This window comes from Candidatus Thioglobus sp. NP1 (assembly GCF_003326015.1).
Taxonomy (GTDB): domain Bacteria; phylum Pseudomonadota; class Gammaproteobacteria; order PS1; family Pseudothioglobaceae; genus Pseudothioglobus; species Pseudothioglobus singularis_A.
The window spans coordinates 575,874-691,216 of record NZ_CP023860.1 but is presented as its reverse complement, the minus strand read 5'-3'; the positions used below and the strand labels follow the sequence as shown (position 1 = coordinate 691,216).

Genomic DNA, 115,343 nt, shown 5'->3' with positions numbered 1-115,343 from the left:
AGACATCATTCATTACTTTATGAAATGAATCAGACATATGATTAAGAGATCTATCAGTGTAGACCACTGAATATTCTAAGAGTCCATCAGGATCAATATTATTTAAAAGGCCTGGCATTAAAAAACTCCATTAAAAAAATAAAAAATACAATTTGATTTTAATACAGGAAGGCCTTAATGAAAATTAATTTATTCACCCTCAAATTCACATAAAGTAAATACTTTTTGACCAATACCTTCAAGTCTAGCCCTCCCCCCTATATCGGGTAAATCAATAATAAAACAACATTCGACTATTTGACCCTCCATTTTTTCTACAATTTTTACAGCTGCCTCCGCTGTTCCTCCTGTAGCAATAAGATCATCAACAATTAAAACCTTTTCACCTGCCCTAATAGCGTCAGAATGAATTTCAATTTGATCAGAACCGTACTCTAAATCATAATCTTGGCTAATAGTTTTAGCAGGTAACTTGCCTGGCTTTCTTATTAAAATAAGGCCAACATTTAAAATATATGCTAAAGGTGCACCTAGAATAAAACCTCTGGCTTCAATTGCAGCAATTTTATCAATTTTTAAATCTTTATACCTCTCAGACAGCTTATTAATTGAATCACGAAGACCTTCTGGATCCTCAAACAATGTCGTAATATCTCTAAACATTACACCATCAATTGGGTAATTTTTAATTGTTCGGATTTTAGATTTAATTGACATTGTGATAGCTTTTACTTAAAAAAGAATTGACTTTATTTTTTAGATATATTGAACTTCAAGAATTTCATAGAGTATATCTCCAATAGGTGCTTTTACAGTAACCTCATCACCCTCTTCATTGCCTAATAATGCTTTAGCAATTGGAGAGTGGCAGGAAATCTTTCCTAATGAAATATCTGACTCATCTTCTCCAACAATTTGATAAATAGTTTCACTATCATCTGACAAATTTAAAAGAGTGATTGTTGTCCCAAAAACACAACGTCCGTCCTGATTGAGTTGCTTAACATCAATTAATTGCATTCTGGATAATTTTGACTCAATCTCTTGAATACGTCCTTCAATAAAACCTTGCTCCTCTTTTGCAGCATGATATTCTGCATTCTCTTTTAAATCACCATGCTCTCTTGCAGTTGCTATATCAGCCACAATTCTAGGGCGCTCTTCATCCTTGAGTCTTAATAACTCAGCTTCAAGTGCTTTTGACCCATTAACAGTCATTGGTATTGTATCCATAAAGCTTTTTTAGTAAAGTGATTGTAAAGACCTAACTGCTAGCTTATCATGAGTCTTTAATCCATCAAGCATTGCAAAGGCAGCGGCAACGGTTGTTGTACAAGGAATCTTATGAATTAACGCCTGACAGCGAATAACAGCAGCATCTTCCAATCCTTGACTATCCTCCGTAGAGTTAATAATCAAGTTAATTTCATCATTTTTTATCGAATCAACAATATGCGGAGAACCCTCCGATACTTTATTAACCATTGTACATTCTAAGCCTGCTTTTTGTAAAATTTCTTGATTTGTTCTGGTTGCTACAAGCTCAAAACCTTGAATAATGAGGCCCTGACCAAGCTCAACTAACCTTTCTCTATCAAGTTTCCTAAGACTTACAAATACCTTACCACTAGTTGGAATAATGTCCCCAGCAGCAAGGAAAGCCTTGTCACAAGCAGATGGAAAATCATATCCAATTCCCATAACCTCACCAGTTGATCGCATTTCTGGCCCTAAAAATGGATCCACTCCTAAAAATTTATTAAATGGAAAGACTGACTCTTTAACTGAAAAATGTTTAGGAACAATCTCAGTAGTAAAGTTCTGCTCTTTCAGTGACTTCCCAATCATTACTCGGGCCGCAATATTTGCAAGAGGTGCCCCAGTAGCTTTTGAAACAAAAGGTACTGTTCTTGAAGCTCTTGGATTAACCTCAATAACATAAATTTCATTATCTTGGTAAGCTAACTGGGTATTCATTAAACCAATAACATTAAGCTCTCTAGCCATTAATTTAACTTGTCTTCGCATCTCATCAAGAACTTCACTTGGAAGTGAATATGGGGGTAAAGAGCATGCTGAATCTCCAGAATGAATTCCTGCTTGCTCAATATGCTCCATAATCCCACCAATAACAATATCCACTCCATCACATATGACATCAATATCAACTTCAATTGCATGATCTAGAAATGAATCGAGTAATACAGGTGAATCATTTGAAACTTTTACGGCATTTGTCATATAACGTTCAAGACTATCTTTATCATAAACAATCTCCATAGCCCGACCACCTAAAACATAGGAGGGCCTTACAACTAAAGGAAATCCAATATTATCTGCAATTATAATGGCCTCTTCTTGGGAGCGAGCTGTACCATTTACAGGTTGTTTCAAGCCTAACTTTTGAATCATTTTTTGAAAGCGCTCTCTATCTTCAGCGAGATCAATAGAGTCTGGACTTGTACCTATAATATTTGCCCCATTTTTTTCAAGAGCAGCTGCCAGCTTTAGTGGAGTTTGTCCACCATAATGAACAATAATACCTTCAGGTTTTTCTATATCTATTACAGCTAAAACATCTTCAAGAGTTAAAGGCTCAAAATATAATCTGTTAGAAACATCATAATCCGTAGAAACAGTTTCAGGATTACAGTTAACCATGATTGTTTCATAACCATCTTCTTGCAATGCAAGCGAAGCATGAACGCAGCAGTAATCAAATTCAATACCTTGGCCAATTCTATTTGGACCGCCACCTAATATCATAATTTTTTTATTACTAGTTGGATTGGCCTCACACTCAGATTGATATGTTGAATAAAGGTAAGCTGTCTGAGTGTCAAACTCAGCTGCACAACTATCAACCCTCTTAAAAACTGGTGTTACATTTAGTGACTTTCTTGTAATTCTCAAATCTTCTTCAGAACATTCAAGAAGCTCTGACAAGCGTTTATCAGAAAAACCTTTTTGCTTAAGTTTAAGCATAATTTCAACATTAATTTCATCTAGTAATAAGCCTTTTATATTCTCCTCAGAAATCACAAGATCCTCTATTTGAGCTAAGAACCAAGGATCAATTTTAGAAAGGTCAAAAGCCTCTTTTAAGCTCATCCCCATTCGAAACCCATCAGCTAAGTAAAATATTCTATCTGCTCCAGCAGAGAGGAGCTCACCTCTAATTTTTCCTTTCGAATCATCTGCCGTTATGTCAACTATAGGGTTAAGCCCTGATTTATCTGTCTCAAGACCCCTAAGAGCTTTTTGAAAAGACTCTTGAAATGAAGAGCCCATTGCCATTACTTCACCAACAGATTTCATCTGAGTAGTGAGACGATCATCAGCTTTTGGAAACTTTTCAAATGCGAACCTTGGAATTTTTGTTACAACATAATCAATTGATGGTTCAAATGATGCCGGTGTTTTGCCTCCAGTAATATCATTGTCAAGCTCATCCAATGTATAACCAATAGCTAGTTTGGCAGCAACTTTTGCAATTGGAAAGCCAGTAGCTTTGGAGGCTAATGCAGAGGAGCGAGACACCCTTGGATTCATCTCAATAATAGTTAACCTACCATTTTCTGGATTAACTGCGAATTGAACATTTGAACCCCCAGTATCAACACCAATCTCTCTAAGAACCTTCAAAGAAGCATTACGCATAACTTGATATTCTTTGTCAGTAAGAGTTTGAGCTGGAGCGACAGTAATAGAATCTCCAGTATGAATGCCCATAGGGTCAAAATTTTCAATCGCACAAACAATTATGCAGTTATCTTTATTATCACGAACAACTTCCATTTCAAATTCTTTCCAACCTAGAATTGACTCTTCAATTAAAAGTTCATTAGTAGGAGATAAATCAAGCCCTCGCTGACAAATTTCAACAAATTGCTCCTTGTTATATGCAATACCTCCACCAGACCCACCCATTGTAAATGACGGCCTAATAATAGTTGGATAACCAACTTGCTCTTGAACTTTAAGAGCCTCATCAATAGTATGAGCAATTGCAGCCTGTGGCATATCAAGCCCAATTTTTAACATGGCTTTACGAAATAATTCTCTGTCTTCAGCCTTATCGATTGCCTCTTTATTCGCACCAATCATTTCAACTTTATGCTTATCTAAAACGCCATGACGATCTAGATCTAATGCACAATTAAGTGCTGTCTGGCCTCCCATAGTAGGTAATATAGCGCTGGGTTTTTCTTTTTCAATAATTTTTTCTAATGTTTTCCACTCGATTGGTTCAATATAAGTGGCATCAGCCATTTTAGGGTCAGTCATTATAGTGGCAGGGTTCGAGTTCACTAAGATTACTCGATATCCCTCCTCTCGAAGGGCTTTGCAGGCCTGTGCTCCAGAATAATCAAATTCACAAGCCTGACCAATCACAATTGGGCCAGCACCAATAATTAAAATACTTTTTATATCTTGTCTTTTAGGCATTATTTACTAGTATATTTTTCATTTTGACATCTGCTTGATAAATTCGTCAAATAACATGCTTACATCATGAGGTCCGGGAGATGCTTCTGGATGACCTTGAAAACTGTATGCAGATTTATTTTTAATTTTAATTCCTTGGATTGTTTTATCAAATAAAGATCTATGGGTTACCTCTATAACCTTTGGAAGAGAATCTTCTGATACTGAAAATCCATGATTTTGGGAGGTAATCAATACAGAGTGTGATTTTAATTCTTGGACCGGATGATTTGCACCATGATGACCAAATTTCATTTTTTCAGTTTTGGCACCACACGCAAGAGCCAAGAGTTGGTGTCCTAAGCAAATACCAAAGATTGGCACATCATGTTGAAGAAGTTTTTGAATATTTTTAATAGCATAATCACAAGGCTCTGGATCACCGGGACCATTTGATAAGAACACACCATCAGGTTTCATAGCGAGTAATTTATCAGCAGAAGTTTTAGCATTAAAGACAGTCAATTCGCAACCTCTATCAGCAAGCATTCTTAGGATATTTTTCTTAATGCCATAGTCATATACAGCTACTTTAAATTTAGATGTATTATTATTAAAATTTGATTTCTCTAGATCAAATGATCCTTGATTAAAACTATATGTTTTAGAGGTTGATACGACCTTTGCCAAATCCATATTCTTTAGTCCTAAAAACCCTTTAGCTTTTTGAATCGCATCTTCTGGAACAATTTCATCTGCAGCTAATATACAGCCTTTTAGAGCCCCATTAATTCTTAGATGTCTTGTTAATGCTCGAGTATCAATATTAGAAATTGCAACGATATTATTGCTTGATAAATAATTTTCAAGACTCAACTCTGATCGCCAATTACTATGAGCAAGTGGCAAGTCTCTAATAATTAAGCCAGAGACATAGATACCTGAAGACTCTTGGTCAACTATATTAATACCAGTATTACCAATATGGGGGTATGTTAATGCTACGATTTGGTGAGAGTAAGATGGGTCTGTCAATATTTCTTGATACCCAGTCATTGCAGTATTAAAAACCACCTCACCAACTGTTTCTCCAAAAGAGCCAATTGATTCGCCCAAAAAATACTTACCATCTTCTAATGCTAGTATGGCTGTTTTGGGCAAAAAAAAATCTCCTTTGGGGATGAAACTTGTCAAAATTTTACCATGTGTTTAACGTTAATTTATCTTGAATTTTTTAATCCAATGCTATAATTAAGTTGTAAATTCAAAACTTATTCAAATTAATGAAAATTATAGTTAATGGTAAAAAAATAGAACTACCTCAGCAATCAAATATTGAGGATTTGATGGTTTTCTTGGGCTATCAAAATCAGAGAGTTGCTATAGAAATTAATGAATTGATTATTCCTAAATCCAACCATTCCTCTTATTTATTAAAAGATAAGGATAAGGTTGAGATAATTAATGCAGTGGGTGGTGGTTAAAAAATTAAACTTACAGTTTTCTCTTCCCAGTAATCCTATTCCATTCATCAATATTTGCTACTTCTATATCAAAAAAATACTCTTTATAGCAATCTAAAACCTTATCAACCTGCTGTTTCAATATTCCAGATAATAGGAGTACTCCATTTGGATTGACTGAAGAAGCAAATAATGGGGCTAATTCTATTAGTGGGTTAGTTAAGATATTAGCTATTAATAAATCACATTTTTCTTTGATAACTAAGTTATTTGAATGAATAGTTTTAATTAATCCTTCACAATGATTATTGATAACATTTTCTTTGCAAGCAATAACTGCTTGAGGATCATTATCAATTGCTAGCAGACTTGAAGCACCTAACTTTGCAGCAGCAATTGCCAAAATTCCAGTTCCACAACCAAAATCAATAACTCTTTTATCCTTTGGTGGATTGGCATCAAGGTAATTAAGACACAAACTTGTTGTTTGGTGAGTTCCTGTTCCAAAAGCAAGGCCAGGGTCCATATTAACTATGATAGAATCATTAGGTAATTTAATTTGAGACTCCCAAGAAGGAAAAACCCAAAGTCTTTTTCCAAATTTCATTGGCTGAAAATCTTTTTTAAATTCCTCCTCCCAAGCTCGGTCTTTAAGATGTGATGAAGTAAGCACTTTAATATTACATATTTCAAAAATAGAATCTTTGATACTTTCTTGATTTATATCTGATGAAAACAATGCATTAATTTCTACATCGTCCCATAAAGGTGTCTGGCCCACTGGTGGCTCATAAATAGCTTCATCATATGCATCTTTATAAGTAATAGAGATACTTCCTAAACCAATAAGAACCTCTGATACAAGATCAGCTTGTTGTTTTTTAACTTGAAAAGATAATTGCTTCCAATTCATTAGATAAATTATAACCTTGGCTAAATTTAGGCTACTTATCTATTACTAAATTAAATCTTTAACCGAACTCAAAGCTTTTGGTAACCCTTTAGGCTTAGTACCTCCTCCTTGAGCCATATCTGCGCGTCCGCCACCCTTACCACCTATCTGAATTGCAACATGATTTAAGATCGAACCAGCTTGATACTTATCAGTTAGATTTTTCGTAACAGAGGATACTAGTGAGACCTTATTGTCAGAAATGCTTGCCAAAACAACCACCGCTGAACCTAACTTATCTTTAAGCTTATCCGCTAAATCCCTTAAATCCTTAGCCGCAACGTCTGTAACCTCAGTCGCTAAGACTTTAACGCCATTTATATCAATCGCTTTTTGAATTAAATCATCACTTTGATCACCAGCTAGTTGTTTTTGATAAGTAGCTAGTTGTTTTTCAAGTGTTTTTTGATTACTAATCAGTTGCTTAACTTTTTCTGTAACTTTTAAATTACTTGATTTTGTTAAGTTAACAATTTGATTTATATCATTTTCATTTTTTTTATCAAGCTCATAAGCTTCTATCCCTGTAATTGCCTCAATTCTTCTTATTCCTGAAGAAATTCCACTTTCAGAAATGATCTTAAACCTTCCAATATCTCCTAATCTCTCAACATGGGTTCCGCCACAAAGTTCAACAGAAAAATTTTCATCTCCCATTGTGAGTAATCTCACTAAATCACCATACTTTTCTCCAAAAAGTGCCATAGCACCTTTATTCTTAGCACTATCGATATCAGTCTCTTCAGTAGTGACTTTTGAATTACCTAAAATTTGCTCGTTAACTAATAGTTCAATCTTATCAATTGCAGATCTTGATAAAACCTCATCATGAGAAAAATCAAACCTTAATTTATCAGATTCTACCAATGATCCCTTTTGATGCACCTGATCTCCCAATATCTGCCTTAAAGCTTCATGCAAAAGATGAGTTGCAGAGTGATTATTCATAATTTTTTTACGCCTTTTCAAATCAATTTTTGCCTCTACTTTGTCACCAACCTTAAGAGAGCCAATTGACTGAATACCATAATGTTCAAAAGCGTTTGAAGTTTGTTTTTGTGTATCAGAAACTTGAAATTGTGAACCTTTTATTGAGATACTTCCATGATCTCCACTCTGACCACCTGACTCACCATAAAAACTGCTTTTATCTAAAACTATAATTGCTTCTTCACCTTCATTAACTTTATTTACAGACTTATTGTTTCTAATAACTGCTTTTACAGTAGCCTTATTCTCATATAATTCATAGCCTAAAAACTCAGTTGCAGCACTTATAGAAACTGATGACTTTTTAGAATCAAAGTCGCCTGCTTTTCGAGCACGCTGCTTCTGAAGCATCATTTCTGTTTCAAAACTTTTCATATCAATAGTTAAGTAACGCTCTCTTGCCACGTCTGCTGTTAAGTCAACTGGAAAACCGTATGTATCATATAGCTTAAATGCCAACTCTCCACTAATCTCTTCTCCACTAAGTTCATTAATCGCATTATTAAGAATATCCATACCAATATCTAAGGTTTGGGCAAATCGCTCCTCTTCCTTTTTTAAAATTTTCTCTACACTAGACTGAACTGAAATTAACTCTGGATATGCGCTTTTATTTTGTTTGGCTAATGTTGATACTAATTTATAAAAAAAAGTTTTATTAATGCCAAGTTTATGACCATGTCGAATAGCCCTTCTAATTATTCTGCGTAGAACATATCCTCGACCCTCATTAGAAGGAATAATACCATCAACCACCATAAACGCTGTAGAACGAATATGATCAGCTATAACTCTTACTGAGGCATTACTATCTTGAACTTTTTCAGTCTTAGGTGTAAGCTTAACTATGTCTTTTGTTAACTCTTTAAAACTATCAATATCATAATTATTGTTTTCATGTTGCATTACAGCCGCAAGTCTCTCTAGTCCCATTCCAGTGTCAACACCTTTTGACTTTAGAGGCTCTAATTCTCCATCTGATTGTCTTTCAAACTGCATAAAAACAAGGTTCCAAATCTCAATAAATCTATCGCCATCTTCTTCTGGAGTTCCTGGAGGACCTCCAGCAATATGCTCACCATGATCATAAAAAATTTCACTACAAGGCCCACATGGACCAGTATCTCCCATTTGCCAGAAGTTATCTTTCTCTCCACAACGTGAAATTCTATCTGCAGGAAAACCTATTTCATTAACCCAAATATCAAAAGCCTCATCATCGTCTTTGTAAATACTTACCCATAACCTTTCCTTTGGTAATTTAATCTCCTCAGTAAGAAAACTCCAAGCAAACCTAATGGCCTCACTTTTAAAGTAATCTCCAAAACTAAAGTTACCCAACATTTCAAAAAAAGTATGATGTCGTGCGGTATATCCCACATTATCTAAATCATTATGCTTCCCTCCAGCTCTAACGCACCTTTGACAAGATACAGCTCGATTAAAAGAAGATTTAGTTGCACCTGTAAAAATATCTTTAAAAGGCACCATTCCAGAGTTGACAAATAACAGTGTATTATCATTATGAGGAACTAAGGATGCACTCTGCTGAATTGCATGCCCATGACTTTCAAAATAAGTTAAAAATTTCTGTCTTATTTCAGCAGTTTTCATTTTTTTTTGTAACTATTAAATTAATCATAATTATACTCTCAGCCTTCTTACAGGGCAAAGAACTCTTGCAGACAGTCACATAACCTTGCCTGAACTTCTGACTCTAGTTCTCCCATTTTCTTAATAAAAGATAATTTATCAATTGATCTAATTTGATCTACCATGACATAGCCTTTTGCATTATCAAATTCACATTCAATTCTACTTTGAAGATTTTCAGTTGAAGTTGTCATTGGTGCAACTACAAGATTAGGTAAATCATTTAATTCATTAGGTGAAATGATTGTGCATAAGCCAAGATTATCTACTACTCTTCCATTATTAGGATTTTTCATGACCAACCAAACATCAAAACGCTCCATTAGTCTTTCCACCATTCCCAAATTGCCATAGGTTTTACTTCATTATGATGTCTCTCCCAACCAGATCGAGCTTTTTTTTGTGAGGTAATTAATAACCCACTATCTAAAACCACAAAATCTAACTCTTTATTATCTAAATTAGCTAAAGAAATTATTGGTTTAGGAATTCTTATTCCTTGGGAGTTGCCTATTTTAATGATTTGAGCCATAAATGTAATTATATTGTAATTACATTATAAATGCAAACATTTCTAAGTCACAAACTCAAGACTTCCATTACCATTTCTTAAAACTAAAACTTCATCATTAGATAAATCAATAATCGTTGTAGGCTCTGGAGGGCAATGACCTGAATCTATTATAAGGGCATTTGATCCATGTAATACTTCTTTGACATCATTAGAATTATAAAATTCATAACCTTCTATCTTTAAAGAAACACTCATCATTGGTTCCATTAAATTTTCAAGAATTGATTGGACAACAGGATTACTAGAAACCCTGATTCCTATTGTTTTTCTCTTTCCATTTAGTAATCTATTTGGGATATCTTTAGTTCCCTCTAAAATAAAAGTATAAGCACCAGGTAATATTTTTTTTAACAACCTAAATCCAGAGTTATTTAATTTAGCATATTCACCAATATGCGATAGATCTTTCATCATTAATGTAAAGTGATGATGTTTCCTTAACTTCCTAATATTAATAATCTGGTCCATTGCATTTTTATTTCCTAATGCGCATCCTAATGCGTAGCCTGAGTCAGTTGGATAGGCAATAATTCCTCCATTCTCTAGTAAATCAACAACTTCTTTAATTAAGCGATACTGAGGATTTTCAGGATGAATACTTAAGACTTTAGACATTAAAGGTACCTCCAAACTGCTCTTTCAATATTTGGAAGATTCTTTAAATTACCTATTCGAATTCTTTGATTTGGCCATCCATGAAAATCAGAACCGCACGATGCTAGCAAATTATAGTCATTTGTCCATTGATTACTCAATTTGACCTCTTCTTCTGTACTTGTGCCAGTGACAACTTCTAGCCCATCACCCTGTACCTCTTTGAAATCAATTAGCAACTTTTTAATCTTAGTATTTGTCATTCTATATCTTAAGGGATGAGCAATAAGGGCTTTACCACCAGCAGCATGAATCCAATGAACAACCTCTTCAAAACCTCTCCACTCAACCCCGACTCCCCCAGGTTTTTTACCTGTTAAATAGCGCCTAAATACTGCCTTCATGTCTTTACAATAACCCTCACTAATTAACATTTGCGCAAAATGCGTTCGAGTTAACATGTCCGTTTTACTAAAGCTTTGCGTTTTCTCAAGTGCATCTTTAATTCCAGAACGCCAGAGTCCAAGAGCTATTTTTTCTGCTCTTTCTTTTCGTAATTTTTGATTATGCTCTAAGCCAGTTTGTAAGATATCATTATTAATGTCTATCCCGAGCCCTAAAATATGAATGGCCATATTTCGCCAAAATGCAGATATTTCAACGCCATTAATAAGATTTAAGTTTAATTTATCTGCCTCTAATTTAGCCTCTGCAGAACCTTCAGTAGTATCATGATCGGTTAATGAGAACAATTCACAACCAGCTTGACTTGCGAGTTTAACAACTTCGCTTGGAGAAAGTATGCCATCTGAATAGAATGAATGACTGTGAAGATCAATTTTCATAATAATTAAGATTATAATCAATAAATTAATTTAGCGTACATCGGGATTAACAAAGTTGAAAATATAACTTAGCGTTCAATTGTTGAACAAAAATCAATATATGGCTTATAATGAGATGCATGAAAAATTGGTATCTAATCAAAACAAAGACAAGACAAGAAAGTACTGCAGTAATAAATCTTGAAAATCAAGAATATATTACTTATTGTCCTATAGTTAAAATTAACAAAAAGAATGTGGTTTTATTTCCAGGCTATATATTTATTTATCTTGATAAAAATAATGAAAATTGGTCGCCAATTCGCTCAACTAAAGGTGTAATAAATTTTGTTAGATTTGGTTCAAACTATGCCCAAGTTCCTGAACATATTATTGAATATATTCGAGTCAATCAAGCCAATTCAGAAGAAAAACTAAAAAAACTAAGTAAATTTAAAAAAGGCGATAAAGTGCAAATAACAGATGGAGTATTTAAAAACTGTATTGCTATTTTTAAATCCTACAAATCTGAAGAGCGAATTATTTTATTGATGAAGGTATTAGGCCAACAACAAGCCATAAATATTAAGCAAGAACTATTAGTTGCTCTATAATTATCATTCCTTAGTTAGAACTTACTTTTTTTATTTTCCAATCTATTAAATAATTTATGTGCGGCATTGTTGGAGGCATTACTACTAAAAATATCACTCCACTACTAATGGATGGGTTGAAGCGACTAGAATACCGAGGTTATGACTCATCTGGACTAGTAATACTATCACAAGACAATAAGCTGTTGCGGGAACGAGCTGCTGGAAAAGTTAAGAATCTTGAAAATAAATTAAAGCTAGTAAAATCTAAACTTGAAGGTAACGTCGGTTTAGCGCATACTCGATGGGCGACTCATGGCAAGCCATCAGTCAAAAATGCACATCCACATATTTCAAAAAAATCAATTAGTTTGGTGCACAATGGGATTATTGAAAATTACATTGAACTGAAAGATTTACAAATGAAGCAAGGCTATGAGTTTACTTCTGAAACTGATACTGAGGTTATTGTGCATGCAATTGACCATGCTCTTAAGTCATCCGATTCTTTACTTAAAGCAACTCAAAAAGTAATAAAAACACTTGATGGCTCATATGGGATTGGGGTTCTTTCATCCAAATACCCAGACCAAATTATTGCTACAAGAAAGGGCTCCCCATTGGTAATAGGAATTGGTGACAATGGTAATTATGTTGCATCAGACCAAATGGCACTTTTGTCTTTAACTGATAAATTTATTTTTCTAGAAGAGGGAGATATTGCTGAAATTAAATTAGATAAAATTACTATTTATGATTTAAATGATAATTTAGTTGAGCGCCCTATCAAAACCTCCAAGTTAAAAATAGCTCAGATTGATTTAGAGGGTAATGACCATTTTATGCAAAAAGAAATCTTTGAGCAGCCACAAGCAATAAGAGATACTCTTGAATCACGCATTACAAAAAATTCTGTTGTTATTCCAGCTTTTGGGTATGATGCTGAAAAAATATTTCAGAAAATCAGGCAAGTACAAATTGTTGCTTGCGGCACAAGTTATCATGCTGGTCTAGTGGCTAAATATTGGCTCGAAGATATAGCCAAAGTACCATGCAATGTTGAAGTTGCAAGTGAATATCGCTACCGTAACCCTATCTTTTTAAATGGCACTCTCTTTGTTACTCTCTCACAAAGTGGGGAAACAGCTGACACAGTTGAGGCTCTAAAAACAGCTAAGAAAATAAACAGCAGTATTATCTCTCTTTGCATAAGTAATTCTGCAGAATCTAGCCTTACTAGACTTTCTGATTTAAATTTTTTAACTCATGCCGGCCCTGAAATTGGCGTTGCAAGCACAAAAGCTTTTACTACCCAACTAGTTGCTCTATCATTACTAGTTTGCTCTATAGGTAAATTAAAAAATACAATTAACATAAAGCAAGAGAAAAAAATTGTTGACGGTTTAAGGAGATTGCCAGGACTAATTAACAATGCGTTACTGCAAGAACCGCAAATTAAAAAATTAGCAGCGCGCTTTAAAGATAAAAATAGTGCTCTTTTTTTAGGAAGAGGAACTATGTATGCTATTGCGATGGAAGGCGCACTAAAACTAAAAGAAATTAGTTATATTCATGCTGAGGCATATCCCGCTGGAGAATTAAAACATGGGCCAATTGCACTGATTGACAAAAATATGCCAGTAATTGCAATCGCTCCAAACGATGAACTATTAGGCAAACTTAAATCAAATCTACAGGAAGTAAAATCAAGAGGTTCACAGATGATTGTTTTTGAAGATGAAGATTCAAAAGTGCAAGAAATGGAGGCAATGGAAGTAATCCAAATTACCTCAAACCTTGGACGGATTTCTGCGCCTATTATCTTTACAATACCCCTTCAGCTGTTAAGCTATCATGTTGCCCTAATAAAAGGTACTGATGTCGACAAGCCAAGAAATTTAGCTAAATCCGTCACCGTTGAATAAGATATTATATTTGGCACTTTTAGTATTTTTATTGCTGTGTTATTTGATTAATATGAGTGTCCATAAAAACAGAGCGGTGCATCTGGTATAACATAATTATAAAAATGAACAAAAAAGGTAGTAATAAATGATAAAAAAATGTCTTTTCCCTGCGGCTGGTTATGGAACCCGTTTTTTACCAGCTACCAAAGCAGTCCCCAAAGAAATGCTTCCAATACTAACCAAACCTTTATTGCAATATGGAGTTGAAGAGGCACTGTCTGCAGGCATAACTAATATGGCAATTGTTACAGGTAGGGGCAAGAGAGCCATTGAGGATCACTTTGATAATTCATTTGAACTTGATATGCAATTAAGTGGCACTTCAAAAGAATTCCACCTAAAGGAAATTAAAGAGATAATTAAGAACTCGACCTTTACCTATGTTCGCCAAAAACAAATGCTTGGACTAGGTCACGCCATACTTACAGGTGAGCCCCTTATTGAGAATGAGCCTTTTGCTGTAATTCTTGCAGATGACCTGTGTGATTGCGATGAAAGTGGGATTATTTCGCAATTAATTAAAATATACAACAAATATAAATGCTCAGTCGTGGCCATTGAAGAAGTCCCAATGTACCAAACCAGCAAATATGGAATTATCGCTGGCAAACTAGTCGATGAGACAAGGGATACTTATCGTGTAACCAATATGATTGAGAAACCTGAGCCAAAAGATGCACCAACCAACATGGCAATTATTGGACGCTATATCCTAACGCCAGATATTTTTGATATTCTTCGAAACACTAAGCCGAGCAAAGGTGGTGAAATTCAAATCACCGATGCACTTCTCACTCAAGCCAAACAAGGCAAGGTAATTGCCTATAAATTTAAAGGAAAGCGCTTTGATTGCGGCAGTATTAAGGGCTATATAGAAGCTACAAATTACTTTGCCAAACATCAGGGTATTGTCTAAGCCTTAAGAAAAAAAAATTAACCCCAATGGCATGTGCGGTCTAAAAACGAAAGAAAATACTCAGCCTAAGCCTCAGAAATTTCTGATCACCCAGCGCTTAAGCTTCATACAAAATATCAGTAATTAAAGATTGCGGTTTAAAACCCGGCACGGCTTTTATTAGTAACTGTCGCAACTTAACCTGATCGCCACTATCAACAGCCTGTTCTAACTCATCAAGAATTAACTTTAAATCACCCCATGCCAGCATCTCTTCCTCTGCGCGCAGGATCATTGGATTGTTAGTTTTGGAAACATTACCACCAATCAGCAGCTCCTCATAAAGCTTTTCGCCTGGTCTCAGACCGGTAAACTTAATCTCAATATCGCCGTTTGGGTTTAGCTTATCCTTAACCTGAAGGCCGCTCAAACGAATCATCTTTTGAGCCAGGTCTAGAATTCGAACAGGCTCTCCCATGTCAAGCACAAATACATCCCCACCCTCAGCCATAGCGCCCGCCTGAATAACCAGCTCAACAGCCTCGGGTATGGTCATAAAATAACGCTGAATCTCAGGATCGGTCACCGTAATCGGCCCGCCCTCTTTAATCTGCTCTTTGAACAGCGGTATTACTGACCCGCTGGAGTTTAACACATTGCCGAATCGTACCATACTAAAGCGTGTGTTGCACCCTACTGCCAAGGTCTGCAATACCAATTCAGCCACGCGCTTTGTTGCTCCCATGGTGTTGGTTGGGCGAACCGCCTTGTCCGTTGAAATCAACACAAAAGTATCTACCCCATGATCGATCGCAGCCTGTGCACAAGTAAGGGTGCCAAAAATATTATTACTCACTCCTTCAGCGTTGTTCGACTCAACCATCGGCACATGCTTGTAGGCCGCTGCGTGATAGATCGTATTTACATCGAAGCGCTGCAGGATATGACTTAAGCGTTTATAGTTGGTAACAGAGCCCAGCAATTGTAGTATCTGAACATTGGTCATACCGACATTTATGAGTTCTTTATGAATCCCGTAGAGAGCGAACTCACTTTGATCAAACAGCACTAATACTTGGGGTTTTAAAGCTAATATCTGCCGACACAACTCACTGCCAATCGAACCTCCAGCACCGGTCACCATGACCACTTTATTGGCAATGTTAAGGCCCAATAAATCACTGTTGGGAGCAACAGAATCACGCCCTAGCAGATCCTTGATGGTTACATCGCGCAAATCAGCAATTCTTAACTTACCCTGAGCCAACTCTGACACACTTGGCAGTGAGCGCACAAGAACTGAATAAGGCTCCAAAAAATGGATAATTTCATTACGCTCAGCGCGAGTCAGTGACGGAATCGCCAGTAGAACTTCAGTGACGTTTTTTTTCTCAATCAAGCGCCCTAAATCATGCCTTGAAACAACATTAATGCCATGAATAGATTGTCCAAGCAGTGCAGCGTTGTTGTCAATAAAAGCCGCCATCTTGTAATCATTCGACTGCGTTAATGCATTCGACAACTGCCTACCTGCCGAACCAGCGCCATAAATTACCACATTAGTTCTTTTTCTAGAACCAGTCTCTGAGAGAAGCCAGCGCCCAATCATCCGAGAACCACCTATGGCTATGATGGCCAGGAGCCAATTAATTAATATAACTGAACTTACTACGTTATCAACGTCAGTCATATACCAATCCGCAACCCTATACCCAATCACACCTAACACTAAGGCATATAACGATACCGCCTGGACAATAGCCCATAACTCCTTAAAGCCAATGTAACGAATAACTGCTCGATAAAGTCCAAAGCGTACAAAGATTGGAATGGCGACAATAGGCGCACTAAATACTACCCAATAAAACAAAACACCTTCTGGCAAGTAAAAGTGCCCAACCCGGATCGAAAACGACAGCATTATAACTGCCAACAGAAGCACAGAATCAACAAACAGCATGACAAGCTTCTTGTTACGCCGTGACAAATTAATGATTGTATCTAGCACACTACCTAAGTCCGTTTAAATAGGTTATTTTACAGTTGATAAGGGTATTTATTCTATGCTTTTGATTTTGCTCTTTAATTCAAAATTTAAAATTAATAATTAAACATCGCCTTTAAGCTCCGCTAGTGACTCACATCATCGCGATTCAAAACCCTTAAGAAGGTCATCCATAAAATTTTCATATCAAACCAAAACGATTGACGGTTTAGATACTCTGCATCTAATGCTACTTTATTAGGAATTGATAATTCATCCCTACCATTAACTTGCGCCCAGCCTGTGATACCAGGTAATAACTTATCCACTCCTTTCTCGGTACGAATGGCAATTAAATCATCTTGATTAAAAAGTGCAGGTCGCGGCCCTACAAAACTCATATCACCTTTTAAAACTGAAAATAATTGCGGAAGTTCATCTAAACTTGAGCGGCGTAAAAAGTCACCAATAGGTGATAAATAAGCATCTGGATTATCTAATAAATGTGTTGCTACAGCCGGAGTGCCAATCAACATTGATCTAAACTTTGGCATCTTGAAAATTTTATTATTGCTCCCAACTCTATCGGACCAATATAAAGCTGGGCCTTTAGATGTTAAACGAATAGCAATAGCAATTAATAGTATAAGAACTAATAATAGCATCAGAATAGCAACACCTAGTAATAAATCAAAAAGACGTTTCATTCATTTCCCTTAACGTCTTTTGTGCCTTAAACCCTAGTTTTTCTAATTTTTCTGAAGAATAACATTCATCACCTAGTAATTTGTTAATTTTATATTTGATGCGAGGGCTTGCAAGACTAGCAATATCAAACAAGAATTTTGGTATGCTCCATTTTGGGGCTGATTTTCCTACTACTTTACACATAGCATTATAAATCTCACGAGAAGAATGCGGCTCACCATCTGTTGCTATAAATATCTCTCCATTAGCACGGACATCGTCAGCAACTAGTAAAATCGCTCGAACCAGGTCGTCTACATGGATCATAGATCGGCGATTACCCGTTTCAGGCAGAGGAGGAAACCAGCCCTTCTTAATTCCAGACAACATCAGTTTTAAATTACCTTTTGCATTAGGACCAAAAACTAATGATGGTCGAATAATAGCTATATGCATTCCAGACTCTTTGCCTATTTTTAATAATTCTAACTCCACCTCTCTCTTGGTCTCACCATATAGCCCTTCTGGTCTCCCTTGATCGATTTCAGTTGCACAACTATCAGAGGCACCACCTCCTCCAGCTTTAACACTACTAACGAATACAAACTTCTTTACGCCACTTTTTACTGCTAATTTAGCTAGCTCTATTGTAGCATTTACATTTACATTTCTATAAAGATTCTCAATTTTTCTTGCATCACGTAAATCATGCGTCAAACCTGCCAAGTGAAACACTGTATCAATATCATTTACAGCGTTATTAGGAATGCGTCCTTTTTCAAAATCACAAATTATAGTTTCAAAATCTGGCTGTTTTTTACGTGATAATATTTTAATATTTACATCTATAGCCTTTACAAGTCTCTGACCAACAAATCCAGTAGCTCCAGTTATTAGAATATTTTTCATAAAACTGAAAAAATATGCCCTGCCATTCTGTCCATAATCTTTTCACGAGAGTATTTTTTCACAAACACATCAGTAGTTTCACTCTTTATATCTAATTTTTCTATTTTTCTAATAGCGTCTACACAACCCTCAACATCTCCTGGGGCGAATACGATAGAATTTGGTACATTGTCCACCATAAACTGAGCTGAATATCCACCTAATCCGGCTACTATTGGCTTTCCTAAGGCGGTATATTCAAATATCTTAGATGGCAATACTCGCTTAAAAGCGGGCAGATCATTTAAATGTAAAAATAAAATATCTGCATCTTGATAGTATGCAATTAGCTCGTCACGCTTAACTGGAGGTAATATTTCAATATTATTAATATTTTCTTTTTTAATGACATTAATTAATTTAGATCTAGCTCCACCATCACCAATAACTAAAAAGTGATATTTGCCGCTCATGTTTTTTGCTGTAGCAGGAAGAACCGTTTCAAGACCTTGTCCACTGCCTATATTTCCAGCATACAATATAGTTTTAATATTTTTTGAGTTTTTATTCTCCATACATGGTAAGTTGACAAACTCTTTATCTACTCCGTTAGGGAAAAATGACCAATTATATGTATCTACACCCTTAGTTTGAAAATACTCAGGAAAACCTTTAGATACAACATTAACTCCAATAGCTCTATTAAATAACCATCGCTCCAATAAGGAGAAAGTTGTTTTAGATGCAAAGCCTAATAGTTTACTTTTTTGAGAAAGAATATCAGAAAGTGTCTCTGAAAATATATCTCTCAGATCAATAAAGTACTTGCATCCTAGTTTACGAGCAGATATACCTGTCAATACCCCTGTCATTAAGCGTGAAGTGGTTCCAATAAGAAAATCTGGATTAAGATTATTACTTAATTTATAAGAAGCTAGCGCATAAGTGATAAATGTACGAGCCTGTGAAAGCATTCCACTTTTATGACTAGGTACAGTGATACGGTGCACTGTGATATTTCCATGTATTTCAACATTATCAGCTTTTACTCTGTGATTTTCATAGCGATTTGGATGCGTTGTAATAATATGTAGCTCATCATCATCTTTCATTCTTTCTGACAATGCTTGCGCTAAGGCAATTGCACGAAAAGATCCTGCGCAAAGATCTGGAGGATAATAAAATGTAAAAAAAACTATTTTCAAGACCAAATACCACGGGTGTCTATCACTTGTTTTCCAGATAGTAAGCTTAAATCCATAGATTTAAATGAAGCATGGTCAACCAGTAAAACGATTATGTCAGCGCTCTTTACCGCCCTTTCTAAACCAATCAACTCTATGTTATCACTATCAAAACCATTTGGTATATGATCAATATTAGGTTCAACCAGAAAAATAGAACTAAAACTAATAGATCCAATTTTCTGGGCAATACCTAAAGCTGGACTTTCACGCAGATCATCAATATCTGGCTTAAAAGCTAGACCCAAGCAAGCAATACTTAACTCAGATTTGTCTTTTCCTATAGCTTGAACAGCTTGATTAACCTTATTCAGAACAAAGATTGGTTTACTATCATTAACCAATCTAGCCATTCGAATTAATTTTGCTTCATCTGGAGTAGAATTAACAATGAACCATGGGTCAACAGCAATGCAATGTCCACCAACACCAGGACCGGGTTGCAAAATATTGACACGAGGATGTCTATTGGCCAATTTAATCAATTCCCAAACATTAATATCTAACTTATCACAAATTAAAGACAATTCATTTGCAAAAGCAATATTAACATCACGAAAAGAGTTTTCAACAAGCTTGCTTAACTCAGCTGTACGGCAATCTGTTATCAGACAATCAGCTTCAACAAAAATCTTATATAGCTCACGAGCTCTTTCTGCACACTGAGTAGAAACACCACCAATAATTCTAACATTTTCTACAAGTTCACGCACTACTTGACCTGGTAATACTCGTTCTGGACAGTATGTAACTGCTATATCAGCTCTAAATTTATCATCTCCAAATCTAGGAAAGGAGAGGTCTGGTCGCTCCTCTCTCATCCATTCCATCATTTTTTCAGTAGTACCCACAGGAGAAGTAGACTCCAAAATAACAAGATTACCTACCTCCAATACTGTGGCAATTGCCTTAGTTGCTGATTTTATATAAGATAGATCAGGTTCATAATTATCTTTAAAAGGTGTTGGCACTGCCATCATAAATACATCTGCTTTTTCCGGCTTTGTAACTGCTTTTAAATAATTATTTTGAATGGCCTTATGAACCAAAATATCTAACTCTGGCTCAACAATATGAATTTTTCCCTGATTAATTATATCTACAGCATGTTGATTCACATCAACTCCTACCACTTTCACCCTTTTAGATGCCAATATTGCCGCAGTTGGAAGTCCTATATACCCTAACCCTACTATAGATACAATCATACTGCTCCTCTATTTTCTAAGATATCACAAATAATTCTACCAGCCTTTCCATCACCATATGGATTGTGTGCTATTGACATTTGCATATAAAAATTACTGTCAGTTAATAATTTGTTAACCATTTTTACAATCTCATTTTTATTTGTACCAACTAATTTAACCGTTCCAGATTCTACCGCCTCTGGTCGCTCAGTTGTATCTCTCATCACTAAAACTGGCTTACCTAAACTAGGAGCCTCCTCTTGAATGCCTCCACTATCTGTCAAAATAAAATACGATAAATCCATCAACTTAATAAAAGATAAATATTCCATTGGCTCAATAAGATGAACATTATTTAAATTGGATAAAATCCTATTCACCGGCTTTCTCACATTAGGATTTAGATGAACAGGGTAAATAATGTGAACATCTGGATTTTCATTTGAAATAATACTCAATGCATGGCAAATTTCTTTAAATCCTAATCCAAAATTTTCACGCCTATGTCCTGTTACTAAAATAATACGAGGAATGTCACTTTTTTCTTGGCTCAAAAATGGCATTCTTTTCAAAAGAGTATCTGAAAAATCAATAATTCTTGCTTTTTCCACCATAGAGAATAGAGCGTCAATAACCGTATTACCCGTTACATAAATCTGACTATCTGGTACCTTTTCATCCAACAAGTTTTGACGAGAAATCTTGGTTGGTGCAAAGTTCAAAGTAGCAATTCTTGAGGTTATTTGACGATTAAACTCCTCTGGAAAAGGAGAGTTGATATCATAAGTACGCAAACCTGCTTCTACATGACCTACCGGTATTTTAAGATAAAAAGCAGCCATAGCTGTTGCCATAGAGGTAGTTGTATCTCCATGCACCAGAACGATATCTGGCACTTCAATTTGTAAAACTTTTTTAACTCCTGACAATACATTACTGGTAATATCAAATAAATCTTGCCCAGGCTTCATAATATCAAGATCATAATCTGGTGTAATCTCGAACAACTCTAAAACTTGATCAAGCATCTGACGATGTTGTGCAGTTACACAGATTTTTACATCAAAATTATTTTCTAATGCACGTATTACAGGCGCCATTTTAATTGCCTCTGGACGAGTACCAAATACAGCTAATATTTTTACCACGATATCCTTACTGTTATTTTAGAAGGTCTATGTGCCATTATAATCATATATGAGATGTTTGTTATCAACAGAACAACCAAACTTTGGATAATATTGTGACTCTATTAATTTTAATTCCCCCTTACCTTCAAAATTAATTTTCACTATTTTTCCACTAATATTAAGATTAATGGAGCCCCCTTGAACATCACCAGCCAAAAAACTTGGATGAAATGGAAGCACTGATCTGATTTTATGCACCCCTTTGCCTATAATATTATCTACAATTTTGATTGAATTGTTAGACACACTCCAGTGACGAGAATGTAAAACCCCTTCTTTAAGTTTTTTATACTCATCATAGCAAGCTGAAAAATTTAATACCATTACTATCTTCAAACTTTTTTATATCAAATACCTTGGCACGATTTGCCACACAAAACCCACTCCAAACCTCGTCTGTTAATTCAATAGGTCTCTTTCGTATTTTCTCTTTAAGATCGAGATAAAACCATTTCTTACCTCTATGGGTCTTTATTACACTCTGACCATTATGATATCTTTCGATAACTCTACCCTTCTATATCGTGAAGATGTTTAATCAGAACATAAATGATCTGTTGTCGTTTGGTGTATTCTTTTTGGTAAATGAGTTTGTTAGATTGGAATCTTTAATATCACCTTAAACCTTTGAGCTAACGCCAAAAAAATTACTTTTATGAACCCCATATTTTTCAATGTATTGTTTTGATAATTTATAGCTAGCGCCAATAATCAAAGTATTAGTTTTTTTTATTATTTTCCAAAATAGGTTTTTTATTTAAAAAGTTAAAAGATTAATATTTAAAAAATAAATATATTTAATTTATTTAGGATTGAAAAAATGTTTAATTTCCTCATAGTCTGATAAATAACTATGCATATTTATTGCCTTTAACTCGTGAATTATGTTTTCAAAAATCGATCTACTTTCAAAGGCCTCTAATACAAATGCAAATGATATTTCTCGCTTTCCAAAACTAGAGTGCAACATATCTAATTTTTTCTCACTTGGCATCATACTTAATGAATACATAATAATTGATTGACCACTTAGAACTATACTAGCCAAGTTGAACAATTGATGATAGCAGTTATCAATATAGTAGAGTTATTCAACATAATTTTTTAAACTTTTTATTAATATTTTTGCACTATTTAAATCTGGGGAATTAGGAACTTTTATTAGGAACTTCTTATAAGATTCATAATATTTAACAACTCCCTTAGAGATTTCAATATAGTCTTTATCTTTATAAGGCTTATTAATATTAATGCGTTTCGTGTTAAAGATTTCTTCAAGAGATTTCATAATATTGTAATCGACTCTATCAATTTTTGTTGTTGTAATAATTAGAAGAGGAATCTTCCAAAGCACGGCAAAATTGATTGATGTGCTATTATGAGCTATAACCATTTTAGAATTTCTTACAAGCATTGAAGTATCTTTAGAAATTAATTTCCTACCACCAAAACTAGCAATGTAATCTTTAGAGGGAACTATTCTAGGATGCATCGCAATGACGATCTTAACTTTCATTCTCTCTTCAAAATCATCAAAAAAAGCTCTTAATGCTGGATAGTAGGATTCATTATTTTCTGCAGGCAAATTGCCCAATCTTCCTGAATCAGGATGACTTACAATTCCTGAATCGAGAAAAACGGCATATTCTTCTTGAATTATTTTATCGGTCTTATTTTTCTGTTCAAGAAAAATATCATAGTCAAATGCATGAGATCTAACTTCAGATTCTCCAAGATTGCATTTTGAGGCAAGCCCAGAACAAACTTTAATATCAGCATAAATATGATTAGCATTTATTGAAAAAAAACTCCTAAATCGATTTGCAACATATATTGTGGTTTGATTAAATAATTTTTTGTAACCATAAATCAAGAATGTGTTCTTTGCCATTACAAGCAAATCATAAATTGATGGCTTCCATATTGATGTTGGAATGAGTCCCTGGTCTAACTCTATAAGTTTTGCTCCTGAGTCTTTAATCCAGCTTGTTGAAAAATTGATATAAGATTTTGACCTGTTATCAATAACAAAACCATCTAGTAAATCTAGATAAAAACTTTTTGGATCAGAATAATCTAAAATTTTTATATTTTTAACCCGATTATCTGAGAAATTTTTTTCGAAACTCTCTTCCAGATATTCTTCATCTTTTTTAAAAAATCTAAAATCAAAAACATATATGCTAATTTGTTGATTTAGCATTTCATATATTCCAAATCTCTCAAATTCTCTTATAGAAAAATTAGAATCAACTAAAAAAATTATTTTCAATAGAATCTTTCCTTTAAATTAACATAGAAGAACATAAGAAAATATACACTTAGATATTGAATAGTAAAATTGATATGAGTCTAATTTTAAAAATTTTATGGATAAATTGGTCCAACAGGCTTTCCCGTGACTGGCATTTTAAGATAAGTATCAAAATTCTTTAACTCATTTAGGAACTTCTCATCCAAAATGCTATCATTTTTATATACATTACCCTCCCATTTTCCAGCAAAATGCAGAAAGAAGTTTTGTTTTAAAGAGGCCTGGATACATTTAATAAATAAATCTTCATTATTCATTTCAGCATATAAAAATGGATATTTTTCAGCCATTTCATACATCCATAATGCTTGAAATTTATAGTCTAGCCAATTTATTTTTCCATAATTTTGAAATTCAAAATTGATTACAGGCTCATCTCCACCATTAGTAACTGTATCTACATCACTTGGATACTTATAAAACCAATCTTTCAGAATATTACTATACTTGTCGACATTAAAAATAAAAAAACCAGAACAAAAAATATCCTCCTGGGGCTCAAAATTATGATACCGATAATAATCCTCATTGTTCATAAACAAAGCAGAGTCAAGAGGGTAATCTGAGGATAAAAATCTGTTTCTTAGAAAAGCGATTTTTCTCAAAACAGTTGCATGATCATATGGAGTTTTTGTTTGCGACACAACACTTAACTTCTCCTGATCATGTAGCTCAAAAATGTTCGGAGCAGATGGATTTATCATAATATCTGTATCTAAATAACAGACATTATTTGCGTTAATCTCTTGAAGTTTATCCCCCATGAGCAACCTTTGCCAATTGGCTTTTTTCCATTTTGAATCAGACCTTTGTATTAAATCTTTTTCAAACACTACCAAGCCTATATCAAATTTATCACAATAAAGAAGCCAGCTAGGCAATATAAATTTTTGCCACTCATTAAAATGATTTTCTCCAATTGCAACAGTAGCTATAAAGTTATTATTTTTGTTTGCTTTTTTTAATATTTTCATTAGATTTAATATTGATTTTTAGATTTTGAAATATGTATTTTATATCTCTCATACCACATTTGGAATACTAAAACCATCCAGAGTCTTGAGACATTAACTTCTTTATTCTTTAATAATTTTGAGTGCTGATTTTTAATATAATTAGTATTCAATAAACCATGACTAGAAAGTTTTGAATTTATAAAATAAGGAGCAAATATTTCTCTAAGGTCTGTACCAAACCATTCTAGCATTGGAATTCCAAAACCCCTTTTTGGTTTTTCTATCATAGATTTGGGTATATACCTTCCCAAAACCTTTTTTAGTAAATATTTTTTATCACCATTTTTATATTTAAATTCAATTGGGACCTGTGCCATAAATTCGGCAATTCTATGATCTAATAAAGGCTCCCTACCTTCGATTGAAACGCTCATTGTCGCCCTATCTGTTGAAACCAAAATATTATCAGTCATTGGAATCATATAATCATTGACCATCATTTGTTCAACTGGATGAAGATTTTCTGGAAGTTCGAAAAATTTATCTAATTCAAAATTTTTTTTCAGTAGTTTTTTAACTCTTTTTGAATCATATAAAAACTGAGATCTATAATTCAAATCTTGCCAGTCTTTTGCATTAAATGAGGATTTGATTAGCTTATCAAGCTGTTTATATCTATTAGTTAAACCATCATGCTTTATTATTTTTTTTAAGAGACCTATATTGATAAAAGATAGCAATTTTCTAAGAAAATTAGGAATAACGAAAATTTGCCTACCAACTTCAAAGTTATTCTGGTAGCTATTGTAACCACAAAAAATTTCATCTCCTCCATCACCTACCAAAACTACTTTGACTTTTTTTTCTTTTGCTAATTTACTTACAAAAATTGCAGGAATAGAACCATAATTGGCAAAAGGCTCATCATAAAACTTTGTATAATTTTGGAAAATTTCACTAGTTTTTTTACTATCTAAAATTTCACTTGAGTGATTACTTCCAATATATTCGGCTATCATTTTTGCCTCTTCAATCTCATTGAAGGACTCTTCATTAAATCCAACTGTGAAAGTTTGAATATTTCCATAATGTTTTTGAAGTATTGAGGCAACTAGAGAGCTGTCAATTCCTCCACTTAAAAAAACTCCAATAGGCACATCTGAAACTGTTCTATATAAGCATGAACTAATAAGAAGATTTTCTAATTCGTCAATTAATTCCAGCTCAGTTTTTTGAAATTTAGGCTTTTCAAAAAAAGGTAAGATTGACCAGTACTGCTCTATCTTGATTGTATTATTTTTTAAATTATAAATCCCATAGTTTCCAGCAGGTATTTTGAAGCAATTTTTAAATATTGTGTGGCTATGAGGTGAATATCCAAGTTGAAAAAACTCATTCAGAGACTTCAAATCAATACTCAAATTATTCAAGTACAACATAATAGGTTTAAGTTCGCTAGCAAAAATGAATTGATTATTTTCAATGAAATAATATAAAGGCTTCACACCCACTCTGTCTCTAATTAAAATTATTTCTTGATCTGATTTATTGTAAATTGCAAAAGCGAACATTCCAATGAATTTATCAACTGAACTTAACCCCCATTTATGAAAAGCTTTTAATACAACCTCTGTATCAGTTTCTGAAACAAAATCATAACCTTCCTCTATCAATTCTTTTCTTATATCTTTAAAATTATAGACCTCGCCATTGTATACAATAATAAGTTCCTCATACTGCATAGGCTGATGACCATCATTTGATAAATCTAATATTGATAGTCGATTATGTCCTAAAGAAATGAATTTATCTTCATAAATTCCTCGATCATCGGGACCGCGATGATTCATAGTGTCTAATAAATCATTAAGAATATTATATTTATTCTCGCTATTAAATCCTAATATTGCACACATATTTCAAATACAATCTTTAAGACTAGCAGCAAGTTCAATATCCCATCCACCTTGAAGAGTTAATTGGTGAGCTGCAGCACAACCTGCAATCCCACCACCCATAATTAATGCTTTTTTCATAACTAACTTTTTTCAATTAACAATCAACGATTTAACTCTTTTTGCAATACTACTAGCATCCATGCCGTGTTGCTTAAGTAAATAATCCCTTTTTCCTATTTGAGTAGTAATGGTATCAGGCACTCCTATCATTAATTGCTTAACATTGAAACTACTTTGAGCAATTATTTCAGCAATAGCAATACCAAAGCCAGCAATAACACTATGTTCTTCTAGAGTAAGAACGAATTTATATACTCAAATTATACTTAATATTGAATCTATAAAAAATTCTAATCTTGCAAATAAAATATATACCTATTTAGATGTAAATAACCTAGTCAGAATTAAATAGATCTCTTGTATAGACTTTGCTTGCAACGTCCTTAATTTCATCTGTCATTCGATTTGCAATAATAATATCAGAGAGATTCTTAAATTCTTTCAAATCATTAACAACTTTACTCTCATAAGATATTTTTTCTAATAAGGGTTCGTAGACTATAACTTTTATTCCATTAGCTTTTAGTCTTTTAATAACTCCATGAACAGATGAAGATCTAAAATTATCAGAGCCAGTTTTCATGGTTAATCGGTGAATACCGACAGTTTTTGGTCTTTTCTTCATTATTGATTCTGTAATGAAGTCCTTTCTAACTGAATTAGAATCAACAATCGATTGTATCAATCTATTCGGTACCCCTTTAAAGTTAGATAGCAATTGTTTTGTATCTTTAGGTAGACAATAACCTCCATACCCAAATGAAGGATTATTATAATGTGAGCCTATTCTTGGATCCAAACCTAAACCATCAATAATCTCTCTTGAATCTAAGCTATAGGTTTCTGCATAAGAATCTAATTCATTAAAAAAAGCCACTCGCATTGCTAAGTATGAATTAGAGAATAATTTTATAGCTTCTGCTTCAGTTGGCTTGGTATAAAGAATATCAATATTCTTTTTTTTAGCGCATTCAGTCATTAGATTAGCAAAAATTATCGCTTCCTTCGAATCATCTCCAACTATTATTCGAGATGGGTGGAGGTTATCATAAAGAGCCCTTCCTTCTCTCAAAAATTCAGGAGAAAAAATAATTTTTTTGAAATTGAATTTTTTTCTAACTTTTTTAGTGAAGCCAACTGGTATTGTAGATTTAATTATAATTACTGCCTTTGAATTTACACTTATAACTTCTTTGATTACTGACTCAACGGTATCAGTATTAAAGAAGTCTCTTTCATTGTCATAATCAGTAGGTGTTGCAATAATTACATAATCTGAATTTTTATAAGCTAAAGTTTTATCCAGAGTTGCAACAAGATTAAGATTTGCATTATCTAAGAAATCTTGAATGGAATCATCTAAGATAGGTGAAATTTTTTTATTTAAGAGATCTACAACTCTTGGATTAACGTCAAGCGCAATAACTTCATGATTTTGAGATAATATAATAGCATTTGATATGCCAACATAGCCTGAACCTACAACGGTAATTTTCATAAAATTAATTAGTATTTGTCAGGATCTTGAATATTATACTTCTTTCTCCAATAGGGATCTGAATAATATATCTTATATACTAATTTCATAGTCTGAAATGCATCTTCTGCAGAGCCATTTTCAACTGTTACTAATATTTTCATAAATTCACCAAAAAAAAGAAAAAGAAACCGACAAAAGAGAATAATTATTTTTTCATAATAGAGTCTTTTTTAAACTACCAATATCAAGTCCACTTGAATCCAGGGTAACCAAAGAATTATATTCCTTTGTACTTTACTGGTATAAAGCCACCACGATGATGCGGTTGATAACCCTTATTAGATTCAAGGGGGAGCACACCGCTAAGGATCTGCTTTCTCTCTGGAGTAAGATCTTTGTAATTCGAAGAGCCTGCTAATAGACTAGAAATACCCTCTGGAGATGTCATGATGTTGGGACCAGATGTAAATTCAAATTTTAGCCAGCATCGTGAGTGAAGAGGCTCTGCATTAAGATGATGATATACATTACCACAATGGAATTGTATAGATCCTTTTCTACCTATGCAGGGCAATACTCGTGAAGCCCAACCACTTTTCTCCACATATTCATGTGAGAGAGTTAGAGAACTACATGGCATCCTATTCGTGCCTGAAAGAACCTCCATATGGCTTCCATCAAGAACAACATCATCGAAGAACACTGCTGCTTGAATCAAGCAAGAGTGATCAACATGCCATTCTTCTGCAAGAAGGGGGTTTCCATTACAGTTTGGGCGCGAGAAATCACGGCTTGTCGTTTTACGGTGAGGTCGTATTTCACAAACTTCAGCATATCGTCGGGCATAAGGAAGTCGGCCTATATATCTTTGGATCACTTTCACAATAAATTCGTTCATCCATAAATCCTGAATATCTAGAGACATTGTTCCCCCTTCAAAGATTTCTGGTACATCACTAGATCCGTCGGATGAAGAAGGGAAAAAACTAGAATGTTTTTTCCTAAATTCGTCTAAATATTCCTCGGAAAAGAATCCATCAACAACTGCTGCACCGTGACGACTTATCGTACTAGCAGTGAGCTCCACGAGATCATCAAATGATACATCACTAGGTTTAATGACAAGAGAATTATCCAGAATAGGAACTGTTGGCTTGGGAACTGGAAAACGCTTATATCGAATTCTATTAAGAATCCTTCCTGGGGCAAATATATTATATAAAGCCAGTCGAAAGAAGTCTAGAAAACCATAATATGGTTTATAGAATATATCCTTATCTCGAAAAAACAATAATCTAGAAAGAGTTTTAATTTTAGACTTCACAAATTTTAGACTTCACAAAAGTAGTTTACTTTAAAAAAAACATTATAATATGGATTGAAACTCCTGTTTATCTTATTGTGTGTAATCTGTTAAAACGAGTTCGAAGTTGGCCTCTCCATTCGTTTTATTAATATAAATTGGTATAAAATTATGGTCTTTAGAAATGTTAAAAACCAGCCTTAATTTTGGACTTATAACTCTAATAGTTTCGACTTCATTATTGTCAATAATGATAGTTTCAAAACCATCGATAATGAACTCTCTTTCAGTTACACCTTTTTTGTCAACTATTTGGTAAAAAAACGATTTTTTATTTGGATCTTTTTGAATGTCTTCAGAAATATGAAGATAAACACTAAGCGTATCAACTATATTATAAGATTTACTCTCCCATAGAGACTCAAGGAGCACACCTATTAATTCTTTTCTATTAGCTAGTACTTTTGCATAACTTGGTATATCAGGGTTACCCCCCTGACTGCCGCCAAATTCTATTTTAGTGAAATTTCCAGAACCTATAGCCTTTAGTATTAATTCTTTATCAGAAAGTTTTTCAAGGGTACTTTTGGTAAAAATATTACCAATTATTGCATTGTTTACTTTGGCATAACGTTCATTAGGATATATATTAATTTCATAATTTTCACTAATTGAGTCGCCTTGATTTTCAATAGTTTTGTAATAATCACCAATTAATTTATTATCTTCTATTAAACCAATACTAGTTTCAATTATTGAGTAATCATATATTGCACTCCATAGTTTATCTGTCTTTGCATTACTAGTAAAAACATATGCATTATTGGCTACGATTAATTCATATTCAGCACTACCAAATTTAATATTTCCTAAGTCAGTTTGTCCATATAAGTCATAGCTGGCTTTATAAGAAGAAATTGAATGAACAGGAAGCGCATAAGACAAGATAAAAATAAAAATAAAAATAAAATATCTTTTCATATTAGTTATTGATTGAATAATTATAACAAGGGGTTTAAATTTAGCCTCATTATAACATTATAAGAATTAATTATTAATTCCTAAAGAACTAGTAATCTCGAGCTTTATAAATTTATCCCTCTTAATAGGAATAATAGTTATCTTTATCTCTTGCTCATTTTAATTTATAAAGATTATAGAATTTATATAATTCTAAAGAACAGAAAAATTGAGTCTGAAAAAAAATATGATTTTGACTATAAGTAATATTATCACCTCTTCATAAGACAGGCTGGAAAATTTCTTTTAAGACCTGATCACGTCCATGTACGCCATCAAAAAAGTCTTCATTAGCTAAGTTATACTTATGTGGATTGTAAGAACCCTTTAAATCGACATTATTAAGCTTGGCAAAATCTATTAAGTATTTTTCTGCTATCAATATGTGCTTGTATTTGTTATTTTCTATTAGCAAATCATACGCAATTGGATTATAGGGTGGCAAGAATAAAATAACATCTACTTTATTTAATTTCAAATAACTAACAAAATCTTCAAACAATTCTATATTGTTCAAACTGTTGAATTTTCCTAAAGAGTAGGGATTGGTGGCTTTTGCAAAAGCTATAGCATGCTGTTTAACTTGGTCATTATTTATATACCTTTTTTCATACGGATAATATATTGAACCATCATCTACTCTAATAAAATCATCAATGTCAATAGTATCTACAACATAAAACTTAGAGTTATTGGTAAGAATTTTTTCTTGTTTAGGTTCTAGAAGAGCCTCACTCAATCCTTCAAGCGCCTCTATCAATTCTTCTCTGTTTGCAAGTTCTTTTTCATAGCTTGGTACATTGGGATCAAGTGCCTGAGGGCCGCCAAATTCTATTTTATCGGCATTTCCAGAACCTATAGCCTTTAGTATTAATTCACGATCATCAAGTTTTTCAAGGTCGCACTTAGAAAAAGGTTTACAATTTGAAAGTTCTACAAGTATGTCAATCAATTCCTCTCTGTTTGCAAGTTCTTTTTCATAGCTTGGTACATTGGGATCAAGCGCCTGAGGGCCACCAAATTCTATTTTATTGGCATTTCCAGAACCTATAGCCTTTAGTATTAATTCACCATCAGTTAGTTTTTCAAGGTCGCTCTTGATAAGAGTTTCAACAATTTCAGTATTTTCAATCTCCTTTAAAGGTAATGGGGGATTATTGCTTTCATTTTTTAATAAAGCTCTAATAATAAACTTTATATTCGACACTGTATAGTCAAAATTAATTAATTGCTTCCATTTAATAGCATTAATAGTAACATTACTATTACTTCTACTATTAAGCCCTTCACCATATATTTTATCTAATTCATAATCATGATACTGCTTTAAACCTGTCCATCTACCTTGGCCATTATTTTTATTAAAAACCCAAGGATCAACCCCCAATATAACAGTTGAAGGCAAGTAGTCATGCATTACTTCATAAGCCCCAACAATGGCAATATAATCTTCTAAACTTGCACCATTTAATGAATGGTTGAAAAAATTGATTCTGTCTTTTGAAATAACTCCTTTTCTCAAATGCATAGTTGTTGACGATCCAATAGCAATAACATCATTGCGAACTCGTAAGTTTCTTATTATTAATTCTTGAAATAACCTATCATCAATGTTCTGAAGTCCCGCTACCATTTTCCCACTTGTTAAAGCTTTTGCCGCTTTTGATAAATAGTTAGAATGTCCAAAAATACCCGAACTATCAACTTTGTAATTAAAGAAGGAAATTAATGAGATTATTAATAAAATCAATCCAATTGAATACTGCAACCACCTTATATTTTTATTCATAATCAAAACCTAAAATATAAGAACTCAGAATAGCCACTAAGTTTATAAATTGAAATTGTAAATGCCATTACAAAAATAAAACTATTAATAAAATTTAGTTTAAAGTTATCTAGTTTTTTACTGGAGTTTTCAAAAAACAAAACTAAAATAAACCCAATAATCAAGAAAATAAGCGTAAAGGATTTTCCTTGTATATTTTGAGTAGCCCAACCAAACTCAACACCATACTTATTTAAAAATGGCAGTACGCTTTCTAATATATTTGGCAACATAATATTATCCAAACTAAACATACTGCTCAAAACTTTAATAGCATCATCCCATTCTTCAGCTCTAAAAAATACCATAGTGATATTTACAAAATTAAAGGTAATAAACCAAGCTAAAATTTTATTAATTTTTATTTTGGTTTTTTTCCAGTAGTTATTTACCACTAATGCTAGGCCATGCAACCCACCAAATATCACAAACATCCAAGAAGCACCATGCCAAAGGCCTGCTATTAAGAATGTAACAAAAGTAGCAATCATCGCCTTATGAAATGTGAGCTGATTAAACGATCTTACTAATGGAGTATAGATGTACACAGTTATAAAGTTTGATAATGTTATATGCCATCTTTTCCAAAAATCAATTATTCCAGTAGCTCTATATGGACTATTAAAGTTGACTGGTAATTTAATATTAAATAATAAAGCGGCCCCGATGGCCATATCTGTATAACCTGAAAAATCAAAATAAAGTTGGAATGTATAAGATAAACTTGTAAACCAAGCTTCAAGTAAATTTAATGAAGTTGCAGTATCAAATCCTGAGGTCGCCCATATTGCGAAGGTATCAGCAATAACAACTTTTTTGAAGAGCCCCATACTGAATATAAAAAGACCCATCGCTATATTATTATAGTTTTTGAGTTTATTTCTTATGTTTCTGAATTGTGGCATCATTTCCTTATGATGCACAATTGGGCCTGCAATTAACTGAGGAAAGAATGTTACAAATATTGTATAGTCTAAGAAGTTTTTTTCTTTTGCTAATCCTTCATAGCTATCTACTAAAAATGCAATCTGTTGTAGAGTGAAAAAGCTTATAGCAAGAGGCAAAGTTAAGTACAGCAGAGCTATATTTGAATTAATTAAGCTATTAGTATTAGATATAAAGAAGTCAGCATATTTGAAATATGCAAGTAATCCAACATTAAATACCAACCCAATTTGAAGGAGTATTTTTTTTGAAAAATATTTATTCTTTAAATTACCATGCTCTACTATTTTTGCAGCTATTGCATAATTAAAAACAACTGAAGCTAAAATCAATGGTAGATATACAATATTCCACCAACTATAAAAAAATAAACTTGAAAATACAAGCGAGCATTTTGCTGGGATTATTAATTTTTTATGGTTTAAGTAAAAGTAAATAAAAAAGGATACTGGTAGGAAAACCAAGATAAATATGTAGCTATTAAATAACACTTTATTCTGACTCTAACAGTTCCAATATACCAACACTTGTATATAAAAAAGCAACTTTTCTATTATTAAATAATAATGACTCTTTTGGCTCAGAAATTAATACTGCATCGTTATCACAAAAATTTTTAATTGCAGTTTCAATATTATTAACCTCCCAGCAACTATGGTAAAGGAATTGTTTTTTCTTAACAAAACTCTCAATATTTTTTCCAGACACCAACTCTATATTTGTACCATCATCGTTTGTAAGAAGGCAAGCATCTACCCCATGATTTTCATGATAAATAATTTTTGATTTACTTACAATATTAAAGGTACTTTCTAAAAAAACTATAACCTCAGAAATGTTTTCACATGCAATCCCAATATGGTTAAACTTTAACTTCATTTTTTGCTCAATATCATAAAGATATTGCTACTATGCGATAACCCGTTCATTATATACTGATGTTCTATCATTTTTTCATATTCAATATACAGGCCTAATTCATCTATTTTTTTTCTAAACAACTCTTTATCATCAAAATTAATAATATGATCAAATTGAGGGATATTGACCGCGAGCGTGATAATTATTCTTCCTTCAGACGTAATTGAATCTCCCACATCCTTTAGAAGAGCATAAGGCTTATTTACATGCTCCAATAGCTCAATAATATAAACATCATTATATTTTTTAACCGCACTACCTTTAAACTCCATTTCATAAAAATTAACTTTGCCATGACTACTGAAGCAAAATTTGTCCAACTCAATATCATATGCATCAATGGATTTATAGCGATCTTTTATTATTTCAATCTCAAGACCAATGCCTGAACCAATAACTAAGGCACTTTTTGACTCTTTAAGTGATTGATTTATTTCGCACATAATGTCATATCTATGTTGCGTTAAAATTGATGATAGCAATAAAAATATATCATATTCTTCTCTTGTTATAGGGTAATTATTGCCAGAACTAAGTGCAGGATATTCGTTGTTTTTTAAGTAGAACTTTGCATCTTTAGCATACTGCTTTAAAAAAGATTCATAATTTAATTTAAGGTCATAAGATGAAATTTCCTTGTACTTTATATACTTATTTATATAATTAAGAAGAGTTTGTCTTATGCCATCATTGTAAAAATCTAATCCCTCAAACAGAATTTCAAATAATCGAACTTCGCTTATATATTTAAGTATCACAGCTATTTAATTTTCTCAATCATCATATCAATCATTGAGCCCACATCTTTAATTTCTACCAGCTCTCCAAGAGCAAACTTAATCTTAAACTCTTTCTCGATTAAACTAACTAAGAGAATATGATTTAAACTGTCCCAATCTTCAATTTCATCAGCATTAGTTTGATTATTAATAATCAAATCTTCAATATCAAATATGTCTCTAAATATATTCTGAACGATTTTAAAAACCTCATCTCTAGCCATGATTAATTCCTATAAGTTTATTTTTACTCTCATAATCTGAAGTATTCAGACTCCAATTTGTATTTGATCCATTTGTATCTTTTAATGTAAATCCAAATTTTTGATATAAATCGCTTACCATATTATTTTTTTCACTTTGGTAATAGTAACCCATGATTTCTTTTAAACCTTTTTCTTTGCATTGCCTCACCAATTCATCAAGCATAGCAAATTCCATATCCCGCTTCAAAACTCTACAACTCATAAGCCACAAATCAATATGGCATTTATCTGCTTTTATACTTCCAATAATTACAGATATTAAGCCATTATCGCCATATTTATCTGTAAGTTTTCCATAAATCTTAATGAAATCATCACTTATAGCAATATTTTCAATCTCGCTGGCCATATATCTTTTAGTTGTTAGATTAAATTGATTAGTTTTGTTAGTCAGTTGAGTTATTCTATCTAAATAGATTGATGAAAAAGTCTCAATTTGAGCCGTCATTTTAAGAGATATTAAAAAGTCATCATAAGATTTAAAAACAGATTGTTCTTTAGTTCTTTTTTTATTATCTTCATAATATTTATTTCTTTTGATATCATCCACAAGGAGTGATATTGGTTCAAAGTAGCCATTTCTATCTATATGGTCTATGAAATCTATTACATCATCTCCAACATTTGGGACAATTACACCAGCAATTTGAGAAGATACCAAGTCTCGTTCTACTGGATTATCATCAATAAACACCAAACTATCAACTCCAATATTTATCTCTGTTGCAATATCTATTATATTTAAATGCTTAGGATCCCAATTTGACTTAAATGCTGCAAAATCTTCAAACCTTAAAACACTATCAGGATGCATAAAGCCTTCCTTTGCATTTTTTAAATCATTTTTTGAGCATACTGCAAGAATTACACCTCTTTGTTTTAGCTCTTTTAAATACTTTTGAAATGAAGTATAAGATTCAGAAATTGCATTATCTAAACCAATAGAAATTGCCTTCAATCCATCATCACCAATAACTCCACCCCAACAAGTATTATCAAGATCCACAACTAAACATTTTTTTGAAACACCAAGAATTGAATTTATAATTTTACTGATATTAAAAGTCAACTCTGGAATACTGCTCATGCTAAGAGCATATTTTGCTTGATACCAAAGAGATTTATCAAACCAATTTTTTAGCCCAAGATATGAAGACAAATAGTTAATATCACTAATATAAAGCTGCTTAGTAAATTTAGCTTCTTGTGAAAATTTTTCATTCAATTGATTTATAAAATAAGTTTTGCCGTGGATATCATAGGAGTCTAAATTTCCTAAACTTCTATTAACTGGATATTCAAAGTTATTCTGAATAATGGGGCAATTATATTTTGATAGAGAACTCCAAATTGATTTATACCTATCAATTTCAATATCTAATAAGGAGGATATTTTATCTTCACCATCATTCAATTCTGGAAATTCAATAATATTTTTAATTGATGTATGTATATAAATTATTTCTGGATTAAATTTATCCAATACTTCATTTTCAAACAAAGCATCTTCATAAAACTTATTGTACTCAGATTCATAAAAATTCGGTTTTATACCACTATCCAATAAAAATAATTCTAAAATATTTGTTACTTCAGCGGTTGTTGATCCACCTAGAATTGCTATATTCTTTTCTTTTAGGCCATGTTTATTTAATAATTCTCTTTTTATTAATTTCTTTTTTCTTAAAATATTATCTATATCTAATGGATACTTTAAATTAATATTCATTTTATTATTCCAATGTGTATATTCAATTTAGAAGAAAAACACCTTCAAGTACTTCATTTTAAAGAAAGAATGTAATATTAATTTAAAAATAAATGACTAAAAAAAATGAGGTAAACAAATATTAGTTACTTACAAGTCAATGACTTACCCCATCTCTCTTAATGATCTATAAAAAAAGTAATACATAATATCTTCAAATCAAATAAAAAAAATTACGATTCATATATTCTATATCTAATGCAACTTTATCAGCAATAGGCAACTCATCATGACCATTAATCTGAGCCCACCCGGTAATACCTAGCATTATGGGCTATACTCTGTCAAATCAGTTACTACCCATGTTATTGACAAACAATTAAAGGTAATTATAATAATTCGCAATGTATCAATTCACCATACCAGTATCTATTTCATCAATTCCTGTCGAAAAATTATCAGGTGCTTTGGAGTCAAAAATAAGCCCAATAATTATAATTAAAGAAAACAAATGAAATATTTAAGAAATAAAAAAAAAATTCAAAAAATAGAAATACTAAAAGTATATAGATTTTTTAAAATATATGGAGTTCGTAAAACATTATTTAAAATTGCAGGAAGAGCAAGAGGGAAATCTAAACTTTTAACAATCTTATTAAGAAGTAAAAAGAAGAACCCTGATATAGGCGTTATTGGTTGTGGGCAGTTTACATATTCTACTGTAGGTCAAGTGATATCTAGTAATTATGGAAATAGATTTTTGGATTGTTATGACATAGATACACAAGCCGCAGATACTTTTGCTGATTTTTATCAAATCAACCATCATTCATTAGATAGTAAATCTATTTTTGATAATGAACAAGTAAAATACGTATATATTGCATCTAATCATGCATCCCATACAGACTATGCAATTGAAGCGTTATCTAAAAATAAAATTGTATACCTTGAGAAGCCAATTGCAGTAAATAGACAGCAATTATCTAGACTTATAAGGTGTGTTAAGAATGCTAGTAAACCAATATATGTCGGCTACAATAGGCCATTTTCTAAGGCCATTCTAGATTTAAAGACTCAAGTATTAAGTAATTTTGATATGCCTATTACGCTAAATTGTTTTGTCACTGCACATAAACTTCCTTCGAGCCATTGGTACAGAGATAAAAATGAAGGTACTAGAATTTGTGGTAATGTTGGTCATTGGATAGATCTTGGAGTACACATATTGTCATGGACAAAATTGCCAGATAAATGGGATATTCAGGTTGTAACTAGTAATCCTCTTGAAGCTGATGATGATATATCTATTTCTTTAACGAGTTCAAGAGGGGATTTGATAGTATTTGTGATAACCTCAAGAAGCGAGCCTTTTGAGGGGATCAATGAAACAATAAATTTTCAACAGGGTGAAGTGATATGTAAGATTGATGATTTTAGATTAAGCACAACATGGAAAAATGAAACACTAATTAATAAGAAATACCATCCTAAAGATGTTGGTCATAATAATTCAATTTGCCAACCATTCGAAGAAAAATATTCAAGGGAATGGAATGAAGTTGTAAAGTCATCACTTCTAATGCTACATATCGCGGATATGGTAAAAAATTCTAATAAACATTCATCATTTTCTTTTAAAGATAGTATTTCAACTATCAACAACTAATCTTCCCACAACCTAATCCTTGTTCTCTTAAGAGCATGATTTGAGAGTAAATCACTTGTTGTTATTTGTTGGAGGCTTTATCGAAGATTAGTTAATTGTGACAAAATTAAATACTAAATTCAAGGAATTAGAAAGTAGGGATAATTAATTTTTTAAGATTATTATTAATATAGGTGATCGCCACCAACCAAACCCTTACCGAAATTTGTAACATAATAACCCAGTGTGTGTGGACTAGAAGAACGCATAGAAACCCAGCCAAGATCGTCATTTAAAAAATTAGATACTTTATCCCGATAGCCATTTAAAATGTCAGTAACTCCATCCGCAGGCAAGCTCATTTTAAAATTCAAACTTTGGTTATCTGATTCACGCCAATAACTAATATCGATTTCTGCATTTTGGTGCTGTTGGCGTAATAAAGAACAATCATTTACAAATATTGATTGATGATTAGCATCAAATACTGCACACCATTTAAAAGTTCCTTTCTTTTTATGTATTTTTTCATTTGGAACATTGGCGTTGAAACAAATATTAGTTGGTAAATTTGCTCCCGAATTCATGCCAATATTTAGACCAAATTTCATTCTGGTCGGAACTTCTCCCTTGCCATCAAATATAACTTTACACAAATAAAGTTTTTTTTCAGATGTTATATCTTCGAGAAGTTTTCGGCAGTTGATATAATTAACTGCCTTTATGTCAGTTTTAACAGAAGCAATATATGAAGAAGTTCCAATTTTTTCTCCATCTTCATTATAAAACTCAAAACTCATATTAAAGTCTTTAGGGTAAAAATTAGGGTAAATAACTAACTCAGTAAAGTCAAAATTACATGAAACGGGGAATGAAATGACCGAATCAAAAAATTCCTTTGTGTCAGGGTTTTTCCACATCGCTGATTCGGAAAAATCATTGCTTGTATCATAATAAGAATGGGAAAGAGAAATAGCCTCATAATTATTGTATACATTACCAACGACGAATCTTGGATAAAAACCTTTTAAATCATGGTTGATTTTAACTATACCTCTCTCATCATTAAAAAAAGATCTAACCGACTCATCATCTAAAATATTAATCCAAATGGTAGCATATGGATTTTCATTTTCAATAGTTCTTTTGACAAAAAGTGATTCACCTTCCGTATTGATGAATTCTAGACCAATCTTTTCTTTATCGATAGCAAACGGCCCATTAACGAAAGAAAAATAAGGACTATATTCTTTCTTAGAGATTATGTCAAAGCCTGTCTCTGGGACAATTTGCTCATTGTTTTCTTCCATATCACTTATATCATTGTAAATGCGTCCACAAGTATGAACAAAGGTGTTTCCAAGTTCACTCAGGTAAGATAAAGTGATTGCAGGATAAGGAAAAACCATATCTCGTGCTGAAAAGATCTCAATTTCGACTGAACCAAAGAAATTACCATCGAAATTCTCATGACTTTTACTAAGCATTTCTTTCATTGACCATTTAAAAGACTTAACACAATCGATAAGATTACTTTCAACAATAACAGTTTTACCATTAGAAGCTCTCACTGTAATAATAGCAGTAACTTCCTTAATTTCTCTCTTCAAAAGCCAGTAACCCATAAAAGTTACAACTGTATCGATTTTTTTATCCTCAACTCTTATTGGAAATACTCCACTAGAGCGCATAGTTGGATAATAGTTTATTGGAAGTGCTTCACCAAAAGATTTAGTTGAAGTAAGATGTTTAGAAAAAGATTTCAATATTTTTTCTCAAATAATATTTAAATATATTTTAAATTAATTACTTAATGCATATAGGACAATATGATTTTTATTATCTTTGTTGTAATCCAAACTATTTAGACTTTTGATAGTTGTTAAAAACTTCCTCTAAAAAAGAAAATGTTTCAAAAGCACAGACATCCCAATTGTACTCTTGAGCCATATTAAAACTTGCTTGAGATCTTTCTGATCTTAAATGAATATTATCAATGAGTTTTTTAATAGAATTATATATCTCAGCTGGCCTCTCCGGATTAAAATATTCACCAGCGTTCCCTAAAACTTCGGGCATTGGGCCTTTATTAGAGCAAGCAATTGGTAAACCAGAGGCCATTGTTTCTAGTAATATAATCGGTAAATTTTCACAACTAGAGGCAAATACTCCAAGATTAGCATCTTTATAAGCATTATGCATCTCAAGATAAGGAACCACTTCATTGTATCTAGCCCACTCATTATTTACATCAAACTTATTTAAAGATTTTTCTAGACGATTTTTAGCAAATAAGGCCGCACCTACTAAATTAAGTGTAACTGGATAACCTTCTTTTCTCAACTTTGCCACTGCTTCTACTACATTCCATTGATGCTTATATAAATCTACAGTTGAAACATAAAGTATTTGGAACGGTTTTGTTAAACTGTATTCAGTTATATCATACTGTTTTTTTGGATACATACAAAAACGAGAGTTGAGCCCATGCGGAATAATAACTGATGAGGCTGTTATCTTACCCACCACTTTTATCACTTGTTTCTTTGCATAATTAGTTAGAAAAATAACTCCATCTGCAGATCTAAAACTTTTAGACTGAAGCCACCATAATAATAGTAACCTGAGAGCTTCCCGTGAAACTCCATATCTTCTCGCCTCATTCCACTCAAAGGGTAATATATTTTGGCTCATTGTTACAATAGGCCTAAAATTACAAAGAACACTCCCCCCTGGAGAAAAAATTAAATCACAATTATTATCTTTAGCACTATATGAAAGTCGAAACTTTTGCCACATTAATCGAGAAAATAAACCTTGATTTAACTCCTTTGGAACTATTTTTTTTAACCAGGGAAAATTATTAATTTGACTAAGAGATTTTTCACCCCCCCAAATGACAACTTTAGATATATTATGTTTACTAATATTTACAGTTGATAAAACTTCAATAAGGTGCGTCAAACCACCTCCTCGTCGCAAATTTGATGCATCTATACCAATTATCATATAATTATTTTAGAATTTTCTTGAGTATTGATTATAAACAACCAGTGACTTATTAATTCATGATTGATAAGATCAATGCTCTTTCAAAAAAAACTGCACTGTATTCACAAGTCCTTTATCAAGTTTTGTAATTTTATCAAGTTCAATCTTAAAAAGTTTTGTCATCTTCTTGGATGACCCATTTGATTTTGCAGGGTCACCTAAAGGAAGACTTTGATAGTTTATCTCAGCATTGAAATCTATAATTTTCATCATTATCTCAGCAAGTTCGTCAATAGTTATTGATTTTCCTGTCAATACATTGCTAATTTCACAAATAGAATTTTTCGAGGCAAGGATAATTGCACTATAGATAATATTAACCACGTCTTTTACATAAATAAAATCACGTGTTTGTTGACCTCCATTAATAGTTATATTTTGCCCTTTTAGTAGCTTGTCGGCAAAAATAGAAATTACTCCAGAGTATGGACTACTTGGGTCTTGTCTTGGGCCATAAACATTAAAAAATCTTAACCCAACGCTAGATAATTGATAAATTTTATGTGCCGTTGTTGAATACAATTCCATCGCATATTTATCAGTTGCGTAAGGAGTCAATAAATCAACATTCTCGATTTCATCATTTCCAAATTCAAAATTACCGTAAACAGCGGAAGAAGATGCATAAATTAATGGAATATTATGCAATCTACAATGATCAATCACCTTGATAGTGCCCAATAGATTTGAAGATGAACTGTCAGAAAAATTAGTAATAGATAATGGTACAGAGGGTTGAGCAGCCAAATGAACTATTGCATCAATATCAATAAAGTTATTAAAGTTAAATAATTCAATTTTATCTTCATAAAAATCAATTTTTTGAATTACAGAAGACAAATTAGATTTATTACCAGTACTCAAGTTATCAACACAAACAACTTCATGATTGTTTTCTATTAATAGCTCAACCAGATGGGATCCGATAAACCCAGCACCTCCTGTAATTAAATACTTCATGTATTTTTTTCTATTTTATAAGCATCAACACTATTCATCTACCAACTCCTTCATAATATTTAATGTATGCAAAGCAATCTCTTTATAATCAGATAGCTCTTGAAACCTTATTATGGACCTTTCACTCATCTCTTGTCTCAATAAATCATTTTTTATAATTAAACCTATCTACAAGGATAGCAACAAAAAACTATTAATAATTTTGCCATATAATTTTTGTTATTCCTATAAAAGGCAAAGAACCAGTATAAGTATATATGAGCTGTTTATTATCAATAGATAAGCCAAATTCAGGGTGATATTGGGATGATACAACCTGCAGCTTTCCAGATCCTTCAAACACTATTTTTACTAATTTTCCATTGACTTCAAACTCAACAGAGTTTTCTTGAGGATTTATTATTGACACTTCTGGATGTAATGGCAATATAGAGTTAACACTATGCACTCCTTTTCCAGAAATACTGTCTTTAATTATTATTCTATTGTCAAAAAAATTCCAGTCACGCTTATGAATTGGTCTACCTTTAAGCCTTGTATATCCATCGTGATAAGCTGATACTTCGATATTATTCTTATTCTGCTTGGTTTTTATATTTAGCACATTTGCACGCCTTGCTACACGAAACCCACTCCAAACTTCACTGGAGTTTTGCTCATCAATAACAACTGTTGAATGTGATAATGTGCTTCTTTGTTTATGGCGCTCAGAACTTATTCCATAAATAGAAGTACCAGAGTTAACAATAACTCTTTTCCCAAAAAGTGATAACTCAAAACTTAATACATCAGCATGCCCATGACCAGGAATATAGTCAGGGCCAATATTTGCCACATCAAGCATCGCCACTAAATTTTCTCTTTCTACCCTAATATATCCAGAGTCTTTTAAATACTCTAATGTTTTAACTTTCTCACTAATATTTTTTATACCTAACTTTTTTGCATAATCTAGCAACTCATCCAAAGATGGAGCTACACCAAAAGCTCCATCATTAAAAAAAGATATCCCTCCATCAGGGTGACACATAGATTTTAACCAATAAAGCATAAGTGGTATCTTGTCTTTAACTCCACTTATTTGTTTCTTGTTGTATGCATGATGAATATTCACTAAATCTAACAAATCTAACAAGAATATCGAGTGATACATAGGAGATAATTCGAAATTTCCTCCATCAGTAAGTACTTGCTCTAATAATTCTTTTTCTATTATATTTAAACCAGTTTGATACCAGCTATCAGACTCTTTTCCTTTAAAAAATAGCCCAGCAAAGACCAAGGCCTTTGCATTTGCAAACAAATGGTTGCCCAACAAGTCTGTTTCTAAATTATTAGATAAATGTCGTACTTGAATAGCTAGAGAATCGAACCACTGCTGTTTAAAAGAATTTCCTATTAATGACCACTTTATCCAATTAACAATCCGCAATGAGGAAGGATAAGCTTCCCAACCATTGCCATATCCTGGAGGATTTTCATAAATCCATCGCTCAATTAAATTAGCATGCCAAGAAGCTCTTTGAATTGCTTCAATAGCATTTAGATCATCAAAGTAGTGAAGATTGTATAGCCAAAGTTTATCTTGATTGGTTAGATTCCAATCATCTGCTTTCTCTACATCTGCAGTTACATTAAGAAATTGAAAACGATTTTCACCTAACATTCTTGATTGGCCAGGTACAAAAGACTGTGGTTTTCTTGAAATTATAGAAACACTTGGTGAAGGCGATATATTAATAGCTCGCTTTATATATCTACGTTTTAATCGGTTAAATATTTGCCTAAATTTTAAATATTTAACTGTATGAAATACTAATTTTAACTTTTGTATCATTCACCACGCAATGCATTCGCTACTTCAATTGAAACTCTAGAACTTTCTATAGTTTCTTCATAAGGTATTGGAACTTCCTTGCCATCAATAATTGAACTAACAAATGATTGAACACAGGCTTTCTGCCCTTTGTCTTGCTTAAATAGCTTCATCTTCTTAAACCCTGGCCATCCATAACCATTAAGCACTCGATAGTTATCCATTTGTAATACTGCATTATCACAAAAAACCTCGATACGCTCTTTAGGGAATGCGGAGCCTCCATTGGCTAAATATAATATCGTACCGAAAGAACCATCTGCAAATGTTAAAGTGATTGAAGCCTTATCTTCTCTAACCTCAACACCAGATGCATTTCCCATCATAGTAGCTGTAAAGTCAACAATACTATGCCCAACAAGGTGACGCATTAAATCAATAAAATGACAACCTTCTCCAACAATTCTACCACCACCAACGTGAATATCTTGCACCCAATGTTCAGCTGGAATCGGTCCCGCATTTACAGTCATAAGAATTGACTTAGGAGACTGATGATTACTCATCAACTCTTTTATTTTTATAATGTGGGGAGCAAAACGTCTATTAAAGCCAACCATTAATTTAACGTTTTTAGATTTATTGTTCTCTTTATATGCTTTGTCAATCTGCTCAATTTCATCTAATGTTAAAGCTAGTGGCTTTTCAACAAAGACATGCTTTCCAGCATTTAGCGAGTCAACCACTTGGGTTGCATGTGCGTCATGTCGTGTAACAATTGCAACTGTATTGATACTTTCATTATTTAAAACATCATCTATACTAGTAGAGGCGGTTAAAAAACTGTTTTTGTTACCATGATGAACACCACTAATACCTCCACTTGTTACTAGTGTATCAAGGACAGATTCAGTCTCTTTAAAAGCAGGAATTAGAATTCTGGACGCATAATTACCAGCCCCAATAAACCCTATGCAAGGTGCAACTTTAACTGGCATAGTAGAGGATTTAGATAACAATCTAACTTTAGACTTTTGAAGGTTGACTTTATCTTGGGGAGGATAATTTAACACAATACCTAGTGCTGATGGATCATCCAGCAAAGTATATGCTTTGATTGCATTTTTAATATTATAACGATGAGTAATCAAGGGCTGCACATCCAAAGCTCCAGAATCCATCATATCTAATACTGCTTCAAAATTTCTTTGCTCAGTCCATCTCACAAAACCTACCGGATAATCATTTCCATCCTCTTCATAAAACGAGTCATATCGGCCAGGGCCATAAGAAGCTGAGACCTGGAAAGTCAGCTCTTTTTTGAAAAAATCATCTCGACGCAACTTCAATCCCACTATACCAACTAATACAATCCTGCCTCGTTTACGGCACATTTCAGCCGCTTGATGCATAACCTCATCAGACTGAGTTGCTGCAGTAACAAGAACACCATCCACACCTCTGCCTCTAGAAAAGCTTCGAGCAAAAATAACTGGATCTTCATCTTTAGATAAATCAACAGTATCTGCACCAAACTGTCGTGCCAGTTCACATTTCTTAGAGTCAAAATCAACACCTAGCACTCTACAACCATTAGCTCGCAACATTTGCACGCACATCAAACCAACTAACCCAAGGCCGGTAACCACAAAACATTCGCCAATAGTAGGCTGAATTAGACGAATTCCTTGCAGTCCAACAGCACCTAAGACTGTAAATGCTGCAGACTCATCGTCAACACCATCAGGAATTTTTACACATAAATTTTTTGGAACACGAACAACTTCAGCATGATTTCCATTTGAAACCACTCTATCACCAACTTCAAAATTACTAACATCGCTTTCTAAAACAACGCCAGCGTTACAATAACCCAATGGTAATGGCTGGTCTAATTTAGATTTCACTGCATCAATAGTTGCAACCAACCCATCAGAAACAACCTTATTGAGTACCTCTTTTACTTTGTCAGGCTGTTGCTTGGCTTTATTAAGTAAGTTAGACTTACCAAAATTCACCAACATGCGTTCAGTTCCAGCTGAAACCAAGCTATTTTTAGTAGCTATTAATACATTTGATTTAATATTTCTAGGAGATGGAACATCAACAAGAGAGGTTTTTCCATTTGATAAGTTTTGTAGTATTTGTTTCAAAATTTATTTACTAAACCAGAGATGCCGATAATTCCAAACATCGCTATTCGTTGCTATGCAGAATATTAATATACTCTTTAAGATACCTTAAAGCACTAATAGAAATATCAAACTTGCTTTCTGTTATTTTCCAGATAGGGTTAGCAAAAAAATATGGTAATTCTATGAAATTATTTAACACTTTCTCTATACTTATAACTTAATAAAATTAAATTATAGAAAAACGCCACTAATAATGAAAAACCAAAAAATATTATAGGATTTGGATAATATATTGATATATCATTTTTTGATACTGGAAATAAATAAGACACCGTTGTAAAGTCATCTTTTTTCATTGCTTCCCACTTAGCAATGATTTTTTTCTGATTAAGTATTTCTGTTTCTAACGCAACCCGGCGAGAAGTATCATTGGTCTTATATGTCATTAAACTAACAAGGTTGAGTTTGTATTTTTGATTAAAATCTTCCATATCTTGAATAGCCAAATCGTACTTTTTCTGTTGATTTGCCCATTCCTCAATATTTTCATCTGTGAACATATACTCGCCATCTGAAGTTTCAAGTATTTCTAAAATTTCACGATCAACATCCAATATTTCATTGATCATATCAAATTGTCTCTGGATTGATATATTATCAAACTCCTGCAGCCTTTGCATAACAGCTTTTGCTGTGCTAACAATACTATCTGGATTGGTGTTTTGGAAAGTTATAATCATATTTCCAATATCATTTTCTGTAATTTTGAAACTAGATACTTCACTTCCTTTAATAGTTTTATTCAAATAGCTACTAAAACTAGAACTTATTAAAATTCCATTAATATCTGGAAACTCAAGTAAAGGCGTATTAAATTCTATAGGATGCCTACCAGATTTAATTATTTTTTCAACTTTATACTTATTTTCAACAATATTAAGACTGGGTAACACCCAGTAAGCGGCAAAAAATATCGCAATAGTTATTAGTAAGTGTCTCTTAATAATATTTAATGTATTTAACAAGGTAAATTCATTCATAATCACTTATTCTATTAAACATAAAATTTTCTATTATTTTATAGTAAGGCACTAGATTTAAAAACTAAAACTTATTTTTTTTTATATTCGAACCAGCATAAATAATATATGCTAAATGTAATACAAATATCTCCATCACTCCAAGGGAAAACATTACAGGGTAATGAGCATTACCCAAAATAAAGACCCCTATGATAAATACATTTGGAACTATTGCCTGTATATTTTTATTACTAAATGCTCTAATAATGTAATAAAAAATTGAGAGATAAAACACACCTACACCAACAAACCCATACTTTATAAGTTGGGTTATATATGAAATTTCTCCCAATTTAAATAATTCAAGCTCCCTTTCATAAGAAACACCTAGTAAAATTTCTTTAAAATTAAAATAAGTAAATCCTTTAACACTTCCGAGAATATATTTTTCATAAATAAAATCTAAACTAGTATGTTTAATAGTTAATATTTTGACCAAAAGGTAGATTACGAAACAAGCAACAAAAATGCTAACATATAAATTTATAAAGCTTTTTATTGGTTTATTTAGAATTCTTTTTAAATAAATTAAATAAATAATTACTATTGATATAAATAGCAAGAAAAAAGAAGCTATTGTAGGAGACAAAAAGAGCATCAAAACTGCTAAAAGAGCTAAAGATAAATTGACCCCATCCTTATTATTTTTATACTTATATAAATACCAAATAAAAATAATTACAGCCAACTGAGATGCAGTTTGGCCCCCTTGCTGAGCCATCATAAGGGAATTCAACCCTTGAATATGATACGGCAAAATTTCTCTAGTGATATTATATAACTCAATATATCCTCTAACACCTGTTATTTCCCCATTACACATAAATAAATCAACCAGAAACTTATTCCCAAAAATAGCTATGTATAAATATTCTATTACCAGACCAACTAGCAGAATAAGATAAATAAGATTGATTTTTTTTAAATATTCATTTGAGGAGAGAAAAGGTAGAATTACTTTACTTAGCAACATGGAAAGAAGTATGACATAGGTCATTTTAAAAAAGATAAGACCCTTTAGTTCGATAAACGTATAGTAAATGTTTAAAAATACAAATAGAAAAGCTATGATAATGTCAGATTTTTCTAAAATAATTTTTTTGGAGTTGAAGACAGCAATTCCAAATGCTACAAAAATCAAAGCAAGCTCTAATATTTTAAGATCTTGACAAAAAATAGATTGAACTATCGATATCAAAAAAATATGGGCAACCAAATAGCCCAAAAAGTATGTTGCTATTGGCTTCAAACCCTCACCCCACTTATTTTTTTAATAAAAAATTTTATAATTATTTTTAAAATATTTTTAAAAGACTGTCTTTTGAGTACACTTACAAGTAAAGTAAAAGAAAAAGAGTTATTATTGATACAAGCAACAGACTCAATGTATAAAATGGATGAATAAAATATATTAATTGCTTTCTTATTGGTTTTTTTGTAAGAATTACCATTTTTTTTGTACCAGATTTTTAGTTCTTGTATTTTTAAATCTACTTTTAGAATTGATTCATTATTACCATCTTTTCTGCAAATAGCTAACGGCTCCTGAAATGAGCCCATTTTCCCGTTTATTGCTAATCTCATGACAAGGTCAAAGTCACCAATAATATGGTAATCTGAAGAAAAACCCCCTATACTTAAATAAGCCGACCTTCGAACTGCGAGTGTCAACATGCCCACTGAATAATTTATAAGTAGGTTATTCAACGCATAGCCAGAGGGAATTTCTCCTTTTTTTCTGAATACTCTACTTTTTTTAGTATGTTCTGTAATTATATAAAAATTTCCACATGAGAAAACTACATCATTGTCTTTATAAAGTGCAACTTGAGTTTCTAGAATAGAATTCTTCCAATAATCATCGACATCCAAAAAAGTAATCAGCTCACCTTGAGATTTTTCTATTGCAAGTGCCCTTGCTTCACTGAGATTAGTATGTTTATCAGCTAAAAAATAGTTTAGTCTTCTGTCATTATATTTATTAAATATTTCTGCACTAAGGTCTGTAGATATGTTGTCCCAAAAAATTAACTCCCAATTAGTATAGTTTTGGGAAATGACACTTTCAATTGTTTCAGATAAGTATTTTTCACCATTAAAGCAATTAACTATAACGCTTACAAGGAGTTTATTTTGCATTGTCAATATTTCTTATCGCATCAATAGTTTTTCTCAGTCCTTCTTCCAAACTAATTTTTGGTTGCCAATTCAATAATTTCTTTGCTTTTGTTATATCTGCATATAGCTCCATATTCTCTCCAGCCCTATATCCAGTCTCACCAAACTGGGGGCTTCCTGTGGTAATAATATTTTGAATTTTATTAACAACGTCTTTTATGAAGATTGGCTCTCCAGATGCAATATTAATTACTTCCCCAAAAGCTTTAGTATTATCAATTGAGGAAAAAACTGATCCAACAAAATCACCAATAAAACAAAAATCTCTTAACTGTCTTCCTTCTGAAGTTGGAAACTTTCTTCCTTCAATACATCCTTTAATAACCTGGGGGATAAATCTTTCCATTCCCTGTCCAGGGCCATACACCAAAAAAGGTCTAAGAATTACAACTGGATAGTATTCAGTCCTATAAAGCATTTGCAAAAAATGAGTTGTTGTAGTCTTTGCAAAAGAATAAGGTGAAATAGGAGACTCTCTCTGATTTTCATTTTGAGGTGCTACATTTATACCATATTCATCACTACTTCCAATTTGGATAAAACTTTTCAAGCTGTCTTTATTAATGTTGTTGATTAAGTTTTTAGTTCCATTAAAGTGCACATTAAATACCATGTCACCCCCAGAAGAATAATTGGAGTGATCAACATATCCACCTAAATTTATTACATATTGGAATGTCTTATTTTTTAATTGATTGCATAGATTATCTTGCTGACTTATATCTACTGATAAATACTCAACATCTTTAATTCTATCTGAAAAAGGTTTATGACTTTTAGAAATTATTGTCACTTTTAAACCTCGAACTAGAGCTTCTTTAACTATATGTGTTCCAATAAATCCTGTACCACCCACAACAAGAATATGGTCTTTTTTGATAGAAGTTTTACTCACTAAATCTTCCAAGGTGCTTTATTAGACTTCCATAATTCCTCCAAATTGTCTCTATCACGTTTGGTATCCATGCATTGCCAATATCCATCATGGTGATATGCCATAAGCTCACCCATTGCAGCTACTTTCTCAAGAGGATCATGTTCAAGTATAGTTTGATCTCCAATAATGAAATCAAAAAATTCTGGTTCGCAGATAAAGTATCCCCCATTAATCCAACCTTTGGTTAATTGTGGTTTTTCTTTAAATGATATAACTTGTTGTTTTTGTATCTCTAACTCACCGAAACGCGCGCCAGGATGAACTGCAGAGACTGTAACCATCTTACTATGGCTTCTGTGAAACTTTAGAAGAGCGTCAATATCAATATCTGCCACTCCATCACCATACGTCAGCATAAATGTCTCATTACCAATAAAAGATTGCATTCTCTTTACACGACCTCCAGTCATCGATTCAGTCCCTGTATCAACTAGTGTTACTCTCCAATCAATATCCTCAACTTCGAGTGGCTCAACTTCTCCCGATGAAAGGTTCACTGTAAAATCTGCATTTAAAGAACGATAGTTCAGAAAATACTCTTTTATCACCTCTGCCTTATAACCAAGGGCCAAATGAAAATCTTTATGTCCAAAATGTGCATAGGTCTTCATTATATGCCAAAGTATAGGACGCCCACCTACTGTAACCATTGGCTTAGGTATAACTGCCGTGTGTTCTGATAGCCTGGTTCCAAAGCCACCTGCAAGAATAATTACTTTCATCTAATACTTACTCCAATTAAATTTAATTTCAGCTAGTTCTTTTCTTTCAACTTCTTCTGGTGAGTGCTCAATATTTGCTATATTAAGAACTAAACTTTTTTGAAGACCTAAGCCTTGAAAACCTACCCAAATCATGGGTGGAATGGTTAAGCGAGAATAGCCATCTTCTATCGAAAGAGTTACTTCTTGAAACTGATTTACATTATCTTGATTGTCTCGATCATCAAAAAGAATAAAACGAACTGTTCCAACAGGGACAACCAGATTCAATACCATCTGCTTATGTCGCTTCCACCCCTTGATTGCATCAGGTTCAATAGTGGAAAAATAGGCCTCACCAAAGCCTGAATAACCATGATCGCTGATCTTCATAGCATGTAACACATCGCCCCCTTTTGTGTCAATGATTGAAAGTGGGGTAATATTAACTCCATTTATAGCCACTAACAACTCCAATTAATATCTTGTGATTTTGCTATCTTAGTAAATTCATCAATTTGTGAGATAGTGAAATCATACATTGACTGATTGCTATTTTGATAATAGTATTTATACCATTCAACTGTCATTTTTACTGTATCTGAAAATTGCATTGATGGACGCCAATCGAGATCATAAAGTGCTTTATCACAATTTAGCTTTAGCAATCCTGCCTCATGAACATGGCTCTGTGCAACTGAAACATCATTCCAACGAACATGGTCCCAATATTTTGCCATCTCGTCAATCAATTCAGAGACTGGATAATTTTGATTAGATGAAGGTCCAAAATTATACGCCTCACCATGGAACTTATTTTCCACTGCAAGCTCAGCTGCCAAAACAAGATAACCACTAAGTGGCTCCAGAACATGCTGCCAAGGACGAGTTGACTGAGGGCTTCGAATATCAACAATTTGATTTAAAGACCACGCATACATGCAGTCGGGCACTATTCGATCAACAGCCCAGTCTCCCCCACCAATCACATTACCAGCTCTAGTGATGCCCACACGTACATTAGAATCTGAAGAATTGAAGAATGATTCTACATAGGTGCGAATCACCAATTCTGCCATCCCTTTAGAAGCACTATAAGGATCCTTACCCCCTAAACGATCAGTTTCACGATATCCCCAAACCCACTCTACATTATCATAAGCCTTGTCACTAGTGATCATAATTGCCACAACAGGCTTGTCTAGACTTCGCAATGCATCTAAAAGATTGGCAGTACCGATTGCATTTGTTGTAATTGTTCCTAGTGGATCTTCATAAGAAGGCCTAACCAGGGCCTGGGCAGCCAAATGAAAGACAAAATCAGGTTGAATTTTCTGAACTAATTTTGCTATTGAATCTGCATCACGAATGTCAAGCCTATGATCTTCAATCTGAGTAGATAGACTAGTTACACTATAGTGAGATGGAGTTGATGGAATGTCAAATGAAACCCCATATACTATTGCACCTAGTTGTTTAAGCCAGATTGAGAGCCATGAGCCTTTAAAGCCAGTATTACCAGTAACTAAAACTTTTTTACCATTAAAATTCTTAGAGATTTGCATTGTCTTTAAAATTTATTTATTGTGTTTATCAAATTAATCATTTAACCATTTTTGCCATCTTGGTAAATCTAGATCAAGATAAAAATAATTTCTTTTTTGATTTAAATTAGTTACCTCTATAGTGTTAATTGCATTAGATAAGCCCTCTGAATTTTTTATGAAGTATACGCTTTTAACGCCAATCAATGGGCTCATATTGAGGGTTTTACCGTCCAACAGGGTAATCACTGGAAGACCTGCACAGTAGCCATCAATCGCAGCTGAAGTTATCAAACTTGAATACACAATATCACTAACTCCAAGTAGCTCCTGAATTGGTTTTATGGATATCTCACCACGTAAACTTGGAAAATCCGCCATATTAATTGGACATGCAGGATGAGGTTTAATAATAAAACGGACTGATTTATCAACATCTACAAGCGCCGATAATAGAACATTTAACTGTTTATAAGTATTTTTTATCAAGTAATCCCCAACTACTAGTACTGTTTTTTCTCTTGAAATATCAAATTTTCTCTTAGTTTGATAATTAGGAAAATTGGATAAATAAAGATAACGTAATGACTCTACTTCAATCAGATCCTGTTTAGGATAACCGCCATCCAAATATGTGTTTTTTGATACTTCGCCATTCACCCCTACAAAATTAGGAAGGGGTAAACTGTATGATTTTTTTTGGTTATAGTTTCGCGTATCAAAAAAATTTCTCAAGTCCCACTCAATAACTGCTGATGGTGGAAAACCCATTAATTTTTTTTTGTGCCCTGCTGATTGCCAGGCAGAAATAAAGCCAAACTCCCAACCTTGGTTTTCTTGTAAATAACAACCGCGATTCTGTATTGGCAATTCATTCATAGCTTTCTCGAATAAATTAAAATAGAGAAGATTAGTCATTGCTGGAATACCAGACATTGAATCATGACAATCTTTTTTAAATAATGGCCAAAGATACCCACTATTCTCTTTTAATCGTTTTTGGACCAATTTATTTAATTTAAGAACTTTGTACCAGTCTTTAAGAGTACTAAAAATTAATGGTAGTGTTAAAAAAGATGCAAGCGTTACATGCACCTGATTACCTTTATTGAAATGATTAAAACGTTTAATAAGTTTAGATGCCTTTTTAGCTGAAGGCAATAAACTATCTTTAACGTAAATATGAAGCCAATTGCTAGAATGCTGATTTTTATGCAATAAGTCAGTAAGTGTTGTCCAGTAATGACTCTCGTATTGACCTTTATTTGATGATTCTGGAACTAAATTAAAAAGATAAGAGACAAAGGTTGTAGTTGCATCTGTCTTTCTCCATTCTTTCACTCCAACACCTATTAGTGCCCAGTTTGAAATTAAATAATGCACCAACCAGATCAATGACTTAATTATGTTAGGCAAAGAATGGAAAACTTTCTTTGCCATACTAATTTGAGACTTACTGATTTGATCTTTTTTCCACTCAAAATCTATTAGTAATCTTTTTGCTAATAGAGAGACTGACATAGAAAGTTCGTTGTTAGCTGAAACAAGGGTAAGTTTCTGATATTTATTTTCTTTTAGCCACTTTTCTAGTGCCATTAACTTTACGATATTATTAATTTGAGGTGATTTAGCATAATTACATTTCTCAACTAATAGCGTCATCCACCAATAACTAAACTCTTGACGAATTTTTAAATAGTCAACTATTCTTTTACTATTAATTTTTGCTTCACCAAAATCATAAATTAGACTTAAATATTTAGCCTTTAGATTATTTGCATTCTCTTCAACTAAATGAGGAATTGAGAAAATTCCATCCACCTCTGAATTTTTATAACTATTCCAGTGAATAACTTGAGGCGTGTCATCAGGTGGGATGCTATCTAGGTCCCATACCAATAATTTAGATTTAGTGCGCATCAACCTTTTCATATGAGAAAACTATTTTTTTTATTTTTATTTATGTAAGAAGGTCATAGGGTCTTTTGCACTATCCAGGCCATCTATTGCCGCAATCCCCATTGCTAAAATAGCTTCTTCTGAACTTCCTCCAATATGAGGAGTAACAATTACATTGTCCATTAATGCAAATTCTGTATCAGATGGCGGCTCAATTGCAAATACATCAAGCGCTGCTCCAGCAATTTGATTTTCCCTCAGTAATTTCTTGAGAGCATCCTCATCCAACAATCCTCCTCGAGCAAGATTAATAAATATAGCGTCTTTCTTAAGCATTTGTAAACGATCTCTGCTTATAATATTCTCTGTTGAGCTATTCAATGGCAAATGCAAAGTTACAATATCAGATTTTTGCATTAACTCTTCTATTCTGACGGGTGTGATATTATTTTCTTGATAAAAATCTTTAAAATTTAAAATATCATTTACAAGGATATTGCAGTTAAATGGCTTCAATAATTTAACAAGGTCCTTTCCTATATGCCCACAACCAATAATGCCCACCGTGCAGTCTGATAATTGGCGACCTTTGACCTGATACCATTCTCCATTTCTCACTTCTGCATTGGCAAATACAACACGATGCAAAAGGTATATTGCAAATGAAACAACTAGTTCAGAAACAGAACGTTTATTTACACCACCTTTCCAACCAAGTTTCACCCCATATTTTTTCATAGCACTCAGATCTAACATATCCAATCCAACACCATATTTTCCAATGACTTTTAATTCAGGCAACTCTGATAAAAGCTCCTCATCTATTTTTTCTAGAGCCGTGATTGCTTTTTCATAACCTTGAAGAAACTTAACTAGAGATTTACCCTTAAGTGCCAACCCTTGATCATTAAACTTCGCATTTGGATAACGCTTTAAAACCTCATTACGTAAAATTGGATGCTTAGAAAATGATCGAGAGGTAATAGCTAAAGATTTCATTAAAATGCCCATATTGACTTATCAATGAGATTGTTAGAAGCAATTACTTCTATTGGATTATTATAATCTTGTTTCTTAATTCTAAATTCGCCACCAGCACCTTCAACTATTGCAATACCAGCAGCTACATCCCAAATCATAATGTTATTCTCAAAATACGCCTCGACAGATCCTTGTGCAACCTTAAGTAAAGATTGAGATGCAGAGCCAAGCATTCGAACCTTATTAAAGCTTTGTATTAAATGCATCTGATCTGAAAGGATTTCTGGAGTAAACTCAAATCTTGATGGAAATCCAGTACATAAAACTCCTTTCTTTATATCTTTTATGGATGAGACCTTGATTGGCACCTCACCAATAAATGCTCCAATACCTTTTCCGCCCCAGGCAATTATGTCACTTGGATAAGATGCTAACACTCCAAATATTGGTTCGTTGCCATCAAACAAAGCTATTGAAATTGAACAGTCATTAATGCCTCGGATAAAATTTACAGTACCATCTATAGGATCAATGATAAATCTTAATCTAGAGTTATTGCTTGATTCTATCAATCCACTCTCTTCACTTAAAATACTTAATCCTGATACAGACAATTCGTCTATTAAAAGTTTTTCAATTATTAAATCTGCCTCTGCCTTAATTTCTCGGGGCACTTTAGTTGAAAATTTAAATTCTTTAGTATTTTTTTTGTCCAAGATGGATAATTTTCTCAGTCCAAGCTTTGCAGTCTTTTTTGATAATTCCAACAAATCCATACTAGAATTTAGCTATTTTTGATTATAGTAAGAATAAATAATATGATCAATGATCATATGAGCATCTTCAACAAGACCATACTCATTTTTTGGTGCGTCAACATGAAAATTAATATCTGATAAAACTTTTAGTCCACCTCCATCAAAACCTGTAATTCCAATAACTTTGCAACCTGAACTTTGAGCATAGTCTACAGCCTTTAAAATATTTGGAGAGTCTCCACTACAAGAAATTGCAATAACAATATCTTTTTGCTTGATTAAACCTTTCATTTGCATATAAAATATGTTTTCATACCCTATATCATTAGCTATTGCAGTAACAACTGGACTATTATCAGCTAAACTTACAACATCAAAATTAATTATATCTCTCCTCCTTAAGCCAGAGCCTAAATCATTAACCATATGTGATGCAGTTGCAGAACTACCGCCATTTCCAATAATATATATTCTTGATTTATCCTCAATAGTTTGTTCGAGGGCATCAATAATATCGCTTATGATATTAGGATCTACTTGATCTAATATTACTTTCAATCTTGTTAAATAATCAGTAACAAATGGCTTAATTTTCATAGTTTTTCCAAATTAATTAATTACATTTAGGGTCAGGAATATCATATTTTTCTCTCCAAGAAGAGTCTGCATAATATATTTCATATACCAACTTCATGGTTTGAAGAGCATCATCTGATGTTCCATTAATAACTACCTTGTCTTCAATGATACATTTAATAAATTCATCAATCTCAGTAGACCATGATGGATCTTTGTTATATCTAGTAATTTGCTCCATAGGATCACCTAAGTCATTTTCTGGATCAGCCTTTACAACTGTCAAAGTTTCAGCACCATAACTCTTAGTGCCTGATAAAATTCCACCCAAAATTACACTGCCTTTTTCTAAATTAATATCTAAATTAAATCTATGCCTCCATTGAGTTGCTGAGGAATGCATCATTGCAACTATGCCATCACTGGTTTTCATCAATGCATAAGCATTATCTTCAACGTTATGGCCCCAGTGGCTATTTGATACAAAACTATGAATACTCTCAAACTCTCCCCCAAATAATCTAATAAGGTCAATCATATGTATCCCTTGATCCAGAAGAACACCACCTCCAGAAACCTCTCTCTTAGTTCTCCAGTCGGGCTGATTAAAAGTAATCAATTTAGCCTTTCCGTAAACACCACGAATATTAATTATATTTCCTAATTCACCAGAATGGACTAGCTTGAGTGCATCTTGAACTGAATGATGATAACGATGATTAAAGCCATACATTAACTTCAAATTTGGATTTTTTTTCTCAACATCTATAACTTGAATAATATCTGATACATTTCTGCCAGGAGGCTTTTCACAAAATACATGAATACCCAAATTAAGGGCGGCAATGGTGACCTCAGGAGCAATATCATTTGTCAAGCACACAATTAAAATATCAAGATCTTCTTCCAGAAGCTTCTTATAGTTTTTGTATCGACGAACCCCATCAACTATTGATACCTCGTCTTGAAATATTTGATCACATACGGCTATTATTTCTAAAAATTTATTTTGATCAACACATTCTCTTCTACGCTTTCCAACTACACCATAACCAGCAATACCTACCTTTAGTTTTTTAGTCATCACTTATACCAAAATCCACGTAACAAATCTCCAATCATAAAAGAGTCCAAAGTACTTTGAACATCAGAAATAATATCAAGATTAAGTTCTTTTTTGTTGATTCCAATTATTGTTGATAAGTCAAGTCCATTTGTTTGAACTTTGTGCAACTTTAAACCAGCCTTTTTATGAAGGTCAATATATGCTTCATTCGAATACAAAATAATATGTTGCTCTCCCTGCAATATTCTTAAAGGATCTTTTCCAGTTTTTCTACAATAGTCTACTAATAAAGATTGGGCATGAGGCACTTCTGAAACAAAAACGCCAGAAGTATTTAATAATGAATAAACTTTTTCTAAAAATAATGATGGATTTGTTACGTGTTCAATTACGCCCCAAGCCATAATGATATCAAATTTTTCATTCGATTTATAATTATAAAAGCTATCTTCAAAAACATTAATACCTATACTTTTTAAGTGCTTAATTGCAGAGGGATTAACCTCAATAGCCTCACAGATATTTTCATTATCATTAAAAACAGATAATACTTCTCCAATACCTGCGCCTATATCTAATATTCGTAAGGTTTTTTTCTGTTTTTGACATACTGCTTTTAAGGAATTAATAACCTGCGAATATTTTGACTGTCCAATAAGTTTTTTTCTTTTATCAAAAAAAGGAATCATTGCCTCATTAAACATTTCTGAATAGTATTCATCAGAATATAATTCTTCTAAAGCCAAATCATTTAATCTTGGACTTACATAAACGCTGTTACAATCAACGCATGTATGATGCCAAAAACTGTTTAATTGAAAAGAATCTGTATAATTTTTCGATTTGCAATGAGGGCAATCAACATTAGTTAGATATTTTTCATTCAAACTACCATCAGAATCATAATATCTAGAAAGTAACATTTCCCAACGATTTTTTACCTTATTAAAATTAGGTTTTACCTGCTCTGGAGAAGAAATTAAATTTTTCATTTATCTACCTTTTTGAGCTAAATAGACAGATGCAAAAATCTTATTAGTTGGAGTAACTGCTGTTTTTGCTGGGTCTTGTGAGTAACCATAAAATGAAATTTTTTCTGCTCCAGTACAAATTGAATTAACAATTTCTAGAGCTTCGCCTGAATTAATAAGATTATATGGCAACACTTCAGAATAATCATCATTACTTCCATTAATATCCATTTTAAAATATGATTTTTTTTTATCTTCAACTGTCTCTTCAAATACTTCCCTTAGATCTAAAATTAAGCTTGATTTAGTATGATTCCAAGCAATTTGAATAGTATTTCTCCAAGTTTCATGTAAATGAAGTATCCCTAAAACAAGTGAAACATCATACTTGCCTGTAACTTTTGAATAATCATTTTCTTTTACGATATGAAAATTATGTTGAGGATATTTTTCTTTAGCCTTCGATATCATCTCTTCACTTATATCAACACCAGTATAAGTAAAATCATTAAGATGCTCAGCAATCATTCCTGCAAAACCACCCTGCGCACAACCAATATCCAATATACTCATACCTTCTTTTAACTGTTCTTTTAGGAAAAACCATTCTGATGGATAGATGTCTGATGTCGTTGCACGATTAGTATCAAAAAAACTAACAACATTAGGCTGATTCCATGATTCAGCATTATTGCTCATTATATTTTCTCCAGTATGGATCTGCTTTAATATGCAACTCTACTTTTTCTGCATCTTCTGGTGTATCAACAGAAAACGAGTCTATATATGGATATTCTGCAACTCTTTGAGTTAGGCCATTATCATAAAGACGATTACTATCACAAGACTCAACTAATTCTAAAGGCGACTCTGCCATTTCTGTAAATTTCTTTAAAAAACCCCAGCGAAAGCCAAAAATACCATAAATTCTTTTCGCTTGAATATCTGGCGACCACTCTTTACAGTATGGAATTGGGGCACGCGAAGTGTATAGAATATCGCCCTTAATATTATGGATAATTTTAAGTATATTTGGATCATGAAATTGTACTTCATCAATAATAGGCATTGATAAAACTACACCATTTATATCTTCATTATTAACCATAGGTTGCACCGTTGCTGAAATCATATCTGGTCGCATCATAGGCTCATCTCCCTGAACATTTAAAACTATATCATCTTCATTAATTTGAAAATCACTATTTTCAATCGCCTCTGCAACCCTATCCAATGCTCGCTCATGTTTATCTGAAGTCATAACACAAGGGACATGTTTAGAATCGGCAAACTCTTTGATTTCAACATCACAAGTAGCAAGTATAAGCTCATCCCATTTTTTAAACATTTTTGCACGATGCCACACATGCTCTAACATGGGCATACCTGCAATTTTAAATAGTGGCTTTCCTGGAAACCTACTAGAATTCATCCGGACAGGTACAACCCCAATTATTTTTGTCATTTTATTGTCCTATATAAAGTAGAAATTTCATTATTTTCCTCTCCAAGACGTATTGACTCTCCATCTTCGTTAACTTCTTGCCACCCATTTTTTTCATCCGAGCGATAAAATGCATGTAATAAGCGAATCGACTTAAGACAGTCTTGTTGACTCACAGAATATTCGGTGCCACTTGACATAGAGGCATATATATCATTATATATTAACTGATGTCCTTCTCCATATACACAGTCAGAAAAATCCTCACTATATTTTTCACATGCATCAAGATCCGGAGTAAATATTTGCAATTCATTAACCGCTATACCACCAATTTGCGCTAAACCTTTTGAGCCAACAATAGAAATAGATGCCTCAAAATCATCAGGCCTAGCTGCAGTAGTTACCTCTAAACTTCCTACTGCTTCATTTTCGTAAGTAAAACTTGAAACTACTGTATCCTCCACCTCAATATTTGCGCCTAATGTCCGCATGGTCGCGTTCACTTGACTAACTTCACCACCCAAGTATCTTAATAAGTCCACATGATGGATGCCTTGATTTGTTAGGGCTCCACCATCATGGGACAATGTTCCTCGCCATGAAGCCATGTCATAATAACGCTGAGGTCGACACCACCTAACACGAACACCAATAACTCTAATATCTCCTAGTTCATCATTAGTAATAGCTTTTTTTACACGCTGAACTGCTTTATTATGTCTATTTTGAAATATTGGAAAAATTTTCAAGCCTAAGTTTTTTGCAATGCTATATGCCTCATTCAACTGAGATGGCTTCATAAATGTTGGTTTTTCAACAATAATATGTTTATTATATTTTTTCAACACATCCAAACTGTGTTCAAAATGCATACCTGAAGGTGTAATAATTGCAACTATGTCAATATCAGTAATCTCTGTAAGCATCGTGTGGTAGTTTGAAAATGCAGGCACATCAAATTCATCACGATAAAGATTAGCTTTTTCAATCTCTAAATCGCAAACCGCTGACAACTCTAGCCCTTCAGTACCAACTAAAGCACGACAGTTATGCCCTGCAATACGACCACACCCAATTACTGCAACCTTATAAGCTTTCATTATTAGAAGACTCCTTTTTTTTATACTCAATTACCACATCAGTTATACATTTTATTATTGGCTTAAACCTCTCTTTAGTAGTTGTCGAAAATCTACTATATCCCTCTAAACAGGGATTAGTAAAATCTTTACGGTAATAAACTTTACCTTCTAAGATTTTATGAATTTCGTCTGAATACTTTCCAAACCTTACGTGAACAAAATTTCCATGGCTATCATATGAATGCATTCCTAAATCCTTTATGGCATTCTGGAAATATTTTTTACCAGCAATAACTCTCTTAACGGATTGCAACATGTCTTTTTCATAATCTAATAGAATCTCAATTGCTTTTGCAGAAACATTACCTATTTCATACATCGGTCTTTGTTTATGGAGCAAAGCTGTTAATTCCTTATTTGCTAATGAATATCCGACTCTTAGCCCCGCAGCACCCCAAGCCTTGCTAAAGCTTCTGGCAACTACCAAATTTTTACACTCATGAATCCACGGCACAGAAGTTTCTTTATATAACGGGTGATAAGCCTCATCTATAAGCATTAATGAGTCAATATCAGCAGCTGCATCAACAATTTTTCTAAGGTCTAAATAAGAAAAAACTGTACCAGAAGGGCTATCTGGATTTGGCAAACAAACCATTTTAGGTCTAATTTTCTTAATAGTGTTCACAACTCGATCAACTTCGAGTACGGGCCCATTTTCAGACTTCTCGTAATCTAACCAAGTGACTTCAGCACCATAAACTTTTGAATAAACTTCATACATAGCAAAAGAAGGTCGCGATAATATAATTCTATCACCTGACTGAATGCAAGACTCAAAGCAAGCCCGTATAGCTCCATCTGATCCAGCAGTCAGTAAAACATTTTCTGGCAACACATTAGAAAATTTAGCTACTTTTCCATAAAGAACATCCAGGTCTGGATAGCTAAAAACAGCTTCCACTGGAATTTTTGACAAAGATTGCATAACAACCTGATTCATCTCAGGATCACCACACTCATTCTTATCTAGCCAAACCCTATCTAGAAATCTATGTTCTTGCTTTACCCAGTTTGGGCGTGTTAAATTTCTATTTAAAATTTCTCTGCGGAACATAGTTATTGATCTAGTCATGAATAACCCTTATATTCTATATTTATTATTCATAAACAAGTTTCAGCATAAATAGTATCTAAAGCTTTCATCACTCTATGCTTTGCCTTGCCATCTGCTGGGGCATTATTGATTAATATTTGCAACTCTAATACCTCTGCGTCTGTTAATAATTCAAAGCCATTTAAAATACTTTGAACCATTTGCTCCAACTGAATATAAGAGTATGCATATACATTATAGTTATTATATTTAAAATACTCACTTGCAAAATAGTGAGTTGAGTTTGGAAAATAATCATAATAAATAACTCTTTTTCCTAGAGCCATTACTTCGTCCCCGATTGATGTATATTTTGCTATTACTAAATCAGATCTACTCGCAAGCTTATACTGCCTATTTAGCTTAGAATAGTCCTCATCAATCCATACATTTGAAGTAGCATTAATCATATTTAAAACATCTTTAAAAAAAGGGATTGAAATCCAATTTACATTTTTACCTCTAATTATAATGTCAACCTGAGGAAATTCCTCTGCTAGACTGCAGAGGTCCTTATAAAAAATGATATTTTGACTCCAGTTACCACAAACCCTCAGCCTGTTAGCATCAAAATCAGAATTCGATTCATAATCAAATGCAACAATAGTAAATCTTTCATTTTTATTGGTAATATTTTTTTTATAGTTTATTAAAGTATCTGATCTGATTTGACCACAGGGAATAAGATTATTTACAAACTTATCATTTGAAGTTTTTATTGTATCAAAAACTAATTGACTATTGCATAAGTAAGTATCTATTGAGAAAGAAAAATGAGAGAAAAATGTTGGCATTAATCTTTCTTGTGTTGAAATTGTTCTAATTTTTAAGGACTCAAATGCCAAAGAAAGTATTTTTGGAAAAAGTATATCATAGCCAACTAATACTATTTTAGCGTTGAAATTTTTCTTAATTAAATCTTTTGTAGATAAGAACTTTATTGCGTTAAGTAGAAAAACACAAAATAGAATAAAATCTTTTCTTAAAAAAAGCAGCATTTTCTTTAATCCAATTTCACTCAATATATAAATCAAATATTTATATAATTTTCTCGCTTCTAGCTTAGGAAGAATCATGGTTGAAATATCTTTATCTTTATAGTATTTGAGCTGATCCTTAGTAATATTTATATTTTCTAATTCAATGTGTAGAATATTTGATGGGTGAAATGATGAATCTATCTCTTCACTATAGAAATTATCCTTTACAAATAAATCTCCATAAAAAATACTTTGATGTGGAAAATATAAAACCTTATAAATTAAAGTATCGACATTATTGCTTATAAAGGATAGTTGGCTAGTATCGTGTTTTTTAGATTTAGAAGGGATAGCTCCATAAATAATGGTTAATATCTTCTGGTATAGTGAACTAAATAACCTTTGTGAGAGCTTGAAAACTATAATTAAATTAGTTGACAAAACAGGAGAAACTTTTATAGAATTAGATCGAATTTTTAAAAATTGAGCTCCAACTTTACATATATCACCTAGGATATAAATATTAAGGCTATTTTCTTTATGATTTATAAAATAACCCTCGATCCAGATATAAATATCATTTAAATTTGTACACCTGCCTAAAACATATTCCTTCACAAGCAATTTATGTTTTTTTTGAAAATCTTTTATATTAGTAAAAAATGGTAGAAAACTATTTGATATGTCACTATTTATAAAATTCCTAGTAACCTCATCTATGGCATCACCATTTTTTCCCCCATAATAATTAAAGTTTATATCAAAACAATCTTCGAAGTTACAAACTTGAAATGATAAAAATTTTGATAAGCGCCCATTAGCTAGTTTTTTTGAAGATTTAAAGATATAAACTTCAAATTTAAAAATTTTATAAAATATAACTATAAAAAGATTAAAAATAGTTAATCGTTCAACTACTAGAATATTGGTCATTATTTAGTTGGTTTGTAAGATTATTGTATTATTCTTAATAACATAAAACCTTCAGCAAACTCACAGCCAATCATGCTGCCTCTGTATTGTGCTAAATTTTTTATACTTTTTACAGATCGAGGGTGTGGCCACGCACGCATTTCTGATTTGTAGCAATCTAATGCTTCAATTTTAAGGTGCATAGTCTTTACTACATCTTCAAACCAATTAGGTTGAAATACAAAATTTGACCCAGGTGGCTGCCATTCTGTGCTTGACATTATTTCAAAAGCCAATATAAGTCGAACAGAATGCCCTGGTTGAGGCCGACAAGCTGTCACAACCGCCTCTTGAGTTATCCTATGATCAATATTTACATCTCCACAATGATGGGTGACCACTGTATGAGGCTTTAACCGCTCTATTTCTTTTTCAACCGCCTTAATTATGTCAAGTCGATCTAATGAATCCATACGATTATCAGGAAAATCTAATAGTTTTACAGAGGACACGCCAAGAATTTTTCCCGAACTATTTGCAGACTTTTGTAATATTGACAACTCCTCACCCTTAACTTTTCTATCTCTAATTGAGCTTCGTGAAGTTGCACCTTCAGCCAAAATAAGTACATGAACTAAATGGCCTGCTGCAGTCCACTTTGCTATAGATCCCCCACAACCCAACACCTCATCATCAGGGTGAGCCGCTATAACAAGAATAGTCTTGCCTATTTCTTTTTTGCTACTATGTTCCATGATGAAAACTGATAATTATTTTTTGGCTTATATGCATTAATTATTTTTTCCTCAAGAGAGATTATATCAAAACTTGAAAATAGTTCACAGAGATGTTTTTTATCAGAAAAATGTACATTACCAACATTCTCAAATTGTCCGCATTCTATATATCTGCGAGTATGGGGGTCACTACCCTCTTCACCTAATACAAAATCTGAATGCTTAGTTGAAAACCAGTCAATACCAACAAAATATCCACCAGTTTTCAAAGCATCATAACTATTTTTTAAGACACTCATTATAGATAATTGATTATTATGAGTAACTGATGCCCTATCAATAACTATATCAACTTTAGGTAATTTTAGAAAACATTCCTTTTTAGTGAAATCTCCGACCATAATTCTTTGCTTTAATGCTGGAAACTTCTTATGAAGTTTTTTAATTACTGACTCACTTCCATCTACTCCATAATAAGACATGTTAAGGGATTCAATAAAGGGGATATTCGGGCCATTACCACAACCCAACTCAAACACTACCCCATCTTGACTAATGACAGTATTACAGTGTTGATAAACCAAAGAAACTAGGTCAGACCAGGGCCAAGATGTCAGCTGAAGATCTTTATTATAAAGATCGTTCCATTCATTCGAGAAGCTCATTAACAACCTTAATTTATAATTGTATAAAGGATATATTAGGCTCAAACGGAAAAGATTCAATCTTGTAATCATTCATATTTAAACTTTCTAGCATTGCCATTGTTTCACCCGGCCAATCTTTATTATTAATTTCATCAAAAGCGATAATAGAGCCCTTACCCATCCTTGGCACAAAATGATTAAGTGCTGTTTTAGTTGGCTCATAAATATCAAAATCAAGATATAAAAGAGAAACTAAAAGGTGCTTATTATTTTCTATATATATAGGAATAGTAATATTTGCATCACCTTTAACTAATTCAATTTTATCTATATTATTAATAAACCTATTTTCGTTATACTCTCCAATACATTCTGTTAATTCTGAATAAACATCGTAATCTTCAGCAAACATCCCAGTTTTTACTTTAGCATTTTCTTTATCAATTTCTGCAATAGATGGGAAGCCTTCGAAGGTGTCAAAACCTATAATATTTCTATGATAGTTATAAGGCTCTAATATGCTAGAAATTTTAGCCCAAGCCATTACGCCACCACCGTTATGAACCCCGCATTCTATAATACTGCCCTTAATATTTAACTGTCTTTTGAATAACTCATGCTGAACCATAAACCTAGCCAAAGTTTGTCTTTTAACATACTTTGTAAAATTTGCTAATTTTTTATCAGTAGAACACTTAGATTTTGTAAACATTTTTTATATCCTTAATTGTTAAATTTTTTTCCATTATGACGCTCTTAACATCTTTTTTATCATAATTCATTATCAAGTCCAATATTGATAAATGGGAAACAAATTTCTTTTTATTTCTATATTGCATGTAAAGTGGGTGATTATACTCTTGAAAGATTAAATCAATATTTGCATCTTTAAAAGATGCTTTATCTGCATAATTCTTACCCTCTCCGCCAAATATATAAGTAGAGGCACCTAATTTTTGACACATATCTAAAACCAAATCGCTTTTTTGTCCTTGAAAGTCATAATTACTTGCTATTACGATTGGAATATTTTGATCTAATAACTTCAAAACATATTTGAAAAAATAAACATTTAAATCTACTAACTTATTCCACCGATGATTTAGATACATATCCTCTAAAAAAGGCTGATGATTTTCAAAAAATGGATGATTTTTATAATTTAAAAATATTGACTTATATTGTTTTTCTGCCCAATTGGTTTCATTATTAACCTCAATCTCACCAATAGTTTTTTCAAAATGCTTTTGTGATTTGGTAGGTACACTAAGCATCAGTTCACCATTGTGGGTATAAATTTTATTTCTGTTATCCCACTCTTTTTTTTGATACTGTGAAATATCAAAAAAACAAAACATATCTGCCAATAGGATTTTATGAAATGTCCCTAGCCAAGGTAGATAGGTTGGTTGATGGGCAGTTAAAATCATTGTATGGCTTTATCTAATTGATTGACAATAGTCAATGCATCTTTATTAGTTAATGAAGGATAGATTGGAAGTGACAGTGTTGTTTGTGTTAAATTATAGGAATTTTTATAATTATCGCCATCACCTAATAACTCCCAGTCCTCAATAGGTATTATTGTTTTAATACTTTGTTTTAATAATTTATCTTTAACTTCAGCCGGCTTATTAATTCTTATTACAGCTCGATAATGTACAGATTCGTTATTTTCGCTTGCTATTAAATCCAAGCCTGACTCTTTATATATTTGAAATATTTCTTGTCTTCTTTCTAAAAAACTAGGTAGTTTTTTTAACTGAACTCTGCCAATAGATGCTTGAATATCTGTCATCTGAAAATTAAATCTTTCTTTTTGATCTCTTCTACAATCAAACTCACGATAATCTCTGACCTTATCAACTAGATTCTTATCTTTCGAAACAAACATGCCACCCTGTCCACCAGATGTCATTAGCTTTGTCGCATAAAAAGAAAATATACCAGCTTTACCGATTAATCCTGTTTTTTTATTGTCAATCGAAGCTCCTAATGATTGGGCACAATCTTCAATAATATCAATATCTTTAATATTTTGAATTTCATTAGGTAAACCAAACATGTGCGGGACAATGGCAATATCCGCATTACTCTTTTGTAGTTGATTTAAATTGATATTAGGACTATCCGTTGCATTATCTATTAGAACTTCTTTTGCTTGCACCATAGCCACAGCATTACGTAATGATGAGCAAACATAAACAGGCATTGCAATAGATTTTTTTTTGGCTTTTAAAGACCATAGTGCCATAAATAATGCTGATGTCCCACTAGATAAAGCAACTGCATGTCGCTGTGGTAAGCCTAAAAAATCACAGAACTCATTTTCAAACCTTTCAACTTCTATACCTTGGGTGATATAGCCAGAATCAAGCACTTTGAAAACTGCTTGTTGCTCTTGTCTTCCTAAGGTAGGTTTGTTATGCGCTATCACTTTCTATAGTAACCTTTCTTAATAATCATCGGGTTACCAATAACCAAGGAGTATTCTGGTATGTCGACACCCTCAACAATTGTTCCCGCACCAATAACACAGTAATTACCAATATTTGCCCCACCTTTTACAACACAATGTGACCCTATAAAAACATGGTCGCCAATAGTAATATCTTTTCTTTCTATTTCATCTGATAAGCCAAGACACTTCTTATGAGAATCTGCAGCATTGATAGAAACAAATGAAGCAATATCGCAATTATCGCCAATAGTAACATTGACATGATTGGCATTTATTTCGGAGAAGCCAGCAATAACAACATTTTTGCCTATTTTGGGATTGCCATTTATCCAAACTAGGGGGTGATAAGGATTGGCTTTAAAGGTAGTAAACTTAGTGAATATTTTTTGAATTATTTTATTGAACATTTTTTAATTCCAATAAATTTCCTTCAACTAAATCTTGTGAAGCAAAAGAACCAAGAATGTCTTTCATGACAACAGGTGCCAATCCATTTCCTGCCCTTCTTAATCCAATATTCTCTTCAGTAAGTTTATCCCCTTTCTTGGTGTCTTTTAAAATTACAATACTGCGCCTTGCAAGTTTTCGCATTTCTAATTCCTTTGAAGTAGGTCGGACTATAGAATCGCCCATCATCTGATAAGACTGATGAATTGAATCAACCCAATCTTTTAGGCTTTCAGGGTTCTCGGAAAACCAATGGTCTGGTCCTGCTAAGTTGTTATCTAACGTGAAGTGCTTCTCAAAAAAAACAGCGCCAAATCCAACCGCTAAAGATGAAGCTAGAATGCCTTTTGTATGATCAGAAAATCCTAAAACTAAATCAGGAAAAGCATTTGCTAGAGTCTTAAGTTTTAATAAATTCACATCTTCTGGTGGCGTTGGATACTGTGAAGTACAGAGCAATAAAATCGTTGGATACCCCTCAAATGTGCCAATAGCATCTAGCGCTTGACGAACCTCTGCTAAATCAGACATGCCACAAGAAACAATCATTGGCAATTTTGTTGTTGAATAGTCTTCTAACAATGGTAAATTTGTAAAGTCATCCGAACCTACTTTAATAGCTGGCAATTCTAGTTTTAACAATAGATCTAAATCAGAACGATTTTGTGGTGTTGATAAAAACAAAATATTTTCATCATCACATTTTTGTTTGATTTGTAACCATTCATCATAATTAAATTCATAGCGTTTGAACATTTCAAACATAGATTCTGTTATTTTTTGACCTTGTGATTGATAAGTAAACATTTGATTCTTATCTCCACAAAACTCTTCCGCTCTAAAAGTTTGAAACTTCACCGCATTAACACCTGAACGCTTTGCCACTTCTATCATTTCTATGGCTTTAGTCAATTCTCCATTATGGTTAATTCCTGCCTCTGCAACAATAAAAGGTTTTCCATAATTCTTTAATTCTTGATTGTTTATTTCAATCATATTTTTATCCGCTTAACTCCAATTCCATCACAAACAGTTTGTGCATTCTCTGACATAGCCTGCCAAAAGTGTAAATTATTTAAAATATTTTGCAAGTTTACTTTCAAGTTATCAACAATTTTAACAGCATCCAACCGCTCTAAGTTTTCTGCTATTTTTCTTTGATTTTCTGCCAAAACATACAATAATGTTGGTAGACCTAAACAGCATCTCTCCCAGGATGTAGAGCCTCCAGCACCGATCGCTAAATCAGCATCAAACATTAGCCCTGATATATTTTCGACATCAATTAAAACCTTAATATTTTCTTTTTCCTTTGCATAACTTATAATCATTTTATTATGTGGCGACGAACCTCCTAAAACAACCACAATATTCAAATTATCAGAAATATCTTGTAAAATTTCATAAGTTTTATTTGTTATATCACTACCGCCCATACTAATCAAAATGTTTTTAATTTCCTTGGTGTTTTGTCTTTTGATTAATGCCTTTTCTCTCAAATTTGAGAACTCTGGCCTTAATAAAGCATAATCACAGCTCAATAACAGTTCACAATCATTTGGAACTTTGTCTTTATAATCTTCTATTTGAGTACCTAAATTTTGATTTAACAACATATCACAATCAAATTGTCTATCTGCTAAATCATCAATCACCATAATTTTTTTTGTGTATGGTCTTAATTTTTTGTGCCATATTTCATCTAAAGCATAACTATCAACAATTAATAAATCTGTATTTTTAGGAATGGCTTTAATTGTTTGTTGGGCATCTTGCTCTTGTGTTGCACCTAACCAATTTAAATATAAGTCATCTGATTGAAAATTATCATTTTTTGGCAATGCTAATACTGGATATTTAATAAATGAGTTGAGTTTGTCCGTCAAATCTCTACAAATAAAAACAATTTCATGATTTTGTTGTTTTAATTCATTAGCTAAAGTCAAACAACGCATTACATGGCCTGTACCCATTTGTAAAGATGCGTCAACTCGAAAAACAACCTTCATGATAATGCTTCAGTTTCTTGCAAAACCCTATACATTGCCTCTGCTCTTTTCCAGTCCTCCATAGTGTCAATATCTTGCACTAAATACCTTGGAAGAACATAAGGAGTCGCTACTTCAGAAAAAAGTGGTAATTCAGCTTTGAACGCTTGTGCTTTACCCCAATAAAACTGCCCAGCATCATGAAATGCCTCTTCCAAATCTTGAGATCGTGAATTAAAGTGTTCTGGATAAAACATGTCTACTTTATTATCCTGGACAATCCTGATTGCTCTTTGAATTGGAAACGCAAAGCTTGTTACACTAAAACAATAATCAGCACTCGAGTTTTTTAACTGTTGATAAGCTTTGGATATTATTTTCGACTGTATAAATGGTGCGGTTGCATATAAACAACAAACATTCTCAATATAATTATTATTATCCTCCATCCACTCAATAGTATGTTTTATAACTGGAATAGTGCCAACATAATCATTAGATAACTCATCAGGCCTCACAAATGGAACGTGAGCACCATATTTTTTTGCAACTTCTGTAATTTCATCATCATCAGTAGAAACAATTACTTGACTAAAGCAATTACTTTTAAGGGCTGCTTCGATGGAATATGCAATAATCGGCTTACCATTGAATTCTTTAATGTTTTTCCTCGGAATACGTCTACTTCCAGCTCTTGCAGGTATAACACATATGTTCATCTTAATGCCTTTCTTAGAATGTCAACAACTTTATCTTGCTGTTCAACTTCCATATTATGGAATAAAGGAATACTTATTGATCTGCTATAGTAAGATTCTGAATTGGGAAAATCCCCTTTGCTAAATCCAAACTGGAGGTAATATGGCTGGGTGTGAATGGGAATGTAGTGTACATTTACACCAACGTCATTCTCTACAAGAAAATTAAAAATTTGCTCACGATTTTTTCTAACTTTATTTAAATCTATTTGAATAGGGTACAAGTGCAATGCAGAATAACTATCTCTATCTTGGTAAGGCCCTATTATTGGTAAACTGCTTAATAGCAAATCATATCTTTCTTGAAGAATGTGACGCTTAGAAACAAATTCATCAAGCCTATGCATTTGACTAATGCCTAATGCAGCCTGCATTTCGGTCATACGATAATTAAATCCCAAACCAACTTGTTGATAATACCAAGCACCATCAGGATCTCTTGTCATCAAACTCTTATCACGTGAAATTCCATGACTACGGAAAAGACGCATTTTTTCGGCGAGTTCTTTCGAATTGGTAGTTGCCAACCCACCTTCTGCAGTTGTAATAATCTTAACTGGATGAAAGCTAAAAACAGTAATATCGGAATATTGGCAACCTCCAATCGGCTTTTCTAAGTACTGACCGCCAATGGCATGCGAAGCATCTTCAATAATGTTAAATCCATACTCTTGGCTTAGAGCGTGAATTTTCCTCATATTACAAGATTGTCCAGCGAAATGCACTGTTATAACTACCTTTGGAAGCTTGTCTTCTTGTTTGGCTTGAATTAATTTTTTTTCTAATTCTATAGCAGATAAGTTATATGTTTGAATATCAATATCAACAAAATCAATCTTTGCACCGCAATACAAAGCACAATTGGCAGATGCAACAAAGGAATTTGGGCTAGTCCAAAGCCAGTCCCCCTTTTCTAGTCCTAAAGATAAGCAAGCAATATGTAACGCCGAAGTAGCACTATTAACTGCCACTCCATAATCAACTCCACAATAATCAACAAGTTTTTTTTCAAATAAAGGGACTTGTGGACCCTGAGTTAGGAAATCGGATTGTAAAACATCTATAACTGAGCTTATATCAGCTTGATTAATATCCTGTTTACCGTAAGGAATCACAGCCTAAGAAAAATCCACATCATCAACCATTTTTAAAAACTCTTCTTTTAGTAGCCACTCATTATTTGTTCCAGAATTATATTCATGGCCCTGTTTAACAGTCTTTCCAATCTCTCCAAGAGGATTTTTTGTAAAATCAACTTCGTGATTAAATTGAATCGAGGGGGAAATTACATAATGATCATTGAACTCTAGAGTTAAGTGACTATCATCAGAAGGGCACATTATTTCATGTAGCTTCTCACCTGGTCTAATACCGACAATCTTGTGACTCAAGTCTGAAGCCATTGCCTTAGCAAGTTCAGTTACGCGCATAGATGGAATTTTAGGAATAAAGATTTCACCACCCTGCATTCTCTCAAAATCTTTTAATACAAACTCAACACCCGCACGCAATGTAATCATAAATCGCGTCATATCAGCATGAGTTATAGGTAACTTAGTAGCGCCCTCAGAAATTAATTTTTGAAAAAATGGAACTACTGAGCCTCGAGACCCCACAACATTACCATAACGAACTACTGAAAATCGAACCTCTTTAAGACCAACCATATTATTAGCCGAAACAAACAATTTATCCGAAGCTAATTTTGTTGCGCCGTACAAATTAATTGGATTAGCAGCTTTATCAGTCGAAAGTGCAATAACTTTCTTTACATTGTTTTTTATTGATGCCTTAATAACGTTTTCAGCACCATAGATATTTGTTTTGATGCACTCCATGGGATTGTACTCAGAAGCCGGAACCTGTTTCATTGCCGCAGCATGAATAACATAATCAACTCCCTCCATAGCCTCTTCAACCCTGGATAAATCTCTAACATCGCCAATAAAATAACGCATACATGGATCATTAAATATTTGCTGCATTTCGAACTGCTTTAATTCGTCTCTCGAAAAAATAATTATTTTTTTAGGCTTGTATCTTTCAAGAAGAATTTGGGTATATTTTTTCCCGAAAGATCCCGTCCCTCCAGTTATTAGAATAGTAGATTTATTAAACATATTTCTTTAAGCCCTTAATTAAAATTGTTACAATGTTTACTTTTGGGGAGTTGTTTGTTTTTATGAGATTTTCCTTTTAGAAAATCATATTGAGCAACTACACCGTTGGAAATTTTAATACAATCTTTATCTTTACATACCTTATTTATGTTAATTCGTTTAGTTTTAAATATATTTTCTATAGATTTCATAAAATCCAAAGCGCTCATATTCTCTCTTTGAAAAATTTGCATCTATTAAAGATATAATTTTCAAGATAAACTTACCATTTTATTTTTTTGAATATTACAGCCAGAGTATCTTAGTAAATTCATCTTAAAAAAAATTATTATTTATTGTTATTTTCATAGAAACCTATTTTTTAATAGTTTTACATCAAATTTATAAGCAATTTTTGAGATCGGTTGCTAGAGTCAAATCCCATACAGGTAAATTAAAATCCTCATCTAATAATTCTTGGCGACTTTTTTCCAATCCATCTCCAATAAAATTTAATAAATTTGCAGTAGCAACTGCATCAACTCGTTCATCTGCCAATACTTCTAAAAAATGAGAGTATTTTCCAGCACCACCAGCTAATATTACCGGCATAGAAAATAAATCCGGTATTTGCTCTATTAATTCAGTCTTATATCCATGACCCGTCCCATCACGATCTACAGAGTTTAAATACACCTCTCCAATAGGCAGGCTTTCTATATTCTCTAGCCATTTAGTAAGACTAGTATTCTGATTTATACTTCCATTATTAGTCCATACTGTAAATTCTCCATTTATCAATTTAACATCAATTGAAGCTACTATACTTTGTTGTCCAAATTCCCTAGCTATTTCCGCAATAACACCTAAATCTTCAGCGAGTAAGGTATTGATAACAACCTTATCAGCACCAGAATGTAATAATTTACGTGCTTGCTCAAGGTTTCTTATGCTTCCACCTGCCGCAATAGGGACAAAACACTCATCATTCAACAATTGTACATGCTCATAAAATATCTCTTCATTTCGTTCACCACGTGTTACATCTAAAATGATTAGTTCATCAATAGAAAAAGCAATATGTGAAAAATTATAGTTTTTCTTTAACCATTTCATATCGCCCACTTTCTGCAAACGAAAATTTCTACTCAGCATAAAGTTACCATTGTCATACAATAATGTAAAAATTACTCTTTTTTTCAACATGTTCTATAGCTTTAAAAAGTTCTTTAGCAGTATCAATCCATTTGTCTGACTCTTCTCAGGGTGGAACTGTGTGCCACAAATATTGCCTATTTCATATGCAGCTAAAAATTCAACTCCATATTTACATGTCGCATGCCTTCCTTGAAGATCTTCAATCATCATACGATATGAATGAACAAAATAGAAGTCTGAAAAATGAGGTAAATCTTTAAATAAACCTTGTTTTTCATTAATGTATAGTGAGTTAAAACCTACGTGCGGTATTTTCCTTTCAAATACTTCTTTTGATGTAAATCGCTCTACCTTATTAGGAAGTAAGCCTAGACCAGCTGTTTTGCCATTCTCTGCACTATATGAGCCCAGTAATTGCATGCCTAAACAAATTCCTAATATCTTAACTCCTTTATTAGTAACTGCATCAATAATTGCCTCATCTATATTGCGTTTTTTAATAAACTCCATAGCATTTCTAAAAGACCCCACACCTGGAAGAACTAAGATAGATGATTTTAATATCTCTTCGGGATCCGAAACAATTTCTACTTCAGCTCCAAGATATTTAAATGCGCTGACAACTGAGAAAATGTTTCCCATGCCATAATCAACAATTGTGACTTTTGGAATACTCATTATTCAACAAAAAAAGTGGGGCTCCATCGTCCATCAACTTTTTCAAATAAATCTTTGTTAACCCACTTATCTAAAACTGCATCAAATTCATCAATAGTCATCTGATAGTATTTAAGATAAGACTCAATAAATTCTTCAGGGTAAAGGCCATCATATAGCCGAACTAAATTAACACCTTGATCCCTACTCATAGCTCCTCTTCTTATCTCAATACCTACATCTTGATTTGCCCTTCCAAATCCAAATTTTAAATACATCATATATGCATGAAGAGAATATAAGGCCTGATCATTTTGAGAAAAATTTGTAAATGTTCCACTATTTGTTATATCAGATTCTTTTAGACCACAATGCTCTTTAGCAATTAAGTAGTTTTTATATGAATCCCAGGGCTCAAAATAACTCATATGAGTCATAAATAATTTACTATTATCAATATCTTTAGAATTTGGAAGCGAGAACCAAAAAAGTTCTTTTTTGCTTAATCCAGACTTTTTGATTATTTTCTCATAACCACCCTCAAAATATGCTCTTACCATATACTCTAAATCAAAAATAGCGGTATATTTATTTTCAGTAGAGCCTCCATACTCAACCTCTCCATCTTCGCCATAAAATATAAGCGGAATGTCATACTTTAGTGCAACATTCGTTACTACACTAAAAATAGATATAAGCCAGCCATAATAAGGAAAGCCCATATCAATAAAACCAATTTTATTTAAAGCATTCATTGATTTATCATTGGCAGTAACATGAATATGGTCAAAACCACTTTCAACAAAATTAGAAATATTTTCTTTTCCTAGATCTAATTCCAAAGGTGGACGAGAAGTAACAGTAAGTGGATTCATTCCATATTTGTGTTTTAGAGTATGTGCAACATATGAACCATCTTTACCTCCACTAACAGGAACAATGCAATCAAAACCACCGTCATTTTTTCGATACTTATCAAGAAGATTCTTTAATTCTTGTTCTCTTAATGACCAATCTAATTCCTTTTTTTCTTCCATCCATTGGCAAGCATTGCACCAACCTTTATTATCAAAATTTATTCTTGGTCTGGTAGACATGTTTAAACAGTTCTTACACCAAAATATATCTTTATTATTTTGCATATGGAATATAAGTTATTAATTTAAGTTAGGAATAAAGTCACGTATATAAAATTAAGACTTGACAAGGAAATAATGAGAATAGCTTTATAAAGTCCATCCATCATCAACTATAATGTTTTGGCCGTTAACGAACATAGACATGTTTGATAATAAGTAAATTAGAGCTCCGTTTAAATCTTGAGGATCCATCATTCCTTTGCTGACGCATGAAGAATTATACTTTTCTAAGAAAACGTCTGGTTGATTATCTAAAATACCTCCAGGGCTGATGCAATTTACTTTAATATTTTGATTTTTACAATACTTTGCAAGATACTTTGTTATAGATATAATCCCAGATTTTATTGCACTATACTCAATAGGAGAAACCATTTTAGTGCCTTCATAATGTTCAAATTTAGGGGTTGATACACCTTGGATTGACGACACATGAACCAAATTACCATATCCCTGCTCCCTATAAAATAAAATCAATCGTTGAGAAAATAGTATAGCACCGCCTAATTGATCAAATAAGTCATTTTTCAGCCCTTCTGCCTTTAAGTCTTCAAACTTAGCACCCCACTGTTGTGAGCGAGGATAAGCACAATGAATTGCAGAATCAATTTTTCCAAAATGATTCTTACCATTCTCTAAAAATTTATCGATAGAATGAGGTTCTGATGAGTTTAGCTCTAAAAAATAAGCATTTTCTTGACCTAGTTCATTTTGAAAACTAACTCCTTGTTTAGCATTTAAATCTCCAATTAATACCTTACCTTTATTTTTAATAATTTCTTTACAGAAAGCTTTTCCAATAAGCCCTAAACCACCAGTAACTGCAACTATATCTCCATTAAGCATCTGTATTCCCCCGATCTGCTTTCATTAGTAATTCTGCCATTTTGAAATCTATTTCATCATCAATATCAACTGCACGATTCTTTGGAATAATGGCTGCCTTAACACGACCATCAAAAATCTTATTATTATTCTTTATGAAATTTGGTCTTGTAACATATGCTACTGTAGTCATATCATATATTTCAGGAACATCCTGTCTTCTTGAATATACCTTTTTACTATCAATTAGTAATTTAATATAATTTCCATCTTTTTTCACCATATTGAAGTATGGACTTCTTGAGGATTCAGAAATTGTTACAACTATATCAGTTTGCTTATCCAATGAATCTATGCACTTTATAACATCATTTTTATTTCTCAATGGCGCTGTGGTAGGTAAAGAGACAAAGCAGTCAAAAAATTCACCTCTTTTCTCTAGCCAGCTTACAGAGTGCGCCCATGACATCCATTCTGGCGAGTTATCCTGAGCAAGGTTACTTGGGCGATTTATAACTTCTGCACCATACTTAATAGCGACTTCTGCAATTTCTGAGCTATCCGTAGAAACAAATATTCGAGATATTTCATCAATATTTTTAGCAGTCATTATTGAGTGTGCAAGAAGTGGTTTACCATCTAAATTTAGAAGATTTTTACCTGGTAGACCCTTAGAACCTCCCCTGGCGAATATAAATGCAAATATTTTCATAGAAATACCTTAGTACTATTTTTTGATGCTTCTCGAGCAGCATCAATTAATTTTAAAGTCTTTATACCATCCATAATTGAAACATGAGGTTTAGCACCATTTTCTATACATTCAATAAATTGCTTTAACTGTTTTTTATATTTATCATCTCTCTTGCTAGTGTAATCAAACTCTTGTTCTTCGCTATTAATCGGTTTCCATATCACCTTTTTCTTAACTGCGTTCCAGGTCATCTCACCTTCTGTTGTTATAACTGAGCATTCCCTTTTTACATGACGACGATTAAAATCAATTTGTACTAAAATAGGATATCCTTGTTCACTTTTTATCAATAAATCAGCCTGATCTTCAACATTAATATCTAATGCCATACTATTTATTATTTGTGCCTGTATATTAATTGGTTTTCCAAAAAACCAATGTAGATAATCTATTTCGTGGCTCAATTCTAATAATACACCACCGCCTAACTCTGATAATGCAGAAACAGTTTTTCGGTAATCTTGATCTGGCCTCCAGTCAGGAAGATATGATCCACATTCAATTCTAGCATGAAGTATTTTTCCAATTTTATTATCAGTCAACCATTCCTTAAATTTCCTCGCCCCTATATCATATCGAAGGACATACCCCACCATAGCAACAATATTATGATCTTTTTGAGCCTTTAGCAACTCTTCCACTCCGTCTATAGAATGGGATAACGGCTTCTCAATAAACAAGTGCACACCATGTTTTGCAAATTCTATTGATTGTTGAAGATGAAAAGTTGCTGGTGAAGATATGATAGCCGCCTCAACACCAAACTTTATAGCCTCACTAACAGAAGAAAATATTTTTGAAGCGAGTTTCTCATCTTTAGAATATGGACCATTTCCAGATCGAACAACAACAACTTCAATATCTGGTCTTAATTCAGAAATCAGCCTGAGATGCCTCCTGCCAATACTGCCCAACCCTATAATTGCGAGCTTACTAACTTTCATTATTTTAATAACTCAATATCTTGATTTGCTTTTTTAAACTCATCCATTCTTCCAACATCTAACCAATATTCCCTAACTGGAAATGAAACAACCTTGCGCTTACTAGCAATTATTTTTTCAATCAATGTTGGCATATCATAAAATTCATCATTCGGAATTAAATCAATACATTCTGGCTCTAATAAATAAATACCAGCATTTACAAAAAAACTATGGACTGGCTTCTCTTCAATGGAAACAATGTCTTCATTGTTTATATTAACCACTCCATAAGGGACTTGAAAATCATACTCTCGAACGCACATTGTTGCCTTAGAATTGTGAGATTCGTGAAATTCTAACATTTGCTCATAATTAAAATTTGTTAGCAGATCTCCATTCATTACAAAGAATGCTTCCTTTGGCTTTTGCTTTAACAAAGTCAAGGCCCCTACAGTACCCATTGCCTTATCTTCTGAAATATATTCAATTTCTACTCCAAATTTACTCCCATCCTGAAAAAAATCTTGTATTACATTTGATTTATAGCCTAAACACATTGTAATATTGGTAAAGCCACTCTTAACAAACCCCTCAACAATTGTCAATAGGATTGGTTTACCGCCAACCTCTAACATTGGTTTTGGCGTATTTTCCGTTAATGGCCTCAAGCGAGTCCCTAGACCACCCACCATTAGCACTACAGTATTTTTATACTGCATTGTTGATAAATTTTCATCTAGAACAAATAAGTCAACTATCTTTTTATTTTTATCAATTATTGGAATTTGACTAATTTTATGTTTTGCAATTAAGTTTAATAATGTATCTCTAGAATCATTTTCATTTGCACAAACGGGATTTTTATAATAAATGTCCTCAATAGAATGCTCTAATGTCTTTTTTTTCAAAAGCCCTCGACGTACATCTCCATCACTTAAAGTTCCCAATAAATGATTATTCTTATCAACAATTAAAGCAATTTTAACCGCGCCATTGTCTATCAGCTTTAGAGCGTCTTTAATAGTTGCGTTAGAACTTAACGAAATTTCTAATATATTAATCATAAGGCCTCTTTAGTAATTTCAACAAATTAAGTACTTTAAATATCATGGAAGGGTTTTTTTATAATATTGTGAAGATTTATACTTTTTATTATATTTACAATTTCTTTACTTGCACCGCCTTTGCCATAAGCATTCTCAACTTGATCAAGAGTATTTTGAAACTCTTCAGAGTACATTTTATTAAATGCACTGTCAATATTCCTTTTCTTTGGCAAGCAACTAATCACACTATCTGTTTTAATGCGTCCTTTTTGTCTATCACCTATATCAATCGTTCCAATTTTAAAGCTTGGTGCTTCAATCAAGCCACTTGAGCTGTTGCCCACAACAGCATCTATAAATTGCAAAGCACTAAGATAATTCAACTGTCCCATTGATGTAAAAGCAATAGTGTTGTCGTGTTTGGCAACATAATCATCTATCATGGTATTTATAACCCTACCATCGGTGTCTGCATTGGCTTTTGTGAATATTATTTTTGTGTTTTTTAGCTCACTGATAGAGTCTAATAATGCTTGAAATTGCATTCCTGATGTGGATTTTTCAAGCGTCACTGGATGAAATGTAATCAATATATTCTTCTCACCAAGTTCAAAGTTGATAGTGTTTTCAAAATCAGCTTTAGATAACAACTTTAACTTATTAATATTGTCAATTCCTAAACCGCCAACATGAAAAACCTTATCTGGCTGCTCTCCTAACTGAATAATTCTATTTCTATACTCATCAGTAGCAGCGAAATGCAAGTGACTCATTTTAGTTATTGAGTGTCTTATTGACTCATCTATTACACCTTCTGTAACCTCTCCACCATGTAAATGTGCCACAGGTATTTTTGCAATCAGTGCCACGCTTACAGCTGAAAAAATCTCAAAACGGTCGCCTAAAACCACTATCAAGTCTGGTTGTAGCTTGTTAAACACATCTGCAAACCCAATTACCCCTAAACCCATAGATTTACTAATCGCCAACTCTGTATCCGATGTAAGTGATATATCTACTTTTTTATCAATAGTAAAACCATCTTTTTCAATTTGTTGATAAGTATTACCAAACTCTTCAGATAGGTGCATACCAGTTACGACAACTTGCAACACTAAGGCATTATCAACATTAATTTCTTTCATTAGCCAATAGAGCAGACCATATTCTGCTCTTGTGCCTGTAACAACGCAGATTTTTCTTTTTCTCATATCAAGTCATCTGCATTATAATTTTTAAGTGCAGTAGACCCTATAACTTCATCCCACTTCATTGGATTAATGCCATTTCCTGGTCTCTTAACAGTAATATTTTTATCAGTTAATAAATCACCTTTTTTAATATCTTGATTGGCAACTATAGATTTTCTGACAACATTAATATTAACACTCTCACTTGGTGATGGTTTCTTTTTATTGCTACCCAAAGCTATTTCAATATTTCTAATCGCCAACACCATGGCTTTGAGCTCTTTAGGCTCTAATGATGTCTTATGATCGGGGCCATTCATAGTCTGATTCAAAGTAAAATGTTTTTCAATAATACTTGCGCCCATTGCGACAGCGGCTATATCTACTTCAATCCCTATCGTGTGGTCACTATAGCCTACAGCTATATCAAGTTCTTTTTGTATTGTTAACATAGCATTAAGATTTACATCTGCCATCGGAGTTGGGTACATCGTATTAGCATGGAGGGCTGTTATATTTTCTTTCACTGTTCCAGCTCCTATCAAAACAGTTAAGGCATTCTCAATCTCTTGTAATGTTGACATTCCTGTTGATAGCACTACCTTCTTGCCTAATGAACCAATATGCCTTAAATAGGGTAAATTGGTGATCTCACCACTAGGTATTTTAAAAGTTTGCAACCCTAAATCACTCAAGAGATTAATGCTATCATGATCAAATGGTGTAGATAGAAACATAATGCCTTTTTCTTGGCAGTAGACGAGCAATTCTTTATGGGTATTTACATCAAGTTCGAGCTTTTTAATCATATCAAATTGTGACTCTAATGCATCAGTAGTTTTTTTTTGATAATCAGCTTTTTTAGCAGTTTTAGATACTAAATTTTCAGCTTTAAATGTTTGAAACTTGACTGCATCAGCACCAGATTCAACTGCTACATCAATCAGTTTTTTTGCTAATCTTATTGAGCCATTATGATTAACCCCCGCTTCGGCAATAATAAAAACACTCATTTAATAACACTTCCAGCCTTTGCAAAGAAATTATCATTAATCCTAATACCTTCTTTAGTAACAACGCCACTACCAATAAAACTACCATCACCTACGGTAACATCACCATTAATAACTGCGTTGGTAGAAATATGGCAATGATTTCCAATTTTACTTCCATGTTCTACTATTGACTTTGTATTAATAATACAATTATCACCAATTATTGCACTAACACTAACTACCGCATCATGCATAATTACAGAGCCAATTCCAATGCTAGCTTGGTGTGAAATATAAGCTCTTGGAGAAACAATAGTTGGCAAAGTAAATCCTAATTTTATAACTGTATCAAATAATTTAATTCTTGGTAATGGACTTCTTATTTGTCCAATAGTTATTAATGCGTTATTACATTTCTTGATTAAATTATTTAATTCTGAATCATTGCCAATAATTTGATATCCTAGTACATTTTTTCCGAGCAATTCTGGTTTGTCTATTATTCCAATAATATTAAATCGACCTTCCTGCTCTATGACATCTATAACAGCCCTACAATGGCCACCGCCACCAATTAAAATAATATCCTTCACAATATTACACTACTAGGTATATTAACAACACGCTCTTCTAGCCACTCTGCATTCGTTAGATTTCCACATTGAGCGTCTTTAAACATTGGTAATTTATTCATTAATGTCCAAATTGGGCGAGTATTAACTCCTTTTGAATTGGTTTCATATAAAAATAAATCACGCTCTTCTTTATCTTGCAAAATAATTGCATTTAACCAGTAATTTGAATGACCATTAGTTGGCTCTTCAACAAATCCATATGGCTTATCTTTAAAAAATTCTTTATATGCCATAGCTACACTTCGTTTACTAGACAAGAAGGTTCCTAAGTTTTCCAATTGAGAGGTCAATAAAGCCGCATTTAAATTTGGCATCCGGTAGTTATAACCTATCATATTGTGAGTATATTCCCATTTATGAGAAACTTTTGCTGTAGTGGTTAAATGCTTAGCTTTTTTTGCTAATATCTCATCATCAGTAATAATACATCCACCTCCACCTCCAGTAATAATTTTATTTCCATTAAAGCTAATCAGACCCATTTGACCATAAGTTCCAGTATGTTTATCTTTGTAAAAACTCCCAATACTCTCAGCGGCATCCTCAATCAAACTTATATAATACTTATCACAAATGTCTTTAATTTCATCAATTCTACAAGGATGTCCGAATGTATGCATTGGAATACATGCCTTAATAATATTTCCAGTGAATTTATTTACACATTGTTGATTCTTGACTATAGCATTTTCATTTAGAAAACCCTCCAGCGCCAACGGAGACATTCCCATAGTGTCTTTATCAACATCAACAAAAATAGGTTTTGCCATGCAATAACTAATTGCATTACAAGTAGCAACAAAGGAGAGCGGTTGAGTAATAACCTCATACCCACTTTCAACCCCTGAAATTAATAATGAAATGTGTAATGCAGAAGTTCCGTTCATTGTTGCAACAGTATATTTAGCGTTTGTAAATTTAGAAATATCCTCTTCAAACCTATCTACAAATTCACCAACAGATGATACAAACGTAGAATCTATACATTCATTTAGATATTTCTTTTCGTTTCCAATAAATCGTGGCTCATGTAAGGGAATAAAATCTTTAGTCTGATATATATCCCGAATAAAATCAATTTCCTTTTCAAACATTACATTTTCCCATCTAAATACTTACCTACATCTTTATAGGAAAATTCTGGAATTAGATTAAAGAACTGCTCCAAAATTTGCGGTTTTGTCCATGATAAACTTGATTTTAAATTATTCATTGAGTTTTCAAAATAGTTGAGCTTCTCATCATCAAACTCAGGAGAATTTTTGATAATTCCTAAATTTTTAAATCTATCCATATCAAGAATTTCTTTATCAGTATAAAATTCTTCAAAATTCTTTTCACCTGTCGTATTACTCTTTGTAAATAAGCAAGGCCATTTCCCCTTCTCTGGAAGAGTCTTGATTAATTTTCTAGCTTCATCCTCTGTTTCACACAAATAAGGCTCAAATCCATTATTTTTTAGATATTTAACTGCAATATCAGAAAATGAAATTAAGTGCAATGCCTTAGTCAACTTTGGAAAGAATATATCTCTATTCTCACCAAAAATACAACTCATTAAACAAAGCTCTCCACTCTCTTGAGGAGTAACAAAATATCGCCTAATATCGTTAGGAGCGGCAATTGGTTGTATCTTTTCAATTCTTTGATTAAATCCATGTAATAGAGACCCATCACTAAATGCAACATTTGCAAATCGAGCAGTAGATACATTAATATCTAAAGATCTGCGCATTAAAAACATTTCCATAATACGCTTGCTGGCACCCATCATATTGATTGGATTTGCAGCCTTGTCAGTACTTACACAAAAGTATTTCTTTGTTCCATTATCAATGGATTGTTTTATAGTTTTATCAGTATTAAAAATATTGACATCAATCATTCTCATCAAAGTAAAGGGATCCTCTTCACTGCGAACATGTTTAAGTGCTGTTAAATTAAGCACATAATCATATTTTCCATCAGATTCTATAAAGGCATCGTATTCAACGGATCCTATATCTAAAGCAAATGTCCTAAAATCAACATCGCAATAACCAAATGAACTTCTGATATCCCTCACTAACTCAGTAAGATTATTTTCATTAATATCAACTGCATGAAGTTTTTTTGGCTTTCTCTTAAAAATCTCCTTAGTCACTGCCTGACCTATTGAGCCAGCAGCTCCAAGTACAAGAAAGGTGGAGTTTGATACAGCATCTGTCAAATATCTTGAATGACAAATAATGTCTTCAGAAAATAATAATTCGCTCCTATCAATTAACTCAAGTATTTTGTTCATTATCAAAAAGAAATTAAGGACTCATTACACATCAATAGAAAGAAATAATCCAAAATTTCTCATCCACAACATACTGTTAGTCATTAGAAGCATTTACCATATCTTGATATGATCCTTCATGTAATAAATTATCTTTATCGAATTGTAATATCCTATCACATCCCTTTAGTGTCGTTAATCTATGCGCAATAATTAAGATAGTTAACCGCCCTCCCAATCCTTCAATTGCCTTCATTACTTCCTGTTCAGTTGAACTATCCAAGGCACTAGTAGCTTCATCAAATATTAGTACATCTGCTTTTTTATATAATGCTCTAGCAATATTAATTCTTTGGCGTTGTCCACCAGAAAGGCGAACTCCTCGTTCACCAACCAGGGTTTGGTAGCCGTCTTTCAAGTCTGCAATCATATCTTCAATTTGTGCTTGTTTGGCTGCTTTTTTAACTCGTTGATGGTCAATCTTCTCAATCGGGATTCCAAAGGCAATATTCTCTTCTATGGTGCTATCTGAAAGATAAATATTTTGTGGAACGTGAGCAATATGCGCTTGCCATGCCCTTTGGTTCTGACTGTTGATTGGTTTTTGATCAATTGTCAATTTGCCATCAGTTGGTGGAAGAAGTCCCATAATAATATCTAGTAATGTACTTTTACCACTACCGGTAACCCCCATAAATCCTATTCGCTCTCCTTTAACAATAGATAAATTAATATTTTCCAACACCAAAGGGGTTTCTTTTATATATCGAAAACTAAGGTTTGTTAATTTAATTTCTCTTTCAAATGAGATTGGAGCGGGTGATGATTGATTTACATATTCTGGTAGTGGCTGTTCTAAAAAATCCAATACATCTTTAAGAGAAGCTTCCACCCCTCTTATTGAACTAAATGAGGCGTAAGCCTGTTGAAGTGCAGGGAGAAGTCTTTGAGCACCTAGAGCTAATGCACCTAATATAGGAATCGCTGTTGCTATGCCACCTTCTTTCTGGCTCATTATATAGGCAATCACAGCGATTAAGGTCATTCCAACTGCCTCTAATACGAATCGAGGACCTCCGCCAATAAATGCGTTATTTCCTGATGCACGACGTAGTGGAAGATCGGCACTTCGATAAAGCTGAGAGTAGAACTCTTGACTGTTATCAATAAGAACATCGCGAATTCCACCTAAACCTTCTTGTAATGACTTTACCAGCTGAGTAGATTTATCAGCAATAATCTTACTATTCTCTTTGAGTTGTTTACCACTGTAGCGAATAATCCCCAAGTATAACAAACCAATCCCAATAAAAACTGATAGTGCTACGATAGTATCAATTACTAATAGGGCTGCCATAATACTTATGATCAGAATAGTTGCACTGATAAATTGTACGACTGGCATGATAACTGATGAAATCACAGTAGAAGATTTATTGAGGATGCCGTTGATTACCTCACTACTATTCCGTGACACATGAATTGCATACTCTTGGTAAAGAGTAAGATTATAAATTTTAAAGCCAAGATCTGCGCCTGTTGCATATGTTAATCTAGTTATTACGTAGAGCAAGAGAAGACGGATTGAGCCTGCTAGCACTGCTGCAATCATAAACAATAGAGTTAATGGCAATACAAGTTGGCTAGGTTTACTCAACTCCAGAGTTTGGATTAGTGGCTGCATGAGTGGGTGCTGGTAAACCTGCTCTGGTGCAGTTAAAACTCCGAGAAATGGCAATACTGCACCCACACTCACAACCTCTACTAAAGATGCGACAAATATCAAAATCAATAGCATCAAGTACTGCTTTTTACGACGACTGCTCAGGTGATTAAAGAGTTTTTTTAATGACGAGTTCTGCACAATTCGATTAGTATTTGACTTTAAATTGAATGTTTTTCTTCATTTTTGGTAATTATGACAACAGAAAGGTGATTGTGCATCTTAAATAATTTATATCAATTTCAATTAATTATACTTATTCTTTATTATGACTATTAAAACTATCTTTCTAGATCGTGATGGCGTTATCAACAAAGAAGTAAACTACATACACAATATTGATGATTTTGAATTTATTGATGGTGTTTTTGAAGCCTGTAGAAACTTTCAGAAACTAGGTTATGAAATTATTATAATTACCAATCAATCAGGTATTGCGAGAGGTTATTTCACTGAGTTCGATTACCAATTGATCACTAAGTGGATGTTAGATCAATTTGAAGAAAGAAATGTCAAGATTCTAGATGTTTTTCATTGTCCACACGGTCCAGATTCTTCTTGCAATTGCAGAAAGCCAAAACCAGGGATGCTTCTAAAAGCCATTAATCAATATGGTATTGATATGAAAAGATCTTGGATGATTGGTGATAAAGATGTCTATATTAAAGCGGCTAATGCTGCCAACATTCAAAATACAATTATGGTGAAAAGTGGACATCCAATCGATCTAAAAAATTCAAAGGCTAAGCATGTACTTGATTCTATTAAGCAAGTTAAAGCAGTGATTCAAAATTAAAGATTATAGTTCTTTAATCATAATTAAATAAATTTGATATGGATTTGATAATGGCTATTATCTCCTTTCATTAGGCATTTCTTCGGATTCAAGTTTTAGCGCATTAATCTCTTTTTTTAGTATTTCATACTCAACAATCTTTCTCTTAAGAAAGGAAAAAGTCAGCCTTGACTTCTCTTCGATTCCGCTAGGGGTAAGGAGGTATGCATAGCCTATTTTGCTTGGATTATTAGTAAAGTTTGTTAGTTTTATTAATCCCTTCTCAGTCAGTTTTTTTATGCAGTAGTTTATCTTACCCAGGCTCACACCCATCTCCCTAGAGAGCTCTCTTTGAGTGTACTGAGGGTTTGATTCTAGTCTACGAAGTAGATCAAGACGTATATCTTGGTTATTCATTAGTGAAGAAAAAAATGGAAGTTAAATATTAGGCACGCTACCGCCATATCTTGCAAATATATTTTTACAAAAAAAGCTACATAAAACCTAATTCTATCATAACTATTGACTCATGTTCAACAATTGAACAACTTTACTTATCTTCACAGCACAGGGTAATCTTAAAATATATTGGTGAGTAAGTTTTATGGCTAGTGCTTTTTTGTTTCTTAGTTATGCTCTATAATGAAACATAGTTCTTATGCAGGCAGATACATACTAATGCTGGCTTTAATCTATAAACTTATTCTTTTACTTTTACTTTTGGTATAAGCTTTATTGTTAGATACTCTTATTACAATGTACAGCTCTTAATTTTGATCAACCTATGAATATTATTTGTATGAAATGGGGCAGTAAATTCTCTCCAGAATATGTAAACCGTCTATATGCAATGGTGTCTCGAAATATGGCTTCCAAGTTCAGATTTGTCTGCTTCACTGAAAATAGTGAAGGCATTCGGTCCGAAGTAGAGATACAAGACCTCCCTGAGCTAGAGCTTCCAGCTGGATCGCCTGAGCGCGGCTGGAGGAAGCTCACTGTATTTAAAGAAAACTTTGGCGGTCTCTCTGGGACAACGCTATTTCTTGACTTGGACGTCGTAATTGTCGGAAAATTGGATGTATTCTTTAGTCAGCCTGGTGATTTTTTAATTGCACACGACAAAAAGAATTCAAACAATAGGGAGGGAAACTCCTCAGTATTTCGATTTGAGATTGGAAAATACGCGCACATACTTAACTACTTTGAGAAGAACTCTGAACAAGTAAAAAATGAGTTGCGCCACGAGCAGGCCTATTTATCACGCGAAATTGATAAACTAGGTAAACTAGAGTATTGGCCAGATAATTGGGTCCCTAGCTTTAAGTATCAATGCTGCCCTTCCTGGCTTAAATCTTGGTTCATTGCACCATCAGTACCTTTAGGGGCTAAAATTATCCTGTTTCATGGCCTGCCCAATCCGCCTGAAGCAATTTTAGGGCGGAGTGGTAAATGGTATCGACACATTCAGCCATCCCCATGGATTAAAGACTACTGGACAACTAATGAGTAAAACAAAAATTGAATTATGAATAGGAATCCATTGTTAAAATTTTTTGTAAAAGAATACCGCAAGAAGATTGCCAAGCAATTATTCATTGAGGCAAATGGCGTCGTTAAAAGAGGTCTATTTGAAGGTATGCATCTTGGTAAAGAAATTCACTGGGGAAAAGCCGATGTAGCGTCAAAAATTTTTGGCTTCTACGAATCTGAGATTGTAGAATTTATCAAAGATAAACACTATGAATCGCTTGTGAATCTTGGTGCCGCCGATGGCTATTACCCAATCGGGATGCTAATGCAAAAGATGATAAGACATGCTTATTGCTTTGAGGAAAACCCACTTGGAGCAAAATACATCAATGCGAATGCGAAATTAAATCGCCTAGACGACTCTATTAGCATATATGGTAGAGCAGATTCACAATTTTACAAGCAGCTTCCTGAAGGCATTTTTGGTCAGAATAATTTAGTATTGTGTGATATTGAGGGTGGTGAGTTTGACTTGTTTACTGATGAAGTTATTGGCGCTTTTAGTCAATCTAGTTTTATTATTGAAATACACGACTTTAAATTTGACGATGGTAAAAAGAGGAGGCAGAAACTTATTGATGCCTTTAAAAACTTTGATATTGAGATGGTAAAATCTAAGCCAAAACAGTGGTCAAATATAGATCAAATTACAGAACTGGGTGATAATGATAGGGCTCTAGTTTGTTCTGAAGGTCGCCGTGTTCTTGGAGAGTGGCTAGTTGCAATACCTAGGAAAACTGATTATGGGACGTAGAAATAAATCACGATTTGAAAGATGGTTTTCTTTGGGTCAGCAAAAGATGCGCGCTAGTGCAAAAAAATTATCAAACCAAATATCGACCGACTTTAGCAATCAGAAACAAATAATTATTAGTGGGATTAAAATTCAATATACTCATGACAGCTCTAACTCTTTAGCTGAATATTTGGAGGCACTCAGAGTTGACTACTTTATTACTAATTATGATAGCTATGTAAATGATAATGAAGCGAAACTGGATGGTGATAATTGAATATCTTTATTATTAATTTATCTGATGCAGTTGAGCGTCGTGAGTTTCAAAAACAACAATTATTTCAATTAGGGTTAGAGTATAAATTTTTAAACGCAGTGTCTATAGATGATATTAGTAGCGAAATATACAAAAAACACTACTATGATTGGCAACGCCCACTCCGCAATACTGAGGTTGCTTGCTATTTTTCACATAAATTGGCTTGGGATAAAATAATAAAGACTGATCAACCTGCGCTAATTTTAGAAGATGACGCGCTGCTATCAAAATGCGTACCTGAACTACTTAAATCATTTACAAATAAACAAAACGTGGATTATATTAATTTCGAAGCTTCTGGTAGGAAAAAAATTATCTCTAAAGTTGGCGAATGTATTGCATGCAATTCAAAACTATTCAGGCTTTATCAGGATAGATCTGGGGCAGCTGGTTATATTTTATGGCCATCAGGTGCAAAAAAATTACTACAATATGAGAGAGAGAACGGAATTTCCCTTGCTGACGCGCAAATTGCTCATTGTAATACTTTGGTGTGTTATCAACTTGAGCCAGTCCAAATTATCCAAATAGCTCAATGCAAACATTATGATATACCTAATATTTACTCAGATGAAATAAAAATTTCAACAGTAAGTCACCCTAATAACCCTAAAGGACATCCAATCTTTTGGATTAAAAGAATTAAAGCACAAGTCAAGTTAGGCGTTTACATATTATCATTGATTACAAAATCAAAAAGAAGGTATATAAAACTCAATAAAGAAAGTTTTTATAAAAAGTAGAGTACATTTGTTAAAGTAAAACTAATCTTTTGTATCTTTAAGTAACAAAAATCCTAAGAAAAATACAACAAAGCTTCGCATTACACTATGAGTGTATATGCTGTCTGTAATAGCAAACACAGATATAGCAATAATAAACAACACTCCAATTGCATTTCTAGTGAAACCCTCATAATCTCTCAGTCGTATAAAAAATATAATCAAAGGAAAAAATAGCAATGCCAACAATGCCAATAAGCCCAGAATACCAAAGCCAACTAGGGAATTAATATAGTCATTGTGTAACATTTTTTGGTCCTTAGTAAATGCTTGAGCATAACTGGTAAGAAATTTTTCTTGTTTAGGTTCTAGAAGAGCCTCACTCAATCCTTCAAGCGCCTCTATCAATTCTTCTCTGTTTGCAAGTTCTTTTTCATAGCTTGGTACATTGGGATCAAGTGCCTGAGGGCTGCCAAATTCTATTTTATCGGCATTTCCAGAACCTATAGCCTTTAGTATTAATTCACGATCATCAAGTTTTTCAAGGTCGCACTTAGAAAAAGGTTTACAATTTGAAAGTTCTACAAGTATGTCAATCAATTCCTCTCTGTTTGCAAGTTCTTTTTCATAGCTTGGTACATTGGGATCAAGCGCCTGAGGGCCACCAAATTCTATTTTATTGGCATTTCCAGAACCTATAGCCTTTAGTATTAATTCACCATCAGTTAGTTTTTCAAGGTCGCTCTTGGTAAGAGCGTATACATGACGACTAACTTCCTGGCCAGTATTTTGATATCCATAACCAATAATCGGTTTTTGCTTAAAAGCTTTTAAACCACCACTCCACATGGATAACCTTAAAGCTACAGATGTTTGCGAATCGTTATCATTGGAAAAAGTTTTAATTTCATTAAAAGATAGATTAATTTTATTGCTAAATTCTTTGTTAGACATGAAGATAGTTGTTGATAAAGTTAACGCTATTACAATTAATATTAGGCTTTGCTTGGTTATGAGTCCCCGAATAAACCATATAAAAATAGTAGTACAAGATAATGCTATACATATTACTAATGCGATAAGCGTGCCACTTAAAACTACTGAATATATTGCTAAAGAAAAAATAATAACTGAAAATAATTTTTCTTTATTACTCTGAGTCCAAATATCAATTATGGAAATAAAGCCAAAAAAACCCATAATAAAGCCAAAAATTGTAGGTGAATCAGCTCCTACTTCCGCCCTCTCAACCCCTAAATAAAGATTTCCATAAATAGCATAAACAGCACCAATAAGAACACTTAACTTGATTACCAGAACCATATGTTTCATATCTACATTGCTTTTATAAATAACATATGCTACAAATGGTGCAACTAGAAAATGAATATTTGAGCCAACTCTATCAATGCCTTGGATTGGATTTTCCGATAAGATTACAGACATAACAATAGATAAAAAAAATACTAAAACTAAATAACTATAAATCTTTAATTGATCATGGAAAAAAGGCAATTTACGTTCGCGAATAGAAAAATATACACCAAATATTGTCAAAAAAAGAATCACCAACTCAGATGCGTATTTGACATTTACAATAAGCAGTGGCATTGATAATACTACTAACTGCAAAAAATTAAATTTAAAAATATTTAAGTACTTAATATTCATTAATGTTTTTCTGTTTAAAAGCCTCATAAAAATTATTAATGCTTACTAACAATAGCATCTAATATTGCCTTAGGCTCTATTTTGACAATTCGTGCATCTTGAATAATAACCCTTACTCTATTGAGCGCTTTCAAATAGCCCCTGCCTTTAAAAAAATAATTAACCCAACTCTTTTGTGTTATTAGTGACTTCGAAGACTCTATGTCATTTTTTTTGGGTAATTCAAGCTCGATAATAGAGGGCCTCCTATTAAATAAGATACGTATATTATTGTCGGAATTATCTAGATCAACGCTAACAAAATACTGACTCGCACAGGCAATTAAAGTAGTGGCGCTAAAATAATGAATATGCGCTTTAAAAAATGTGTTGCCTGGTGATTGACTAAAAGATTCAATATTTGGCACTTCGATGAACAACAAGCCGTCTTCATTTAAAAGATCATACAATTTTTTGAACGTTTTTATTGGGTCTGGAATATGCTCCATTACATGAAACATAGTAATAACGTCAAACTTACCATCAACGTCAGCTAATTGACCAGTTTTGACATTGGCTTGATATTGATCCTTAGCATAATTAGAATAACCAATATTTAGTTCTATTCCGGTTGAATCAAAACCTAACTGACTTGAAACATAAGTAAATTCACCACCACCTGCGCCAACATCCAACAGTTTTCCAGAGGCTATGTTTTTATTGGTCAAAAATCCTAAACGGTTCAGTGCTAAGTTTCCTGCCCTATAAATGTGCTTGAGCTTTGGTACAAATACTTGCTTGTAATCTTGTCGATATTCGGTTGCATAATACTGTTCAACCTGATGTTCAGTTGGGATAGGATTTTGTGAAACCATTGAGCAGGAATTACAAAAACATACAATCAGTTCGCCTTTGTTCTTTGAGTCTTTTTCCGAGATACGCTTTAAATCATTGCCTCGACATAATGCACAACTCATAATATGTTTTTTAAATTAAAGAATAATTTTATTTTACTGAATCTTCGAGCGCTAATGCAAAAAGGATATAATTTCATAGATCAATTTTTAACTAAATTCTATGAGCGATAAAGCCCCCCTAACAAAAAATACCAACTTTATTCGTAATCAAATTAATAATGATTTAGAATCTAAACTTCATAATTCTGTACACACACGCTTCCCACCAGAGCCAAATGGCTACCTCCATATTGGTCATGCAAAATCCATATGCCTCAACTTTGGAACGGCCAAAGATTATGATGGCAGGTGCAATCTAAGGTTTGATGACACCAACCCTGCTAAAGAAAATATTGAGTATGTTCACTCAATAAAAGAAGACATCCAGTGGCTAGGCTTTGACTGGAATGGTGAGGCCAAGTTCAGTTCAAGTTATTTTGATATCTTTTATAAATGTGCAGAAGAGCTCATAATTAAAGGCCTGGCATATGTCTGCTTCTTGAGTGCCGATGAGGCTCGGGAATACAGGGGGACATTAAAACAGCCTGGTAAAAATAGCCCTGATCGTGATACTAGTATAGAGCAAAATAAAGCCCTCTTTAAGAAGATGAAAGAAGGTGAGTTTAAGGAGGGTGAGTGCGTATTACGCGCCAAAATTGATATGTCATCCAGCTTTATGTGTATGCGTGATCCTACTCTGTATCGGATTCGTTTTGAGACGCATCACCAGACAAATGACGACTGGTGTATCTATCCGATGTATGATTTTGCCCATTGCATTAGTGATGCTATTGAAGGAGTGACACACTCGCTGTGCACCCTAGAATTTCAAGATAACCGTCGAATTTATGATTGGCTATTGGAGCACTTAGATGAATTCAATAAAATAGATCGCCCACACCAGTATGAATTTTCTCGCTTGAATCTAGAATATGCAACAACATCCAAAAGAAAACTGAAACTGTTGGTTGATAGTAATCATGTCTCTGGCTGGAACGATCCAAGAATGCCAACTATTTCTGGGCTTCGAAGAAGGGGCTATACTCCTGAATCAATAAGAGACTTTTCAGAGCGTGTTGGGGTTTCAAAAGTCAATAGCTTGACGGATATTTCAATTTTAGAATCTTCAATTAGAGATGATTTAAATGCAACAGCTCCTAGATCAATGGCGGTAATTAATCCAATAAAACTAGTGATTGAAAATTATCCTAATGATGAGATTGAGTCCCTTCAGGCTCCTATTCATCCTCAAAATGAAGAGATGGGGACTAGGGAGATTTTCTTTAGTCGTGAGATATACATTGATAAAGAAGACTTTGTAGAAGTGCCGCCAAATAATAAATATAAGCGACTAGCAATCAATAAAGAGGTCCGCCTCAGAAATTCTTACGTTATCAAGGCGACTCGTGTTGATACTGACGATGCTGGTAATGTAAAAACCGTCTACTGCACTTATGATCCTGACTCGTTAGGGAAAAATCCAGCAGATGGAAGAAAAGTTAGAGGCGTAATTCATTTTGTTGAATTGAGCAGAGCTATTATTGCAGAATTTAGAATATACGACCGCCTTTTTTTAGATCCAAACCCAGCAAAATTTGACGACTTATCAACCTCAATTAATCCCAACTCCCTTGAAATAAAAAATGGCTTTGTTGAGCCAAATTTATCAAATGCAAAGGCTGAAAAAGCATATCAGTTTGAACGAGAAGGCTACTTTTGTAAAGATAGTGAGTCTGAAGGACTAGTATTTAACAAAACAGTTGGGCTCAGAGATACTTGGAATCAATAATCCATTTTTTCAAGCCAATCTTTCACTCGCTTTACTTCAGAATGCTTTGTTGTATCAATCTGAAGAGGGGTTACTGAAACAAAGTTATTAGAAATTGCATGAAAATCTGTGCCCTCTGAATTGTCGTCTTCCCTCCCATTCTCACCAATCCAGTAAAGAGACGTATCCTCTTTATCCTTAATACTTGGTTCAGATTTATGCCTGCTTCCTAGGCGAGTACTCTTAATGCCTTTAATTTCGCTAAGAGGAATATCTGGAACATTAACATTAATAATGGTGTTGTAAGATAGTTCAGATTTATCAATTTGAGCAACCAATCTCTTGGCAATTTCTCCCGCTGTCGCGAAGTGATTACACTCCCAACTAGCTAGGGACATTGCAATTGATGGGAGTCCTAAAAATCGCCCTTCTATAGCACCCGCAACGGTTCCAGAATAGATGGTATCGTCACCCAGGTTGGCCCCAAAATTAATACCAGTTACCACCAAATCAATCGACTCCTTTATAAAACCACATAAGGCTAAATGAACACAATCAGTAGGCGTTGCATCTACTGCATAAATATTTTTTTCAATTTGAATTGGTTTTAATGGCCTTCCAAGAGTTAACGAGCTACTCGCTGCAGACTTATTCTCACTTGGGGCGACTACAATAACTTCCGCAATTTCACTCAGAGATTTTATAAGCTGCTTGATTCCCTTAGCCTGGTAGCCATCATCATTACTTATAAGGATTCTCATTAACTGATTGTTAGGGCAATCTTATCTTTACTAACTCCCACTTTAACAGTTCCACCAGCGCTTAGCTTGCCAAAAAGAAGCTCATCAGCCAGAGGTTTACGTACCTCTCTTTCAATTAGTCTCATCATTGGGCGGGCTCCCATCATAGAGTCATAGCCATTTTCTGCAAACCACTTTCGAGCTGCATCTGAGACGATCAATGAAACATTCTTTTTTTCGAGGACGTCTTCAAGCTCAAAAAGAAATTTATTAACTACAAAGACAACAACCTCTTTATTAAGTTTATTAAAATAAATAATTTCTGAGAGACGATTTCTGAATTCTGGTGTAAATATCTTTTTAAGTTCACCTTCATAATCAAGAGAATGATCTTGCTCATTAAAACCTATTGAAGATCTTTGAACATTTTGAGCACCTACATTAGAAGTCATAACAAGTATCACATTGCTAAAGTCAACCTCACGGCCATTAGCATCAGTAAGCTTTCCATGATCCATGACTTGTAATAGGATATTAAAAATATCAGGATGGGCCTTCTCAATCTCATCCAATAAAAGAACCGCATAAGGATTACTATTAACTGCCTCAGTCAAAAGGCCTCCTTCATCATAACCTACATAACCTGGAGGAGAGCCTATAAGCTTGGATATAGCATGCCTCTCCATATATTCAGACATATCAAATCTCAATAATTTAACACCCATAATTCTTGAAAGCTGCTTACAAATTTCAGTTTTACCAACACCAGTAGGACCCGCAAATAAAAATGATCCCATAGGTTGTTCAATCGGTGATAATCCAGAGCGTGAAAGCTTTATTGCAGTTGATAATGATTCAACAGCACTATCTTGTCCAAAGACACCCAGTTTAAGATCTTCATCTAAGTTTTTAAGAAGAGATTTATCGTCGCTATTTATCTGCCGAGATGGAATACGCGCTAATTTAGCTACAATATTTTCTATATCAGAAACTCCAATATTGACTTTTCGCTTAGACTTAGGAAGTATCTGCTGAAGAGCACCAACTTCATCAATTACATCAATTGCTTTATCAGGTAGACGTCTGTCACCAATATGTCTATGTGTTAATTCTGCAGCTGAAACCAAAGATGAAGCTGAATACTTAACTTTATGATGAGATTGATAATATTTTTTTAAACCATGAAGAATTTTAATCGTATCCTCAACTGAAGGTTCTTCAATATCTACTTTTTGAAATCGCCTAGTGAGTGCATGATCTTTTTCAAAAACTTTACGGAATTCCTCATAAGTAGTAGAGCCAATGCACTTAAGAGATCCGTCAGCTAGAGCAGGTTTAAGAAGATTGGAGGCATCTAAAGATCCGCCAGAAACGCTTCCTGCACCAATTAAAGTATGGATTTCATCAATAAAGAGAACAGAGTTTTTATCTTTTTCAAGATCTGAAAGAACTGATTTTAAGCGTTTTTCAAAATCACCCCTGTACTTTGTACCTGCAATTAATACACCGACATCTAACGAATAAATGGTAGTACTTTTGAGAATTTCAGGGACTTTACCATCAACAATTCTCTTTGCCAAACCCTGAGCAATTGCAGTTTTACCAACGCCAGCTTGACCAACAAATAATGGATTATTTTTACGACGTCTGGATAAAATCTGAACAGTTCTAAGCACTTCTTCCTCTCGTCCAAGAAGTGGGTCAATTTCACCGAGCCTAGCTTTTTCACATAAATTAGTAGTAAAAGACTCTAGAGAAGATGGCTTAGTCTGCTTTTCACCCTCAACTTTTTTTGTTTCCTCACTTGGAGTATCAGCCAGCTTTGAAGAAATTCCTTCCATCACATCTAATCTAGATATGTTGTTAAGCTTTAACATATAAACTGCATGAGATTCTTTTTCAGAGAAAATACTAACAAAGACATTCATTGCGTTTACAGAATTTTTCTGAGCAGACTGGGCTTGATAAACACTCCTTTGAAGGACTCTTTGAAACCCAACAGTTGGAACAATATCTATTTCGGCATCCTCTGAAATAATAGGCGTATGAGAATCAATATATTGATCAAGTTCAGATCGAAGTTCATCAATATTTACTCGCTTACCCCTTAGAAATGAAATAACATCATCCATGTTCAAAAGTGCGAGAAGTAAGTGTTCAACTGTAACAAACTCAAGGCGGCGATTTCTCGCCTCAGTCATAACCATATTAATTTCTTGTTGTAATCCTTGCTCAATCATAAAAAGTTGTAATAATTTATATTTTTTAATTAGTTAATTTTAACATCACTAAAAAGTTTTGACTCAAAAAAAATCAATTTTAATTATGAGGTTTTTACTGCAATATCCGAAGTCTACTTTCAAAATCTTCATGGTTATGATATCCACCACAAAGTTGACGATAACCTGACAAAGATGATCTTGCATGAAGTAATCTCCAGTTATCAAAAGTTAGGACTTTACCTGGATCCAACATGAACTCAAATTGGCGACTTGAATCATTTGCCAAATTATGAAAAATTTTATATGCATCATAAAATTTATTCATTTGATCATTTTCAAGCCTAAAGGGAGCTCTATCATGATTATTAAAACTAACTTGAATAACCTCACTTTTATTATTTATCCTAAATAAAGGTCGACGTGCTTCTAAATAGGTATCAGGCTTAATATATCTCCCTGGAATATTAACATTACACAAGATTTCAAAAGCATCAGAAAATTCATGTCGCATTTTTTCAGCAATAGCAAGACCATCAACTAATTGGTTTTCACCACCAATAGAGTCTCTTTTTATACAATGTAAAGTTTGAAGTCCTGGAGCATCATGAACATATGTTCCATCTGTATGTGGCTCAATAGCAAGCGATGTAAAAGCAGTGTCATCTGGACTATCAAGTTTATTGTCCCATACAGAGAACCCTCCAAAAATAGAGCTTCTAATATAAGCCATTCTCTCCATAAGCTCCTTTGTTGCCTCAGGAGTAGCAGGCGCTCCAGTAACTAAAACAAAGCCTACTCTTTTAATATTCATCAGCCATTTTTTTAAACCACTTTCACTCATGACTTCCTGATAAGTCATTTCTGGAAAATCTTTGATTTCACTTGGGGTATTCCAACAATTTGATGAATCTATAGAATTTGATTGAGGTAAACGGGGTTTTGCCATCGTTTCAAGTAAATCAAAAGAAAGATAGCTTTGTGTTTTATCATTCCATTCAATAAAAACATTTTTCGAATCTTCATCTAACCATACTTTAAAAACATTGTATTCAAGTGTCTTAGTAAAAGAATCAATTTGACGTTGTTTCGTATCTGGGTGAAGATCGTTTTTATTTTCACTATGATCTTTTAGCCAAAACCAAGGATAGCAAGTTAAGGAATTATTACTCCAAAAAACATTTAAGCCCTCATCTAATATTTCAACAGATTTAATTGACATACTCAGTCCTAAATTCAAAAGGTTCAGATATAACAAATTTTATCAGTTCAATAAGCTAAAAACTAAAATATTTATATTCCCAATTCTCTTAAAACAGCCATCAAAGGCTGATCATTCTTTCTAGAATACTCAATTACTTGTGAGACTTTTGTTTGAGCAACATCATATGAATATGTTCCACAGGAGGCCTCTCCATCAATGTGTATTTTAAGCATAATTGCTTCAGCAGCTTGAAACTCTTTATGAAAAAATCTCCTCAATACATCGACCACAAACTCCATTGAGGTGTAATCATCATTTAGTAAGATAACATCAAATCGATTTGGTATTTTTAATTTTTGCTTAACAGTTTTTAAATTAGCCTGACTCATCTGACTATCGAGAAGATTTTTGAAATAATAAAATTATTGAAATAAACATGACCACGATAGATGGCAATATAGAGCTCAACAAAGGATTAAAGTCCAAGCCTAGTGCCAGTGAGTTAGCAACTCTTGACAGCAATTCAAATGATAACCCAAGCGCTACTCCAAAAAATATTTTTCTCCCTAGGGTTGCATCCCTTGTTGATCCAAAGATGAATAACATTGCAAGTAAGATCATTGCAATAAGAGTTAGAGGTTGAACCAAACGCTTGTATAGTTCTACCTCAAAAACGCCTGAACGTAATTTATTATCAGATAAAAATTCAATCTGCTTAATAAGTGTCCAAGTTGATAAATCTTCAGGTTCTTTTTCTAAGCTATCTACCAAGTCCTGATCAAATGAAACAGTTTTATCGTATGAATTTCGCTCTTTTAAAGAAATACCATTAATAGAACTTGAGTCATCAATAGAAAAAATCTCACTGCCGCTCATATCTAAAGAATTGCCATCAAATATTGCAGTTTCTGACTTAATAACTCTCTCAATCTTATTCGACAAGTTAACCTCAATTACTGTAATACCACTAAACAATGTGCCATCAATATTTTTTTTAACATTAATAAAGTTATCGCCATCCCTAATCCAAAAACCCTCTTGAATAGTAGACGCAGCAGGATTTATCAAAGCTTTAGATCGACTACTTTCAGCAAAACTACTTGAAATTGGGGCTAAAAATTCTCCTATAAAAATGAAAAAAAATACAAAGATAAGAGAATTTTTTAAAGTCAGTAGCGTAATTTTTAATATAGAGGCCCCAGATGCGCGGAAAATAAGAAGCTGCCCTGTTGTTGCTAAATGCCCCATACCTAAAATACAGCCCAATAATATGATTGGTGACGCTTGCTTGTATGCAACCTCAGGCAATTGGCAAACAATATAAGTAAAAGCCGACAGGATTGTATACCTCGCCGTTCCCACAGTATTTAGCTCAGCTAAAAAGTTAAAAAAACTGTAGATACTAATCCAAACTACAAGAACAATTAATGTGTAGGTTAAAAGTGTTTTAGTAATGTAGCGATCTCTTATTTTCATTAAAATATAACTAGTTATTTAGTTGGTTTTTTTTTATTACACATTTTTATGCCAAACATTCATCATAATAAAATCTTAATACTTGATTTTGGATCACAATATACTCAACTCATTGCAAGGCGAGTAAGAGAAATTGGCGTTTATTGCGAATTAGTTCCATACGATGTCAACCCCCATTTTATTGAAAAATTTAACCCGAATGGCATTATTCTCTCAGGTGGCCCAGATACAGTCAGCAAAATTGATTCAGCCAGAGCCCCTTATATTGTATTTGACTTAAATATACCAATTCTGGGAATTTGTTATGGCATGCAGACTATGGCAGTTCAGCTGGGAGGTGAGGCCAGAAGCGCTAAAAAAGCAGAATTTGGTTTTGCAAAGATTCGCGCCAGAAATCATTCTAAACTTTTAGTTGGAATTGAGGATGAAATTAATTCACAGGGTCATGGCCTTCTAGATGTCTGGATGAGTCATGGGATAGAAGTTACAAAATTACCAGAAGGCTTCGAGTTAATTGCAGCAAGTGATAATTGCCCTATTGCTGGCTTTGCAAACAACAACAAAAACTACTTCGGACTTCAATTTCATCCTGAGGTAACCCATACAAAGCAAGGAACTCAAATTCTAGAAAGGTTTATTACAACGATCTGTCAATGCGAAAAAAAATGGACAACGGATAACATTATTGATGATTTATTGAAAAAAATAAAATCTCAAGTTGGTGATAAACAAGTTCTACTAGGTCTCTCTGGAGGAGTAGATTCATCTGTTGTTGCAATGCTTCTTGATAAGGCTATCGGTGACCAGATGACTTGTGTTTTTGTAGATAATGGCCTACTAAGGCTCAATGAGGGTGACGAGGTCATGGAAACTTTCTCTCAGAATCTTGGCGTCAAGGTTATTAGGGCTGATGCTCAAGAATATTTCTATGATCAACTCTCTGGCGAAAGTGATCCAGAATTAAAAAGAAAAATTATAGGCAGAGCCTTTATTGAAATATTCAATCAAGAATCACAGAAATTAAAAGACATTAAATTCTTAGCACAAGGCACCATTTACCCAGATGTAATTGAATCAGCAGGTGCAGCTTCAGGGAAGGCAAATGTTATTAAATCTCATCATAATGTTGGCGGATTACCAGATGATATGAAGTTTGAATTGATTGAGCCACTTAAAGAGTTATTTAAAGATGAAGTGAGAGAGATTGGAGTAAGACTTGGACTTGCAAAAAAAATGCTCTACCGCCACCCATTCCCTGGGCCTGGTCTTGGCGTTAGAATTCTTGGCCATGTAAAAAAAGAGTACGCTGATATCTTAAGGCAAGCTGACCATATTTTCATGGAGGAGCTTAATAATCATGATTTATATGATAAAGTGGATCAGGCATTTGCTGTCTTCCTTCCAGTTAAATCAGTAGGGGTTAAGGGTGATGAAAGAAGATACGATTATGTCATAGCCCTTCGCTCTGTTGAGACAATTGACTTTATGACAGCTCGCTGGGCACGACTTCCTTATGACTTCTTAGACCATGTCTCCAATCGAATCATGAATGAAATTTCTAGAGTTTCAAGAGTGGTATATGACATTTCAGGGAAACCTCCTGCGACTATTGAGTGGGAATAACAACATCATAAGAGTTTTTCTTCAATATCGTCTACAGACACTACTATGACAATATTCTTAAAATATTATCTCGATAAAGACTATAAGCAGACATGGGGCAGACTATTTTATAAGTTCTCAGACAAATACTATGCTTTTTGAGAACTTCAATAGTAAAATTCACTTCTAGTTCAAAAAGACTCTATTATGAAAAAACTACTCGTACTTCTCTTCTCGCTACTAATTTCATTTTATTTAATTTGGTTTGTATTTTTTGAGGATACTACTGTTTGTGTTGATACAGATACTATAAAAAGAGATGGTCTTATTTACCTAACAAATAAAACTAAACCATTTACTGGTAATAACTTATGTAAATATGAAAATGGTCTAAATAAATCAGAGGGAAAAGTTAAAGATGGCAAGAAAGAAGGTGAATGGACTTATTGGAAAGGGAATGGTGCGAAAACGTCAGAGGAAAATCTCAAAGACGGTAAGGAGGATGGTACAAGGGATTACTGGTATGCGAATGGTCAGAAATCGTCAGAGAGAAATTACAAAGATAGCAAACTAGATGGTAAGCAGTATGATTGGTATGAGAATGGTCAGCAAAAGTCAGAGGAGAATCTCAAAGACGGTAAGAAGGATGGCACTTGGGTTTACTGGCATGCGAATGGTCAGAAATCGTCGCAGAGAAATTACAAAGATAGCAAACTAGATGGTAAGCAGTATGATTGGTATGAGAATGGTCAGCAAAAGTCAGAGGAGAATCTCAAAGACGGTAAGAATGATGGCACTTGGGTTTACTGGCATGCGAATGGTAAGAAATCGTCGCAGAGAAATTACAAAGATGGCAAACTAGATGGTAAGTTGTATGATTGGTATGAGAATGGTCAGCAAAAGTCAGAGGAGAATCTCAAAGATGGCAAGGAGGATGGCACTTGGGTTTACTGGCATGCGAATGGTAAGAAATCGTCGGAGAGAAATTACAAAGATGGCAAACTAGATGGTAAGTTGTATGATTGGTATGAGAATGGTGATATAGAGTCAGAGAAAACTTGGCAAAATGGTGTGTGTATCATTGGGGACTGCCCTGACTAGAATGTGTCAAAGTTTGACACAGGAGACTTAGAATGAACAAAAATACTACAAATCTCATTAAATGTTGTGTCAAAGATATGTCAAACTTTTGACATTACTGAGTTTCATAAGTTCTATGTTAATCACTATACTTTTGAAGAACTTCAGAGGTAGAATTCACTTCTAGTTCAAAAAGACTCTATTATGAAAAAACTACTCGTACTTCTCTTCTCGCTACTAATTTCATTTTATTTTTATGGTCTGTTTGGTTTTTTTGAGGATACTACTGTTTGTGTTGATACAGATACTATAAAAAGAGATGGTCTTATTTACCTTACAAATAAAACTAAACCATTTACTGGTAATAACTTATGTAAATATGAAAATGGTCTAAATAAATCAGAGGGAAAAGTTAAAGATGGCAAGAAAGAAGGTGAATGGACTTATTGGAAAGGGAATGGTGCGAAAACGTCAGAGGAAAATCTCAAAGACGGTAAGGAGGATGGTACAAGGGATTACTGGTATGCGAATGGTCAGAAATCGTCGCAGAGAAATTACAAAGATAGCAAACTAGATGGTAAGCAGTATGATTGGTATGAGAATGGTCAGCAAAAGTCAGAGGAGAATCTCAAAGACGGTAAGAAGGATGGCACTTGGGTTTACTGGCATGCGAATGGTCAGAAATCTTCAGAGAGAAATTACAAAGATAGCAAACTAGATGGTAAGCAGTATGATTGGTATGAGAATGGTCAGCAAAATTCAGAGGAGAATCTCAAAGACGGTAAGAAGGATGGCACTTGGGTTTACTGGTATGCGAATGGTCAGAAATCTTCAGAGAGAAATTACAAAGATAGCAAACTAGATGGTAAGTTGTATGATTGGTATGAGAATGGTCAGCAAAAGTCAGAGGAGAATCTCAAAGACGGCAAGGAGGATGGCACTTGGCTTTACTGGCATGCTAATGGTAAGAAATCGTCAGAGAGAAATTACAAAGATGGCAAACTAGATGGCAGGTTGTATGATTGGTATGAAGATGGTCAGCAAAAGTCAGAGGAGAATCTCAAAGACGGTAAGAAGGATGGCACTTGGCTTTACTGGCATGCGAATGGTCAGAAATCGTCGCAGAGAAATTACAAAGATGGCAAACTAGATGGCAGGTTGTATGATTGGTATGAAGATGGTCAGCAAAAGTCAGAGGAGAATCTCAAAGACGGTAAGAAGGATGGCACTTGGCTTTACTGGCATGCTAATGGTCAGAAATCGTCAGAGAGAAATTACAAAGATGGCAAACTAGATGGCAGGTTGTATGATTGGTATGAAGATGGTCAGCAAAAGTCAGAGGAGAATCTCAAAGACGGTAAGGAGGATGGTACTTGGCTTTACTGGCATGCGAATGGTAAGAAATCGTCGCAGAGAAATTACAAAGATGGCAAACTAGATGGCAGGTTGTATGATTGGTATGAAGATGGTCAGCAAAAGTCAGAGGAGAATCTCAAAGACGGTAAGAATGATGGCACTTGGCTTTACTGGTATGCGAATGGTCAGAAATCGTCGCAGAGAAATTACAAAGATGGCAAACTAGATGGCAGGTTGTATGATTGGTATGAAGATGGTCAGCAAAAGTCAGAGGAGAATCTCAAAGACGGTAAGAATGATGGCACTTGGCTTTACTGGTATGCGAATGGTCAGAAATCGTCAGAGAGAAATTACAAAGATGGCAAACTAGATGGCAGGTTGTATGATTGGTATGAAGATGGTCAGCAAAAGTCAGAGGAGAATCTCAAAGACGGTAAGAATGATGGCACTTGGCTTTACTGGTATGCGAATGGTCAGAAATCGTCGCAGAGAAATTACAAAGATGGCAAACTAGATGGTAAGTTGTATGATTGGTATGAGAATGGTGATATAGAGTCAGAGAAAACTTGGCAAAATGGTGTGTGTATCATTGGGGACTGCCCTGACTAGAATGTGTCAAAGTTTGACACAGGAGACTTAGAATGAACGAAAATACTACAAATCTCATTAAATGTTGTGTCAAAGATCTGTCAAAGTATTATTCGGCACTCTACAGATCAAGCACAGCAAGGGTTGTAAAAAGTGCGACTATTGAGTGGGAGTAACTAGAAACTCTGCAACCCCACCATGAAAGGGTTTTCGAAAAGCAGACTTGGTCCAGACTTTTTCATAAGTTATTTAATTTCTCTATATATTAAAATTATATATACAGACTAAAGTACAAACTTTATGTTGTTACTCACTTTCATAAACTACTCAAGCAATTAGTGATGTCCCATCGAAACATAGTTTCCAATTTAGTGTAAAAAAAATTTATAATTAAATTCTTTTTGAAATATAGTTTGTTAGAATAACTTTTATTCAAAAAATTAATCAATAAACTATGTCAAACTTCACAGACAATGGATTATCACCTACTTCACGATATAATGACGGAAGTTATATTAAAAAAAATAACACTTATCATATTCATGACTCCCCTTGGAAAGCAGCTCAAATTGATAAGATAATTTCTCGTAACAAATTAAATATTAGCAAAATCTGTGAGATTGGTTGTGGTGCTGGTAAAATTCTTAAACAACTTTCATTCAACCCAAAATTCACTTCAACAGCTTTCAGTGGTTACGAAGTAAGTAAATCTGCATTTGATTTGTGTTTACCACTTGAGTCAGAAAACCTTAAGTTTTACCTCGAGGATTTATTAAATAAAGACATTACATATGATGTAGTTTTATGTATTGATGTTTTTGAGCACGTCGAAAACTATATGGGCTTCTTAAAAAAACTAAGGCATAAAGGAAAGTACAAGATATTTCACATTCCTTTAGATTTGTCAGTAAGTTCTTTAATTCGGAAAAGATTAATATATAGTAGAGATCAAGTAGGGCATTTGCATTACTTTTCCCCGGAAACTGCTATAGAAACTTTGAAAGATTGTGGTTATGAAATTATAGATACAATGTTTACTCTAAGTTTAATAAACTCCCCAGAGAAATCTTTTAAGACAAAGTTACTTAATTTTCCTCGTAAATTGCTATTCGCTATTTCACCGAATCTCATGTCAACTTTAATTGGTGGCGCTTCGTTAATGGTGATAGCAAAATGATATTCTGATCAGTTCTACCTTTAATCCTATGAATTATATTTATACATAGGAATACCAATGATTGCAACTTCGATGAGTAACTCAATTAGTGTCAATCCTTTTTTTTCAAATTAGACCTTTTTGAACTATGAGTTGATTCTACAGAACACAAATGCAATGTAAAATTCAATGAAAATTAGTACAAAGTCTGTATGAGGATTGATGAATTATGAATATAGCTGATGATTTAATTAACTTTGCTACCTCATTTAGGTATGAAATCGGTACTAAGTATTTCAAAAGTATTGTTAAATCAATAAGTTACAAGAGTGTCACCATTGAGTGGGAGTAGATATGGTTTGCATTAAGACATAAATACCTCAAGAAATATGCAATATTGATGACGAATTAAAAGCGATTTATCACAGTAATGATACTGTTTGTATATGGGCATTTAAAATAAGAACTGATAGAAATAAATTTATGGATGAAACTATTGGAATGCTAAAAAATGACAGAGAAATGCATTTTGAATCTTTTTACAAAGTTAGCCCCTAATTCTATCAAACTTAATTAACCATTATGTTGCCAGCTTTTTTAACAGGTTTTTTTCTTGGACTTTCTTTAATTGTCGCTATAGGAGCCCAAAATTCTTTTGTTTTAAGGCAGGGCATTCTTGGTCAGCATGTTTTTTATGTGGCTTTATTTTGTGCGCTTGCTGATGCACTACTCATTAGTATTGGGGTAGCTGGAATATCACTCTTCTTAAATAATATCATTAACCAGATATCGAACTTCCTTTTTGGTTTTTCTGCTCTTTGGTTAGCAGGTTATGGAGTTCTCAGATTAAAGGCAGTCTTTAAAGCAGATACAAAGATTGAAATTGACGCATCAAAATCAAAAGGCCTCATACCTACTATTTCAATTGCTGCAATTTTAACTTTTGCAAACCCACATGTATATCTTGATACCATGGTTCTTATTGGATCTATATCTCAACAGTTTTATGGATATTATAGAATTGCATTTGCATTAGGCGCCTGCCTATCTAGCTTCGTTTTTTTCTTCAGCCTTGCTTATGGTGCAAGATTATTACAGCCAATAATGCAGCGCCCATCGTCTTGGAGAATTTTGGACGGCCTAATAGCGCTAATTATGTTTACTATTGCCTTCAAATTAGCCTCAGCAGGAAACTGGCTATAAGGCAATTAACTCTTTGTTAAAATTAACCTATGAATGAAGATGAAAAATGGATGACTCTTGCAGTCGAACAAGCCAAAAAAGCTGAAGAGCATGGTGAGGTTCCGGTAGGAGCAGTCTTAGTTAAAGACGGGCTTCTTGTTGCAAAAGCCCACAACCAACCGATATCAACAAATGACCCAACGGCTCATGCTGAAATTCAATTGTTAAGGATTGCAGGAAAAAAACTAGCAAACTATCGACTAACTAACACCTCACTGTATGTAACACTAGAGCCATGTGCAATGTGTTTTGGAGCGATGGTACATGCCAGAATTGATCGTATTGTCTATGGAGCTCATGACCCCAAAACAGGAGTCTGCGGATCATCCACAGATTTAAGAAACTTAAATTGTTTTAAACATCAAATTAATATTACTGGAGGTATCTTACAACATGATTGTAGTCAGATACTTCATACATTTTTTAAATTACGAAGATAATTTTTTAACTTATAAGAAAAACTATCTTTGAATTTATTAAACTGTATACATGCCTCCGTTAACATGCAATGTTTGGGCCGTAATATACGAACCGCTCTCACTAGCAAGAAACAATACCGACTGAGCTATTTCGTCAACTGTTCCTAATCTGGCCATAGGGATCTGAGAGGCTAGTGCTACTTTTTGGTCTTCGGGAAGCTTGTCAGTCATATCTGTTTGTATAAAGCCAGGGGCTATTGCATTAACGGTAATACCTCTAACGCCAACTTCTCTCGCCAACGATTTAGTAAAGCCCATAATCCCAGCCTTTGCAGCAGCATAGTTTGACTGGCCTGCGTTCCCCATAGCGCCGACAACTGAAGTAATAGAGATAATTCGTCCAGACCTTTTTTTAATCATACCCCTTAGCACAGCCTTTGACATCCTATAGACAGAAGAAAGGTTGGTATTTATAATATCATCCCACTCATCCTCTTTCATTCGAACTAAGATATTGTCTCTCGTAATTCCAGCATTATTAACCAAAATATCTACAGATCCGTATTCTGCAGTGATACTCTTTAATAGCTCAGAAATTTGGTCATTATCGGTTACATTAAGCATCATGCCTTTACCAAGGATATTGTTTTCAGAAAATATTTTAGATATCTTATTGGCGCCCTCTTCACTCGTTGCCGTTCCAATAACTGTAGCACCAGATTTACCTAAAGTCAAAGCTATCGCTTGGCCTATACCCCTACTTGCGCCAGTAACTAATACTAATTTTTCGTTAAGCATTTGATATCTCCTCAATTGTAGATCTTAATGAAGTTGTGTCTATTATAGCCGAACCACTCAAAGACTTATCAATGCGCCTTGTAAGACCAGCCAATACTTTCCCAGGGCCAGCATCAATTAACTTTTCTACGCCTGATTCTTTCATTTTTTGAACTGTTGATGTCCAAAGAACTGGCTTATAAAGCTGTTCAACTAATTTTGATTTTATCTCATCAATATTACTTGAATAATCTGCATCAACATTATGGAGGACTTTTTCACTCCCCATTTGAAAATTAATATTATCAACCGAGTACTTATATTCCTTTGCGGCGTCTTTCATGAGTGAGCAGTGTGATGGAACGCTTACCGGGAGAACCAATGCCCTTTTTGCTCCAGCCTCTTTCATTAACTCACATGCATGAGCTACTGCGTCTTTTTCTCCCGCAATAACTACTTGACCTGGTGAGTTAAAGTTCACAGCTTCAACAACCCCTTTATCGCTAGCTTTAAGGCATATCTCAATCACTCTTGTATCACCAAGTCCGAGTATAGCGGCCATAGAACCTGAGCCGCTTGGCACTGCCACTTGCATGAGTTCAGCCCTTTTTCTCACTAATTGAACCGCATCAAAAAAACTTAAAGAACCAGAAGCCACAAGCGCCGTATATTCACCTAGGCTGTGCCCAGCAATAGAGATAGGCGATAAATTAACTTCGCTTGCTAAAACTCTATATGTTGCATAGCCGGCTGCCAGCATTACTGGCTGAGTGATCTCAGTAAGGTTTAATAGTTCTTGATCCTCATTAACAATCTTCCATAGATCTAAATTGATTGCGTCACTTGCCTCTTGAAAAATCTCATTAACAACTGAGAAATTACTTCGAAGATTAGACATCATGCCTTGAGATTGAGAGCCTTGCCCTGGAAAAACGATTGAATATTTCATATAAATACTAATTATAAATGAGATTAATAATAAAAAAGCGCCAGAAGGCGCTTTTTAAAATATATATAGATAGATTACTAAGCTGTCTGGATTGAAACGTATTGACGATTGAATTTACCCTTCTTTTCAAACTGTACTTTTCCGTCCGCAACTGCAAACAAAGTATCGTCTTTACCTTTCTTAACGTTAGTCCCTGGATGAAATTTAGTTCCTCTCTGACGTACAAGGATATTACCAGCTAATACTACTTGACCGCCAAAACGCTTTACACCGAGTCTTTTAGATACGGAATCTCTTCCATTATTAGTACTACCGCCTGCTTTTTTATGTGCCATAGATTACCCCTTATGCCTTAATTTTATCAATTTGAATTTCAGTAAATAACTGACGATGTCCTTGTTGTTTCATTGAGTGCTTGCGTCTTCTAAATTTTAAAATATGTACTTTTTTACCTTTACCTTGAGAAACTACTTTAGCTTCAACACTTGCCTTAGCAACAAGTGGAGAACCAACTTGAACTTTATCTCCATCGGCAACCATTAGTACCTCATCAAAGGTTACTTTCTTCCCAGGCTCAACTTCAAGCTTCTCAACCTTAAGGGTTTCACCCTCAGAAACTCTGTATTGTTTTCCACCTGTTTTAATAACTGCGTACATAACAAATCCTAATGTGATTGTTAAAAAGTGTTGAATTATACTTGAACGTTGCTCTTAATGAAAGAAGTGTTAATGAAATAAGTTATAATTCTCTCTTTTAAATAGACCGAGATTAAACATGATTATTTTAGAAACAAATATGGGTGAAATTCACATTACTGTCGATGCTGAAAGAGCGCCAATTACTGCAAAAAACTTCACTGATTATGTGGAAGATGGTTTTTTTGATGGAACCATCTTCCATAGGGTAATTCCTGGCTTTATGGTGCAAGGCGGGGGCATGACTGAAGACATGCAGCAAAAACCCACGAAAGCAAATATTGAAAATGAAGCTAAAAATGGCCTAAAGAACGTTAAGTATAGTCTTGCAATGGCAAGAACTATGGCTCCTCACTCTGCAAGCTCTCAATTTTTCATTAATGTAAATGACAATCAATTTCTAGATTTTCCTGGACAGGATAGTTGGGGTTACTGTGTATTTGGTGAGGTTGTTGCTGGTCAAGACGTTGTTGATAAAATTGAAAAAGTTGAGACAATCAATCTTGGTGGTCACTCTGATGTTCCTGGAGAAGCTGTTATTATTAATAAAGCCTTTATTAAAATGTAATTTTTTCAAGCTGGATATTTATTTAAAATAATAAAAATGTTATCAACATTAATAATCTCTGATCTGCACCTCACAGATGTTGAGGAAGACAAAATTATTTTTTTTAGTAAGTTTTGTGAAAATCATGCATCAAAAGTTGACCAGTTATTTATTTTAGGAGATTTATTTAACACTTGGATTGGAGATGATGTCTCAATTAAAAGTTATAAAGCAATTATTTCTTCGTTAAAAAAATTAACGAAACAAACAAAAGTATATGTAATGGTTGGAAATCGTGATTTTCTTCTTTCACAAAAATTTGAAGCTGAAACTGATTGTAAAATAATCAAAGAACCATATGAACTTGATCACAATTCAAAGAAATACCTTCTTATTCATGGAGATAGTCTTTGTACAGATGACATAAACTACCAAAAATTAAAAACAGTTCTGAGAAACCCAATAATTAAATTTATCTTTCTTAATTTACCAAAGAGTTTCCGACTGAAGTTAACAGGTCAACTTCGTAAGAGAAGTATTGAGGCACAAAGCTATAAATCTGTGAAAATTATGGATGTGAATCAATTAGCTGTGAATAACTTAATGGAAAAATATCAGGGCTTTGATTTAATTCATGGACATACTCATATGCAAAATACCCACTCTATGGATCACTTTACTAGATATGTCTTAGGCGATTGGAGGCACAATAAAGGGAATGGGATTAAATTAAGTGATGATCTAGAGTGGCTTGAATTCAATTAATCTTTCTGAAAGATTAATTGAACTTACCTTTAATTTAACTTCATCATCAAGCTCAATTTTTGATTTAAATTTAATTTGAGACATCATTGCTAGTTTTGGAATAATAACTAAAGCTTTATCTCCTCTAATCTCAACAATAATTCCCTCACCATTCCAATCTTTATTTTGCTTCAAATATAAGCATTTAAAATGCTCAATACTTTGACGCGTTGCTTTATTGACCTTAGACATCACCACATTTACTGATTTTATTCTCGCCTTTATTTTTAAGTCATCTAAAGTTGGTAAATTATTAATAAATCTAAATAACTGTTGCTGAACAACCATATCAAGATAACGCCTCATTGGGCTAGTTACCCTAATATATGAAGACAAACCAAGCCCAGCATGTAAACTTGGCCCTGTTGAAATTTTAGATCTATTAAAACTTCTACTTGCTTGATAAGCTTTAGCAGCGCTTAAATTAGCTTTATTATTAATTATTTCATCACTAAAATTACCAACTTCTTGAGATAAATAAGGCATTGCAATATTATTTTCAATTGAAAATTGTGCAATTACTCTCCCAGCTATAACCATCATTTCTGAGACTAATTCTCTGCTTTTACTCCTAACTTGAGGCATAACCTTTACTAAACCATTTTTAAGTCTAATATCAACATTTGGAAGATCTAACTTGATTGCACCATTAGAATCTCTATAGGCTTTATGAGAAATGGTAATTTCATTTAATTTAGATAATACTTTATTTTCATTTAGCTCAATATCAGCATTATCATAACTAATTTTAGTAACTTTAATATTACTAAAACAAACTTTAATATCAGTTATATCACAATTATGAATTTTAAAACCAATCGAAAGAGCTTCAGAGATTTCACTTTGACCTAACGAGCAAATTGAAGCTAAATTTGAAGGAAGCATATGAAAAATTTGATCAGGAAGATATAAATTTGATGCCCTTTTCTGCGCAAAGATATCAAGTTCACTTTCAATATCAACCCTATTTGCAACATCTGCAATATGAATCCAGACTCTATCTCCCTCAATACTTATTGCATCATCAGCATCACTCGAATCACTGTTATCAATTGCTAAGGAAATTAAGTGTGTTAAGTCCTCTCTAACAAATTCATTATTCTTAAAATCCATCTCATCATCAATATAAATTTTATGGCGTTCAGGATATGGATTAGTCAACTCAGACCAATATTTAATTTTTAAAAGTAATTGATGGGCATTTTCTGGATTATTATCAATTAATAATGCACTTAAAACTTTAGTATGTTTTGATTGATTAAGTGCCACCTGCTCAATTTCTTTTATCCAAGGAAGATCATCATTTTTAAAGGTGTTTTTCTTTAAATTATCAACGCATTGTTCTAAACTTATTTTCTCGATAGCCTTATCATTTCTTTGCTTTTCAATAACCGTTATCTGATCAAGAGACCTCAACATTATTGAATCTTTACTCCAATAAAAATAAAGACTATCCTCAGCCATCAAATGAACACACCAAGCATTCTGACAAGTAAAGTCCTCAAAAAGCCATTCAGTAACTTCTTTAAGAGAGAGGGAGTCAACTTCAAGATCATTCAAAATACTCGTATCAGGATTCACAAACTGGTTAGTAACATTTGAAAATTCTGGATGAATAAAATAAAAATCTTTTTCACGAACCTTTTGAGAGCCTCCGTCAGAAAAACTGATTTCATATTTATGAGTAGTTGAGGCAATAATCTTTGCCGGCTTCCCTTTATATGCAACAAGAGCACCTATATTAGACAAAATCTACTCCAAATGTTAAGAGGGTTAATGATTTAATATACAATTGAATGAGATAAAGAATTTAAGTCTGTTTTTCTTTAATATTTTTACTAATTAGCAAAACCGTAATTACTATTAAAACTAATGTCAAACCAAGAGTGCCAAACAATTTGAAATTTACCCAGGTTGATTCTGATTTTTGGGCTATTAAACAAAGATTCTTAACTAAAACCTGAGAGCAATCAAAATTGCTCAAATCTATTTTTGGGTCAAGAGCTATTCCACTATCAAAAAATTGTTGTCTTGTTGATAATGCAATATT

At 33.4% G+C, this 115,343-nt stretch carries 116 protein-coding genes (2 of these 116 cut by a window edge); 21 read left to right on the top strand and 95 right to left on the bottom strand.

The window, feature by feature from the left end:
* From CRN91_RS03555 to carA, 5 genes are all read right to left on the bottom strand, one after another.
* Window positions 1–118, bottom strand: partial view of an aminotransferase class V-fold PLP-dependent enzyme gene (locus CRN91_RS03555; RefSeq protein ID WP_114115072.1) — the 5' portion only. Its footprint begins 1,010 nt before the window's first position; the window shows 118 of its 1,128 coding nt (coding positions 1–118); its start codon is at window positions 116–118; the stop codon falls past the left edge of the window.
* A 71-nt stretch (window positions 119–189) separates the two neighbouring features.
* Window positions 190–717 carry an adenine phosphoribosyltransferase gene (locus CRN91_RS03550; RefSeq protein WP_114115071.1) on the bottom strand — a complete coding sequence of 176 codons (528 nt, stop codon included), beginning with the start codon at window positions 715–717 and terminating at the stop codon, window positions 190–192.
* Between the two features lie 39 nt (window positions 718–756).
* Complete coding sequence (gene greA, locus CRN91_RS03545) at window positions 757–1,233, bottom strand: transcription elongation factor GreA (RefSeq protein ID WP_114115070.1); 477 nt, start codon at window positions 1,231–1,233, stop codon at window positions 757–759.
* A gap of 9 nt (window positions 1,234–1,242) precedes the next feature.
* The gene (carB, locus tag CRN91_RS03540) at window positions 1,243–4,449 is read right to left on the bottom strand and encodes a carbamoyl-phosphate synthase large subunit (protein WP_114115069.1); all 3,207 of its coding nucleotides are present in this window, start codon (window positions 4,447–4,449) and stop codon (window positions 1,243–1,245) included.
* 18 nt (window positions 4,450–4,467) lie between these two features.
* A complete protein-coding gene (carA, locus tag CRN91_RS03535; protein ID WP_114115068.1) occupies window positions 4,468–5,589 on the bottom strand; it encodes a glutamine-hydrolyzing carbamoyl-phosphate synthase small subunit in 1,122 nt (373 codons plus the stop codon).
* Between the two features lie 122 nt (window positions 5,590–5,711).
* On the opposite strand from carA, the gene thiS reads away from it, so the two are divergent.
* Window positions 5,712–5,912, top strand: a complete 201-nt coding sequence (gene thiS / locus CRN91_RS03530; protein ID WP_114115067.1) for a sulfur carrier protein ThiS — start codon at window positions 5,712–5,714, stop codon at window positions 5,910–5,912.
* 10 nt (window positions 5,913–5,922) lie between these two features.
* On the opposite strand, the gene prmA is transcribed toward thiS, so the two are convergent.
* Genes prmA through CRN91_RS03500 form a run of 6 tightly spaced genes read right to left on the bottom strand, consistent with a single transcriptional unit; the run spans window position 5,923 to window position 11,499 of the window.
* Window positions 5,923–6,804: a 50S ribosomal protein L11 methyltransferase gene (gene prmA, locus CRN91_RS03525; protein WP_114115066.1), complete on the bottom strand. Its 882-nt coding sequence runs from the start codon at window positions 6,802–6,804 to the stop codon at window positions 5,923–5,925.
* A 45-nt stretch (window positions 6,805–6,849) separates the two neighbouring features.
* Entirely contained in the window at window positions 6,850–9,447 is a 2,598-nt protein-coding gene (alaS, locus tag CRN91_RS03520; protein ID WP_114115065.1) for an alanine--tRNA ligase, read from the bottom strand.
* 47 nt (window positions 9,448–9,494) lie between these two features.
* Window positions 9,495–9,824, bottom strand: a complete 330-nt coding sequence (locus CRN91_RS03515; protein ID WP_254424967.1) for a type II toxin-antitoxin system PemK/MazF family toxin — start codon at window positions 9,822–9,824, stop codon at window positions 9,495–9,497.
* Window positions 9,809–10,018 carry an AbrB/MazE/SpoVT family DNA-binding domain-containing protein gene (locus CRN91_RS03510; protein ID WP_114115063.1) on the bottom strand — a complete coding sequence of 70 codons (210 nt, stop codon included), beginning with the start codon at window positions 10,016–10,018 and terminating at the stop codon, window positions 9,809–9,811. Before CRN91_RS03510 ends, CRN91_RS03515 begins: the two co-directional genes overlap by 16 nt.
* A 42-nt stretch (window positions 10,019–10,060) precedes the next feature.
* The gene (locus CRN91_RS03505; protein ID WP_114115062.1) at window positions 10,061–10,675 is read right to left on the bottom strand and encodes an L-threonylcarbamoyladenylate synthase; all 615 of its coding nucleotides are present in this window, start codon (window positions 10,673–10,675) and stop codon (window positions 10,061–10,063) included.
* The gene (locus CRN91_RS03500) at window positions 10,675–11,499 is read right to left on the bottom strand and encodes a PHP domain-containing protein (protein WP_114115061.1); all 825 of its coding nucleotides are present in this window, start codon (window positions 11,497–11,499) and stop codon (window positions 10,675–10,677) included. The genes CRN91_RS03505 and CRN91_RS03500 overlap by 1 nt, the downstream gene beginning before the upstream one ends.
* A gap of 119 nt (window positions 11,500–11,618) precedes the next feature.
* On the opposite strand from CRN91_RS03500, the gene CRN91_RS03495 reads away from it, so the two are divergent.
* The 3 genes from CRN91_RS03495 (at window position 11,619) to galU (ending at window position 14,954) form a co-directional block, all read left to right on the top strand.
* Window positions 11,619–12,092: a transcription termination/antitermination NusG family protein gene (locus tag CRN91_RS03495; protein WP_168177011.1), complete on the top strand. Its 474-nt coding sequence runs from the start codon at window positions 11,619–11,621 to the stop codon at window positions 12,090–12,092.
* Window positions 12,093–12,148: 56 nt separating this feature from the next.
* Complete coding sequence (gene glmS / locus CRN91_RS03490; protein WP_114115059.1) at window positions 12,149–13,996, top strand: glutamine--fructose-6-phosphate transaminase (isomerizing); 1,848 nt, start codon at window positions 12,149–12,151, stop codon at window positions 13,994–13,996.
* A gap of 127 nt (window positions 13,997–14,123) precedes the next feature.
* Window positions 14,124–14,954, top strand: a complete 831-nt coding sequence (gene galU / locus CRN91_RS03485; protein ID WP_114115058.1) for a UTP--glucose-1-phosphate uridylyltransferase GalU — start codon at window positions 14,124–14,126, stop codon at window positions 14,952–14,954.
* A gap of 97 nt (window positions 14,955–15,051) precedes the next feature.
* Here galU and CRN91_RS03480 read toward each other — a convergent pair whose 3' ends face one another.
* From CRN91_RS03480 to CRN91_RS03375, 22 genes are all read right to left on the bottom strand, one after another.
* Window positions 15,052–16,941 carry a polysaccharide biosynthesis protein gene (locus CRN91_RS03480; RefSeq protein WP_371412777.1) on the bottom strand — a complete coding sequence of 630 codons (1,890 nt, stop codon included), beginning with the start codon at window positions 16,939–16,941 and terminating at the stop codon, window positions 15,052–15,054.
* Window positions 16,942–17,063: 122 nt separating this feature from the next.
* Window positions 17,064–17,624, bottom strand: a complete 561-nt coding sequence (locus CRN91_RS03475; RefSeq protein ID WP_114115056.1) for a sugar transferase — start codon at window positions 17,622–17,624, stop codon at window positions 17,064–17,066.
* Complete coding sequence (locus CRN91_RS03470; RefSeq protein WP_114115055.1) at window positions 17,608–18,513, bottom strand: NAD-dependent epimerase/dehydratase family protein; 906 nt, start codon at window positions 18,511–18,513, stop codon at window positions 17,608–17,610. The genes CRN91_RS03475 and CRN91_RS03470 overlap by 17 nt, the downstream gene beginning before the upstream one ends.
* Window positions 18,510–19,697, bottom strand: coding sequence for a glycosyltransferase family 4 protein (locus CRN91_RS03465; protein WP_114115054.1), 1,188 nt, complete (start codon window positions 19,695–19,697; stop codon window positions 18,510–18,512). Before CRN91_RS03465 ends, CRN91_RS03470 begins: the two co-directional genes overlap by 4 nt.
* Entirely contained in the window at window positions 19,694–20,944 is a 1,251-nt protein-coding gene (gene wecC, locus CRN91_RS03460; protein WP_114115053.1) for a UDP-N-acetyl-D-mannosamine dehydrogenase, read from the bottom strand. Before wecC ends, CRN91_RS03465 begins: the two co-directional genes overlap by 4 nt.
* The gene (gene wecB / locus CRN91_RS03455; RefSeq protein WP_254424974.1) at window positions 20,941–22,026 is read right to left on the bottom strand and encodes a non-hydrolyzing UDP-N-acetylglucosamine 2-epimerase; all 1,086 of its coding nucleotides are present in this window, start codon (window positions 22,024–22,026) and stop codon (window positions 20,941–20,943) included. The genes wecC and wecB overlap by 4 nt, the downstream gene beginning before the upstream one ends.
* Window positions 22,027–22,101: 75 nt before the next feature.
* Window positions 22,102–22,440, bottom strand: coding sequence for a heparinase II/III domain-containing protein (locus CRN91_RS03450; protein WP_114115051.1), 339 nt, complete (start codon window positions 22,438–22,440; stop codon window positions 22,102–22,104).
* 478 nt (window positions 22,441–22,918) lie between these two features.
* Window positions 22,919–23,128 (bottom strand): hypothetical protein, encoded by a 210-nt coding sequence (locus CRN91_RS03445; RefSeq protein WP_146993390.1) that lies wholly within the window; start codon window positions 23,126–23,128, stop codon window positions 22,919–22,921.
* A gap of 75 nt (window positions 23,129–23,203) precedes the next feature.
* Window positions 23,204–24,388: a hypothetical protein gene (locus CRN91_RS03440; protein WP_114115049.1), complete on the bottom strand. Its 1,185-nt coding sequence runs from the start codon at window positions 24,386–24,388 to the stop codon at window positions 23,204–23,206.
* A gap of 95 nt (window positions 24,389–24,483) precedes the next feature.
* Entirely contained in the window at window positions 24,484–25,404 is a 921-nt protein-coding gene (locus CRN91_RS03435; RefSeq protein ID WP_114115048.1) for a glycosyltransferase, read from the bottom strand.
* 5 nt (window positions 25,405–25,409) lie between these two features.
* Window positions 25,410–27,302 carry an asparagine synthase (glutamine-hydrolyzing) gene (asnB, locus tag CRN91_RS03430; protein WP_114115047.1) on the bottom strand — a complete coding sequence of 631 codons (1,893 nt, stop codon included), beginning with the start codon at window positions 27,300–27,302 and terminating at the stop codon, window positions 25,410–25,412.
* 132 nt (window positions 27,303–27,434) lie between these two features.
* Window positions 27,435–27,599: a hypothetical protein gene (locus CRN91_RS08750; RefSeq protein WP_371412782.1), complete on the bottom strand. Its 165-nt coding sequence runs from the start codon at window positions 27,597–27,599 to the stop codon at window positions 27,435–27,437.
* 139 nt (window positions 27,600–27,738) lie between these two features.
* Window positions 27,739–28,902 (bottom strand): nucleotide sugar dehydrogenase, encoded by a 1,164-nt coding sequence (locus CRN91_RS03420; RefSeq protein ID WP_114115045.1) that lies wholly within the window; start codon window positions 28,900–28,902, stop codon window positions 27,739–27,741.
* Window positions 28,903–29,161: 259 nt separating this feature from the next.
* The gene (locus tag CRN91_RS03415) at window positions 29,162–30,208 is read right to left on the bottom strand and encodes a hypothetical protein (RefSeq protein ID WP_114115044.1); all 1,047 of its coding nucleotides are present in this window, start codon (window positions 30,206–30,208) and stop codon (window positions 29,162–29,164) included.
* 72 nt (window positions 30,209–30,280) lie between these two features.
* Complete coding sequence (locus tag CRN91_RS03410) at window positions 30,281–31,168, bottom strand: hypothetical protein (protein WP_114115043.1); 888 nt, start codon at window positions 31,166–31,168, stop codon at window positions 30,281–30,283.
* Between the two features lie 259 nt (window positions 31,169–31,427).
* Window positions 31,428–32,996, bottom strand: a complete 1,569-nt coding sequence (locus tag CRN91_RS03405; RefSeq protein WP_114115042.1) for a hypothetical protein — start codon at window positions 32,994–32,996, stop codon at window positions 31,428–31,430.
* Between the two features lie 2 nt (window positions 32,997–32,998).
* Window positions 32,999–34,471 carry an MBOAT family O-acyltransferase gene (locus CRN91_RS03400; RefSeq protein ID WP_114115041.1) on the bottom strand — a complete coding sequence of 491 codons (1,473 nt, stop codon included), beginning with the start codon at window positions 34,469–34,471 and terminating at the stop codon, window positions 32,999–33,001.
* 1 nt (window position 34,472) lies between these two features.
* The gene (locus tag CRN91_RS03395) at window positions 34,473–34,859 is read right to left on the bottom strand and encodes a VOC family protein (RefSeq protein WP_114115040.1); all 387 of its coding nucleotides are present in this window, start codon (window positions 34,857–34,859) and stop codon (window positions 34,473–34,475) included.
* Complete coding sequence (locus tag CRN91_RS03390) at window positions 34,856–35,659, bottom strand: class I SAM-dependent methyltransferase (RefSeq protein WP_114115039.1); 804 nt, start codon at window positions 35,657–35,659, stop codon at window positions 34,856–34,858. The genes CRN91_RS03395 and CRN91_RS03390 overlap by 4 nt, the downstream gene beginning before the upstream one ends.
* Before the next feature lie 2 nt (window positions 35,660–35,661).
* Window positions 35,662–35,904 carry an acyl carrier protein gene (locus CRN91_RS03385; protein WP_114115038.1) on the bottom strand — a complete coding sequence of 81 codons (243 nt, stop codon included), beginning with the start codon at window positions 35,902–35,904 and terminating at the stop codon, window positions 35,662–35,664.
* Window positions 35,897–37,675, bottom strand: a complete 1,779-nt coding sequence (locus CRN91_RS03380) for an HAD-IIIC family phosphatase (protein ID WP_114115037.1) — start codon at window positions 37,673–37,675, stop codon at window positions 35,897–35,899. The genes CRN91_RS03385 and CRN91_RS03380 overlap by 8 nt, the downstream gene beginning before the upstream one ends.
* Window positions 37,676–37,868: 193 nt before the next feature.
* Window positions 37,869–37,982 carry a sugar transferase gene (locus CRN91_RS03375; RefSeq protein ID WP_168177009.1) on the bottom strand — a complete coding sequence of 38 codons (114 nt, stop codon included), beginning with the start codon at window positions 37,980–37,982 and terminating at the stop codon, window positions 37,869–37,871.
* 183 nt (window positions 37,983–38,165) lie between these two features.
* On the opposite strand from CRN91_RS03375, the gene CRN91_RS03370 reads away from it, so the two are divergent.
* Window positions 38,166–39,323, top strand: coding sequence for a Gfo/Idh/MocA family protein (locus CRN91_RS03370; protein ID WP_114115036.1), 1,158 nt, complete (start codon window positions 38,166–38,168; stop codon window positions 39,321–39,323).
* 164 nt (window positions 39,324–39,487) lie between these two features.
* On the opposite strand, the gene CRN91_RS03365 is transcribed toward CRN91_RS03370, so the two are convergent.
* From CRN91_RS03365 to CRN91_RS03130, 47 genes are all read right to left on the bottom strand, one after another.
* Entirely contained in the window at window positions 39,488–41,068 is a 1,581-nt protein-coding gene (locus CRN91_RS03365) for a hypothetical protein (protein ID WP_114115035.1), read from the bottom strand.
* A 94-nt stretch (window positions 41,069–41,162) separates the two neighbouring features.
* Window positions 41,163–42,311, bottom strand: a complete 1,149-nt coding sequence (locus tag CRN91_RS03360) for a glycosyltransferase family 4 protein (RefSeq protein WP_114115034.1) — start codon at window positions 42,309–42,311, stop codon at window positions 41,163–41,165.
* Between the two features lie 72 nt (window positions 42,312–42,383).
* Complete coding sequence (locus CRN91_RS03355) at window positions 42,384–43,313, bottom strand: NAD-dependent epimerase/dehydratase family protein (protein WP_114115033.1); 930 nt, start codon at window positions 43,311–43,313, stop codon at window positions 42,384–42,386.
* Between the two features lie 193 nt (window positions 43,314–43,506).
* Window positions 43,507–45,150 (bottom strand): heparinase II/III family protein, encoded by a 1,644-nt coding sequence (locus CRN91_RS03350; RefSeq protein WP_114115032.1) that lies wholly within the window; start codon window positions 45,148–45,150, stop codon window positions 43,507–43,509.
* Entirely contained in the window at window positions 45,147–47,282 is a 2,136-nt protein-coding gene (locus tag CRN91_RS03345; protein ID WP_114115031.1) for a bi-domain-containing oxidoreductase, read from the bottom strand. Before CRN91_RS03345 ends, CRN91_RS03350 begins: the two co-directional genes overlap by 4 nt.
* Window positions 47,283–47,452: 170 nt before the next feature.
* Window positions 47,453–48,304: a hypothetical protein gene (locus CRN91_RS03340; RefSeq protein ID WP_114115030.1), complete on the bottom strand. Its 852-nt coding sequence runs from the start codon at window positions 48,302–48,304 to the stop codon at window positions 47,453–47,455.
* Between the two features lie 64 nt (window positions 48,305–48,368).
* The gene (locus CRN91_RS03335; RefSeq protein ID WP_114115029.1) at window positions 48,369–49,595 is read right to left on the bottom strand and encodes a hypothetical protein; all 1,227 of its coding nucleotides are present in this window, start codon (window positions 49,593–49,595) and stop codon (window positions 48,369–48,371) included.
* Complete coding sequence (locus CRN91_RS03330; protein WP_114115028.1) at window positions 49,592–50,485, bottom strand: glycosyltransferase; 894 nt, start codon at window positions 50,483–50,485, stop codon at window positions 49,592–49,594. Before CRN91_RS03330 ends, CRN91_RS03335 begins: the two co-directional genes overlap by 4 nt.
* Entirely contained in the window at window positions 50,475–51,419 is a 945-nt protein-coding gene (locus CRN91_RS03325) for an NAD-dependent epimerase/dehydratase family protein (protein ID WP_254424966.1), read from the bottom strand. Before CRN91_RS03325 ends, CRN91_RS03330 begins: the two co-directional genes overlap by 11 nt.
* Window positions 51,419–52,183, bottom strand: coding sequence for a glucose-1-phosphate cytidylyltransferase (gene rfbF, locus CRN91_RS03320; RefSeq protein WP_114115027.1), 765 nt, complete (start codon window positions 52,181–52,183; stop codon window positions 51,419–51,421). Before rfbF ends, CRN91_RS03325 begins: the two co-directional genes overlap by 1 nt.
* Complete coding sequence (locus tag CRN91_RS03315; protein WP_371412776.1) at window positions 52,184–52,627, bottom strand: dTDP-4-dehydrorhamnose 3,5-epimerase; 444 nt, start codon at window positions 52,625–52,627, stop codon at window positions 52,184–52,186. It abuts the gene before it with no gap.
* Complete coding sequence (gene rfbG, locus CRN91_RS03310) at window positions 52,627–53,727, bottom strand: CDP-glucose 4,6-dehydratase (protein WP_114115026.1); 1,101 nt, start codon at window positions 53,725–53,727, stop codon at window positions 52,627–52,629. The genes CRN91_RS03315 and rfbG overlap by 1 nt, the downstream gene beginning before the upstream one ends.
* Window positions 53,728–53,760: 33 nt before the next feature.
* The gene (locus CRN91_RS03305; protein WP_168177008.1) at window positions 53,761–55,626 is read right to left on the bottom strand and encodes a TIGR04326 family surface carbohydrate biosynthesis protein; all 1,866 of its coding nucleotides are present in this window, start codon (window positions 55,624–55,626) and stop codon (window positions 53,761–53,763) included.
* Between the two features lie 36 nt (window positions 55,627–55,662).
* Window positions 55,663–56,604 (bottom strand): phosphoglycerate dehydrogenase, encoded by a 942-nt coding sequence (locus CRN91_RS03300; RefSeq protein ID WP_114115024.1) that lies wholly within the window; start codon window positions 56,602–56,604, stop codon window positions 55,663–55,665.
* Window positions 56,604–57,362: an inositol monophosphatase family protein gene (locus CRN91_RS03295; RefSeq protein WP_114115023.1), complete on the bottom strand. Its 759-nt coding sequence runs from the start codon at window positions 57,360–57,362 to the stop codon at window positions 56,604–56,606. Before CRN91_RS03295 ends, CRN91_RS03300 begins: the two co-directional genes overlap by 1 nt.
* A 12-nt stretch (window positions 57,363–57,374) precedes the next feature.
* Window positions 57,375–57,941 (bottom strand): SIS domain-containing protein, encoded by a 567-nt coding sequence (locus CRN91_RS03290; protein ID WP_114115022.1) that lies wholly within the window; start codon window positions 57,939–57,941, stop codon window positions 57,375–57,377.
* Between the two features lie 16 nt (window positions 57,942–57,957).
* Entirely contained in the window at window positions 57,958–59,004 is a 1,047-nt protein-coding gene (locus tag CRN91_RS03285) for a Gfo/Idh/MocA family protein (RefSeq protein ID WP_114115021.1), read from the bottom strand.
* Complete coding sequence (locus CRN91_RS03280; protein WP_114115020.1) at window positions 59,004–59,978, bottom strand: class I SAM-dependent methyltransferase; 975 nt, start codon at window positions 59,976–59,978, stop codon at window positions 59,004–59,006. The genes CRN91_RS03285 and CRN91_RS03280 overlap by 1 nt, the downstream gene beginning before the upstream one ends.
* The gene (locus CRN91_RS03275) at window positions 59,979–60,656 is read right to left on the bottom strand and encodes a class I SAM-dependent methyltransferase (RefSeq protein WP_114115019.1); all 678 of its coding nucleotides are present in this window, start codon (window positions 60,654–60,656) and stop codon (window positions 59,979–59,981) included. It abuts the gene before it with no gap.
* Window positions 60,646–61,422, bottom strand: coding sequence for a 3-deoxy-manno-octulosonate cytidylyltransferase (locus CRN91_RS03270; RefSeq protein ID WP_114115018.1), 777 nt, complete (start codon window positions 61,420–61,422; stop codon window positions 60,646–60,648). The genes CRN91_RS03275 and CRN91_RS03270 overlap by 11 nt, the downstream gene beginning before the upstream one ends.
* Entirely contained in the window at window positions 61,419–62,504 is a 1,086-nt protein-coding gene (locus tag CRN91_RS03265; RefSeq protein ID WP_114115017.1) for a Gfo/Idh/MocA family protein, read from the bottom strand. Before CRN91_RS03265 ends, CRN91_RS03270 begins: the two co-directional genes overlap by 4 nt.
* Complete coding sequence (locus tag CRN91_RS03260; RefSeq protein ID WP_114115016.1) at window positions 62,491–63,621, bottom strand: pyridoxal phosphate-dependent aminotransferase; 1,131 nt, start codon at window positions 63,619–63,621, stop codon at window positions 62,491–62,493. Before CRN91_RS03260 ends, CRN91_RS03265 begins: the two co-directional genes overlap by 14 nt.
* A 29-nt stretch (window positions 63,622–63,650) precedes the next feature.
* On the bottom strand, window positions 63,651–65,555 hold the full coding sequence (locus CRN91_RS03255; RefSeq protein ID WP_114115015.1) for a hypothetical protein: 1,905 nt from the start codon (window positions 65,553–65,555) through the stop codon (window positions 63,651–63,653).
* 20 nt (window positions 65,556–65,575) lie between these two features.
* Window positions 65,576–66,289 carry a PIG-L deacetylase family protein gene (locus tag CRN91_RS03250; RefSeq protein ID WP_114115014.1) on the bottom strand — a complete coding sequence of 238 codons (714 nt, stop codon included), beginning with the start codon at window positions 66,287–66,289 and terminating at the stop codon, window positions 65,576–65,578.
* Window positions 66,262–66,936, bottom strand: coding sequence for a class I SAM-dependent methyltransferase (locus CRN91_RS03245; protein ID WP_168177006.1), 675 nt, complete (start codon window positions 66,934–66,936; stop codon window positions 66,262–66,264). The genes CRN91_RS03250 and CRN91_RS03245 overlap by 28 nt, the downstream gene beginning before the upstream one ends.
* Window positions 66,937–66,949: 13 nt before the next feature.
* Entirely contained in the window at window positions 66,950–67,630 is a 681-nt protein-coding gene (locus CRN91_RS03240) for a TylF/MycF/NovP-related O-methyltransferase (RefSeq protein ID WP_114115012.1), read from the bottom strand.
* Window positions 67,614–68,348, bottom strand: coding sequence for a WbqC family protein (locus CRN91_RS03235; RefSeq protein ID WP_114115011.1), 735 nt, complete (start codon window positions 68,346–68,348; stop codon window positions 67,614–67,616). Before CRN91_RS03235 ends, CRN91_RS03240 begins: the two co-directional genes overlap by 17 nt.
* Complete coding sequence (locus tag CRN91_RS03230) at window positions 68,345–69,355, bottom strand: DegT/DnrJ/EryC1/StrS family aminotransferase (RefSeq protein WP_114115010.1); 1,011 nt, start codon at window positions 69,353–69,355, stop codon at window positions 68,345–68,347. Before CRN91_RS03230 ends, CRN91_RS03235 begins: the two co-directional genes overlap by 4 nt.
* Window positions 69,352–69,786, bottom strand: coding sequence for an acyltransferase (locus CRN91_RS03225; RefSeq protein WP_114115009.1), 435 nt, complete (start codon window positions 69,784–69,786; stop codon window positions 69,352–69,354). Before CRN91_RS03225 ends, CRN91_RS03230 begins: the two co-directional genes overlap by 4 nt.
* Window positions 69,776–70,822 (bottom strand): N-acetylneuraminate synthase family protein, encoded by a 1,047-nt coding sequence (locus CRN91_RS03220; protein WP_114115008.1) that lies wholly within the window; start codon window positions 70,820–70,822, stop codon window positions 69,776–69,778. The genes CRN91_RS03225 and CRN91_RS03220 overlap by 11 nt, the downstream gene beginning before the upstream one ends.
* Window positions 70,819–71,835, bottom strand: coding sequence for a UDP-2,4-diacetamido-2,4,6-trideoxy-beta-L-altropyranose hydrolase (pseG, locus tag CRN91_RS03215; protein WP_114115007.1), 1,017 nt, complete (start codon window positions 71,833–71,835; stop codon window positions 70,819–70,821). Before pseG ends, CRN91_RS03220 begins: the two co-directional genes overlap by 4 nt.
* On the bottom strand, window positions 71,832–72,533 hold the full coding sequence (gene pseF / locus CRN91_RS03210) for a pseudaminic acid cytidylyltransferase (protein ID WP_114115006.1): 702 nt from the start codon (window positions 72,531–72,533) through the stop codon (window positions 71,832–71,834). Before pseF ends, pseG begins: the two co-directional genes overlap by 4 nt.
* On the bottom strand, window positions 72,530–73,687 hold the full coding sequence (gene pseC, locus CRN91_RS03205; RefSeq protein WP_114115005.1) for a UDP-4-amino-4,6-dideoxy-N-acetyl-beta-L-altrosamine transaminase: 1,158 nt from the start codon (window positions 73,685–73,687) through the stop codon (window positions 72,530–72,532). The genes pseF and pseC overlap by 4 nt, the downstream gene beginning before the upstream one ends.
* A gap of 3 nt (window positions 73,688–73,690) precedes the next feature.
* On the bottom strand, window positions 73,691–74,692 hold the full coding sequence (gene pseB / locus CRN91_RS03200; protein WP_114115004.1) for a UDP-N-acetylglucosamine 4,6-dehydratase (inverting): 1,002 nt from the start codon (window positions 74,690–74,692) through the stop codon (window positions 73,691–73,693).
* 381 nt (window positions 74,693–75,073) lie between these two features.
* Window positions 75,074–75,796 (bottom strand): HisA/HisF-related TIM barrel protein, encoded by a 723-nt coding sequence (locus CRN91_RS03190; RefSeq protein ID WP_254424973.1) that lies wholly within the window; start codon window positions 75,794–75,796, stop codon window positions 75,074–75,076.
* 84 nt (window positions 75,797–75,880) lie between these two features.
* Entirely contained in the window at window positions 75,881–76,507 is a 627-nt protein-coding gene (gene hisH / locus CRN91_RS03185; protein WP_114115001.1) for an imidazole glycerol phosphate synthase subunit HisH, read from the bottom strand.
* The gene (locus CRN91_RS03180; protein WP_114115000.1) at window positions 76,507–77,628 is read right to left on the bottom strand and encodes an N-acetyl sugar amidotransferase; all 1,122 of its coding nucleotides are present in this window, start codon (window positions 77,626–77,628) and stop codon (window positions 76,507–76,509) included. Before CRN91_RS03180 ends, hisH begins: the two co-directional genes overlap by 1 nt.
* Window positions 77,629–77,712: 84 nt before the next feature.
* Window positions 77,713–78,471: an oxidoreductase gene (locus CRN91_RS03175; RefSeq protein ID WP_114114999.1), complete on the bottom strand. Its 759-nt coding sequence runs from the start codon at window positions 78,469–78,471 to the stop codon at window positions 77,713–77,715.
* A complete protein-coding gene (locus CRN91_RS03170; RefSeq protein WP_114114998.1) occupies window positions 78,464–79,162 on the bottom strand; it encodes an acylneuraminate cytidylyltransferase family protein in 699 nt (232 codons plus the stop codon). The genes CRN91_RS03175 and CRN91_RS03170 overlap by 8 nt, the downstream gene beginning before the upstream one ends.
* On the bottom strand, window positions 79,159–80,148 hold the full coding sequence (locus CRN91_RS03165; RefSeq protein WP_114114997.1) for a Gfo/Idh/MocA family protein: 990 nt from the start codon (window positions 80,146–80,148) through the stop codon (window positions 79,159–79,161). Before CRN91_RS03165 ends, CRN91_RS03170 begins: the two co-directional genes overlap by 4 nt.
* Window positions 80,148–81,194 carry a nucleotidyltransferase family protein gene (locus tag CRN91_RS03160; protein WP_114114996.1) on the bottom strand — a complete coding sequence of 349 codons (1,047 nt, stop codon included), beginning with the start codon at window positions 81,192–81,194 and terminating at the stop codon, window positions 80,148–80,150. Before CRN91_RS03160 ends, CRN91_RS03165 begins: the two co-directional genes overlap by 1 nt.
* Before the next feature lie 35 nt (window positions 81,195–81,229).
* Entirely contained in the window at window positions 81,230–82,387 is a 1,158-nt protein-coding gene (gene neuC / locus CRN91_RS03155; protein ID WP_114114995.1) for a UDP-N-acetylglucosamine 2-epimerase, read from the bottom strand.
* Window positions 82,384–83,379, bottom strand: coding sequence for an N-acetylneuraminate synthase (neuB, locus tag CRN91_RS03150; RefSeq protein ID WP_114114994.1), 996 nt, complete (start codon window positions 83,377–83,379; stop codon window positions 82,384–82,386). Before neuB ends, neuC begins: the two co-directional genes overlap by 4 nt.
* Window positions 83,376–83,957: a NeuD/PglB/VioB family sugar acetyltransferase gene (locus CRN91_RS03145; protein WP_371412781.1), complete on the bottom strand. Its 582-nt coding sequence runs from the start codon at window positions 83,955–83,957 to the stop codon at window positions 83,376–83,378. The genes neuB and CRN91_RS03145 overlap by 4 nt, the downstream gene beginning before the upstream one ends.
* Complete coding sequence (locus CRN91_RS03140; protein ID WP_114114992.1) at window positions 83,951–85,090, bottom strand: LegC family aminotransferase; 1,140 nt, start codon at window positions 85,088–85,090, stop codon at window positions 83,951–83,953. Before CRN91_RS03140 ends, CRN91_RS03145 begins: the two co-directional genes overlap by 7 nt.
* Window positions 85,090–86,280: a UDP-N-acetylglucosamine 4,6-dehydratase gene (locus CRN91_RS03135; protein ID WP_114114991.1), complete on the bottom strand. Its 1,191-nt coding sequence runs from the start codon at window positions 86,278–86,280 to the stop codon at window positions 85,090–85,092. The genes CRN91_RS03140 and CRN91_RS03135 overlap by 1 nt, the downstream gene beginning before the upstream one ends.
* A 76-nt stretch (window positions 86,281–86,356) precedes the next feature.
* On the bottom strand, window positions 86,357–88,057 hold the full coding sequence (locus CRN91_RS03130; protein ID WP_114114990.1) for an ABC transporter ATP-binding protein: 1,701 nt from the start codon (window positions 88,055–88,057) through the stop codon (window positions 86,357–86,359).
* A 193-nt stretch (window positions 88,058–88,250) separates the two neighbouring features.
* Here CRN91_RS03130 and gmhB point away from each other — a divergent pair, with 193 nt between their 5' ends.
* Complete coding sequence (gene gmhB, locus CRN91_RS03125) at window positions 88,251–88,778, top strand: D-glycero-beta-D-manno-heptose 1,7-bisphosphate 7-phosphatase (RefSeq protein ID WP_114114989.1); 528 nt, start codon at window positions 88,251–88,253, stop codon at window positions 88,776–88,778.
* A gap of 57 nt (window positions 88,779–88,835) precedes the next feature.
* Here gmhB and CRN91_RS03120 read toward each other — a convergent pair whose 3' ends face one another.
* Entirely contained in the window at window positions 88,836–89,174 is a 339-nt protein-coding gene (locus CRN91_RS03120) for a MarR family EPS-associated transcriptional regulator (RefSeq protein ID WP_114114988.1), read from the bottom strand.
* Window positions 89,175–89,556: 382 nt separating this feature from the next.
* Between CRN91_RS03120 and CRN91_RS03115 the strand changes: the two genes are divergently transcribed.
* From CRN91_RS03115 to CRN91_RS03100, 4 genes are read left to right on the top strand one after another with little or no spacing between them, the layout of a single operon-like run.
* A complete protein-coding gene (locus tag CRN91_RS03115) occupies window positions 89,557–90,267 on the top strand; it encodes a glycosyltransferase (protein ID WP_254424965.1) in 711 nt (236 codons plus the stop codon).
* A gap of 15 nt (window positions 90,268–90,282) precedes the next feature.
* Window positions 90,283–91,041, top strand: a complete 759-nt coding sequence (locus tag CRN91_RS03110; RefSeq protein ID WP_114114986.1) for an SAM-dependent methyltransferase — start codon at window positions 90,283–90,285, stop codon at window positions 91,039–91,041.
* Window positions 91,031–91,300, top strand: coding sequence for a hypothetical protein (locus tag CRN91_RS03105; protein WP_114114985.1), 270 nt, complete (start codon window positions 91,031–91,033; stop codon window positions 91,298–91,300). The genes CRN91_RS03110 and CRN91_RS03105 overlap by 11 nt, the downstream gene beginning before the upstream one ends.
* Window positions 91,297–92,085, top strand: coding sequence for a glycosyltransferase family 25 protein (locus tag CRN91_RS03100; protein WP_114114984.1), 789 nt, complete (start codon window positions 91,297–91,299; stop codon window positions 92,083–92,085). Before CRN91_RS03105 ends, CRN91_RS03100 begins: the two co-directional genes overlap by 4 nt.
* A gap of 21 nt (window positions 92,086–92,106) precedes the next feature.
* Here CRN91_RS03100 and CRN91_RS03095 read toward each other — a convergent pair whose 3' ends face one another.
* Both CRN91_RS03095 and CRN91_RS03090 read right to left on the bottom strand, forming a co-directional pair.
* Window positions 92,107–93,510 (bottom strand): O-antigen ligase family protein, encoded by a 1,404-nt coding sequence (locus tag CRN91_RS03095; RefSeq protein WP_217351061.1) that lies wholly within the window; start codon window positions 93,508–93,510, stop codon window positions 92,107–92,109.
* Between the two features lie 260 nt (window positions 93,511–93,770).
* Window positions 93,771–94,691, bottom strand: a complete 921-nt coding sequence (locus CRN91_RS03090; protein WP_114114982.1) for a class I SAM-dependent methyltransferase — start codon at window positions 94,689–94,691, stop codon at window positions 93,771–93,773.
* Between the two features lie 100 nt (window positions 94,692–94,791).
* Here CRN91_RS03090 and CRN91_RS03085 point away from each other — a divergent pair, with 100 nt between their 5' ends.
* On the top strand, window positions 94,792–96,459 hold the full coding sequence (locus tag CRN91_RS03085; protein WP_114114981.1) for a glutamine--tRNA ligase/YqeY domain fusion protein: 1,668 nt from the start codon (window positions 94,792–94,794) through the stop codon (window positions 96,457–96,459).
* On the opposite strand, the gene surE is transcribed toward CRN91_RS03085, so the two are convergent.
* The 5 genes from surE to lptG all read right to left on the bottom strand — a co-directional run bounded on the left by surE (window position 96,453) and on the right by lptG (window position 102,077).
* Window positions 96,453–97,199: a 5'/3'-nucleotidase SurE gene (gene surE / locus CRN91_RS03080; RefSeq protein WP_114114980.1), complete on the bottom strand. Its 747-nt coding sequence runs from the start codon at window positions 97,197–97,199 to the stop codon at window positions 96,453–96,455. The two genes, CRN91_RS03085 and surE, sit on opposite strands and share 7 nt — an antisense overlap.
* Window positions 97,199–99,418, bottom strand: coding sequence for an ATP-dependent Clp protease ATP-binding subunit ClpA (clpA, locus tag CRN91_RS03075; protein WP_114114979.1), 2,220 nt, complete (start codon window positions 99,416–99,418; stop codon window positions 97,199–97,201). Before clpA ends, surE begins: the two co-directional genes overlap by 1 nt.
* 94 nt (window positions 99,419–99,512) lie before the next feature.
* Window positions 99,513–100,619 (bottom strand): trimethyllysine dioxygenase, encoded by a 1,107-nt coding sequence (locus tag CRN91_RS03070; RefSeq protein ID WP_114114978.1) that lies wholly within the window; start codon window positions 100,617–100,619, stop codon window positions 99,513–99,515.
* 71 nt (window positions 100,620–100,690) lie between these two features.
* On the bottom strand, window positions 100,691–100,990 hold the full coding sequence (locus tag CRN91_RS03065) for an ATP-dependent Clp protease adaptor ClpS (RefSeq protein ID WP_114114977.1): 300 nt from the start codon (window positions 100,988–100,990) through the stop codon (window positions 100,691–100,693).
* A 4-nt stretch (window positions 100,991–100,994) separates the two neighbouring features.
* Window positions 100,995–102,077: an LPS export ABC transporter permease LptG gene (gene lptG / locus CRN91_RS03060; RefSeq protein ID WP_114114976.1), complete on the bottom strand. Its 1,083-nt coding sequence runs from the start codon at window positions 102,075–102,077 to the stop codon at window positions 100,995–100,997.
* 48 nt (window positions 102,078–102,125) lie between these two features.
* Here lptG and guaA point away from each other — a divergent pair, with 48 nt between their 5' ends.
* The 5 genes from guaA to CRN91_RS03040 all read left to right on the top strand — a co-directional run bounded on the left by guaA (window position 102,126) and on the right by CRN91_RS03040 (window position 107,880).
* The gene (gene guaA / locus CRN91_RS03055) at window positions 102,126–103,700 is read left to right on the top strand and encodes a glutamine-hydrolyzing GMP synthase (RefSeq protein ID WP_114114975.1); all 1,575 of its coding nucleotides are present in this window, start codon (window positions 102,126–102,128) and stop codon (window positions 103,698–103,700) included.
* 186 nt (window positions 103,701–103,886) lie between these two features.
* Entirely contained in the window at window positions 103,887–104,780 is an 894-nt protein-coding gene (locus CRN91_RS03050) for a toxin-antitoxin system YwqK family antitoxin (RefSeq protein ID WP_114114974.1), read from the top strand.
* A gap of 183 nt (window positions 104,781–104,963) precedes the next feature.
* Complete coding sequence (locus tag CRN91_RS03045) at window positions 104,964–106,724, top strand: toxin-antitoxin system YwqK family antitoxin (protein ID WP_114114973.1); 1,761 nt, start codon at window positions 104,964–104,966, stop codon at window positions 106,722–106,724.
* Between the two features lie 32 nt (window positions 106,725–106,756).
* A complete protein-coding gene (locus CRN91_RS08710) occupies window positions 106,757–106,879 on the top strand; it encodes a hypothetical protein (protein ID WP_256372115.1) in 123 nt (40 codons plus the stop codon).
* A 278-nt stretch (window positions 106,880–107,157) separates the two neighbouring features.
* Window positions 107,158–107,880 (top strand): methyltransferase domain-containing protein, encoded by a 723-nt coding sequence (locus CRN91_RS03040; protein WP_114114972.1) that lies wholly within the window; start codon window positions 107,158–107,160, stop codon window positions 107,878–107,880.
* 26 nt (window positions 107,881–107,906) lie between these two features.
* Here the strand turns inward: CRN91_RS03040 and CRN91_RS08745 are convergent, their stop codons facing one another.
* Complete coding sequence (locus CRN91_RS08745; RefSeq protein WP_114116056.1) at window positions 107,907–107,975, bottom strand: hypothetical protein; 69 nt, start codon at window positions 107,973–107,975, stop codon at window positions 107,907–107,909.
* Between the two features lie 113 nt (window positions 107,976–108,088).
* On the opposite strand from CRN91_RS08745, the gene CRN91_RS08705 reads away from it, so the two are divergent.
* The 3 genes from CRN91_RS08705 (at window position 108,089) to tadA (ending at window position 109,541) form a co-directional block, all read left to right on the top strand.
* Window positions 108,089–108,211 carry a hypothetical protein gene (locus CRN91_RS08705; RefSeq protein WP_256372114.1) on the top strand — a complete coding sequence of 41 codons (123 nt, stop codon included), beginning with the start codon at window positions 108,089–108,091 and terminating at the stop codon, window positions 108,209–108,211.
* Between the two features lie 230 nt (window positions 108,212–108,441).
* Window positions 108,442–109,062, top strand: a complete 621-nt coding sequence (locus CRN91_RS03025; protein WP_114114971.1) for a LysE/ArgO family amino acid transporter — start codon at window positions 108,442–108,444, stop codon at window positions 109,060–109,062.
* 29 nt (window positions 109,063–109,091) lie between these two features.
* A complete protein-coding gene (gene tadA / locus CRN91_RS03020) occupies window positions 109,092–109,541 on the top strand; it encodes a tRNA adenosine(34) deaminase TadA (protein ID WP_114114970.1) in 450 nt (149 codons plus the stop codon).
* 36 nt (window positions 109,542–109,577) lie between these two features.
* On the opposite strand, the gene fabG is transcribed toward tadA, so the two are convergent.
* The 4 genes from fabG to rplU all read right to left on the bottom strand — a co-directional run bounded on the left by fabG (window position 109,578) and on the right by rplU (window position 111,903).
* On the bottom strand, window positions 109,578–110,318 hold the full coding sequence (gene fabG, locus CRN91_RS03015; RefSeq protein ID WP_114114969.1) for a 3-oxoacyl-ACP reductase FabG: 741 nt from the start codon (window positions 110,316–110,318) through the stop codon (window positions 109,578–109,580).
* Window positions 110,311–111,246 (bottom strand): ACP S-malonyltransferase, encoded by a 936-nt coding sequence (fabD, locus tag CRN91_RS03010; protein ID WP_114114968.1) that lies wholly within the window; start codon window positions 111,244–111,246, stop codon window positions 110,311–110,313. The genes fabG and fabD overlap by 8 nt, the downstream gene beginning before the upstream one ends.
* Window positions 111,247–111,323: 77 nt before the next feature.
* Entirely contained in the window at window positions 111,324–111,581 is a 258-nt protein-coding gene (gene rpmA / locus CRN91_RS03005; RefSeq protein WP_114114967.1) for a 50S ribosomal protein L27, read from the bottom strand.
* Window positions 111,582–111,591: 10 nt separating this feature from the next.
* Window positions 111,592–111,903, bottom strand: a complete 312-nt coding sequence (rplU, locus tag CRN91_RS03000) for a 50S ribosomal protein L21 (protein ID WP_114114966.1) — start codon at window positions 111,901–111,903, stop codon at window positions 111,592–111,594.
* Window positions 111,904–112,021: 118 nt separating this feature from the next.
* Between rplU and CRN91_RS02995 the strand changes: the two genes are divergently transcribed.
* Window positions 112,022–112,510: a peptidylprolyl isomerase gene (locus CRN91_RS02995; RefSeq protein WP_114114965.1), complete on the top strand. Its 489-nt coding sequence runs from the start codon at window positions 112,022–112,024 to the stop codon at window positions 112,508–112,510.
* Between the two features lie 36 nt (window positions 112,511–112,546).
* Entirely contained in the window at window positions 112,547–113,254 is a 708-nt protein-coding gene (locus CRN91_RS02990) for a UDP-2,3-diacylglucosamine diphosphatase (protein ID WP_114114964.1), read from the top strand.
* Here CRN91_RS02990 and CRN91_RS02985 read toward each other — a convergent pair.
* Both CRN91_RS02985 and CRN91_RS02980 read right to left on the bottom strand, forming a co-directional pair.
* Window positions 113,231–115,042 carry a ribonuclease catalytic domain-containing protein gene (locus tag CRN91_RS02985; RefSeq protein ID WP_114114963.1) on the bottom strand — a complete coding sequence of 604 codons (1,812 nt, stop codon included), beginning with the start codon at window positions 115,040–115,042 and terminating at the stop codon, window positions 113,231–113,233. The two genes, CRN91_RS02990 and CRN91_RS02985, sit on opposite strands and share 24 nt — an antisense overlap.
* Before the next feature lie 61 nt (window positions 115,043–115,103).
* Window positions 115,104–115,343: the 3' portion of an inner membrane-spanning protein YciB gene (locus CRN91_RS02980; protein ID WP_114114962.1), read on the bottom strand. The gene runs 414 nt beyond the window's last position; 240 of the gene's 654 nt are visible here — the last part of the coding sequence; its start codon lies beyond the right edge, outside the window; it ends in the stop codon at window positions 115,104–115,106.

What these genes read in the sequence shown, in the direction of transcription:
- lptG (WP_114114976.1), bottom strand. Translation starts at nt 102,077, where the DNA reads ATGAAAATAAGAGATCGCTACATTACTAAAACACTTTTAACCTACACA.
- hisH (WP_114115001.1), bottom strand. Translation starts at nt 76,507, where the DNA reads ATGAGTATTCCAAAAGTCACAATTGTTGATTATGGCATGGGAAACATT.
- CRN91_RS03070 (WP_114114978.1), bottom strand. Translation starts at nt 100,619, where the DNA reads ATGTCAATTAAATCTGTTGAAATATTAGATGAGGGCTTAAATGTTTTT.
- CRN91_RS03470 (WP_114115055.1), bottom strand. Translation starts at nt 18,513, where the DNA reads ATGAAAAATATTCTAATAACTGGAGCTACTGGATTTGTTGGTCAGAGA.
- CRN91_RS03180 (WP_114115000.1), bottom strand. Translation starts at nt 77,628, where the DNA reads ATGCAAAATAATAAAGATATATTTTGGTGTAAGAACTGTTTAAACATG.
- CRN91_RS03375 (WP_168177009.1), bottom strand. Translation starts at nt 37,982, where the DNA reads ATGCTAGGTATTACCGGGTGGGCTCAGATTAATGGTCATGATGAGTTG.
- CRN91_RS03085 (WP_114114981.1), top strand. Translation starts at nt 94,792, where the DNA reads ATGAGCGATAAAGCCCCCCTAACAAAAAATACCAACTTTATTCGTAAT.
- fabG (WP_114114969.1), bottom strand. Translation starts at nt 110,318, where the DNA reads ATGCTTAACGAAAAATTAGTATTAGTTACTGGCGCAAGTAGGGGTATA.
- CRN91_RS03255 (WP_114115015.1), bottom strand. Translation starts at nt 65,555, where the DNA reads ATGACCAATATTCTAGTAGTTGAACGATTAACTATTTTTAATCTTTTT.
- CRN91_RS03090 (WP_114114982.1), bottom strand. Translation starts at nt 94,691, where the DNA reads ATGAGTTGTGCATTATGTCGAGGCAATGATTTAAAGCGTATCTCGGAA.
- pseG (WP_114115007.1), bottom strand. Translation starts at nt 71,835, where the DNA reads ATGAAGGTTGTTTTTCGAGTTGACGCATCTTTACAAATGGGTACAGGC.
- CRN91_RS03410 (WP_114115043.1), bottom strand. Translation starts at nt 31,168, where the DNA reads ATGAAAAGATATTTTATTTTTATTTTTATTTTTATCTTGTCTTATGCG.
- CRN91_RS08705 (WP_256372114.1), top strand. Translation starts at nt 108,089, where the DNA reads ATGAATATAGCTGATGATTTAATTAACTTTGCTACCTCATTTAGGTAT.
- CRN91_RS03065 (WP_114114977.1), bottom strand. Translation starts at nt 100,990, where the DNA reads ATGAGTCAGGCTAATTTAAAAACTGTTAAGCAAAAATTAAAAATACCA.
- CRN91_RS03295 (WP_114115023.1), bottom strand. Translation starts at nt 57,362, where the DNA reads ATGGATTTGTTGGAATTATCAAAAAAGACTGCAAAGCTTGGACTGAGA.
- CRN91_RS03280 (WP_114115020.1), bottom strand. Translation starts at nt 59,978, where the DNA reads ATGAAAAATTTAATTTCTTCTCCAGAGCAGGTAAAACCTAATTTTAAT.
- CRN91_RS03250 (WP_114115014.1), bottom strand. Translation starts at nt 66,289, where the DNA reads ATGGAACATAGTAGCAAAAAAGAAATAGGCAAGACTATTCTTGTTATA.
- CRN91_RS03120 (WP_114114988.1), bottom strand. Translation starts at nt 89,174, where the DNA reads ATGAATAACCAAGATATACGTCTTGATCTACTTCGTAGACTAGAATCA.
- CRN91_RS03505 (WP_114115062.1), bottom strand. Translation starts at nt 10,675, where the DNA reads ATGTCTAAAGTCTTAAGTATTCATCCTGAAAATCCTCAGTATCGCTTA.
- CRN91_RS03270 (WP_114115018.1), bottom strand. Translation starts at nt 61,422, where the DNA reads ATGACAAAAATAATTGGGGTTGTACCTGTCCGGATGAATTCTAGTAGG.
- CRN91_RS03330 (WP_114115028.1), bottom strand. Translation starts at nt 50,485, where the DNA reads ATGCAAAATAAACTCCTTGTAAGCGTTATAGTTAATTGCTTTAATGGT.
- CRN91_RS03265 (WP_114115017.1), bottom strand. Translation starts at nt 62,504, where the DNA reads ATGAAAGCTTATAAGGTTGCAGTAATTGGGTGTGGTCGTATTGCAGGG.
- CRN91_RS03045 (WP_114114973.1), top strand. Translation starts at nt 104,964, where the DNA reads ATGAAAAAACTACTCGTACTTCTCTTCTCGCTACTAATTTCATTTTAT.
- pseF (WP_114115006.1), bottom strand. Translation starts at nt 72,533, where the DNA reads ATGAACATATGTGTTATACCTGCAAGAGCTGGAAGTAGACGTATTCCG.
- CRN91_RS03445 (WP_146993390.1), bottom strand. Translation starts at nt 23,128, where the DNA reads ATGTATTCATTAAGTATGATGCCAAGTGAGAAAAAATTAGATATGTTG.
- CRN91_RS03300 (WP_114115024.1), bottom strand. Translation starts at nt 56,604, where the DNA reads ATGAAATCTTTAGCTATTACCTCTCGATCATTTTCTAAGCATCCAATT.
- CRN91_RS03225 (WP_114115009.1), bottom strand. Translation starts at nt 69,786, where the DNA reads ATGTTCAATAAAATAATTCAAAAAATATTCACTAAGTTTACTACCTTT.
- alaS (WP_114115065.1), bottom strand. Translation starts at nt 9,447, where the DNA reads ATGAAAACTGCTGAAATAAGACAGAAATTTTTAACTTATTTTGAAAGT.
- CRN91_RS03130 (WP_114114990.1), bottom strand. Translation starts at nt 88,057, where the DNA reads ATGCTATTGATTTTGATATTTGTCGCATCTTTAGTAGAGGTTGTGAGT.
- gmhB (WP_114114989.1), top strand. Translation starts at nt 88,251, where the DNA reads ATGACTATTAAAACTATCTTTCTAGATCGTGATGGCGTTATCAACAAA.
- CRN91_RS03260 (WP_114115016.1), bottom strand. Translation starts at nt 63,621, where the DNA reads ATGACTAGATCAATAACTATGTTCCGCAGAGAAATTTTAAATAGAAAT.
- CRN91_RS03370 (WP_114115036.1), top strand. Translation starts at nt 38,166, where the DNA reads ATGAAATATTTAAGAAATAAAAAAAAAATTCAAAAAATAGAAATACTA.
- CRN91_RS03500 (WP_114115061.1), bottom strand. Translation starts at nt 11,499, where the DNA reads ATGAAAATTGATCTTCACAGTCATTCATTCTATTCAGATGGCATACTT.
- CRN91_RS03275 (WP_114115019.1), bottom strand. Translation starts at nt 60,656, where the DNA reads ATGAGCAATAATGCTGAATCATGGAATCAGCCTAATGTTGTTAGTTTT.
- CRN91_RS03165 (WP_114114997.1), bottom strand. Translation starts at nt 80,148, where the DNA reads ATGAAAGTTAGTAAGCTCGCAATTATAGGGTTGGGCAGTATTGGCAGG.
- CRN91_RS03040 (WP_114114972.1), top strand. Translation starts at nt 107,158, where the DNA reads ATGTCAAACTTCACAGACAATGGATTATCACCTACTTCACGATATAAT.
- CRN91_RS03510 (WP_114115063.1), bottom strand. Translation starts at nt 10,018, where the DNA reads ATGGCTCAAATCATTAAAATAGGCAACTCCCAAGGAATAAGAATTCCT.
- galU (WP_114115058.1), top strand. Translation starts at nt 14,124, where the DNA reads ATGATAAAAAAATGTCTTTTCCCTGCGGCTGGTTATGGAACCCGTTTT.
- CRN91_RS03360 (WP_114115034.1), bottom strand. Translation starts at nt 42,311, where the DNA reads ATGATAATTGGTATAGATGCATCAAATTTGCGACGAGGAGGTGGTTTG.
- CRN91_RS03105 (WP_114114985.1), top strand. Translation starts at nt 91,031, where the DNA reads ATGGGACGTAGAAATAAATCACGATTTGAAAGATGGTTTTCTTTGGGT.
- CRN91_RS03220 (WP_114115008.1), bottom strand. Translation starts at nt 70,822, where the DNA reads ATGATTGAAATAAACAATCAAGAATTAAAGAATTATGGAAAACCTTTT.
- fabD (WP_114114968.1), bottom strand. Translation starts at nt 111,246, where the DNA reads ATGAAATATTCAATCGTTTTTCCAGGGCAAGGCTCTCAATCTCAAGGC.
- CRN91_RS03395 (WP_114115040.1), bottom strand. Translation starts at nt 34,859, where the DNA reads ATGAAGTTAAAGTTTAACCATATTGGGATTGCATGTGAAAACATTTCT.
- CRN91_RS03095 (WP_217351061.1), bottom strand. Translation starts at nt 93,510, where the DNA reads ATGTCTGTAATCTTATCGGAAAATCCAATCCAAGGCATTGATAGAGTT.
- CRN91_RS08710 (WP_256372115.1), top strand. Translation starts at nt 106,757, where the DNA reads ATGAACGAAAATACTACAAATCTCATTAAATGTTGTGTCAAAGATCTG.
- CRN91_RS03495 (WP_168177011.1), top strand. Translation starts at nt 11,619, where the DNA reads ATGAAAAATTGGTATCTAATCAAAACAAAGACAAGACAAGAAAGTACT.
- CRN91_RS03110 (WP_114114986.1), top strand. Translation starts at nt 90,283, where the DNA reads ATGAATAGGAATCCATTGTTAAAATTTTTTGTAAAAGAATACCGCAAG.
- rfbF (WP_114115027.1), bottom strand. Translation starts at nt 52,183, where the DNA reads ATGAAAGTAATTATTCTTGCAGGTGGCTTTGGAACCAGGCTATCAGAA.
- CRN91_RS03305 (WP_168177008.1), bottom strand. Translation starts at nt 55,626, where the DNA reads ATGCGCACTAAATCTAAATTATTGGTATGGGACCTAGATAGCATCCCA.
- CRN91_RS03160 (WP_114114996.1), bottom strand. Translation starts at nt 81,194, where the DNA reads ATGATTAATATATTAGAAATTTCGTTAAGTTCTAACGCAACTATTAAA.
- CRN91_RS03450 (WP_114115051.1), bottom strand. Translation starts at nt 22,440, where the DNA reads ATGGTATTAAATTTTTCAGCTTGCTATGATGAGTATAAAAAACTTAAA.
- wecB (WP_254424974.1), bottom strand. Translation starts at nt 22,026, where the DNA reads ATGGCGCCTGTAATACGTGCATTAGAAAATAATTTTGATGTAAAAATC.
- CRN91_RS02990 (WP_114114964.1), top strand. Translation starts at nt 112,547, where the DNA reads ATGTTATCAACATTAATAATCTCTGATCTGCACCTCACAGATGTTGAG.
- CRN91_RS03025 (WP_114114971.1), top strand. Translation starts at nt 108,442, where the DNA reads ATGTTGCCAGCTTTTTTAACAGGTTTTTTTCTTGGACTTTCTTTAATT.
- CRN91_RS03115 (WP_254424965.1), top strand. Translation starts at nt 89,557, where the DNA reads ATGAAATGGGGCAGTAAATTCTCTCCAGAATATGTAAACCGTCTATAT.
- CRN91_RS03380 (WP_114115037.1), bottom strand. Translation starts at nt 37,675, where the DNA reads ATGAATATTAATTTAAAGTATCCATTAGATATAGATAATATTTTAAGA.
- rpmA (WP_114114967.1), bottom strand. Translation starts at nt 111,581, where the DNA reads ATGGCACATAAAAAAGCAGGCGGTAGTACTAATAATGGAAGAGATTCC.
- rplU (WP_114114966.1), bottom strand. Translation starts at nt 111,903, where the DNA reads ATGTACGCAGTTATTAAAACAGGTGGAAAACAATACAGAGTTTCTGAG.
- CRN91_RS03240 (WP_114115012.1), bottom strand. Translation starts at nt 67,630, where the DNA reads ATGTTTACAAAATCTAAGTGTTCTACTGATAAAAAATTAGCAAATTTT.
- thiS (WP_114115067.1), top strand. Translation starts at nt 5,712, where the DNA reads ATGAAAATTATAGTTAATGGTAAAAAAATAGAACTACCTCAGCAATCA.
- CRN91_RS03290 (WP_114115022.1), bottom strand. Translation starts at nt 57,941, where the DNA reads ATGAAAATTAAGCCATTTGTTACTGATTATTTAACAAGATTGAAAGTA.
- CRN91_RS03405 (WP_114115042.1), bottom strand. Translation starts at nt 32,996, where the DNA reads ATGAATAAAAATATAAGGTGGTTGCAGTATTCAATTGGATTGATTTTA.
- CRN91_RS03135 (WP_114114991.1), bottom strand. Translation starts at nt 86,280, where the DNA reads ATGAACAAAATACTTGAGTTAATTGATAGGAGCGAATTATTATTTTCT.
- CRN91_RS03350 (WP_114115032.1), bottom strand. Translation starts at nt 45,150, where the DNA reads ATGATACAAAAGTTAAAATTAGTATTTCATACAGTTAAATATTTAAAA.
- CRN91_RS03170 (WP_114114998.1), bottom strand. Translation starts at nt 79,162, where the DNA reads ATGAAAATATTTGCATTTATATTCGCCAGGGGAGGTTCTAAGGGTCTA.
- CRN91_RS03050 (WP_114114974.1), top strand. Translation starts at nt 103,887, where the DNA reads ATGAAAAAACTACTCGTACTTCTCTTCTCGCTACTAATTTCATTTTAT.
- CRN91_RS02995 (WP_114114965.1), top strand. Translation starts at nt 112,022, where the DNA reads ATGATTATTTTAGAAACAAATATGGGTGAAATTCACATTACTGTCGAT.
- guaA (WP_114114975.1), top strand. Translation starts at nt 102,126, where the DNA reads ATGCCAAACATTCATCATAATAAAATCTTAATACTTGATTTTGGATCA.
- CRN91_RS03435 (WP_114115048.1), bottom strand. Translation starts at nt 25,404, where the DNA reads ATGAAAATATTAAAAAAAGCAAACAAAAATAATAACTTTATAGCTACT.
- CRN91_RS03175 (WP_114114999.1), bottom strand. Translation starts at nt 78,471, where the DNA reads ATGCTTAATGGAGATATAGTTGCAGTTACTGGTGGTTTAGGGCTTATT.
- surE (WP_114114980.1), bottom strand. Translation starts at nt 97,199, where the DNA reads ATGAGAATCCTTATAAGTAATGATGATGGCTACCAGGCTAAGGGAATC.
- clpA (WP_114114979.1), bottom strand. Translation starts at nt 99,418, where the DNA reads ATGATTGAGCAAGGATTACAACAAGAAATTAATATGGTTATGACTGAG.
- wecC (WP_114115053.1), bottom strand. Translation starts at nt 20,944, where the DNA reads ATGATTGTATCTATAGTAGGGTTAGGGTATATAGGACTTCCAACTGCG.
- CRN91_RS03245 (WP_168177006.1), bottom strand. Translation starts at nt 66,936, where the DNA reads ATGAGCTTCTCGAATGAATGGAACGATCTTTATAATAAAGATCTTCAG.
- neuC (WP_114114995.1), bottom strand. Translation starts at nt 82,387, where the DNA reads ATGAGAAAAAGAAAAATCTGCGTTGTTACAGGCACAAGAGCAGAATAT.
- CRN91_RS03475 (WP_114115056.1), bottom strand. Translation starts at nt 17,624, where the DNA reads ATGAAACGTCTTTTTGATTTATTACTAGGTGTTGCTATTCTGATGCTA.
- glmS (WP_114115059.1), top strand. Translation starts at nt 12,149, where the DNA reads ATGTGCGGCATTGTTGGAGGCATTACTACTAAAAATATCACTCCACTA.
- CRN91_RS03550 (WP_114115071.1), bottom strand. Translation starts at nt 717, where the DNA reads ATGTCAATTAAATCTAAAATCCGAACAATTAAAAATTACCCAATTGAT.
- CRN91_RS03235 (WP_114115011.1), bottom strand. Translation starts at nt 68,348, where the DNA reads ATGATTTTAACTGCCCATCAACCAACCTATCTACCTTGGCTAGGGACA.
- tadA (WP_114114970.1), top strand. Translation starts at nt 109,092, where the DNA reads ATGAATGAAGATGAAAAATGGATGACTCTTGCAGTCGAACAAGCCAAA.
- neuB (WP_114114994.1), bottom strand. Translation starts at nt 83,379, where the DNA reads ATGAGTGTTTTTATTATTGCCGAAGCGGGGGTTAATCATAATGGCTCA.
- prmA (WP_114115066.1), bottom strand. Translation starts at nt 6,804, where the DNA reads ATGAATTGGAAGCAATTATCTTTTCAAGTTAAAAAACAACAAGCTGAT.
- greA (WP_114115070.1), bottom strand. Translation starts at nt 1,233, where the DNA reads ATGGATACAATACCAATGACTGTTAATGGGTCAAAAGCACTTGAAGCT.
- CRN91_RS03140 (WP_114114992.1), bottom strand. Translation starts at nt 85,090, where the DNA reads ATGTTTGAAAAGGAAATTGATTTTATTCGGGATATATATCAGACTAAA.
- CRN91_RS03385 (WP_114115038.1), bottom strand. Translation starts at nt 35,904, where the DNA reads ATGGCTAGAGATGAGGTTTTTAAAATCGTTCAGAATATATTTAGAGAC.
- CRN91_RS03355 (WP_114115033.1), bottom strand. Translation starts at nt 43,313, where the DNA reads ATGAAGTATTTAATTACAGGAGGTGCTGGGTTTATCGGATCCCATCTG.
- asnB (WP_114115047.1), bottom strand. Translation starts at nt 27,302, where the DNA reads ATGTGTGCAATATTAGGATTTAATAGCGAGAATAAATATAATATTCTT.
- CRN91_RS03515 (WP_254424967.1), bottom strand. Translation starts at nt 9,824, where the DNA reads ATGGTGGAAAGACTAATGGAGCGTTTTGATGTTTGGTTGGTCATGAAA.
- CRN91_RS03285 (WP_114115021.1), bottom strand. Translation starts at nt 59,004, where the DNA reads ATGACTAAAAAACTAAAGGTAGGTATTGCTGGTTATGGTGTAGTTGGA.
- carB (WP_114115069.1), bottom strand. Translation starts at nt 4,449, where the DNA reads ATGCCTAAAAGACAAGATATAAAAAGTATTTTAATTATTGGTGCTGGC.
- CRN91_RS03340 (WP_114115030.1), bottom strand. Translation starts at nt 48,304, where the DNA reads ATGAATGAATTTACCTTGTTAAATACATTAAATATTATTAAGAGACAC.
- rfbG (WP_114115026.1), bottom strand. Translation starts at nt 53,727, where the DNA reads ATGCAAATCTCTAAGAATTTTAATGGTAAAAAAGTTTTAGTTACTGGT.
- CRN91_RS03420 (WP_114115045.1), bottom strand. Translation starts at nt 28,902, where the DNA reads ATGAAAATTACCGTTGTAGGTTCAGGCTATGTTGGCATATCAAATGCT.
- pseB (WP_114115004.1), bottom strand. Translation starts at nt 74,692, where the DNA reads ATGTTTAATAAATCTACTATTCTAATAACTGGAGGGACGGGATCTTTC.